Source organism: Paucihalobacter ruber, assembly GCF_006494535.1.
Lineage (GTDB): Bacteria > Bacteroidota > Bacteroidia > Flavobacteriales > Flavobacteriaceae > Paucihalobacter > Paucihalobacter ruber.
The window spans coordinates 57,672-173,014 of the sequence record NZ_VHIQ01000005.1; the positions used below are offsets into that span (position 1 = coordinate 57,672).

Here is a 115,343-nt window from a genome sequence, read left to right on the forward strand (position 1 = left end):
CCACAGTGCCATTAAAATCGGTATTTTCAACAATATCATGAAAAACCGGTAATGGGGTAGAACCGGCATTGGCCAATTGTATGGGTGTAATGCCCGTAAGTTCATTCCATTTATCTAATTGAATGTTGAATAGCACCCGGGAAGAGCCCACTAATACCACATCATTTTCTGTGGCTATGTCAACTTTTGCGCGGGTGGCAGCCCAAAGGTATTTATCGTCGTCCATGTCGGGAAAATAGCCTTGCGAGCGCCAATAGAGTTCCCAGGCCGCGATACTCACAATGCCGAGTATGGCAGCGATAATGATGGATTGTTTTAGATTCATGTTGGTTGGTTTTGGTTGGTAATGTAAATGTTATAGTTGTAAAGAAATATCGGAGCCATAGTTAACATCTCCACAAAAACCAATAGCCCCGATTTTCTTCAACTAATATTTTTAAACAACATGCTATGATGTTTTTTTAGTCAATGATCAAATTATTACGACAAAGGGCTTTTCAAAGCGAGCAATTTAGGGTTTAGTTGAAGATGAGTCAATCACATATTCATGTGGTTTGTTTCTTAACCACGGAGCTCACTAAGAAGGCACAAAGCACACGGAGTTTTTTCTTTGTATGCCTGTGACGCCGTGGTAAATCGAACCTCACTAACTCAAAAACTCACCAACTCATGAACTATTAATTGCTCGCAAAGTCGCAAAGCCGCAGAGGTATTTATTTGTGAACTCTGTGACTCTGTTGTAAATGGGTTTTGATATTAGATATTAAAAGTTAGAAGCATTGCTAGACATTTTAATTTTTAGGCCGGTAATCTTTGTGCAATAAACTTCATTTGGCCTCGATGATTAGACTCATGCTCGCAGACATGAAACCATTTACAGTAATTATTGGTAGGACCCCATGGCCAATCTTGATCAATTTCCATAAGCCATTTATCTCCTCTTTTAGCAAACTCTTTTTTCGTAACTTCTCTTACTTCTTCTAACTTATTCAAGTAAAATTCAACTTCATTTCCAACTATTTGCTCACGACCCAGCTTTCCCATACCTGAAGGCACATCCCATTCTGCCTTGATATCCTCACTCCATGTACCCCATTCAAGACCATCAAAAGTATGCAGTTGATAATATTTCTCTGTTGCAGCTAAATGCAATAACATTGCTCCAATAGAATTTGATTTTTCATCGATTTGAAAGTCAAGTTGTTCAACTGTTAAATCTTTTACACTGTCTATTACCCAAGCTCTCATCATGTTCATAGTAGAAAGTAGGGTTCCGACCTGTGGATCATAGCCGTCCCTTGGCCCGATAATATAGAGACCATCTTCAGTTTGACCAGGTAAATTATTGGCGATTCCAATTAATGGAATAGAAACTAACCCGCATGTTAATAGCGTAGAGGTTTTTAAGAAATTTCTTCGATTATTATTCTCGGAGTGATCCTTCATATTAGTATTTAATTTAGGTTATAGTGCTTGTATATAACAATTAACTACTTGCAATTTAGTTTTAAATCGAAGCTTGGTCAATCACATATTCATGTGGTTTGTTTCTTAACCACGAAGCTCACTAAGAAGGCACAAAGCACACAGAGTTTTTCTTTGTGTGCTCTGTAAACTTGTGGTAAATGGTTTTGATATTAAATATTCAAAAACTTATCTCCCGTAGAATACGCAGAACGCCGCAGAAAACTGGTAAATTGATTGGTTACTTTGACCAGTAAAACTCAAAAACTCAAAAACTCACTCCACCAACTTGTTGGGGACAAGCAACTCGCCAACCCAACTATTAATTGCTCGCAAAGACGCAAAGACGCAGAGGTTTTCTTTTTGGGTATAGGTGAATCAAATTTACATTTAAAAAGTTCCCTCATCTACATCTTTGATGAATTTTATGAGTCCGTTAAAAAAGGTTTTTGGATCATCATATTGCACCAAATGGCTACCATTTGGACACAACAGAAAACGACCATTTTGCACTTCATTAGCCATCCATTCCATGTGTTTTGGGTCCATAGTATCGTAGGTTGCTCCAACAACAAGGGTCGGCGTTTTGATGGTTTTTAATCTATCAGACACATCCCAGGTTTTAAGGGTAGCATCACCTGCCATTCCAAATTCACTCGGACCTTGCATATACAGATAGATGTCATAATTTAAATGTTGAAACAGTAATTGCACCGACTTTGGCCATTCTTCCAAAGGCATGCGCAAGGTGTGTTCGGTATAATAATGATTCATTAACAGTTCTTCGTAACGTGGGTTTTTATAGTCTTCATTGGCTTCCAGTTCTTTTAATTCTTTAAGAACATCTTCCGGCATTTGCGGACCTAACACTTCTTCGGCATATTTACTGTATTCGGGTGCGCTGGACATCATATTCATAATGATGAGACCTTTTAAGTTGTCTTGATATTTTAAGGCATATTCCATAGCCAAAATGCCACCCCAAGATTGGCCTAACAAGTAAAAATTATCTTTATTGAGGTTTAAAGCCTTTCGAACTTGTTCTACTTCTTCCACAAAATGTTCTGTGGTCCATAGGCTTGGATCGTTTGGTTTGTCGCTGTAATAAGAATCGAGTTGGTCGTAATAGATATATTCAATTTCTTCGTTAGGAAGATAGCCATCAAAACTATCGAACTCTTCGTGCGTGCCGCCCGGTCCGCCATGCAGCAGTAATACGCGCATTTTTGGGTTGTTACCCACGCGCTTGGTGTACACATTAAAAGTACCATTTGCCGTTTCAATAGGAATCATCTTTATGCCACCTGTCAATTGGTCGTCGCTGTTAGAATAATCAAAGTAGCCCGATTTTGAAGGAACTTCAGAGGTTGTTGCAGTTTCCGGTTTTTCATTGCAGCCAAAAAGTAGGCTGATAAAAATGCTGAGTAAAATGATGTTTGTTTTCATAATGTTTATGATTTAAAAATTTGATACTTATTGAATGAAATACACTTTTTTAATCTTGCCATCTTCAATATGATAAACGGCAATGGCCTCTACAACTTGACTTCCAACTTGCACGCTTTCCTGATCTATAACCGTGTTGCCCTGAACAATTCGGTTAACCAATTCGCAGTGTAAATTAGGTGTGTTTGCAAACATGGGTGTGTACATGGCTCTCATGGCTTCTTTGCCTTTGGCACGCAGTTGATCGGGGAATATGTAAATTTCTACATCCTCTGCATAGGGTTCTAAAAAGGCATCGATATCTCTTAAATTGTAGGCGTTTAATTGGCGTTGGGCTAGGTCGGCAGGTGAGTCTTTCAGCAGTTCTTCAGGCTCAATCACCACACCGTTATTAATTACTCGGTCGATGTTAATGATGTTATCAATATTTTCTACCGGATTGGCATTTAACAAGACCAAATTTGCTTTTTTACCGGTGCTTACGGTTCCAAATTCGTGTTGTTTATCTAAAATCTTAGCACCATTTAGGGTAGAAGCAGTGAGTATTTGCCAGGTGCTCATGCCGCTTTGTTGCATGGCTTGTAATTCGGCCAAATAAGACGACGCGTGTAGTGTTCCGATATTTCCGGCATCGGTTCCGGTGGCCAATAAAACGCCGGCATCGGCTAGTATTTTGGTGTTGGCCATGGCTATGGAATCTGAAGTTTTATTTCTCGCGGATTGGGCTATTGACCTGTTTTTATAATTGTTAACCAATGTGGTATCGGACAAATGTTTGAGGTCTAATAAAGAACCCAGCTGATATGGGTCGGCATGTTGAAGTTCGTGGGCACTAAAACTTAAGGTTTGTGCAAATGTGTTGTTATAACCAGAAGAGACAATCAAGGTTGGAATCATAATTGTTTTGTTTTTCTTCATGAGCTTAACAAAATCATCATTTAAAATTTCGTCATCTATATGATGAACCAAGAAATCGGCACCGTTTTCTACGGCTAGTTGTGCTGTGATACGTTGTGTGGCATGCACGGCGACTTTGAGATTGTTTTTATGAGCTTCGTCAATAATGGCTTTTACAATGGGTAGATTTTTTCTGGCACTCGCTTCAACGCTCAAACCATCGGCACCTGCGATGTACCAGATTTTAATGAAATCGGTTTTGTAAGGCAGTTGTTGTCGCACCCCATTAATACCGTCTTCGATGGTTGTTGTGAGGATAAAAGGCTTATCATTACCCAGGTTTTCATAAACTTTAGGTTGATAGGTGGTTAATAATGGGCCGGTCATAAATACAGATGGTAATCCATCTTCTTTGACAATATAGTTGCGTTGTTCTAAGAAATTAAAATTGGCGCCAACATCTATAACGTTGGTAATACCTTGTTTTAAATATCTTAAAAGTTTTTGTTCCATATCTTTTTTGGCAAGCTCGATTTCAGTCTCATAACTACTGTAATCGCGTAAATCAATAACATCAGGACGTGTGTATAAGCCGCCATTTTGGAAAAAGTGAATGTGAGCGTCGGTTAGTCCGGGAATGAGGTATTTCCCGGTGCCATCAACAATAATGGCGTTTTCAGGAAGTTTTACTTTTTTATTCGATTGAATGTTGCTAATTAAATCATCAGTAATGGTTACGGTTTGATTTGGAATTAGTTTCTGGTTTTCTACATCTACAATGGTGGTATTGGTGATGTAAGTTTGCGCCATTAACGATGTAAACGACATTAAAGCGACTAAGGAAATATGGATGGATTTCATGTGTATATATTTAGTTATAATGATTCATTAATTTGTAATAAATAATATTTAAAACTTTGGTTTTGAATGCTTATTATTACTGTGGATTCCATGCCCAGCATTCCATCTCAACCCGGGCACCGAGTGCAAGACCGTTTACACCCATAGCAGATCTGGTAGGGTATTTGCCGGGTTCAAAATAAGTGGCATAGATAGCATTGAAAGTTTGCCATTCAGACATATCTGCGAGCATTACGGTACATTTAAAAACATCTTTTAGGGTTAAGCCGTGATGTGAAAGTGTTGCTGTTATTCGTTTGAACATTTGCCGGGTTTCAGGCTCTATTCCACCTGGAACCACTGTGTTTCCTGTTTCAGCAGCGCCGAGATCACCAGAAAGATACAATATGTCGCCTACCTGCACGGCAGTTGAAAAGGGATAAGGTAATTCTGATTGAGTAAACACCGGAGCGAGTTTTTCAGCAATAACTGCTTCGCCTGGTTTTTGGCAATAGGCAATGGCACAGTTTAAAGAAAAAACTAAGAGTATTAATTTTTTTTGCATGACTTATTTAGAGTTTAGGTTGGTATCTGAATGTCTCGGAATATTGATAAAGGGCGTTTTCATTAAGTACCAAAAGGATTGTTTTTGGTCGTCAAATTCTTTTAAGCCGAGTTTAATGTCTTCGGGTTGTTTGTATTTAAAAGTACCGAAAATGCGGTCCCAAAGAATAAAAATATCGGCGTAGTTAGAATTGGTATAAAACTCATCTTGATCGTGGTGCACGCGATGAAAATTGGGCGTTGTAAATACCAATCCGAAGGTTTTATCTATCCAGGCAGGGTATTTTATATTGCAATGTTCAATAAAAACATAGGGAATGATGATGATCACATACAAACCAAGTCCAAGGGTGCTTAATCCAAAAATTGCAGCCATAATAAAACTAGAAGAGCCAAAATAAAATACGAGTTCAATGGGATGTACACGTATGTTTGAGGAGGCATCCATGCGGCTATCGCTGTGATGAACCCTGTGGAAACTCCAAAGAAAAGAGACGTTGTGTGCTAGGCGGTGAAACCAATAATTGGCCATGTCATATAGCATAACGCTTAAAATAAGCGACAACCAAAGTGGTAGGTCGATATAATGAAACAGTCCTACTTGATTGTTGTGAAGCCAATCAACGCCGTTAACAATAACGGTAGCCCAAAACAAATTTAAAAGGGTAATGATGATTAAAAAACCGATGTTTTCTAATAAATGTTTACCCATTTTATCAAATTTGAATTGGGTGTTGAATACATTTTCGGCGGTAAAAAAGATCACGAGCAAAGCCACGGTAAGGTAATCCAGGTTGATGCTTATTAAGGTATTGAGTGTTTCCATTGGTAATTGGTTGGTTTTTGGTCGTTCTAAAGTTATAAAATAAAGCGGTATTATTTGACTGTGTTATTAGTTTCCTTTTTCAATTCATTTTCAATAGAAAGTATAAGATTTTTGGAAATTATTATATGTCTTTTTATAAGATTTATTCTCCCCGTATTACTCGCTAATTGAGTTAGTCGGGCCTTGTTATAAAGCGCCAAAAAAGTTGGTGAATTTTTATTTTGTATCCAGAGTGTATCAAGTGTGCGTATGTTTGGTCTTTCCGACTTTAATTGGTCTACGAGGTAATGGTAATTAAATAAATCAGGATTTAGCATTAGTTGTTGGGTGTTACTGTTAATTTCGAGAAAGGCAGATGTTCTTCTTTCTCCTTCTAAGTATAGTTTATTGATTTCTGATTTAAGTTTTTCGTTTTTGATGTTGTAAAAGTTACCTGTGTTTATTAATTCTTGATAAGTGCTTTTGGTTAATGGGAAGGTAGTGTAGTTGCTTCTTATCAGCGTATCTAAGGCAATTAAATCTCGTACTGATAGATTATTGTTAAGCATTTCGATGCCTTTTTTAGTTGAGGATTGGAAAGTTGCATAAAGGGAATCTAATGTTTCAAGGTCCACTATATTTTTTTGTAGTTCGGCTTTTAGATTGTAAAGCGCATTGTTAGCTTGTAGGTTATCGATGCGGTTTTGGTTCCAGTTGTTTAACTGAAGCGCGATGAATATACCTATCACCACGAGAATGATTTCGCCGATGGCGTATTTAAGGTACTGCGAAGTCTTTCCTTCGACGAGAAGGTTTTGGCGGATTTTTCGGAAGAATTTTATCATATCAGTTCAGCTCCTTTTTTAGTTCAGTGATTAGTTTAAGTGTACGGTTTGCCATTTCATTAGAAAACTGCAGGTTTATTTCGATGGTGTACCAACGGTTTGATACCATATTTTTCACCTTTTGTTGATTGTCCAAATCTGTTAACCTGTTAGCTAGTTGAGTATTGAGCAAGGATTCAACCCTAGGGTCAAACTTTACTAGGCTTAAAGAATCTGATAAGGAAGCCGCAGTTGAGAGTCTATTTTTCATACCCTTAAGGTCAAAATTTACTAATAAGCTGCCCATAAACTCTTGGGTAATTGTATAATGATAGCCTTCTGCATTTTTTCTAATCACATATACATCTCGATTGCTTAACTGAAAATAATTGAGGATATCTTGCTTCAGTGTTTCGTTACTAATCAAGTTCAAATTGCCGGTACTTTTCAGGTCCTGAAATGTGGCATCATACAAGTTTAAAGTCCTTGTGATGACAATTGACTGCATGTCTTGATTATATTGCGTTAGGTCTGCTTCGCTAAATCCATTATTGATATTTGCAGTCACCCTTTTCAGTGCTTCCTTTACAAATTGTGCGTTATTTCTCTGTCTTTCCAGTTCAAGTAGTTGGCTTTCCAAATCACCAATAAGATTATGTAGATATACGCGCTCAAGGTTGTGGCCTATTTTTTCCTGGTTCCAGTTATTGATTTGTAGGGCAATTAGGATACCGATGACGACTAGGATGATTTCGCCAATGGCATAAAAGAAGTACCTGCCTGCCGGCGAGGCAGGACTAAGAACTTTGGATTGTTCAATAAGTTTTTTGCGGAGGTTGCGAAAGAGTTTAATCATATTTTTTGCTGTAATTTTTATTTAAATAGTCAAGAATTTCTTCTCCATTTTCTAGTAAGTTAGATATGCTGGACTCGAAATAAGTTGAATTACTGGTTATATACCTACAAAGGGGCAAAACCCTTTTATCATTAAAAATAGCCTCATAACTATTCTTGTTTGGAGGTTTAGGGGTATTTGTCGGAAAAAATTTTCTATGTTCGGTATCTGTAAAAAGTTCGTATTTTAATTTGCGAAGTTCAAGACGACTTGGTGAAGATGAATTATTTAAGCCTTCTGAAACAATACTATAAGAGTAATAATAATCTTGAAGCATTTTTTGAAGCTTTAAGTCTGGAAATTCTGATATTATTCCCGTTGAATTAAGAAAGTTCCACGTATTAGTGCGTTCAATAATATTTGTAGTAGTTGTCAATTTCTGAAACGATCTAATAAATTGAAGTGAATCTTTTATAAATCGAGTTTCAGATTCCATAATAGGAATGATGTATCTTCCTGATTCAATTTGATCTTGTAAAATGCTTTTTATTCTATGAAAATCTAAAATATCGGTTTGAATATCTTCTTTTATTGAACTAATATTTATCAGCATTTGTAATTTGCCTTTTCTGTCCTCATTCCAATTGTTAATTTGAAGCGCTATCAAAATCCCAATAACCACCAATAGGATTTCACCTATAGCATACTTGAAATACTTTGTTGTTTTACCTTCATGGAGAAGTTTTTGACGGATTTTACGGAAGAGTTTTATCATAAATCATCATTGTTTTTTAATTGATTTAAAATTTTCTCCGATTTTTTCAAAACCAAATCTGTTAGTTCAATATACCTGTTTATAGTATGTGCTTGTTGTAGTTTCATGTTCAAATATTGAGAAATAAGGTCATTTGTATTTTTATCTTGCCATAAAATTGTATTTAAGAATTCATTATTTGGTAAGTCATTGTTAGCGCTATTAGGATTGTAATATTTGGATTGATACATATTTAATGTCTCAAAAAAGTAATTTTTGTTTCCGTCAGAGACTGAATTTTCTGATTTTTGAAGTCGGTTTAATTCCATCAATTCATTTGTGAATTTGTTAGAGAACAAATCGATATTTCCACTTGAAATTAGAATGCTAAACGTATTGTCGTTGTAATTATTAGTAACTCTTAAACCGGTATTAAAACTTTTTTTAATATGTTTCACTATGGTATCTAGATTTGGTGTGGAATTATGGATAAAGGATAAACTAGAATCAATATTTTGTTTGTAGCCATAATTCACAAGCAGATTTTTATTCATAAATATGGTATCTTTTGTAAGATCGGTAATTAAATTATCGATATAAGTTTGCTTGATTTTGATTTTCTTTTGGTTTTCGTTCCAGTTGTTGATTTGTAGAGCAATTAAAATACCAAGAACCACAAGAACAATTTCGCCAATGGCGTATTTGAAGTATTTTGTGGTTTTTCCTGCCTGTCCGGCAGGCGAGCCTTCATTGAGAAGGTTTTTACGGATGTTTCTAAAAAACTTAATCATATTGCTCTATTTTAACTTTAAGTTGTTCGAGTAAATCTTGTCTTACTGTAATTATACCCAGGGCACCAAAGGATCTTCCCATATCGCCAATTAAATAATTTTCCATAATTGGAGTTCTCAATAATCCCTCATAATCTGCTTTGATGTTGCGGTAATCTTTGATGGAAGCAATTTTTTTATAAAAATCTTGCACATCACCTTCATTTACTACGAGTATGCCTGTTTGAGCTGTCATGTAGTTTTCAGGCAGGGTATACATTAAGGGTTCAAATTGATTTTCGATAAACCTAACCACTGAACTAAATGCTTTGTCGATTAATGTAAAATCTGCATAGTATTGTGAAAGTTCTTTTAGTAGTTCTTTCTCCTTAAAATTGTTGAAGGTTCCAGAGGTTTTGGCAGATTCAAATGTAGTGTTGTTATTTGTTGGGTCTGAAGCGTAAAACAACGGCTCTACATACATTCCAAATTTTTCAATACCCATTGTTATATTTGGGTTTCTCACATAAGTTAAGAGGGTATCCAGATATTCTATTCTTTTAGTATAGAATTTATGGTAATACTTCAATTTTTCTTCATCCTTTTCAAGATCTATGCGTACATTTTCAAAGAAATTTTTTTCTACTATTTTTTCTTTTCGCTCTTCATTCCAGTTGTTGATTTGAAGGGCGATTAAAATCCCGATAACCACGAGGATGATTTCTCCAATAGCGTATTTGAAATATCTGGTGGTTTTGCCCTGGGCGAGCAGGTTTTGGCGGATGTTGCGGAAGAGTTTTATCATATTTATTTCCCGTGCAAACGGGTAACTTTATTTCCCTAGAATCCCGATAGCTATCGGGAGGGAATATTATTGGTTTAGTTCTTTTTCGATATTTTTTATCGTAAGGTTGATGTTTTCTAAAAAGGTTATTTCATCCTCCATTAAATCTTTTCTCCAGACCATAATGTTACTGACGATGTCTTCGATTTCACGATTTTCAAAAAACCAAATATAACTGGATGTGTAAGAGCCTTTAGGAATGATTGAATAAGTGGCCAGATACCGTATCCTGTTAGAGCTAGATATTTTACCATCAATTAATGGCCATAACCGGTCTTCAAATAATTTTCTCATCGGTATAATTTCTTCTGTAGCGTCAATTACCTGACTGTCAAAAGAGCCAACAAATGCCTTTAAGTCGGAATTTTGAATGTAGTCAACTTTACCCGATGCCAATAATGATTTAATATAACCATCGCTTACCTCGAAAGTTCGACTCATTTCAAACTCTGCGAGGATGGAGTCTAATTTAGTTGCAGGAATAGTTGAAACATCGGTATTGAATAGTTGTAATAGGGTAATGCCAGAATTGAAAGCATTGAGGTGTGAGTTGTATATTTTTTCTAATTCTATTTTGTTAGTGATTAACTCACTTTTTAAATTTTGTAGAATTTCTTGTTCCGACGTTCTAATTTTTCGGGTTTCATTCCAGTTGTTGATACTTAGGGCAATCAAAATACCAATGACCACCAATACAATTTCGCCTATGGCGTATTTGAAGTAACGGCTTGTTTTGTTCCGGGTCATGAGATCGTATCTAATTTTTCTGAAGAATTTAATCATTGCTCATCAGTCTTATTAACATTTTTTTGTTCCTTGAAATAGCGTGCTATCACTTTAATAATGACTCTTAAAATTAATGCGGCAGCTACCAAATAAATGATTGTTTTGGTTTCCATAATGTATTATTGTAAATTAATAAAGGTTATGATTTTATCCCATTTTGCCATCGCCATCAATATCCTGATTAAGATGTGTTTCAAGCGCTACCAAAGTTTTTTTAAGTAGTGTTCTTGTTTCAGTCAATTCTTGTTCCAGTTGCTCAATTCTCTCTTCTAAGCTGTTGGCTTTTTTTTCTTGTTTTTGTAATTCGTCTTGCTGTAATAAGTCCCAAAAAATTCCCATAATTTCTATTTGTTTTTGTTAGTGTTATGTTGGTTTAAATTTAACGCTATTTCAATAACTTCAACTAAAATTTAAATTGCTGTTTTCATTGCAATGATTGGTTTGTTAGGCGATTAAAATACCAAGGACAACTAAAAGGGTTTTTCCATTGGTATAGTAAAGGCTGACCCGGTTTTATACCTGGGCACCAAGCTTGTCCGACAGGCAGGCGAGGCATGTTTCTGAAGAATTGTATCATTGGTCGAGGTATTTTTGTATACGGTTTGATAACCTAAGGTTGGTTTCTTTATAGTTTTCGAGATTTTTAAAAACCAATTCACTCTGATGCAATAAATCTGCGAGGAAGTTCAATACCTCAGGTTCATTGATAAATTCATTAAAATCGGTTGTATAATCAGCACCAACTTCTAATCGATAATTAGGAATGGATTGGTAACCGGTATTTCTTTTGAGTTTATCGAGAGGATTAAATAGGGTAGTATCGTTAAAATTAAATCCGCTAGCCTTTTGCTGATAAATTTCTAAAGACCACTCTAAAAATTGCGCGGAGTAGTAGGTAATGATGTCTTCTGCAAGTTGCTTGTCTGCAATTTCTTGTAAAAGACTGCCTCCATATAAGGATTGATAGTTGGTATTGAATTTGGAAAATTTCCGAAATTCAAAAGTGTTCAAGAAATATTGACCTAGCTCTTGGTTGGTATTGCTTTCCTTTCCTTGGTAATTTAATAGAATTGTTTGTATGCCATCTGTAATATCGCCATAATACGACTGCAGAAAATCAATACGCTCAACTTCCAATTTCAAATCAGCCTGAACACCTATTAAAAGCTGCTCGGTTACTTTCCTTTCTTTAGCCGCTTCTTTTTGAATGTTTAATTGAAGGGCGATTAAAATACCAATCACTACCAAGATGATTTCCCCGATGGCATATACAAGGTATTGACTGATTCGGTTTTGCTGAATGAGTTTTTGGCGGAGGTTTCGGAAGAATTTTATCATTTTTTATTCTAAGTCTTTTTTAATGATATTAATAAGGTTATGTGTTGCTTCCATTTGTTGTTCAACGTAAGCCATTTGTATATTAGCAAGAAACATTCGTAGATTGACAATGTTGATTAATTTGAGAATGTTGTCATCAATAGATAGTTTGTATTTTAATTGATTTATTAATCTATCATTATTTTGAATTGGGTAATTTTTTTTGTTCATAAAATTGATGGCTCCCAAATTTTTTCCATTATACAAACCTTCTTCAAAATAGGATAATTCTATAAGATTATGATTTAATAAACCGTCAACCAAATCAGAATTATTGTTTTGTGTGTTATTGCTAAATGCGGTTAATGACCTGTAGTATATCACTATTTGATTTCTTGTAAATTCATTTTGAATTAAATCAATTTTGCCTGTGCTTTCCATAGTAGAGAAAGTGGCTTTATTCATTGTATAACCATAGCGTATCCAAAGTTGATTCATTTTTTTATTGAGTTCTTCGTCAATAAGGAAACCGTCATTCTTATTATAATTTTCCAAAATAGACATGCAGTTATCTAGCATGGATTGTTGCATCGATTGATGATTTTCCATAGCAGCCAATTCTAAATTTAGGTCAATCGTTAAGTTTTGCAGTAATTTTTTTTCTTCGATACTGTTTAATCGGTTATTGTTCCAAGTATTAATTTGTAAGGCAATCAAAATGCCAATCACAACGAGCAGGATTTCACCAATGGCGTATTTAAAGTACTTAGTTGTTTTACCTGCCTGTCCTGCAGACAGGCCCTCATTGAAAAGGTTTTGGCGGAAATGTCTAAATAATTTTATCATTACTAATTTAAATATAAGTTGATGTTTTTTAATAATTCTCTTGACTGTATTAAAGAATATTCCAATTCTTCTTTGGTTTCTAAAAAATGAATTCTCCTGAAATTTGTAATTCCTTGAAATCTGGCTGCCAGATGACCGGGATTAATATTTTGCCAAATTAAACTATCTATCAATGCACCCTGATCGTGAAGTTTTGTTGAGCCAAAACTGTAGGTGTCTACAAACGATGACACTTTATTTCTATAATCGTTTGTAGTTCTTTCTACCTTTCTATTTAAATAAAATTTGTTATTGTAAAAATTTTTAATTTTTGATTTTAAGGTGTCCGATAGATTTTCTATCAATCCGGTTTCATTAAGGCTGTTATAGGCATTGGTGTTATACAAAATTTGGTCGCTCCAAGTTGGGTTCAACTCAAATCGCGTAATTTTTATTAAAGTATCTAAGGTGGCATTTGGCGCAGCCACACGAGCTCTGATGCTTTCATTAAATTCATATTGCTCTGCAATACCCGGCAATTTCTTAGTTATTAAAATGGTGTCTTGTACCAAATCGCTGTGTAAAGCTCTTAGAATATTTTTAACCTGAGCTGATGTTTTTCTGTTTTCGTTCCAGTTGTTGATACTCAGAGCAATCAAAATTCCTATTACCACAAGGATGATTTCGCCAATGGCGTATTTAAAATACTGTGAAGTCTTTCCTTCAACTAGAAGTTTTTGGCGGATTTTGCGGAGGAGTTTTATCATTCTTGACTTTCATTTATAAGGTTTTCGAGCATGTTCAAAAGCTCATTTGATGCGCTAATGAGGTCATTATTACTACTTTCTTGGAATGAATACAAGGTTAAAAACCTAACTAACATATTGTTATCCAATAAGTAATTGTCTGAATCCAAATTGTATCGCCAATTCCTGACGCTTTCATGCTGTTTGGTTGAATATTTCCGTCGAAAGAGCAAATCGTCTTTTTTGTCAAGTTCTTGCATTAAAGATGTAATTAACTCAAAGGACTCTTTTATATAAATGTCCTTCTCTTCTTGAGTGCTCTGAAATTTTAAAATTTCGGTTTTAGTTTGGCTTGGAAAAAGTCTAAGGTTGCCGGTAGAAATCAAATCCTGAATTGTGTAGGTGGAGGAAGCGAAAATCCGCAAATTGGCTTTTAGAGTATCCCGTTTTGAAATTAAGGTGTCCAGGTTTGGTTGATCAGAATTATAGTAAGCAAAATAACTTTGGATGTTTTTAGTCACTCTTTTGTTTCTAGCGTCTAACTCATCATACATCAATAGGTCACTCTTTAATTCTGAGATCAAGTTTTCGGTATATTTTTTCATCAACAAATTGTCTTTTCTGTTTTCGTTCCAGTTGTTGATACTCAAGGCAATTAAAATCCCGATAACAACGAGGATGATTTCGCCAATGGCATAGACCAAGTATCGAGTGACTTGGTTTTGGGCTAGAAGTTTTTGACGGATTCCTGCCTTGCCGGCAGGCAGGTTGCGGAAGATTGAGATCATGGAAAATTTCCTTTAAGGTGATGGATAAGTTTTTGGTTGGCTTCTAATAGCTCGTTGTCCATTCTCAGGAAAGTGATAAATATATGGTTTTGAAGGGTGGTGATTCCACCGAACTGCAATCTTGCCGCTTGCATATCGACTCCTGCCCAGATTTGGTCTTTAAGTTTACCGGGTTCCAGTAGCGGGTATGCTTCCATATTATCCGCTGATGGGACTTTTTCCAGAAACTTTGAAAAAGTATCGCGGTAAAAGTTCAGCTGACCTTCCTGAAAGTTCTCCATTTTGAGGACCAATTGGTAATAGGTTTGAATGTGGTCTGCATCGGTATTTTTAAAAAGGGCAATCTGACTGGATGTAGACAAAGTTGAAAAGGTATTTTTATTCAAATGGACTGCTTTGACAAAGCCGGGATTATACTCATATTTTAAAATATGATCTATTGTATCCAAGGTAGCCAAAGGATTATTTATCCGATTCTTGAGATCCTGACGCATAGCAACACTTTTCTCCAATTCGTTTATAATATCAACCAAGAAAGTGCTATCTTTTTTCAACTCCAAAAGCATAGATTCAGTAAACAATTGTCGGGCTTTCGTTTGCTTTCGTTGTTCATTCCAGTTGTTGATGGATAACGCAATCAAAATCCCGATTACAACAAGGAAAATTTCCCCGATGGCGTACTTAAGATACTGTGAAGTCTTTCCGGCAGACAGGCCTTGGGAAAGGAGTTTTTGGCGGATTTTTCTAAAAATTTTGATCATTCTTTTGTCTGTATAATACTATTTATTAAAATGTGTCTCTAATATAAAAACTGTTTCCTCTAATCTGGCTTCAAAGCGTGGAATATGCGATTGATAATAAAATGACTTTCTGGTCCCCCAACTATTTAAAACTAAGATTAATTGTTTAGGATTGATATCTTTCCAAACTATATCTTCCAATGCCTGATTACTGATAAATTTTGCATCGATATTCATGGGGAATTGATCCGTATAGGTTCTAACTACGGTCTGATAAAGTTCTATTTGGTTAACATGCCACTCTTTCGTATCCAACTGCTGATTATAATGTGCCTGTAAAACCTTTCTCAATTCAGGATGTAAAATGCTAAGTTTACCGGTATTGAGCATAGACCTATATGTATTGTCATTGAAACCTGAAAAAGATGAGAAATAAGGCGAAAATTCGTATCTGACCAAAAAAATCAATGAATCGATGTTTTTAGTGGTATTTACTTGTTGTTTAAAAGCATTCAAATCAGCAAGTTGAATATTCCATTTACCTAATGTCTCTTGCAAACTTAATGTATCTGCTATTAAATCTTCTTTGATAGACTGCATAAATTGATTCCGTTCTTTGGATATTTTCCGTTCTTCATTCCAGGTATTGATTTGCAGGGCGATGAGAATCCCAATAACCACAAGTAGGATTTCACCTAAAGCGTAGACTAAGTAGCGGGTCACCCGATTTCCTCCCTTACTGGCAGGCAGGTCGGCGAGGAGTTTATGGCGGATTTTTCGGAAGAATTTTAGCATGATCAAAGGTTTATTTTTTGGAGGTAACTAAGGATTTCCGTTGTATTGTCAAAAAGATTTTTTTTGGTTAACAAAAGGATTTTGTTCATGGCCATTTTCCCTGATATGGTGTTGAGCATGGATTGGAGAAGTTGCTTATCGTCAATAGTTGACCAGTATTGCTCAGATAGGGGACCATCTATTGTAACTGAGGTCAGCATGGAATTGGGATTCCCGCTTTGTGATGCTATTCCAAGACCAAATGAATATTGCGTATTCAAATAGATAGAAACGTTTTCATCCATAATTTTTATTGATTTAAGTTGGTCAGAATTAAACTTAAGGATTTTTGCCTTAAGTCCGTGATCAAAGTACTCGATAATTCCTGTGTTCAATATTGAAACTATCGTATTCCTGTTCATTTCATTGCTTGGATCAAAGAATGGGATATATTCATAGCGGGCAATATGCCTCAAGGTGTCTATTGTACTAGTCGGTTGGGATAGTCTATCCTTAAATCCCCCAAGCCTTTCAAGATCTTCTTCAATTGTTTTAATATCCAACTTTAATTGAATTGTATCCTGTTTGAAATCCTCAATTAAAGATTGGATAGTCAAACGAATCGAATGATTCTGTTTTCTCTCCTCATTCCAGTTATTGATTTGCAAAGCGATTAAAATTCCGATGACCACAAGGAAGATTTCTCCGACCGCATAAGCAAGGTAGCTTGTGACCTTGCCGGTAGGCAGGTGGGAGAGAAGTTGCTTACGGATATTGCGGAAAAACTTGAACATATTTATAATTTTAATTGGTTTTTATTTCTTGATCAATCTCCCGAATCACATCCTGAATGGCAACTTGGATGGTCATGAAAAATTTGAGCAAGTCGATGTTGTTTGAATACATAATCGTGACCATATTCATGAAATCCCGGTCTTTGATTGAATTTTCTAATCCAAGGGGCTGATATCGAACTTCCATTTCTGGCGGGTTTATTTTGAAATGCTTTCTGATTTCAGGTCGATATACGTCTCTTGTGTTGTATGCTTCATTTTCAAATAGGGTGTTCAGGTTAGCGTACTCCAAAGTATAAAGATTGATGATTTTATACTTGAGTGTCTTGTTCCTGATGATATCAAGTCCTTTGGTCTCCAATATTTTGTATGGACTAGTGACTGGCGTAAAAGTTCGGAATAAGCCCATGTAGATATGGTATTTAGCAATAGAATCAGGAGATGGAGTTGCTAGGATGGACCAGTCCACTATTAATTTGGTGACCGCTAGGCGAATATTACAATCCCGGATATTGTTGTTTATCACATTTTTTAAATCAGTCTCCAAGGCTCTTTTTAAGTCGTCAAGCATTTCGATCTCTGTAGCTCTGATAGTTTTGGCTGTATTCCAATTGTTGATCTGCAGAGCGATTAATATCCCAATCACGACCAGTAGAACTTCGCCTAATGCATAAGCGAGATATCTTGTAAACCGATTTTGAGAGAGGAGCTTTTGGCGGATTTTTCTAAAAAATAAGATCATGGGTTTTTGAGTTCTTTGTCCAGCGCTTCAATGATGGCAATCAGGTCTTTCTTGTATTGAGGATAAAATACAGTTTCCACTCTTCTCTGTTGACCCCATAAAGTGATGATTATATTCTCAAACTCCTGATTGTTAACGATCTTTTTGTTCGACTTTGGAGAAGATGGAAGGGATATTCCCCGGTCCGGATAAACAGTATTCAGATAAACCCTAAAACTAAAATCAGGTGATTGCCTTTCAAATTGGTTGAATCCTTTGTTAGTTTCCTTTATTATGTCTTCCTGCTTTTTTAGATTATTTAATCTGGTATGCCAAGAGGCAAGATAGGTTTTGATGCTGTCATTTTTGATGTCCTTTAATCCTCCGGATGATATCAGTTCGTTCAATGCCGAATTTTCTATTGGGGTCTCTACCCTTTCATTGAAAGCCTGAAGAAGCAGAATGCTGAATGCTTCCTCTGAGATAGAATCCATAGCAGAGGGGGAATTTATCAGGTCGATAAACTTTAATTGCTTTTCTATTTGAACGCTAAGTTTCTCCCACTCCTTTTCCAATAAAAACAAGTTATTGGACATTTCCTGTCTGATAATCCTAAGCTGTTTGGTTTGTGTATTTGCCAGAATCCGCTCTTCATTCCAATTATTCACCTGAAGTGCCAACAGGATCCCGATAATAAGTACGAGGATTTCCAGGAAGTATTCCGGCCATTTTTCTTTAAGGGTGGTGAGGATTCGTTTCATCATTTGAGTTCTTTTTGGATCAATTCTTTTAGTTTCTGATTTTGGGCGAGGACTGTTTCGTAATTAGCTCCTGTACTTTTGGATTTTATGGATGCTTCCAAAAGCAATTGTTGGAATTCTGGTGTTTTGGCGAGAAGAATTAAATCTGTTTTATCAACAAATTCAAAGGGTAATACTTCTTTAGCAATGGCTTTGCTTTCAAACCAATTGGATAAACGGTGGACTTTTTTATCGGCCAAAAAGACCCGCATTCTGTTTTCTATCAACTCTTCAAATTGTAAAGAGGTGGCATCAAGATCTATTAAATACCTGGAATAAGTGTTAATCTCTTTCCTGATATCTTCGTTGGATATTTTGCCGGCGATATTGGGATCGTTTTTTATTGCTACAGGACTATGATAAATCATTAACCTGATCAAGTTGGGGTTTTCTATATCGGAGTCCATGCCTTTAACACCGATTTCATAAAGCGTTTGATGTAGGTTATTAATTTTACTTAAAAGATAAAGATTATCATTGAAGGCCAGCGAATCTGCTTTTAAATCCTGAACTATATTTTTTAAAACTACCTGTTCAGATTGCTTTGCCTTTCGGGCCTCATTTGCATTGTTGATTTGAAGGGCTATTAGGATGCCAAGGACCACAAGAAGTATTTCACCAATGGCGTATTTAAGATAGTTTGCGGTTTTGCCTTGTTCAAGCAGTTTTCTTCGAATGTTTCTAAATAATTTTATCATATTTATTTTCCGTTTAAACGGTTAGTTATTAATTCTCTTGAAAGCTGGAATCTTTTTGTTTTGTGGTTTGCAACAATTATAAACTAGACTTTAAATCTTATCAATTTCATTTTGTATTTCCTTCAGCAACAGCTCCGCTCTATTTTTGCTTGTTTTTGCACCATATATTCTCCAACCAGCATTATCTTTCAAGTTTCTTAACCTCACAACAAGTCCTGCATCTTTTTTTATAGACTCTAAAGGATTAGTAATAAAGGGCACATCAAGCACGGTTAAACTATACTTATTGTTAATGTAGTTTTCATATTCATCAACGAAATCATTTTTATTCAATTCATCTCGTCCAAAAAACCATTTCAAATCGCTGTAGTATTTATTTAATGCGTTTTTTAACTTTTGATTATCTAATTTAGAATACAATCCTGAATTTTTTAATTCTTCCATGGCATAGGTTTGTACAATCATCATGCGAGGTTTTTGTACATAACGGAATGATTTTTTATAAAATTCAGCGTCAAATGTTTCAGGAACAGCTCCTTCCCATATTGATGTACTCATTAGTTTTATTGGGATGGTATCTATTTCTTGTAAAGGAATTTCGGCCCATCTTAGTACTTGATTTATTGAATTATACCTGAAGTCATTAATTTCTTCTATTTCTTTCAAAAGGTCATAATCTTGTTGAATGGCTTTGGAAAGATTTATAAGATTAGTTTTTATTTGAAGTTTCATTAGCCGGTCTTCATTCCAAGTATTGATCTGCAACGCAATCAAAATCCCAATAACGACAAGCACAATCTCTCCAATGGCATATTTGAAGTATTTTGATGTTTTTCCTTTGTTGAGAAGGTTCTGGCGGATGTTTCGGAAGAATTTTATCATAATAGGAGTTCTTTATCAATTGAATCTTCTAAGTCTTCTAATCGGGGAATAAGTAAGTCCTTTTTTACGTTAAGTTCAATTGTAGTAATATAGCTGATGTGCTTTAGTAAGGATAGAAAGGCTTTATCTTTTTGGATTTCAAATAAGTTAAAATTGATGAGACTGTACCTTTCTGTTAATATTTTATTCTCCGAAAATGGAATTTCTAAAAGAAAATTTATAGCCTTCTTTTCAAAGTCCTTTATGGTTATTTCATAGGGACTTTCAACCCTAAGGCTTTCTTCAACTCTTGATTTATAGTTGGCCAAGTGTTTTTTGATACTATCTGACCTGATTAAATTGAGTTTACCTGAATTTTGAATTTCGTTATATACCGCAAATGAAGGGACAAACTTATGGATATAACTACAGCGCATTAATGCCGCAACAATGGCAGTGCTGTCTTTCTCAACCCTTTCAGCGTCATTGGTTATAAGTTGGTAGAGATAATCAGCAGCTGCTTTTCTTCTTTCCAATCTTTCTAGGTTGTAGGCCATCATTGAAAAATCTTCTGTTAATTCGGATTTTAAATTTTTAAGCATAGCTATCCCCTCTATTTGATTTTTTCTGTTTTCGTTCCAGTTGTTTACCTGCAAGGCAATCAGAATTCCGATTACGACCAATAGGATTTCGCCAATGGCGTATAGAAAATACCTGCCTGCCGGTGAGGCAGGACTGCGAACTTTGGATTGCTCGATAAGTTTTTGACGTATTTTTCTAAAGATTTTAATCATGACTATTTTCTAAAAAGTGTATTAATTTTTTAGTGAATTGTGCGTTTATATTTATAAAGTCTTCAGTTTGGCTGCTGGCGGTTGTAGCAGTGGATTTTAGCAGTTGAATAACACCTAAGTTTGTGTCATTATCACATAAAAATCTTAAATCTTCATAATTCTTAACCTCGCCTATATTTGGCATTTCTTTGTAGTAGGTTATTCTTAAGGGTACATAATACTCCTCTATTTGACTATTATAATACTCGATAGACCTATAAACAAATTCATATTTTGAAGCATATTTTTGCAACTCAATTTTAAGTGTGGCACTTAACAATTGTTCATAGGCATTAGGATTGTTTTTTAAAACATTAGACTGATTGGCTAGTTTAGTAAATGGTTGATTTTTAAAGTCTGAAAGGATGATTGTGTCTTTTTCAATTGCTAATCCTTTGCAAAGATTTAAAAGGTTATTGTAGAAATATGCTTGTGTTTTTAGTTTATAGAGTCTCTCTTCAAAAAATAGCGCGTCGGCTTTAGTATCTTGTAATAGTTGCTTTACTAAAAGAACCTCATCATTTTTTAGAAGTCTATTTTGATTCCAATTATTGATCTGCAAGGCAATCAATATACCAATAACTACCAAAAAGATTTCACCAATGGCGTACTTAAGGTACCTGCTTCTCTTATTTTCATAGAGGAGGTTTTGGCGGATTTTTCTGAATAAACTAATCATAAATTGTTTTGAATCATTAAAAGGGTTTCTTCGCACTGTTGCAAGGCTTGATCCACAGCAGTTAATTGGGTACCTAGAAAGTTCATATGGGTTTGATTGACATAAAATTTATCTTTTAGTAAGTTTCGAATTTCTGCCTCAGTTGGGATATTAATGTTTTCAAAATTGTGACTGACATAGTTAACAACCAATTGACCTTTCTCCCATCCAATTTTGAGTTTTAGAATTAGCTCGTCGTAGGTATTGTAAATCGCGACGATTTGTCTTCGAAGCGAAGGGTTTGAAATTAAGTTGAGCCCATTGTTTGAGAGTTCGTCTACCGTTGTGGAGTTGGGCACAAAATCGATTAATATGTTATATTGCTTCATAAAATGTGCAGTCAGCGAATCCGGGTCTGTTACAGTTCCTTTCATCTCGCGCTCAAATACTTTTTTATAGCTCACGGCTATCTTTAATTTTTCTTTTATTTCGCTCAACCGAAGTGAGTCTGATCTTAAATCCTCTTGAAGGTTGATAAGAAAGGCATGTTCGCGTTTTGCATTTTTATTGGCTTCATTCCAGTTATTAATACTCAGGGCAATCAAAATCCCTATGACTACTAGAATGATCTCACCAATGGCGTATTTGAAGTACTTTGTGGTTTTGCCTTCATTAAGAAGGTTCTGGCGGATGTTTCGGAAGATTTTTATCATAGCTTATATTCTTTTTCTAAAAAGTTTTTTAAGTTCTTCGTAGTTTGAAGATGACCCCTAAGAAAATTTGAAACATAGTTGTTTGAGACGCCACGGGCCATTCCAGCAAGATTAAAAAATTCATCTTGAAGATTTACATCAGTATGGATTGGTGGGAAAAGCTTGCCCGTAAATTTTACATTCACGACATAGTCTTCATTTGAAAAATGATAGTTTTTAAACAATTTATTTGAAAATATATAAGTTTCTCTTAATATTTGCACATAACTTGTTTCCTGTTCTTCCAACCTAATTAGGGCTTGCTGAAATATGGCAAGGCTGTCTGCAACATGGGTCCTTATCACTTCAGTATCTAAAGCAGAAAGCTTTAAAAGTGTCCTATTTTGGTTTTGAAAAGACCTTCTATTAAAAAGGCTCCTTCTTAAAAGACTGTAAAGCTGGTTTTGATTTTTCATGGCATTAATGTCAGTGCCGGCATATTTCAGCAAACTATCTAATCTAGAGACCTTTATATCGTTATATTCAATGGTGCTTTCTAAAGCTATCAAATCTTCATTTAAATCTTTTACCAGACTTTTGACAAAACCCAGTTCTGTAATTTTGTGTTTCCTAGCTTCATTCCAGTTATTAATTGATAAAGCAATCAAAATCCCTATAACCACAAGAATGATTTCGCCAATGGCATAGGTTAGATATTGGGTGACCCGGTTTTGTTGGAGAAGTTTTTTGCGGATTTTTCGGAGATATGACAGCATTTTAATTTGTAATTTCAATTTCTAAAACATTAATAATATCGTTGATTTGGACTTGGTTTTTTTTCAAAACGTCCATACCGTAAGCATGGTTGATTTCTGACAGAAAAATATTATTGGCAAACACTTTATTTTGGAAAAGATTGGTAATTTCCCCACGCAAAATATCAGCATGCCTTTCGATGTAGGTCGAATCATGTATAAATATCAATTGGGTCGGATTGGATCGATTAAGATCAAAATACTTGCTCCAGTCTACAAATTTCTCAAAATTCTCGATGAATATATTGAAGTCATATCTCATATGCTCTTGCAAAGACGCAACATCGATATAGGTTTTTTGTAGTTTCAACATTTTGAGCTTGAGTGAATCATTCTGTAATTTACTGAAATTGCCTGAACTTTTCATTTCGTTGTAAGTAGATTGGTCCGGCCTAAACTCATCCACAAAAAGTAAGGTTCTCATGTCGTCTGAAAATTCATAGAGTGAACCGATAGAGTCATGCTTTATTTTAGACATCATCCTTTTCGCCGCCTTTACTTTTTCCTCACTATAAGTTATCATAAGGTTTAGTCGCTCCGTATCTCCAATTAAATTATTTTTTAGGTTTTGAAAATATTTTTGATCAACTATTTTTTGCTTACGGGCATCATTCCAGTTGTTGATACTGAGGGCAATCAATATGCCAATGACCACGAGCAGAATTTCGCCAATGGCGTATTTAAAATACCTGCTATTATTATTTTCCATGAGCAGTTTTTGACGTAGTTGGCGAAAGAATTTTATCATAAAATATTTTAAGTTATATGGATAGGCTCCTTGGGTTATATTGAAGAAGTTTGTTTAGTGCGTTCAATAATTAAATCCATTGCCATTATTACTTTCTCAATTTCACTGGCGGATTCATCATTTTCTTTATCTGAAAAACCGAAAAGAATTTCTCCTAGTATTCTCTTTTTTCTGGCAATAAGATTGAGATATTTGTTTAATTGCTCTTGGTTAAAATTTAGTACCTTGACAAATTGCTCTTCTTCATTATACAATGTAAAATGATCTAAACTGAAAGGAATAACATGATTTACAGTAAATTCCCGCATTTCTTTTTCCTCTTCAAGGTAATCATCAATCAAATCTTGCCAACCAATGAGTGCTTCTCTAAGTTCTAAATCTTGTATAAGATCGATCGCTCCTGTGTTTATTAATGATTTTACGCTGCTTTCAGAAGGATCAAAAGTGTACGAAACCCTAGACCAAAGTGAATGATACCGAAGAGAGTCTAGTTGAACAGTTTTAAATGGTTGATGGGTAATCATCCAATTACAACTCTTGAGCGATTTTTCATGAAAATCTTTTATTCGCTCAAATTGTGCTATGTTTTCTTTAAATTCGGCGTGAATTTGTGCCAAAAAAACAACTTCTTTTTTTCTGTCCTTTCTGGTTTCATTCCAGTTATTGATACTTAGGGCAATTAAAATCCCAACCACCACCAGTAATATTTCACCAACAGCGTATTTAAGGTACCTGCCTGCCTGCCTGCCGGACAGGCTGGACGCCGAGGCAGGTTTACTAGGTTTATTTTGTACCAGGAGGTTGTATCGTATTTTTCTAAAGAATTTTAGCATAGGTTATCTTTAATTTTTGTTGCTACACTTAATTGCCAAGAGCTTGTATGGGTGTTCCATTAAATTGGTAATTGCGGTTAAATGCTGTTTTTCTCTATCTGCCATAGCGATATTGAACAAAAGTGCCAATTGAAATTTTTTATAATAGTCGCTGTTTTTATCTTTTGTCCAATCGTTTTGAGGTAAAATTTGAAGAATTTCCGGGCCGAGTAGTCGATGCACATATTCAAATTCTTGAATAGCACCAATGTCAATGTTAGTTTTAACTAATTCAAAAACTGTTTTGGTTATTTCATCTCTATTTTGTTTCAATTGAAACTGTTTATTTTCCAATTCACTATAATATTGAATGAGGGAATTTTTCAGGTTAATATCGTTGATTAATTTTAAGTTTCCGGAAGAAATTAAATCTTTAAAGGTTACATTGCGCGGTTCATAAACTTCACTCCTGTTGGCCAATAGAAACTGATTTATAAGATAATGCTTATCTTTAGTACCTGCATCTAAATCCAATAAAATCTCTTTACTTGTATTGATTCTATAATTTGACTTCTCATTTAATTCTGCTATTAATTGTTTTTCGAGTTCAAAATCTTCTAAAATTCTACAGTAATATTGACGTTCAGAAGCCGAGTTCTTTTTTTCTTCATTCCAATTGTTAATTTGAAGAGCAATCAAAATCCCAATGACCACAAGAATGATTTCGCCGATGGCGTATTTGAGGTATTTACTAGATTTATTATGTACCATGAGGTTGTATCGTATTTTTCTAAAGAATTTTATCATTTATTCAATTTATTTTGTCCCGTTAGGGACTTTATCTTGGTAGCAAATGTTTATTTTGTTGGTTTAATGTGCCTTTAGGTACATTATATATTTCGTACCTAAAGGCACGAGGTTTAAATTCATCTTTATTTATTTCTACCCATGTTTCGTCCCTGCCTGCCGGCAGGCAGGCCTAACGTTACATATAATGGTTTTACCTTTCTGGCTCTCCTTAATAAGGTTTTGACGTATTTGGCGAAGGAATTTTATCATATCAGTTACAGTTTGAAACTAACAGACTATTTAGTTCTTTAGCATCATCTTTTATTTCAGTAAGAAGCTGTTTTTCGCGTTGCAGTTCTATCATATTTAAAATCATTAAGTCTTTAGTACGTATGAATATCTCATTATTTGGATGTAGTTGCCATTGCTCACTAGAAAGTAGTCCTTGCAATTCTGTGTCAAATATCTTTCGATACTGAGGTACTTCTTGAAACCCAAAGTCGGCCAACTTTTCTATGCTAAAAAGTTTTGCGATTAGTGCATTGTAATTAACATCAATGATATTTAGGGCGTTGTCTTGTTCTGTATAATGACCTAAAATTCTATTTTTCAACATTTGATTCCTTAGTTTGTCTAGTTTTCCCGAAGAAGTAATATCTACTATTGCTGCTTTGGTAGGAATAAATTTATAATACCTGAACGTTGATATAAAATCTTTTAAAATGATCTCCTTGTCGTTTTGGATTTTTAAAAGGTTTTTCAACAATCTTTCGGTGCTTTCTAAACGCCTATCTAGAGAGACCATTGAGCTATCTATATTCATAATATCTACCTGTAAATCTTCAGCAATTTTGCAATAATAGGTTTTCTCAATTTTTACTGATTTTGTATGTTCATTCCAATTATTGATCTGTAGGGCAATCAAAATGCCAATAACTACGAGCATAATTTCGCCAACGGCGTATTTGAAATACTTACTTGTATTATTTTCCATAAGCAGTTTTTTACGGATATTTCGGAAGAATTTAATCATTGTAGATGGCTTTTAATTAAACGCCTTATATTTTGAATTTCACCAAGTGAGCTATCCATTTTTCTGAGTTGGCCACTTCTATTGTCTTTAAACAATTTAAACATTACGATTGATGCTGGTTTTTCAAAGAATGTTTTGGAATCTATAGGCTCACAATATTCTGACCATTTAAAATCTGAAAATTCTGTTTTAACCACAGGAATCCAGTCATTGTTGAACGAGCTTAAAACATCGTTTAAGCTTTCGTAAAGTTTAAAAAGGCTCTCGTCGTAATACGAAATCAATGCCAACTGGAGTTCATTGTCTGATACAACATCTAGGCCTTTTGATTTTAATACTTCAAAAGCACTTGATTGCGACTTAAAACGCTCAAAACAAATAATTTTTCCCATCCAAATGTTTAAACTATCGTTGTAGTTTTTTAAGGCTACCTGCTCCAATAATTTCTCGGTGTACGTGATGGCTTCTTCAGTCTTAAAACGTTCTATAGATAGTAAAGCGTAATCCCGTTCCAAGTTTTGGTCAATAAGGGTTAAAATCTCTTTTTCAAAGGCTTTTATTTTTCTTGATTCGTTCCAATTATTTACCTGTAATGCTAAAAGAATTCCAATCATTACCAATGCAATTTCACCGATTGCGTATTTAAAATACTTAGATGTCTTGTTTTCCATGAGTAAGTTTTGACGGATGTTGCGAAAGAGTTTAATCATATTTACAGTTTTTATGCCCACGCTCGCCCAGTCCGCCCTTGGCGGATGCCAGCGCGCAAACAGGAATTAATTTTATTGATTACAGTTTCATATTGATTTAGGATTTGTTCGTTAGTAAATCTAGATTCAATAATTCCAACACTATTCAGATACTCAGTTCGTTCAATGTCCTTTTCCTTTTGTTCTTTATTAAGGTGATAACCTCCATCCACTTCAATTGACAATTTTAGCTTATGACAATAAAAATCCAAAACATAACCTGCTATGGGATGTTGTCTTCTAAATTTGAAGCCTTGTGGTTTTGTTTTTAAATACTCCCATAATCTTATTTCAGCTTCGGTCATATTTTCGCGAAGCTTTGCAGCATTCCTGAACACTTTTGGTGTTGCGCCATCATGCATTCCTGATATTTTTAACAAATCTTTTTTCATAGTTCGAATATAGAAAACCCACCCTTTAGGGTCGGGGCAAGGTTTTCGGCAATTAAAATCCCAATCATTACCAATGCAATTTCGCCGATGGCGTACTTAAGGTAGTTTGCTGCCTTATTTTCCTTGAGGCGCATTTTGCGGAAGAGGTTGGTTATCATTATTCTTTCCGGTTCCTAAATTTTTGTATTTTCTTCATTTTAGCATAAAGTTCTTAGAAGTACCCTCATTCTACATCCTTTAATAATTCTGCTACTGCTTTCTCTAACTGCTCATCGATCCCTTTATCAATCTTTCCCGGCATATTCCTCACTTGAAATTGGGGCTTGGTTTCATTGTTTTCCATCCATTCCCCTGCCATGTTCTTAGCAGAGACCGGTACCATTCCCCACCTGATGCCATTGGGTAAATTCTCCCATCCGGCAAATGAACAAGTACCCGGTGTAGGCATTCCAACCGTTTTTCCTATTTTGAGCTCTGTATAGCCACAAGCAAAGCAGTGTCCATCAGAATAATTCGCTTCATTGAACATTGCCAAAGTGGGTTTGGTCCACCTGAAGGTAGGCTCGTAACCGACAACCCTTTCTTCCGTGGCGAATGTGATAAACTTCTCTCCGGTAAAAAACATGGTTAAATCAGCGACAAGGTTTCCACCTGAATTGAAACGGGTATCCACTATCACACCTTTTCGATCATGGTATTTTCCCATCATCTCCTCGTAAGTGCTGCGGTATGGATCGTCTCTCATGTTGGGAATATGGATGTATCCCAATGTCCCCTTGCTTAACCTGTCCACTTCATCCTGATTCTTTTTCACCCATCTTTTGTACAATAATTGGCTTTCGTGTTCCAAGGTAATTGGCTTTACAGTTACCTGCTGCCTTGTGTTTGTTTTAGGATCAAGCAGCTCCAGCAAGGTGAATTTGTCTGCTTTTCTATTCAGGTATTGCGCTACATCCTTATCCGCAGTTATCATTTCACCATCAATTTTTTCTATGATCGTGCCACTACGTATCATCAGTTCTGCCTTGTCCAAAGGCCCTCCTTTGATGACTTCAGCTATTTTGATGCCATTGGTTTTATGCGCATAATCGATGAAAATCCCTAAAGAAGCAGTGGCATCAGCTTGAGGCATATTTCTGGTATATCTAGCCCAAGTATGCGATACATTCAGTTCACCAAGTAATTCGGAAGCCATCTCGGCAAGTTCATAGCTATTGCCAATGGACGATACATATTTTTGATAGTGTGCAGTCAAAGCGTCCCAATCTACGCCATGAAAATCAGGTGTATAAAACGTGCCTTTTGTCCTGATTTTAATATGTTCAAACATCGCCAACCTTTCGGCTTCTGAATCAAATTTCATGTCGCCGGAAATTTTGATAGCCTCGCGCTTACTCCCTTTGTCCGTGATTTTGGAAATATTACCATCGGCCAACAAAAACAGATTTTTCATTTCCTTGTCCCATGCCAAACTTCCTGAACCAGCGTCTAATTTAAGCTCCATTTTGGTCTCCCTGGTGCGGAGGTCTGTACTCCAAAGATTCATTCCTTTTTCAAATCGAGACAGGTAGAAGAGCTTTTCGCCATCTTTGTCAAACACGGCATCTCCTAAAAAAGAGGAGTGAATGGTCAGTTTGGCTTTTCTTTCTGTCAAATCTTCCCTATCAATTTTTAGATCAGTCGGCTTTATGCCTGCTGTTTTATCTGCTGCTTTTTCAATCTCTTTCAACAGGTTAAAATCTTCCTTGCTTAACCTGTACCTATCGTAACTTTCTTTGGTAAAAAACAAGGTATATACATCATTTTGGGAAGAGCTGGTAGAGCCCCCTGTGGCGAAACTTCTCAATCCATCCCGGTTACTAAACCACAGCATTTGACTACCGCCATTTACCCATTTGGGGCGGCTATCATTGTAGCCGCTTTGGGTCAGATTTGTCATGGGTAACTTTCCTGCTGCGTCCAGTAACACCACCTCATTATTGGAAAGGGTTGGTCTGAATTGCGCCAAAAGCCACTTGCTATCAGGGCTCCATTCAATATACTGATCACCATCTCTCATATGGATGACTTCTGCAGAGGTCATCAAAGTCACAGTGGATGTACTCGCCAAATCCAACACCTTCAGTGATTTTCTTCCCTCAACATAAGCTAGCTTTTTTCCATCCGGAGAAAGCTGTGGTTGGTATGCTTCTGCTGCCAAATTAATTAGTGCCTCTTCCTTTAATAAGGTGCTGGCGTAAAAGAAAGGTTCTTCATTTTCCCTGATCTTTTTGGATTGGAAAATCTGCCACTTCCCATCACGTTCACTGGCATAGACAATGGATTTACCATCAGGAGCAAATTGGACAAAACGTTCTTGCTGCGGCGTGGTGGTAATCCTTTTGGTAATAGAACCATCTACTGCAGTAACAAATACCTCTCCCCTTGCAATGAAGGCAATTTCTTTCCCATTAGGGGACACCGACATTTCACTTATCCCGCCATTTATTGTGATGTAACTATCGATATTGCCGACCGCTTGCGTAGTGATGCTGACTGTCACTTTTTGCGGTTGCTCCCCTTCTTTGAGCGTGTAAAGTTCGCCATCATAGGAAAAGCTCATCAAACCATTGTTGGCAATTGTTAAAAAACGAACCGGAAAGTCCTTAAAATGGGTCAAAGGGGTAGTTTGAGCAGGTTTACTTAGGTTGGTTTTGAATACATTGAAACTTCCTTTTTCCTCACTGAGGTAATAAATGTCATTTTCTCCCGGAGCGAAAACAGGATTTCTATCCTCACCACCAAATTCGGTAATTATTTGATGCGAATTATTTTCTTTGTCATACAGCCATATATCCCTGGTAACTGCAGATTGATGCTTTTTTCTCCATTCATCCTCCCCACCTTTTCTATCATGGTAAATCATTTTTTTACCATCCTTGCTCACCTGTACGTACTCGGCAGGAATGGTCCAAATTTGATCCACCCTTCCTCCTTTCGCAGGGACATGGTACAATTCCGTCAAATATCTGGTTGGATATTGCCTGTGTTCGGCTAAATCGAGACGAACTCCACCAAAAATTACCGTCTGATCGTCTGCCGAAAAAGAATACGGCGTTTCATCATTGGAATGATAAGTTAGCCGGGAGGCAGGCCCTCCTTCAGCAGCCATAATGAAAACATCAAAATTGCCATAGCGGTCAGACGCAAAAGCAATCTTGCTTCCATCCTTGCTCCAAACAGGCATGTAATCATGGGCCTCATGAAAAGTCAATTGCGTTGCTTTTCCTCCTGAAGTTGCAACAGTGTACAGGTCTCCTTTATAGGTAAAAGCTATCTTTTCTCCATCAGGCGAAATAGCCGGGTATCTGAGCCACTTTGGTTGGTTTTCAGCCCAAACCATGCCGATCAAATAGCTTAGTAATATGCTTAATAAATACTTCTTCATAATTGAAAATTGCTCGTTTTAAATGTTTTAATCCTCTAATACATCCTGATTCTTGCTGGCGGCCATCCCTCCAAGAATAACCCATTGTCCATCAATTTTTTTCCAAGTATGCGTAAATTTAAATGTTTCCTTTTTTGCAATTTCTTCCTCCTTATCGGTCCAGATTTCATCGGCATCATAAAACACAATAACCACATCGGCAATGGCATTTATAGCCTTTTTATGTAGGATATAGCTGAATTTCAGATCCGGATCTTTTTGTAAATCAGGAATCCAACTGGCAATCTTAGTTTTGTTGGAAACGCCATTTCCAAAACTCGGATAGCCTATAAAATCGTCATGCCACAGGGTTTTATAAGCGACTGTGTCGATGTTTTGAACATATTTCCAATATAGTTCCTCCATTTGCCAGGCTTCATTTTCCAAATCAGATTTGGTTATAGTCTGCTCAGGTAAATCTTCCTTTGGGGGAATTTTGCTGTTTTCACTACAACCTGCTAATGCACCTAATAAACATAGTGCTGTCAGAAAAAAGAGTAATAATTTTAAGTTATTCATAGAAAGTCATTTTTAAGTTTAATTTTAAAAGTGAAAATAGAGTCGTTCATTGACCCTCATACCCTTTCAAGAGCCATAATGGTTTGCAAAAGAACATTTGCTCCATTGGCCATATCTGCTGTTTTGGTAAACTCTTTAGGTGAATGACTTATACCGCCTACGCTTGGAACGAAAATCATAGCCACTGGGGCAATACTCGCTATCTGTTGGGTGTCATGGCCTGCACCGCTTGGCATAACTTTCGTTTTTAATCCCAAATAATTTGCAGATTGAATAATCTTTTGCTGCAATGAGCTATCTGTTAGTGCAGGTTTTACAAAATTTGCCTCACGTGTAAAAGAAATTTTTGTTTCTGTATCGGTGGCAATACTTGCCGCTCGCTCTTCAATTTTACTCAACAACATTTCAATTTTATCCCAGGATAAATCACGTATCTCGAGACCTAAGGTAACTTTACCCGGAACGACATTATATGCCCCTGGCTGTACCGCAATTTTCCCTACAGTACCTACTTGGTTACCAGGCATACTGTTAATCACTTCGTTCGCCGCAATTACTAATTTAGATGCGGCCAATAAAGCATCTTTTCTCAGATTCATAGGAGTGGTACCTGCATGGTTTGCAAAACCTTCAATTGTAACCTCACAATCTAAAATACCTACAATACCCTCAACTACACCGATATGTAGGTTTTCATTTTCGAGCGTACCACCTTGTTCAATATGCAATTCAAGAAATGCATGGAAATCTCCTTTTTTCCGTATCGAACTTTGAATGTCGTCTGGATTACCACCAATTGCTCTTATCCCCTCGGACATCATCATACCACTTTGGCTAACCTGTTTCAGTCCTTCAGCAGTCAAATTGCCTGCCATTGCCTTGCTACCGATTAGTCCGCCCTCTTCATTGGCGAAGACAATGACTTCCAGAGGATGTTCTGTTGAGAATCTATTTTCATTAAGTACTTCAATGACCTCTAGGGCACTGATACAGCCCAAGGTACCATCGTAGTCTCCTCCATCTGGCACCATGTCAAGATGAGAACCAAAGGCGATAGGTTTTAGCGCAGGGTTTTTTCCATTTCTTCTACCAATGATATTGCCACCACTGTCAATGAAAGGATTAAGACCTGCTTTTTCCATTAGTTGCATAAACCAGGCTCTTCCTTCGATGTCACCTTTACTGTATGCAACACGGTAACCACGGCCTTTTTCGTCCCTTCCATATTTGGCGAGTTCAAAGATGCGATTTTCAATACGCTTTTCGTTTACCCTAAGTTCTTGTTTCAAAGTGAACCCTTCACTCATTGAATTGACTGTACCAAAGGTAGAGAGACCGAGAGCGGTCAGGGAAGAGTTTTTGATAAAGGTTCTTCGTTTCATATGTTTATTATTATTTTTTAACTGTTATATGGAATCTCGCATGAATCATAATAATTCCTCTTTGTGTCACTTTGGGTCATGCCTGTCTGCCTCAGGCAGGCTCGATTTCATATTCTGTTTTTTAGTGCCGATGTAAAGCGGCTTTATTTTATTCATTAATGCTATTCACCTCGATCCAATAACCATCCGGGTCTTGAAAGAATACTTGTCTAATTCCATCAGGCCTCACGTTAATTTTATTGAGGTTTCCGGGGAAATCGGAGTATTCAATGTTCATTTCCCTTAGTTTCTGAACGAATTCATCAAAATCGGCAGTTGATAAGGCCAGGTGAATGGCTTTATTGGTTTTAACATCCTCTTTTAAAACAGATAATAGGTGTAATTCCTTACCATCGCCCAAAGACATCCATTTGACGTCTTTAGCTTCGGGTGGCAGTGGAATTATTTTCAAATTCAAAACGTCTGTATAAAATTTAGCTGAAATATTGACGTCTTTGACTGACAATGCTATGTGATTAAAAGTAAGAGAGACCTCTTTGTTTTCTTGTCCGTTAACAATACCAGACAACTGGATTAAAAGGAGAAGGATGATGGTTTTTTTCATGTTTTTTATAGTTTGATAGTTCATGTTTTAGTTTGTGTAGTGTTGGTTTCCTTAACTATTAAGATTCACTAAATATATAGCTCTAAATTAAATTGTAATATGCTTTTCTGGAGTATAACATTATTTATCAAGCAAATGAGTTGTTTTACTTGTTCTGTGATATTTTTGGTAGTTATAGTGTTTTTTCAAAAAGTTTATTTTAAAATTCATATTTTTTTCTAAAAGATTTTATCATTTTGTATGAAGTTAATTTTAGGGTCGGAGTGCTTCTGAAGGGGCTCAGACACAAAAAACATCTTTAATTTGCCTCTATTTTTCACTTCTAATTCTCCGCGATAGCTACAGCTAAATTCAGATTTTATGATGTGATAGGTATTCTCTGAAATATTTATTTTACCGGGTTCGGAATTCGTTTCCATTCTGGCGGCTATGTTAACCGTATCGCCCCAAATATCATAGGCAAACTTTTTGCTACCTACAACGCCTGCTACTACCGGTCCGGTATTGATACCAATTCTTATATCGAAGGACGCAGAGGTTAAATTACTCTCTTTAGATGAATTCACAAACGCAACCATTTCAAAGGCGGCTTTTGTCATTTTAATAGCATGGTCTTCAGTAACAAATGGCAATCCGCCAGCCACCATATAGGCATCACCAACAGTTTTTATTTTTTCTAGACCGTATTTCTCAACAATTTCATCAAATTTTGAAAAATAATAATCAACCGTATTAACCAGTTCTTCTGGTTCTAAATTTTCAGCATAATGTGTAAATCCTTTAAAATCAGAAAATAGAACTGTTACAGAATCAAACCTTTTGGCCTTTACTCTACCATGATCTTTTAATTCCTGAGCTGTTTTTTCCGGTAAAATGTTTAGTAATAATTTGTCTGATCGTTCTTTTTCGTTTGAAATAATTTTGTTGGTTTTTTTGATATAATTGTTGCGTCTATATAATCCTAAAGCTATTACTATTATAAAAAACGAAGCACCTGCAATCGCAAACATGACAATGCGGTTGGTTTTTCGTTTTTGAGTGAGTAAATCTACCTCTGACTGCTTTTTACCAACTTCCATATCCGTTCTTAAATCTGCAACTTGTTGAACCGTTTCAATATTGATAATGCTATCTCTGTAGATTTTATAATTTTTATAAGCGTTTAAGGCGCGATCAAACTGGCCTGACTTTTCGTACAGTTTTGACAATTGAAGGTTGGCCTCACTAATTTGGTCTTTGGCTTTTAACTTTTTAGCTAATTGTAAACTTCTTGATGAATATTCTAATGCTAAATCATAATTGGATTGGGTTTCGTAAATGCTAGACATTTCGTTTAAATAAACTGATACCGGATCATAATGTTCCAGCTCTTCTAACATTGCAATGGCCTTGTTTATATTGGCTTTAGCCATTTCATGCTGTCCTAAGGCAGCATAAACCATACCTTGATTACCCAAATTATAGGCGATGCCAATTTTAAAATCTAAGGATTTAAACAGTGTCTCAGACTCTTTAAAGTATTCCAAAGCCTTATCATACCGGCCGTCGTAATAAAATTCGTCACCGGCATTTAACAGTGCAGATGCCAATTTGGTACTATCATTTTTATTTTTGGTATCTCTCAATAATGCAATGCCTTGCTGGTAATAATGCTGGGCATTTTTAGAATTTTCCATTAGAGAATAGGTATCTGCAATGGAGATGGTTAGTGCAGCTTCGTCAAGGGTTTCTTCATCTGCCAACTTCGTATAGTCCATACAAACTAAATAAGATTCTAAAGCTTTGAGATAATCACCCATTTGTTGCAGAGCATTCGCTTTTTGAAGGTAACCTTGCGATAAAAAACTATAATTTTCCTGCTTTTTCGCTAATTCAATAATCATATTGGCCAGTTCTAACTTGTCACTCGGATTCAGTGTTTTTAAATTTAGAACCGAATCTAATACAACCATTTTTTTAAAAACTTCGGTTGTGTTCCTTATTTCAAATTTTAGACTATCAATGTTGAAATTTTCCTGTCCTTTTAAAATAAACGAAAACACAAAAAAAATGATAAACAACAGCGCGCCATTACATCGAATTTTTATGTGTTCTCGTACAAACATATTAAGTCTTTACTTTTTTATGATGCTTTACTAATTTGTAATTTAGGGTCTATAGTAAAAACATTTGAAGTATCGCCGTTGATATAGAATTTTATAGTGTATTCGCACTCTAAAACATTGTTCGGGTTACTTCCTCTTACACGAGCGCTCCAATTACCCATAGCGTCAGGACCATTTGGTCCCATAACAAAGAAATCTGTAGATGCATCATTAGGCGCTACGCTTGATAAATGAATAGTATCTACGCCGTCGCTTGATTGGGCAGACCATGTAACCATGGCACCGCCGTTTAATGGTGTGTTAAAAGCAGTAGCATTGGCGTTAGGAGGTAAAGTGTCTCCATCTCCGTCTGTAAAAGCTACCTGAGATAAAAAGTTAGACTGTGTAATACCTGAGGTGTTTACAGTTAAGGTGATTGTTTCGTTTGATCTTGACATAATATTAAATTTATTAATTGTTTAATTTTTAATTATTTGTAATTTTGAATCTAAGAAAATTGATTTTTTTAGTTGCTACATCGTTAAGGTTAGTCCGCCATCAACCGTAAGCGTTGACCCACTGATGTAACTGGCTCCATCTGAACACAGAAAAAGAATAGCGTTTGCCATCTCTTCGGGACTACCGGCACGTTGCAGATGTATGGTTGGAATTAATCCTTTATCGTACAAATCATCTCCAACAATACCTCTTAAACGATCGTGCATTGGTGTTTTGGTAACACCCGGGCACAACAAATTAACTCTAATGCCCTGAGGTGCTAATTCGGCCGAAGCACTAGACGTTAGTCCTATAAGACCATGTTTTGATGTTACATAAGCCGATCCGGTTGGAAAACCAAGAAAAGAATTGACCGAACCAATATTAACAATCGCACCACCATTGCCCGACTTTAGCATGGCTTTGGCTTGGTATTTCATGCAGAGAAAGGTACCTTTAAGATTGATATTAATAACTTGATCCCATTCCTCTTCGGGTAAATCAATAACACTTCCAAAGTTGCCCTCTATACCTGCACTGTTAACAGCATAATCTAACCTGCCAAAAGTATTAATGGTATGGGCGACCATTTGCTCGACGCTTTTAGCACTAGAGACATCGGTTTTTATGGCCGATGCCTTACAGCCCATTGCTTCTATTGACTTGACTAAGGCTTGAAGTTCTTCAATTCGGCGTGCGGCGACTACAACATTGGCACCTTTTTTTGCAAAAGCTTCGGCAGTCGCTTTACCTATGCCACTGCTTGCGCCGGTAATGAGTACTACTTTGTTTTTCATAATTCTATCATTAAATATGTTTTTAATTTTTCGTAACTTTAAAAGGCTGTTTCTTCCCATAAGTCAACGAACGCCATAACCATTCAAAGGGTCCAAATTGAAAATACTTTAGCCAAATCGGACTAGTAATCAGTTGAAAAATCCAGATGCTAAACACTACATAATACAATTCGTAGCGCTCTAACTGACCGAACATTCCAAAACCAACAAACACAATAGAGGTAATAATGCTATGCATTAAATAATTAGACAATGCCATGCGGCCAACCGCTGCCAGACCTCTTTGCAGAAAGCCAATAGCTCCCGATTTTATAAATAGCATAAAAAAGCCAATATGTCCCAAGGTAATAAATAGTCTGCCAACATGATAGGTTTGCTTGGCTTGTTGGACATGAAGAGTATCATAATTGCTGCCTGTAATTAAGGTAACTTCATAATAGTTCACGCTTAATCCAACCACATAACCAATTAAAGCCAGTATTACATAAAATTTGACACTTCTTTCACCGTGAAGTACTCTCAATTTATAAAAGGCCATTCCTAAAAACATAAAACTTAAAATGTCCCATACAAAATAGCGATATTGAACCCAGGTTTGCATCATCTGTATTTTACTGGCTTTTTGCTTTATGATGCTAAGGTAATTTCCCTTCATCCCATCAATGTATTCCTGTATTTCTTCTGGTGTTTTTTTAGTGGATAGTTTTTCCCATTGGCCTATGTCTTCTTCAGCTTTTTTGTCGAGTGTAGCACCACTTTCTTTTAAAACCATGGCTTTCTCATAGTCGGTTTTTAAATCTTTGTTTTTGTGATAGTCACTAATATCCCAAGCAATTCCTATGCAAATTAAAACTGCCGTAATTATTAGTAAATTTTTTACCCGTAAGTTTCTAAACGGAAACAAAAAGAATCCAAATAAGCCGTAAGCATACAAGATATCGCCATCCCAGAGAAACAGCCATGAGTTTACCAATCCAAATAGCAAAAGCCAAACGATTCTTCGGTAATACACATCGGCGGTTGAAATACCTGCACCTTTGTCAATGAGGCGCGACGTAAGCAATATAACACCGGCACCAAACAATATGGTAAACAAACCGCGCATGGTGCCTTCAAAAAATAGTTCATTGGCAAACCAAACTGTATAGTTTAGGCCCTCGGTGTGTCCAAGTACGCTAGGATCGGAATAGGAGTAGGGCAAGCCCATACCGTTGATATTCATGAGTAAAATCCCCAATAAGGCGATGCCTCTTATTACATCTAAGGCATTGATGCGAGATTGGTTGAACCTAGGTTTTAATTCGTTGGTGGTTAGTGGTTCCATGTAGTTGGTTAAAGTTTATTTTTATTTGTTTTCATTTTCATAAGTTTTATGTAATACTTAGTTTTTTAACTTTAAAAGGCTGCTTCTTCCCGTAAGTCAAGGAACGCCACAACCACTCAAAAGGGCCAAATAAGAAATATTTCAACCAAATGGGGCTTACAATAAGTTGGAAAATCCAGATGCTAAAAACCACATAATACAATTCGTATCGCTCTAATTGGCCATACAATCCAAACCCAAACCCAAGAAACACAATAGACGTGATGATGCTGTGCATTAAATAATTAGACAATGCCATGCGTCCAACCGCAGCCAAACCTCTTTGCAGAAAACCAATAGCACCCGATTTTATAAAGAGCATAAAAAAGCCAACATGTCCCAGGGTGATGAACAGTCTTCCAACATTATAGGTTTGTTTAGCCTGATAGATATGAATGGTATCAAAATCGTTACTAGTGATCAGGTTGACTTCGTAATAATTGACGCTCAAGCCTACTGCATATCCAATAATGGCTAAGAAAATATAGAAATTCGTGCTTTTTTCACCATGAAGTATTCTCCGTTTATAAAATGCCATTCCTAAAAACATAAAACTTAAAATGTCCCAAGCGCCATAACGGTATTGAAACCATGTTTGCATCCATTGTATTTCGTTGGCTTTTTCTTGTCGGACTTCAAAATAATTGCCTTGCATGCCGGTGATGTGTTCTTGAATTTCGTCCGGTGTTTTTTTAGTGGATATTTTTTCCCATTGGGCGATGGCTCCTTCGGCTTTCTTGTCAAGTTCGGCGCCACTTTCTTTTAAAGCCAGAGCTTCTTCAGCTTCAGTTTTTAGGGTTTTGTTTTTGTGATAGTCACTAATATCCCATGCGGTCCCTATGCAAATTAAAACTGCAGCAATAATGAGTAGATTCTTAACCGCTAAGTTTCTAAACGGAAACAAAAAGAACCCAAATAAGCCATAAGCATACAAAATATCGCCATCCCATAAAAATACCCATGTGTTGACCAAGCCAAATAGCAAAAGCCACACGATTCTTCTGTAATAGACATCGGCGGTTGAAATACCTGCACCTTTATCAATAAGCCTTGTAGTTAGTAAAATAACGCCTGCTCCGAACAGTATGGTAAACAGGCCGCGCATGGTACCTTCAAAAAAGAGTTCGTTGACCAACCACACGGCATAGTTTAGGCCTTCGGTATGGCCAAGAACACTTGGGTCTTCGTAGGAGTAGGGCAAGCCCATGCCATTGATATTCATTAGTAAAATACCTAGTAGGGCGATACCTCTAATTACATCTAAGGCGTTGATACGGGCGTGTTTTAAGGTGGGTTTTAATTCGTTGGTGGTTAGTGGTTCCATGTAGTTGGTTATAGTTGATTTGTTTATGGTTTAGATTTTGCACCGTCAAAGTCGGCTATATTGAAAGCTTTTAACATTTCCTGTCGAACAGGTTCTGTAACATCGTTCATACTTTGCGCCCCCATATCTAAACCTACAATATTTCTTAAGGGTCTTTTTCCTGCGGGAAGATTGATGAGTTCTTCAAATTTTTTCACCACTAAATCCGGATCGGTTGGTGCATCGGGATTTTCAAAAGCCGCCATGGATTGACTGCCGAAGGTATCCAAAAAGCTGGCTACATGGTCGTATGCCGCTGCAGTGGTAGTGTCTTCGGGATAAATGACGCCCGGAAAAAAATTAGTTGAGAACGGACCAGGTTGTACAATGGCGACATCGATTCCCAACGGACCAAGCTCATAGCGTAAGGCTTCGCTCATGCCTTCAACAGCCCATTTACTGGCGTGATAAATCCCAAATCCGGGTACTGCCAATCGGCCTGCAATGGAGCTTAGTTGAATAACCAGCCCCGATTTTTTTGCGCGCATCATTGGCAACACGGCTTTTAGCATGCGCACGTTACCAATCACGTTTAAATCGAGTTGCGCCATGCATTCTTCAGACGAAAAGGCTTCAACAGGTCCGCCAAAACCTCTACCGGCATTGTTAATCAACACATCACAATTGTTAATGTGTTTCATGGCATCAGCAACGCTTTGGTCTGAAGTGACATCTAAATCCACAACCTCTAGGTGCAGGTTTTTAGATTTTGCAAAATCTGATAATTCTTTTGCAGGTCCGGCATTTTTGGCTTTGGTGTTACGCATGGTGGCATATACATGATGCCCTTTTTCTGCAAGATACTTGGCAGCTTCAAATCCGAATCCTGTGCTGCATCCTGTGATTAGTATACTTTTCATATGTTTATTTTGATTAAATTGTTTTACAAATTAGCTTTATGTTGTCCGCCATCTACAGCTAGACAGGTGCCAACAACCCAACTGGCGCATGGCGAAACGATGAATGTGGCTACTTTGCCTATTTCGTCCGGTGTGCCTAGTCTTCCCGAAGGGATAGAACTGAGTGCCCAATCGTACAATGGTGGGTTTTGTGTTTTGGTCAATTCCCAAAGTCCATCGGGAAACTCTACTGAGCCTGGTGCAATGGTATTGACTCTGATATTTTTTGGTGCCAGTTGAATGGCCATAGTTTTAGAATAGCTAATGATGGCTGCTTTTACTGCGGCGTAAGCAGGCGGTGATCCGGCTTCAAGACCGGAACCCGATGAAATAAACAAAATGTTGCCACTACCTGCCTCAAGCATCCATGGAATGACTTTTCTGGTAGCGTTAACGCTGCCTAATAAATCGACATTGATGGAAGTTTCCCAGTCGCTAAAATCGTCACCGAGGCTCAAAGCTGAAACATTATTAACTAAAATATCAACGGTTCCAAATTGTGCTTTTACACGGTTTAGAAACGAATGTAATTCTTCGGAATTTCCAACATCGCAAGTTGATGCAATTACTTTTACGCCTTTGTCAAGCAGTTCTTTTTCGGTCTTTTTTAAGGCTGCTTCACCTCGGGCACAAATAGCTACGTTGACGCCTTCTTCTGCCAAGTTTAATGCAATACTTCTCCCTATACCTTTACTGCCACCGGTGACGATGGCGTTTTTTCCTTTGAGTTGTAAATTCATGATGATGATATTTCTTAATTATTATTTTCAATTAAAGTGATTATTTCTTCAACTGTTTATTGTTATGGTGTATCTGTATTAATCATGTCTTTATACATTTTCCACATCCCATCTTCCTTTTTCCAAATCACTAACGATTTTCCTATGAGGGTATCTTTCCCATTACTTAAAGTCCACTGTTCAGTATCTAATAAATAGTCGCCACAACCCTCTGCCCAGGTAGATTCTACGTCTAAATCTGTAAATCCACCTGCAATAAATCCTTCAAAAGCTTTTTCAATCTCCTCTCTTCCGGTAAAAATTTGGCTATTATGTGGCATAAATACACCGTCTTCGGTATAAAATTTGGCTACAGCTTTGGCGTTTCCACTTGCCAGAGCTTCCTTAACGCCTTCAAATGATTTTTGCAGTTCTTCTTTTTCTTTTTCTAAATCAAAAACTGTATTCGTTTCTACTATTTCACTTTCTACAGACTTGGGAGCATTATTGCAGCTTGTTGAAATAAATAGTAAAACAATGATGATTGAGATGGCCTTGGTTTTGTTTTTAATAAGATTTTTCATTTTGTTTTGGTTTTAATTTTTCAATACAATTCTAAAACGCGCCTTACCTGATTCTAAATGGGCTAAAGCTTCATTTGCTTTTGCCATAGGAAACTCTTCTGTAATAGGGTAGATGTCGTGACGCACGCAGAATTCAAGCATAGTGCGGGTTAGTGCCGGGCTACCAAGCGGACTGCCTGCAACCGACTTTTCTCCCATTATTAAGGTAAATGCCGGAATTGCCAAAGGCTCCAATACTGCACCGACATTGTGAAATTTTCCTTTGGGTGCGAGTGCCACCAAATAGGAATTCCAATCTAAGGTGACATTGGTGGTATTCAGAATAAAGTTTAAAGTCCCGGCGATTTTTTCCAATTCTTCCGGCTTTGTTGAATCTACTACTTTGGTCGCGCCCATTTTTAAAATGGATTCTTTTTTACTTGGGTTGGAACTAAAGGCAACCACTTCGCAACCCCATTTATTCAGAAACTTGAGTGCCATATGTCCCAAACCACCTATGCCAATAACCCCAACTTTGTCGGTTGCTTTAACACCTGCCAGCAGAATGGGATTAAACACCGTGATTCCGCCACAAAGCAAAGGCCCTGCTTTATCTAGGTTAATGCCATCAGGTAAAGGAATGGCCCAAGACCAATGGCTTCGTACATAGTCGGCAAAACCGCCATGACGGCCGCCAATGGTGAACTGTACGCTAGAACAAAGGTGATGCGATCCGTCCATACATTCATGGCACGACATACAAGAACTGGAATACCAGCCCACGCCCACTTTATCTCCAACTTTTACGTTTTTAACCGCATTACCTGCGGCGACAACTTCACCTATAATTTCATGTCCGGGAACAATGGGGTAGGTGGTCATGCCCCAATCGTTGTTCATCATACTAAGGTCTGAATGGCAGATCCCGCAATTGATGACTTTGACATCGACTTGCTCTGCTCCAAGTTCTCCCATTTCGTAAGAGAATGCTTCTAATTTTTGGTTGGGGCCTTTTGCCGCAAATGCTGATACTTTCATAATTTATTAAGAGATTTTATGTTTTTTAAAGCTTTTTAATATATTTTTAAATCATATACTTTGTGGTAAAAAATATACCACAGACGTGTCCGCCTTTGGAGGAGGCACAGAGAACACAAAGAAAAACTCTGTGTGCTTTGTGCCTTTGTGGTGGAAATATCGCACTTCAAACCAGCCTGACCCGCTTTGCGCTTTAAAGTTGCAGGCAGAGACGCAAATAACGAAAGAGGTTAATTTTTTTAATGCCGAAAATTCTATTTTTAAATTTTTTAAGGTCAACATATTTAGTTAGTCTTGTAAACTTCCATTTCAATTTCAATCATCAATTCCGGTAAAGCCAATTCTTTTACGCCCAACCAAGTTCCTGTGGGAAAGTGATTTTTATAAATTTCAGCACGGTATCCCGCATGTTCTAGAAACAAAGCCATATTGGTGGTAAATACATCTTCTTTAACGACATCATCAAAGGTGCAGCCGTAATGTTTTAGAATTTTATCTAAGTCGGCATAGCAATTTTTCATTTGTTGCTCCAAATCTCCCACAGCTGTCGGATTGCCTTCATCGTCCATACTTACGGCACCTGAAATTTTGATATGGTTTCCAATTTTTACGGCGTGTGAATAGCCATAGGCTTTTTCGACTTCCGGACGGAGTAAGAAGTACTCCGGTTTTTCTGAATTGTGTGTTGATTTTCCCATTCTTTATTTTTAATAAGTATTGTTTTAATTACTTTGATTTCACCTGGCATCTAATCCAAAATCTTGTTCTACGGATTTATACCAGTCTTCATTGCTGCAAGCGCTCCAGTCTATCCATTGTTCGTCGGTCATTGATTTGCGCCATTGAATAAATGGTTCGGCATCGGGACCAACAGGATGTCTCAATTTCCAGGTGCCACTTTCTGCCACTTCCAAAATTTTGTCGGCGACCAATGTTGGTGGTGTTGGTGTTTTTAGTGACGCCGAGAACATTCCGGCGAGACGCTTTGAATGTGGATAGAGAGATTCCGCATCTATACTAATATCGCTCGCCATTTGCGTATTGATTATGCCTGGCTCCACGACGACAACCCGAATGTTAAATGGTTTTACTTCACCCGCCAAGGCTTCACTCATGGCTTCAAGCGCAAATTTGCTGGCAGCATAAGCTCCCAACGGACCACTTGAGATATGACCAGAAACCGAGGCAATGTTGATAATGCAGCCCGCTCGATTCTTTCGCATCAAAGGCAACAAAGCTTTCGTGCAGCGAAGCACCCCAAAATAGTTGGTTTCCATGACATCCTTGAAGTCTTTCATATTCAATTCCTCAATGGAACCATGGCGTTCAATCCCAGCGTTATTGACCAGAACATCAATGAATTTATGTTTTTTAATAATGTCATCGATGCATTGTTTTACAGAATCATCAGAATCTACGTCCATTTCAGCTATAGTAATGTCTAAAGATTCGGTTGCTATTATTTGTTTGAAATCGTCAGCCTTTGAAGTATTGCGCATAGTAGCAAATACCTTATAGCCAGATATTCCAAAAGCGAGAGCCGTTTCAAGGCCAATACCTTTGCTTGTTCCGGTAATTAATACGTGTTTCATTTTTGTTCGTTTAAAGGAAAATTCTATTTTCCTGTGACGTCATACAATTTCTTAGTATCCACATATTGCTGAAAGGCAGTGATTTTTCCGTTGTTTAAAGTCCATAAATGCGCAACTTGCGCATTAAAAGTTTTGCCATTGTTGTGTTTGGCATCGTAACGTAAAGTGGCCAAGACTTTGTTGTTAGTCATATCGTGCAACTCAATATCTTGCAAATTGAAGTACTCGTGTTCAGCGAGAACTCTGCCAAACACGCCGTTTAAAACAGCTTCGGGACCAATGTAGGGATTGCCATCGGCATAAAAATTACTTTCGGCTTCGTTCCAAACAATTCCTGGATCCATAGCGGCCAGAACTGCGGGCACATCACCGGCTGCAAAGGCTTTGTATAATTGGTCTATTACTACGCTGTTTTCAGGATTGTAGAAAAATCTAGAAATATCCCAATAGCCATATTCTTTTACAATTTTACCACCAACAAATTGTATGGTCATGTGTGCCGGGATATCATAAGTTTTTCCATCGGCTTTGAGTTTTCCTTGCCATAAACCCCAAAAGTTAACCCAGGTTTCACCCTTATCGGTGACCACCATTTCGTAGTCGCTTTCAGAGTCTACGTAATTCCAGGTCGAAAAAAGTGAAGCATCTTGTTGGTTCGATGCTATCAATTCTGTTAAGGTTAGGCCCTTATCCTTAGTGGCATTGTTGAAAATTTTGGCGGTGTCTGCATAGTGAGTCGCAAACGCATCCCAGTCAAGATTCTGGTAAGCTTTGATCACCTTTTTGTAGGTGTCAATTTCAGGTGATTGTTGGGTGTAACGAACGTTTTGGTTACAAGCTGTAAAAAGCACTACAGTTAGCGCTAAAAGAATTAATTTTTGCATAATGATAAAATTTAAAAACAGGCCAGACCTTTTTGATGTTGTCTGACCTGTTTGTTGGTTATTGGTTATTATTAGTTGGATAGTTTTTCGTTGAGGCTCCACATGTAAGCCCAGGAGTTATCAACAGCACTTCGATACTTAGCTCTTAAATCGTCTGTTTTTTTCTTGCCGTGTACGTTTTCGTATACTTTCCAAGGGCCATCGCGGTCTTCATCTAATGCGGCATATCCGCTAAATGAGCTCACCACCATATAATCCGGTGATTGTTCACTGCCTCCTTCAAATGCATACCATTGTCCGCGTGGTTCGCCTTCTTGAGTTTTTATAGTACCCGTAATTTCTTTAATAACTTCACTAAAAGCCGAGCCGTTTTTCACTCTGAAATAGGTTACCCAAACAACTTTGGTGTCGGTAGCCATTGTTTTTTTACTCCAATCGGGTAAGGTGCTGGCGATGTTATATTCTGATTTTTCAATATGAGGAATGATGAAATTAACAGCATTCATGGCGCATTTTTCGCTTGCGGGGTCTTCTTTATCCATTTCGGCCCAGTTGCTCATCCATCCGGTTAAGCCATAAACAGATCCTTCACCTTGAACTCTCGACCAAAAATTCCATTGGTTGGCACCTTCGTTTTCAACATAGCAATCTTTCCACTTGCTAACGCCTTCAAGAAATTGTGCGTTGTGACCTTGTTTAACGGTTATAACGCTCATTGATAAAAGCGCTTCTTCAAAATTTTGCGATGTTACCATTAACGGCAACATGAGTAATACAATACATAATTGTTTCATTGTGTTTAATTTTAATTGGTTAATAATATTTTATATAAAGAATGCGGGGCAACAGGTAACATCTCCACAAAAACTGTTAGCCCCGATTCTTTTTCTAATCATTTAAGAGTTTTATGTTTAAAGCTGCTGAAATGACGATTAACTCTTTACAAAACACTTCTAACATTTAGTCTTATTTTTTTAATGATTAGTTTAATTTTTAATTGAAAATATAATTAGACTTTGTTTAGGTTTTGTGCCAATTATTGATTTGAATAACTTCAAAAAATTGAAAACAAATAGCTTAAATAAATAGGTCTTATAATTAATATTTGTGAAGAACGACAGCCATGGCATACCCAAACTTTTAGGCCTGTTAACTTCGGCCGTCTTTAATAAATAGTTACTGTCTATATACATCTTCAATAATTTATCAGGCTATTAATCAATTATGAGATGTAGGGCTTTTTTGTACATCTGCAAGATAAGCAGGTATTTTTGCAAGTTCAATCACATATTCATGTGGTTGTTGTGACTAAAAAATGTTATCTTTGATAATCTAACTCAACCCTTGTGACTGCTTTTAAAATTTTTCGTAATTGTTTACGAATAGTTTTTTTGTTATCGTTTATGGCATTTTCTCAAAATGCCGTGCAAGTTGAAGTCCTTTCTACCGATGATGGCTTGAATTTTAGACATGTAAATACCATTGCTCAAGATGCCGACGGTTTTATGTGGTTTGGTACCAGACAAGGTATTGCTAAATACGATGGTAATATTTTTAAAGTATTTGATAACAGCAAGAATAATCACAATTTTATTCCTTTTGAAGTTTTAATTAAAGTTGAATATCAGAAGTCTAACAACACCTTATGGTTTATTGCAAATCACAAGCTATTCCGCTTAAATCTTGAGACCGAAACATTAGATGAGATTGAAGATGAGAACGGATTTCTTAAAAATGAAGTCTTAGAAATCGCCTTCGATAAAACCGATAATTTATGGATTGTGACAGATGAATTTAATTCTGATCAAACCAAGATTCAAACCCTTTTAAAATACAATGGTAAATCGTTTCAATTTATCAAGTCTCTCGAGCGACAAAGTGCGGGATTCACTGCTTTAGATATTACCAATTCAAATGAGATTTGTTGGACCACCATCAATCATGGCTTAACGCTTTTTGATCAAAATGGGAAGGTTCTCAAAAATAAAAAATTAGACACCTTCGATTGGTATGGGTATACCATACATTATGGGGAGTCGTTTATGGGTTCTAATAATCAGCATTACTACTTTCCTGAAAGTAAAGGTGGTATTGATGTTTATAACAATTTGGAATTTAGTCACCGACTTTTAGATGATAAGGCCATTTTTTTCAACGCTACAGAAGATCGTTACGGTGGTATTTGGTTTTCGGGGAAAAAAGAATTGTTTTACCTTAATGCCTCCGGTGACCTCTATGATTACACAAAAAATATTGCACAAAGTATAGACTTCTCTAATATTAACTGTCTTTTTATAGATGATTCGAACTTGCTTTGGCTGGGCACAGATAACGGACTTATCAAAGTAAAACTGAAGCCGCAAAATTTTAAACAAATACTTAAAGTAGATGAAAGTAGCTGGGGTCGCACCTTCAGAAGTATTTTTCCGCTTCAAGGCGGCGATATTGCAGCTATGTGCGAGTCCGAAAATCAGCTGTACCGCATTAATTCCAAAGGTGACGCTACACCAATCTTACTTCCAGACGGAAGCCGTAAATTAAAAGATGCCCGTTTTTTTGTGGCCGATACACAAAACAACAAGGCCTATACCGTTACTAATTTTTTAATAGAAATAGATTTTAACACCAATAGTTTAACCACCTATGGTAATTATAAACTTTTTTTAAACGAAACAAAACCCAATCCAATTATCAGGTTAGCAGATGGCAGACTTTTGACGGGTTATAAGTTTTCAAAACTCATATTCATCGACCCAGAGACCAAAGCTTTTAAACCGGTTCTTTTAGAACCCCCAACTGAGGATTATGAGATTAAAACACTAATTCAAAGCAACATCAATCCTGAAATTATTTGGGTAGGGACATCCAACCAAGGATTGTTAAAAGTTAACCTGAATGGCATTTTAGAGGCTGAATACAACATCAGTTCAGTTCCTTCTTTGAATAAAAACTCTATTTTAAGCTTATATGAAATTGATAACCAACTTTTAATAGGCACCTTTGGTGGTGGTATCAATATTTTAGATTTAGGTAAAAATACAATTAAGGTTATTGATAAAGAAGATGGACTTTCAGACAACAATGTGGTATCAATTCTATCAACCGGTACTAAAGACATAGTTGCTGCTACCTATAATGGCATATCAACCTTTAATATAAAAACCAATAACCATCATAACTATTTTGTAGAAGATGGTCTTACTAATAATGAATTCAACTACACGTCAGCTTACAAAGATGCGTATGGCAATTTTTACTTTGGAGGTTTAAATGGTATTAATAAGTTTGAATTTGAAGAACTTTCACAAGAATACACACTTCCAAAGGTGAATTTCACAAGATTTGAAGTTTACAATCAAAGAGACAAAACCACTACCCAGATTACAAAAATGAATGAAGGCGCTATTTTATTAACGCCGTATGATCAGCATTTTAAAATAGACTGGTCTATTCCTGATTATTTTAACAAAAACAATTATACCTATTACACCAAATTGGAAGGTTTTGAAAATGAATGGTTTTACCAAGGCAACCAAAACAGCATCAGGTATAATAAATTACCTGCCGGAGATTATGTGCTAAAAGTGAAAGGTATGGATTCTAATGGTAATGAAAGCAGGGCGGCTTTGAGTATTCCCATTCAGGTGAAACAGATCTTCTATAAAAAATGGTGGTTTATTACCTTAATAATTTTGTCTGTGTTTGGTGTGATGTATGTGGTATTTCAATATCGATTAAATCAGGCCTTGGCCATGGAGCGCCTACGCACCAAAATATCGAGCGACCTGCACGACGACGTAGGCTCCATGTTAACCGGTCTCGCCATGCAAACCGAAATGCTTGAAATGCAAGCGACCAACAGTATCGACAAAAACAGACTACACCAAATTACCACTTTAAGTCGCAATACCATTTCGCATATGCGCGATTTGGTATGGAGTATTGACAGTAGAAGAGACACCATGGGCGATTTGATTGAGCGTATGCGCGAACTGGCTGAAGAACTGTTGCTGCCTTCAAATATTTCATATGACTTTCAAACAGACGATTTGAATCTGCAAAAAAAGTTAGACCTCAACTGCCGTAGAAATTTGTTTTTAATCTACAAAGAAGCCATCACCAATATTGTTAAACATTCTAATGCCAATAACGTTACCATTAATATCATCAATAAAAATGGGGCTTGTAATCTTTCAATTAAAGACGACGGTCTTGTTAAAAATTTTGAAAATTGTAGTGGTTTAGGATTGGCTAATATGAAGCTCAGGTGCGACAGCATCAAAGCCAAGCTGGAATTTGATTTAAACAACGGATTTGGTATTAACGTCTCATTACCACACAGTATTTAATAAACCACATCGATATGTGGTTGAAAATCCTTAAATTATAAGCTATCTTTTCCCTTTTAAACAATAAATAGTGTCTAATAAAGTTAATTTAGTGATTGTTGAAGATGACCCGATAGTATTGGAAGGTCTTATGAGCTTTTTTCAAATGCAGCCTGCAGTCGCCATATTAAAAACCTTTACCAGTGCCGAAGCCTTCGTTAGCTGGCTAGAAACCGATGAACAGACCGGATTCATTTTGTTGCTAGATATTCAACTTCCGGGTAAAACAGGTGTAGAATCCTTACCGAAAATTAAAATGCTCTTACCTGATTTAGACGTTATTATTCTCACCACTTTTGAAGAAACCGACATGATTTTTAAGGCCTTAAGTGCCGGTGCTTGTTCTTATGTTTCAAAACGCTCTTCTCTACAAAAAATAAAAGAAGCCGTTGAAGTGGTTGCCCAAGGTGGCTCTTATATGTCGCCGGCCATTGCCCGTAAAATTGCCGATTTCTACGCGCCAAAAAAGCACCATCAATTAAGTGATAGGCAACTAGAAATTGTAAAAGGTATCGTTAATGGCAAAAGCTATAAAATGATAGCCAACGATTTATTCATTTCCTTAGATACCGTGCGTAGTCATATTAAAAATATTTATAACACTTTAGAGATTAATTCTAAGGCAGAATTGATCAGGAAGTCTTATGATAATGAGTTGTGATTACAATTAATATACTTACTAAAGTTTTAGTTTAACCCTAATCAACAAATCAGTTGTTGTCATGTACAAATAGTTTTGGTCGGAATCAAATGCACAATTGGCCGTTGATTTGGTGGTTTTAATGGCCGCCAGGTGTTTTCCGTCCGGGCTAATTATATGCACTCCACCAGGTCCTGTTGTAAATATGTTTCCGCTTTTGTGAACTTTTAAGCCGTCGGGTAATCCTTTGGCATTTTTTGAAAGTGCTAGAAAGTCGAATAATATCTTGCCGTTTTCGAGTGATCCGTCTTCTTTAATATCATAACTGTATAAAACCGGATTACCCGAATCGGATTGATTGATATATAAGGATTGTTCATCGAGCGATAGGGCTATGCCGTTCGGCCGGTTTAAGCTGTCAACAAGCACAGAAACCTCTTTTTCAGGATTCACCTTAAATACGCCGTTTATTCCTATTTCCCCTGTTTTGTTTTCCGGTCTGCCATAAGGCGGATCTGTAAAATAAATATTGCCTTTACGGTCCATGACCAGGTCATTTGGACTGTTAAATTTATTTCCATTATAAGTGTTGGCAATACTGGTAAATTGCGCTTGTGGGTTTTTTAAATCTGCATCCATACGTGCAATTTGTCTGTCGCCGTGCTGACAAATCAGAAGTTTATTGTTTTGGTCCAGAATTAATCCGTTGGGTCCTTCACCGGAACCTGAATTATCAGGTCCGGTATGACCTGCAGATTCAAGATATATACTCAAGCTGTCTTTTTCAGTCCATTTGTATATTTTATTTGCCGGAACGTCAGAAAATATAACAGCCTGTAATTCGTCGATCCAAAGCGGACCTTCGCTCCAGTAAAATCCTTTTGCAAGTATTTCAAAAGTGGCATTGGTATCGATGAGGTTGGTGGCTGTTGAATCGTATATCTCAATAGATAACTCTTCTAAGAAAGGATCACTCGCAGTGCTTTCAACGATATCAATTTTAGAATCATTTTTACATGAGACTAACAGCATGATTAAAAACACCATCAAAATGTTAACTACTTTAGTCATTATTTTAAAATTTAAATTATTAGTTATTGTAAAATTAGTTTCTCGTTTACCAAGAGTAAGCAGTTGGCGCTTCTCCGCCCGGTCCCGGAAATATGGCATCCAATTGTTTGAGGGTGTCTTCTTCTAGTTGAATACTTGTAGCTCTCACCGCACTCTCCAGCTGCTCTACAGTTCTTGGTCCAACAATTGGTGCTGTAACAACGGGATTATGAAGTAACCATGCCAATGCCACTTCTGAAGGTGGGTGGCCAATTTCTTTACAAAGCGTTTCATATTTTTCAAGTTGAACACGTTTGCTCTCCAGTTGCTTCAGAACGTCCTTTTCGGCGCGTCTTCCGTCTATTTGTTTTTGTAGCGCACCCGCTAAAATTCCGCCTGCCAACGGACTCCAAGGTATTAATCCTAAACCGTAATGCCGGCATGCCGGAATGACTTCAAGTTCGAGCATTCGGTTATCGAGATTGTAAACACTTTGTTCACTTACCAAGCCTAACAACCCACGTTTAGATGCTTCTTGGCATGCTGTTGCAATGTTCCAGCCGGCAAAATTGCTAGAACCCACATATACCACTTTTCCTTGTTTTATTAGAGTATCGAAACTTTGCCAGGCTTCATCCCAAGGACAATCATTATCAATATGGTGCATTTGATATAAGTCAATTCTGTCTGTTTGCAAACGTTTTAAACTGCCTTCACAATGTTTCATGATTTTATAGGCGCTCAGGCTGCGTCCATCACTGTTTACCTCAGGTAAATTTGCTTTGCGTTCAACAGGATTGTAAACCTTTGTTGCCAATACTACAGCATCCCGTCTTCCGCCGCCTTGTGCAAGCCATCTACCTATTATTTCTTCTGTATAGCCATGTTGTTTTGTCCAGCCATAAACATCGGCTGTATCGAAGAAATTGATGCCTAATTCCAAAGCGCGATCCATAATTTTAAAACTGTCTTCTTCACTTGTATGCCAACCAAAATTCATGGTGCCCAGGCAAATATTACTCACTAAAACACCATGTCTGCCCAGTCTTTTATGTTTAATATTCATTTCATTTTTATTTTGAACATTCATCTACAAGGTAACGATATTTTTCCATTTATTGTAAATTTTGTCTTAGTTTATGTCCAAATTATTTGCGAGTATAATGGTAAAACTAGTTGTATTTTTCCCGGTGTTTTAATTGTTTTAATCCCAAGAATAATGGTTTTTATCATGATTTACGAGATTGATAAGCAATAAAATACTTGGTTAAAAAATGTATGAAACTATTTTATTTCGCAAAAGCGCATTATCTTTAGGTTTTAACATGATATGGGTAAAAACACAAAAGATATACCTCAATTTTTTAAAACTTATTTCAGAGATGATACATGGATAAATGTCACTACCCAAGTAGATTTACTTTCTGAGTTGGTTGATATCATCAGGCCTAAGAATATAAACGACAATAATCGGGTATCCATTCAGCCATTAATTGAATTACTCAAACAAGACAAGTCTTACAAACAAAACTTCAGTAATTATTGTAATGAACTTTTAGAAAAAAAGACTTTTCACGCTATCATTAGTGATGCAGGAATTCCGCAGGAATCGGACCTCATTTTTGAGATAAGCAGAAAACTATTTTCAAAACTACTACCTAGTCAACCTGCAGAAAACAACCTAGAATACATCTTGAATCAAATTTTTTATAAAACGAGCGACCCTGAATGGATAGCTCAAATTGATTTGAATGAACTTAAATCCTTATTTAAACTTTTAGAGTTTGATTTTATTAACGCCTCTGTAGAGGTTGAATCCCCATTATCTGAATTGTTATTTGCACTTGAGGTGATGACTTTAAGAATTTGCGGAAATGCCTTAGAAGCTCAGGTAATGAAAATGGTTCCGGAATACAACAATCTTGAAAGTCCGTTTATTGCCTTCCAAAATAATTTAAGCCTTGTTGAAAAGCGTATTCTAAATGACGCACATCATTATATACATGCTGAAAATGAAGATTACAAGCATCTTTTTGTGTTGCTCCAGCAATGTAAAGATTACGTAAATCAAGCATTTAAAAACAGTAAAAAATTTGGAATATCGCTTCGCGTCAATCAAATGTTAATGAGAATTAACAGGCAGCTAATTAGGATGGAGGAGACCTTGCCTTTTTTAGCCGTAAACAATGAAAAGGATTTAATAGCGCATAACATTAACCTAAGTATGCGACTTATTAAATACAATTGTTATAAAAACAATATCAAAAAATTTTTTAATGAGGGCACGCGGCTGTTATCTTATGAAATTACAGAGCAGGCTGCAAAAAAAGGAGAACACTACATTACAAATGACAAGAAGGGCTATTTCGAAATGTTAAAGACATCACTGGGTGGTGGTCTTATTGTAGGCTTAATGTGCGTTTCAAAAGTGATATTTTCAAAATTAGACTTGAGTAGTTTTGGTGAAGCCTTTGTTTTTAGTATGAACTATGCTATTGGATTTGTAATTTTATACCTACTCGGGTTTACTTTAGCCACCAAACAGCCGGCAATGACAGCTTCTACGCTTATTTCAGCTTTAGAAAATGGCCTGAAAAAAGGTGGTTCTGTTCGCACTAAACATCAAGTATTTGCTAAATTGTTTTCTGAGGTGTTTCGTTCACAAGTAGTTGCCTTTTTCGGGAATGTTATCATGGCGTTTCCAGTGGCAATGCTAGTAGTGTATCTGGTAGATATAAGTGTGGACTACAATATTCCCACAGCTAAATGGGAAAAACTTATTAATGATTTAAATCCCGCAACATCATTGGCCATATTTCATGCAGCAATTGCAGGGATATTTTTGTTTTTATCCGGCATTATTGCAGGTGGTATAGCAAATAGAAATAAATTTAATAATATATATACCAGAATAAAAAAACACCCTTTTCTTAAAAGGCGATTTGGAAAAAAGTTCGCTACAAAACTCGCTGATTTTATTGAACATAAGTGGGCGGGTATCATGTCTAATTTTTGGTTTGGCGTGTTTATGGGCAGTACCGCATCTGTTGGTGTTTTTTTGGGTCTTAATTTAGATATACGCCACATTGCTTTTTCTAGTGGAAATTTTGCCCTGGGCATGTATGGTTCAGATTTTACACTCTCAACAAGTGCTATAATTTGGTCGCTTATTGGTATTTTTTTTATAGGCTTTATGAATTTTTGGGTAAGTTTTGGGTTTTCGTTGTTATTGGCTTTTAAATCCAGACGAATTCCACTTTCAGAACTGAAGGCTGTAAATCTTTCAATTCTAAACTATCTTTTGAGTAATCCAAGTGAGTTTATTTGGCCACCTAAATCAGACACTAATGAACATAATATGGGAACTAAACATGAAGAGTAGCGTCTTACTGGTTTGGCAATTCTTGCAATTATAAAACCAAAAAAAAATGTTAAAACTCAAATTTGAAAAGCAGGAGATATTTTGATTTTAAAAATAAAAGAAAGCTAGCGCGTTCTCTCTTTCAGTTCTTCATCAATATGCGCGATTAAATTTTTTAAATCGGTGAGAAGTCCTTCATACCGTAGTTTCATATATTTTCTGGCATTTACATTCATTCGTAAAGTGCCTTTAAATACATCGTCATTTTGCAAACTTAATAATTTAATCGGGTAGCCTGTACGCGATAGATTGTCATAAATAAGTTTGGCATTAAGCTGCGGTAACAATTCATTTAACTGAATTTGGTTGTCGTATTCCAGTTCTTGCTTTTCAATAAAATAATAGCGTTCAGAGTAAACAGCGGTGATGTGTCTTCGTAAACTGTCGTTTTGGATGAGGTCAATACCTTTGGCTTTTAAATGATCGTAAGCCGCCATATTACGACGTTGTGTTGTTGAATAGATGAGATTACCATAGTGATAGCGCAGTGAATCATTAAAAGGGGTTGCTTGTTCCAAATGATTAAGTACAATGGCATTTGAGCTGGCCAATTCTTGCTGCTTGTTGATATTCCACTCGCAATCCTTTAAATCATTAGTCAGATTAAATTGCATTTCTTTTAAAATCTTGAGTTCTTCCTTAGTAGCTTTATTGGCTTCATTCCAATTGTTGATTTGCAGGGCAATCAAAATCCCAATTACCACAAGGAAGATTTCGCCAATGGCGTATTTAAGGTACCTGCCTGTTTTTCCTGTTTCCATTAGGTTGTATCTTATTTTTCGGAAGAATTTAATCACTTTTTAACTTGTTTATTTGTGTTTCCAATAAGCTAATGACCTCTTTATTTAAATTGTAGAAATTTTGATATCGACGTAATAAGTTATTGAGTAAAAACATTTTATTATCTATCATGTTTTCAAACTTTCTATCAGTTAAAATAATTCTGTTATCAGTAACATCTAATTGGCTTTTTCCAATTCTGTCTTTAATTGGAGCAAAAGTTGCATCCATCTGCCTCATAGAAATTTGATCATACAAATAAGGGAAAAAATTAATTTCGCTATCTTGATCAATGTTTTCCTCAGCCCAATTTATTTCTGAATAAAGTGAAGGGATTTGATATAATAAATCCCTTAGATCATCAGAAGAAATTAAGGAAACCGTACCGGAATTTAGCGCTTCGTTTATGGTAGAAGATTTATAGTTGAATTTTGGGAGAGACAACACCGAATAAATTAGGGTATCAACGGTTCTAACATTTTTGTCTTTATAATTTGTGCCGAATAGTTGTAGCATTTGCTCACAATCATCCATGCCTTTATTATTTGTATCAATGCTCTTTGATACTTCTTCAAGGTTTTGCTTGCTTTCACTTAAGAGCCGTATCATTAAGTTTAGTGAAGTTTTGTTTTCGTTTCTTACCACATTCCAATTGTTTACTTGAAGCGCAATCAAAATCCCAATCACAACTAAGATGATTTCGCCAATGGCGTATTTGAGGTATCTGCCTTTTTTACCGGTTTCCATGAGGTTGTATCTTATTTTACTAAAGAGTTTTATCATACGTTAATTGTTAATATAACTATCAATATCCTTTACCAATGTTCTTATGGCGCTAATACTGTAGCCATAATTTTTAACTTGATTATCCAGTGTGATGAGCCGATAATCAATAATGTTGTGATAATAACTATCAGTCCAGATAAATTCAAAATTATTTGGTGTTGCGTTTTTTGTAAATATAAGATTATGAAAATTCTCTAAATAATAGGGTCTGTTTACGTCATTTATAGACATCTCTAATTCATTAATCCAATTAAGCCAACCGTAATTCGTTTCGAAAAGATGCACTATTTGAGATCGAATAGAATCATCCTTTATTAAGTTGAGTCCAGAGGCCTTTAAGTCTTGGTAGAAAGCACTATTGGGTTTAAGAATTCTCATACCCCAAACTGTGCCGAATAGTGTATCCAAGCCTTTGTTGTAGGCATAATCTTTTTTGGTTATTAGGGATTGTAAAAGTTCAATATCTGCTATAGATTTATTTACTGAATTAAGTCCGGATGAGAGTAAATCTAAATCTAGTAGCATACTTTTCTTTAATTCATAAAGTGTGGTTTTTTCGGTTTGCTTTTCAATTCTTCTAGCGTTCCAGTCTGAGATGTATAAAGCCAATAAAATCCCGATCAGTACTAGGATGATTTCGCCGATGGCGTATTTAAAATACCTTCCAGTTTTGTTTTCAGCTAGCAGTTTTTGGCGGATGTTTCTAAAGAATTTTATCATACCTAATCTTTTCGTTGTTCAAGTTCCGTGGTTACAGCATTTAAAATCTGCTCTGTTTTTGATTTAAATGTACTTAGGTTTCCCTGATAGGTAGTTATGATCAATTCAAAATGATAAAACGGACCAAATATCTTAGGGTTTTCTAACAGTGCATCATAATCATAAGCGCGTATATAACCAGATTTTCCATCACCATAAATTTTGAAGTTTTTAAATATATTTTCGGCTTGCAAAAGGTTAAGACTTTCAACTCTGTTTAAAATGTTATTGATATCTGCCAGGTCTGTGGTGTAGTGATTGGTAATAGCTTTTCTGAGTTCAGGGTTTTTTACAATTCCAAAACCGCGCTCTTTAAGAAGTTCAAAGGCGGCAGTGTTAAAGGTTTTATAGCCTCTGTGATAATAAACGGTCATCATCAATCGATCTAAATCTTGTGAGTAAGGTTGTTTTAGTTCTATGTGATGGATTAATGCTTTGGCTTTTTGTTCTTTTTCTTTTAAAACTAAAATATTGGCGTTAAGAACAATGGTGTCTTGTATTAAGGCTTGTTGAATTTCGGTGAGTGTTTCGAGTTCTATACTACGAAGTTTTTGCGTTTCTTTCCAGGTGTTAATTTGCAAGGCTATCAAAATCCCAATCACGACCAAGACGATTTCGCCAATGGCGTAAAGCAGATACTTGCCTGCTGGTGAGGCAGGTTTTCGAACTTTAGATTCTTCAATCATTTTTTGCCGGATTTTTCGGAAGAATTTTATCATAAATCAATTAGAATTTAATGTAGTGTCAATCTCCTCAATAAGTTGATTTGCTCTATCCTTAATATTCATGAGAAATTGCTTTTCACGCTGGCATATAATGATGGTCATGTTCATGTGGTCTTTTAAATGCCTAAAAAGTTTATGGTTAGGGTCTTTTTGCCATTCAGAACTTTGCATTAAAGCCTGAAGATCTGTTCCGTAACTTTCACGATACATGGGAATTTCTTGAATTCCGAAATCGGTAAAATCATTATAATTAAAAATCTTGTCATCTAATTTATCCCTATTATCTTCAATGGTATTTACTCCATAATCCTGATAAGCGTAATACTGTAATACAGCATTTTTTATTTTTTTATTTTTAAGAATTTCTAACTTCCCGGAAGAAGTGATATCGAGAATAGCAGATTTTGAGGGTATAAAAGAAATAGACCTCACAGCACTGAGATAATCTGCCAAAATCACGGATTTATCGTCTTGGATGGATAGTAGATTTACCAATAATCGTCTGGTAGCTTCAGACCTTTCTTCAAGCGAGTAGATGGATTGCTCGATATTATATATATCAAGTTCAATATCTTCTTTTATTTTACCGTAATAGTTGGTTTCTTGTTGATTTTGCTTGCGTTGTTCATTCCAATTATTAATTTGTAAAGCGATTAAAATCCCAATCACCACCAAGATAATTTCGCCAATGGCGTATTTCAAATACCGGCCTGCCTTCGCCGAGGCTTGTGCCTCCGCTAAAGCTTTAGGCGACACGCGGTCGGCAGATGAACCTGTTTTTTCAGTCGCCATGAGGTTGTATCTAATTTTACGAAAGAGTTTTATCATTTTTCTAAATCATCATCAATTAGTGTAACAATAGTCTTAACTATATCAAGCGCATTTTTTTGAATAATTAACACTAAGTCATTTGAATAAACTGCATTCTCAATAGCATTTTCAAAAGCTAATTCATCTAAAAGTTTTCTATTATCTACATCGAACCCTGATTTTGGGAATCTATTCCTTTTAACTGTTTCTGAACTCGAGGCTTCATCAAGGTTTAACCAACTTCCCTTTTCCTTTATAATATCAGTAATGGAAACTAAATCTTTATCCCTAATCATTTCTCTATACTTAATCCGTTCTAAAGCTGGTTGCCAAGAAATTAAAACATTTCTCAATGTTTCATTTTTAATAATCCCTATTCGTCCTGAGCTTAATAATTCTGTTAAATAGCCGATTCTTGGATGAAAAGTAGGGTTGTTGTAGACTTCATTTAACTTGATATTAAATTCTTTTTCTGTTTTTGGCTTTGGTTTTTTACCGGTATGATTTAGAATCCAAAAATGGCTTTTATTATTTTCCACTTGTAGATTTATGAAACTGTCGAGTAATCGATAATTATATTCAAAATCTTGCTTTAGATTCAATAGTGCTTTTTGTTCTTCTTTTCGTTCCTTTTGACTCTCATTCCAATTATTAATCTGCAAGGCAATGAGAATTCCTATTACCACAAGAACAATTTCTCCAATGGCGTATTTAATGTACTTCCCAGTTTTTCCCGTTTCCATTAGGTTGTATCTTATTTTTCTAAAGACTTTAATCATATTTTCAATCTTTTGTCATTTCGAACGAAAGTGAGAAATCTTTAAATGAGATTCCTCCTCGCTGCGCTCTGTCGGAATGACAGAAGGACATTTTTTCAATAAAGATAGACTCTGTTTTATCGTAACGCAATTCATCGTTTTGACCTGCAGGAATAATCCAAGTTAATAAAGCGACAAAGGCCGCAATAATCAATAAAATGGTTTGTGCGGCAGGAAATGTTTTCATGCTCTTTATTTATCCATTACCAACTCAACCTTTGGTTGTGCCGCCAGTTTGATATCGCTTAACTTCTTAGTATATCTTCTGCCATTTAAGAATTCCCCGATGAAAGTTGAACGCACCAAATAATGATAGGTCACAAAACAAATCACGGTGGTAACACTCACAACAAATAGGAATTTAAAGGTTGCAGGAATGTTCCAATCGGCAATTAAGCCAGGAATGATAACGGTTAAAGGCAAATGCAGTAAATAAACCCAGTACGAAGAATCAGACACATAACGCATCGTGGCTGAATGGTGACTACCATATCTTATGAATAATCCAGTAATACCAAAAATAAACAGCCAACAACAAATAGCTCTTATGGAAATAATGAGCCAAGGAGCCATTTCACTTTTCTCTGTTAAGAAATACCAAGTAAAAAGTAGCAGACCAACAGTGGTAAAAAGCCAATCGTGTTTTTTAAAACTACCTAGAAGCTCTTTAGATTTAAACAGTACCCAACCAAACATGTAGAAAAAGAAATAAAAAAGAAAGGTGTTAAAATCGGGAACAAAACTTAAAGAAGTGTCCACCCAGGTTTTGTCCATAAATAACAAAATGGCTATTGTAATCAATGTAAAAACAACAAGTCTTAACACTATATTTTTAAAAATGGCATGAAAATATTGGTTAATAAAGCTAGATAGCTTAGGTAGCTTTTTAAATAGTAAACCCAATCCGAAAGACACCAAAGAAAACAAGATTAAATAATACAAAAACCATAAATGCATGGTTCTGTTTGGAATAAAGCTTAAAATTGAAGTAAAAGGTGCCAGGGCATCTGTTAAAGCATTGGGATTAGCAGCAAATACTTGGGCGGTGTATGACATTCCGGCCTGAACAAACACAAACAGAAGTAACACAAATACTAAAAACGGATAGGTTATTCTTTGCATTCTATTTTTAAACATCCAACGAGGTCCGCGCTCATAAAATAACAGCGAAGCAAAAAAACCGGCCACCACCATAAAAATTGGCATTCTAAACACGTGAATGAATGAGCCAATCCACGCTAGATTTTCATTAAAATTAATAGGGTCTCTTATGCGCCATATAGAATTTACAGCGGCACCATTATAGGTGTTAACTGAATGTAAAACGATGCCTAACATCATCATAATGGCTCTTAAAGAATCTAGCGCGTGTAAGCGTTCGGTTTTATGTGGAATGGTTTTCATGGTTGTAATTACTTTTTTTGTTTTGTTAAGGTTAGTTGTATTTATTTATCCATTGCCAATTGAGCTTTTGGTGCTGTAGCAGGTTGTAGATCTTTAATCTTTTTAGAATACTTTCGGCCGTTTAAGAATTGACCAATAAAGGTGGAACGTACCAAGTAATGGTAGCTTACAAAACAGACGAAGAAAGTGCCCGACATCACGATTAAAAATTTTACGGTAGCCGGTAAAGCCCAATTCATAATCAATACAGGTAAAAGAGCTGTAAATGATAAATGAACGAGGTACACCCAATAAGAGGCATCAGAGATGTATCTCATAACAGGCGAGTGGTTACTGGCATAGCGGAGAAAAAGGCCTGTTACGCCAAAAATGAGGCACCAAACGGTAACAGATTTGATAATAATGGCGTCGTAAAATCCAAAGTCGTCTTTCCAGAAAAAATAAACCGAAAATAAAGCGATTCCAAGCGCTGTAGACCACCAGTCCATTCGTTTCATTTCATCTAATAAGTGCTTCGATTTGAATAAAATCCAGCCAATTATATAAAAGAAGGCGTAATAGGTAAAGGTGTTGAGATCTGGTATAAAGGAATTAGACGTAGCCACTTGTGAGGTATTCATAAATATATAAACCACTGCTGTAAACGACGCAAATACGAGAATTCTTAAAATAGGATGTTTAATTATTCTGTCAAACAAGCCAGAGATTTTGTTAGTGAAGGCTTTAAATGGTCTTGCGATAAAAGCAATAATTACTGAGAAACCTGTAATTAATGCCAAATAGTAAAGAAACCACAAATGAAAAGTGCTACCTGGAATATAACCATCAATTTGGGCTAAAATGGAGGTTGCTGTTGCCCATGCTTCAGGATCACCAGCAAAGCTAAGTCTTGTATAAGTAAAACAAACCACTATTGATGGCCAAAGTAAAAAAACAAATATCAAAAATGGGAATACAATGCGCTGAATTCTGTTTTTTATCATGGGTCTTGGCTGTCGCTCATAAAACAATAGAGCACCAAAAAAACCTGCGACAAAAAAGAAAATTTGCATTCTAAATACGTGAATAAAATCTACGATATAATCGTTCGTCCAATGGATGGCGTTGGGGTCTTTCAAGGGCCAAGTAGCACCCCAATCGGTTACTGCATAGGTTAGGGCAGAATGTATAACCAAACCTAAGAGCATCATGATGGCTCGTAAGGCATCCATGGAGTGTAAGCGTTCGGTTTTGTGTGGAAAGGTTTTCATAGCTGTAATGTTTTTTGCCACAACCGTATTGGATTTGGTCTTTTATATCCAAAATGGAATAATTTGCCAAGGTAAATCGTTAAATATTGGAATACAATCACATGATGATGTGGTTAAGACCTAATGTGGGTTGTGAGCTGTCATAACAGTTAGACCAGTAATGTATTTATCATTAACAAAAGGTATAATTCTCAAAAACACTAAAACTTTTTTGAATTATAGTTGTCATTACTGGTCTTGTCTTTAAAAAGACCTGTTATGGGTTAGTTGGTTAGATTTCTGGCATATAGCCTAATTGCTGAAATAGTGTTAGATTATCGTAATAGGCATCTTCGCGCGATGCTTTTCCGTTTTCATCAAAGGTCCAAAGGCTCATCCCATGGGTGGTAATTGGTTTGTTAGTGGTTTTTCCTTGAAAATCTCCGGTATTGGTACCGGTACAAGTCCAGTTAATTAAGACTTTGTTGCCCATAATTTGGTAGTTGTCTAAACTCACTTTAAAATCAGGGAAACCGGTAAAAAAGACATCCATAAGATTGCTTGCGTATTCTGATGAACTCTTAGCAATCACATTACCATTTTCTGTTCTAACGAGATTGTCAGTCATAGCGGCCTTCATAGCAACTTGATCGTTGGCATTCCATGCTTTAACAATGTCGTCAATTCCTTTTTTGAGGAGTTTTTCATCGGCCGACATGGCTTTTTCAGCTTCAACAGCTTGCAATTCCAAAACGATTTCTGTTGGGTCCCAGTAACCGTGCTCTTGTACAATTTTACCGTCAATTATTTTAAAGGTCATGTGCACAGGCATATTGATAACTTTTCCATTAGCAGCCAAAGTTGCTTGCCATTGCAGCCAGGTATTTACCCAAGTATCCCCTTTATCAGTGACTACCTTTTCGAATTCTTGATCAGTATCTAAGAATTTACGGCTATTGTAATTGGCATCATTAGCTTGATGATAAGCTATGATGTCTTTATTTGATATTGGATTGTCTTTTGTGTTAAAGAATGATCTTGAACTATCAGCGAGTAAACTAACAGCCATATCATAATTTGTCTTATTATAATTGTCAATGTGCTTTTTCACCAAATCAATCTCAGGTGATTGTTGGGTGTAACGGGTGTCTTTTTGCTCGCAGGCTGTAAACATTGCCAATGCGAGTACTAGTATACATATTTTTTTCATGATTGTTAATTTTAATTAGTTAGAAGTTACTGCCAAATCCGGACGCATTTCGCCGGTAAATTCCTCAAATTTTGACATTTTAAGGAAAAGATTTTGCATGATGCTTTGTCCCTCAGCACCCAAAAGTTGTTCATCAGCTTTGCCTCTTTCTGCCATATGTATTTCATCTTTAGCCGAAACGGTCACCAATAAGAATTCAGCAGGGGCACCCAATCCACTTCTATAAATGTTATAATAGCCTTTAGATCCTTTATTCTCATTCAGTGCTTTGAAGGCTTTTAATTGATCTCTAACTGCTGTTCTGTTTTCAGGTGAATAATAAATTCTATAGTGCTTACGATAGTTCTCACCTTCGGCAACTTGCGAATTTTCGCCGGGTTTATAAGATAATTCATCGTCTGAAATAAGAATGAAATCTCTCTCCACGTCATAGCATTTATCCATACGTCTAAAAATGTCATAGACTTTTTCTTTACCTGCTTTTTCAGCAAGTTGGGCAATTGGCGTCTGTCCATCTAAAACGGCCATAGAGCTAATGGGTCTGACGAAAAAATAATGATTACTGGAGTTTCTAAAAACACTCATGGTCACATTTTCAAGCGGATTGGCTTTAATGAGCTCATTGACTTCTTTTAAAATGGCTTCATATTCCACAGTCATGGATGGTTTTACCACATCTTCATGTACGTGCATCATTTGTTGTGCAGTGGTTGTCATGGGTGCTAATAGCACCATCATTGCTAAGAGCAATACATTTTTAATGGTTTTTTGTACGATGCTTAAATCCTTCAAGCACTCGTAAATTGTTACGGATTGTTTCATAATTAATAGCTTTAAATGGTTAATGATAAATAAATCTCAATGATTGAAATCCATCTCTAAGGAACTAATAAACACATTAACATAAAAGCGATGTAGGATGAAACGGGCTTGAGCTTATCCGAAAAGGCCGTTTTATTTATCGGGGTGAGTTTAATAAGTAACAAATATTAGCAATCGATTTTCCTCGATTTTCTTACCCCTGTCCCTAAAGCCTGCCTGCCGGCAGGCAGGAGTGAAATCGAGAAAATCTAAAAATTTTAAATCACCTAAATAGTCTGAAGTCGTTTTAGCAATTCTTCCCTTAAAGATTTGCTAATAGGAATGGCCTTTTTGCCAATAACAATGTGACTGTTACCAATTTCATCAATCTGCGAAATGTTGATTATAAAGGAACGGTGAATTCTTAAAAAGTGTTTGGAAGGTAACTTTTCATCCATATCTTTTAAGGTCATTACCAGTAAATATTCTTTGTTTTTTGAGAAGATGCGGCAGTAATTCCGTTCGGCTTCAATGTAGAGGATATCTTTAATATCCACTTTAACCATTGTATTTAAATGCCGCACAAAAATGCAATCGCTTAAAATTAAGGAGTCGTTATTAAGAGCTTCTAAATTGCTAGAGTCGCTGCCTTTAGAAGCCACTTGACTTATTGTTAACTCAATAGCGCGTTGTAAGTCGAGTTTTTTGAACGGCTTAGCAATAAACCCATAAGGGTGCGTGACTTTAGCGCGGTTAAAATGAGCATCGTCCACATTGGCGGTTAAATAAATTACCGGAATGTTGTGCGTTTTTTGCATGGCTTGAGCGGTTTCAATACCGTCCAAATTACCTTTAAGGTTGATATCTAAAAGTATGATATCGGGTGCGTTTTCTTGGATATGTAATAGTGCTTCTTCGCCTCTTGGTACAATGCCAGTAACTTCATATCCCAATTCGTTTAACTGCAGCGAAATATTAGCGGCAATCACCATCTCATCTTCAACTATTAATATTTTCGTTTTGTCGTTCATTAGGCAGCCGTGTTGATTAAAAAGTCAAATTCAATATGCGTGCCTTTGTCCGTGCGTTCCACCATAGTTCCATTGAGTTGTTGGGTGAGTAGCTTTACCAATTGGGAACCAAAACCGGTGCCTTTGGGTGCGAGACCAGCTGTTTTGCCCACACCGTTATCCACTACTTTTAGTTTTAAATTATTGTTTTTGGTTTTTTCTAAACTGATGTTGATGGTTCCACCTTGCTTTTCTGGAAATGCATATTTGAGTGCGTTGGTCAATAACTCGTTTACAATGAGCCCTATTGGTACAGCGGTGTCCACATCTAAATCTAAATTATCCATGGCACATTCAATTTTTACTTGATCTTCGGCATTAAAAGTGTCCAGAATACCTTCGCTGAGGTTGATGAAATAATCTTTCATTTCAATACTGCCGAGATTATCACCTTGATATAATTTTTGGTGAATGATGCCCATAGACTGCACCCGATTCTGACTTGCTATCATGGCATCTTTGGTAGCGCCATCCTCAATTTGTGCCGACTGCAAAGCGATTAAACTTTTTACCATTTCTAAATTGTTTTTAACCCGATGGTGAATTTCTTTTAGTAACAATTCATTTTCAGCATTTTTAGCCCGAATAATTTTGGTGGCTTTTTTGTTCTTGCTGAAAAAATATAGCAAGGACAACAAAAAGGCAAACAACAATGAAGCAATTACAATAATGAGGGTTTGCGTTTTATTTTTTTGCTGAATTAAAGCAGCCTGTGAAACCAAGGCTTCATCTTTTTTAACCGTTTCGTATTTAATAGCCATTTCCGATTCGATATTGACAATTTTATCTTCCAGAATCTTTTTAGAATTGGCGTTGGCTTTGTCTTTATAAATAAGCGCTTGTTCAAAATTACCCAAACCAACGAATGCATCGGCAAGATCTAAATACGGTTGAATGATGCTACCTTGACCTTTGTCTTCGTAGGCTTTCACACCAACTAGCAGATGTTCCAAAGCTTCTTCATAATTTTCTTGTAAAAGGTACACTTGCCCAATTTCGGTGCGATAAGTGGCACAGCGCTCTTCGCCAATATGGTATTTGCATAGTTCCCAAGCCGCTATATAATCTTTTAAAGCATTGTCGTAATCCTTGGCTTTGACGTATACTTCACCGCGATAAGAATGCGCACGTACTGGAACAAAAATTTCTTGTGGTGCTTTGGTTTTTACCACTTCCAAACAATAATCGGCTGCTTTGTAAGCCTTTTCAAATTCGCCTAGTTCCCCATAACCTGTAATCAAATTAAACTGGGCAATGGCAACCGCACTGTAATTTTCGGCCTTTTCTAATAATGGTACTGCTTTGTTGGTGTATTCCACAGACTTCTGGTAATCTTCCATCACCATATACAACACTCCGAGCGATCTGAAAGCGCTTCCTAATCCACCAGCATCATCAAGTGATTCGTACAATTCAATCGATTTAAACAGTACTTCTTGTGCCTTATCTAATTGGCGCGTGTTTATATAATCTATGGAAAGTGTTCTGTAAGTATCAGCAATCTTCTTTTGGTCTGTACCTTTGAGGTAGTAACCTAATGCTTTTTCAGAATGATACACCACGGAATCTGGCGGGAATACCCCATTATAGCCATGCCAATTGGATAATTCTTCGTGAATTTGACCAATAATGCTGTCCTGTTCGGTTTCTAAACTCCGCTTCAAGGTTTGTAATCCCACAGAATGGTAGGCTTCAAAATCCTCTCCTGTGTAGGCGTTGGCGCGCAACCACGACAGGCAGGAGTCTATGGCTTGCTTATTTAAATCTTTAGTTTTGAGGTCTTCACTTTGAGAAAGTGCAGCAATTGTCCAAAAGAAACAAATAAATAATACGATTGGTTGATTTTTCATCAGTCTTTATAACAATATAGTTTAAAGACTTGAGGCTTGGGTTAAAGATAGAAAAAAAGCGCTACCATCTGGCAACGCTTTAAAATTATAAGGCAATTTCTATCTGATTGTGAATGATATCGTCAAATGTTTCACGCTTTCTTATCAAATGCGCTTTGCCCTGATACCATAAAACTTCTGCCGGTCTGTAGCGCGAGTTGTAATTGCTGGCCATAGTAAAGCAATAAGCGCCTGCGTTTTTAAAGGCCAAAATGTCGCCTTCGGTTATTTCATTGATGCGACGGTTGTTCGCAAAGGTGTCTGTCTCACAAATGTATCCTACTACCGTGTAAAAACGCTCTTTGCCATTCGGATTGGAAATGTTGTAAATTTCGTGCTGTGAACCGTATAACATCGGTCTAATCAAATGGTTAAAACCAGAATCTACTTGAGCAAAAACCGTCGAGGTGGTTTGTTTTACCACATTCACTTTGGTTAAAAAATAACCAGCTTCACTTACCAAAAACTTGCCGGGTTCAAAAGCTAACGTCAATTCTTTGCCGTATTCTTTACAAAACTGGTTAAAACGTTTGGTGAGTTTGGTGCCTAACTCTTCAATATTGGTTTCAATATCTCCTGCTTTGTAAGGTACTTTAAATCCGGAACCAAAGTCGATAAATTCTAAGTTTTCGAAATTCTTGGCAGTTTCAAATAAAATTTCGCTTGCGTATAAAAACACATCAATATCTAAGATATCACTACCGGTATGCATGTGAATTCCGTTGATATTCATTTTTGTGTTTTCAACAATGCGTAATATATGCGGAATCTGATGAATTGAAATTCCAAATTTACTGTCGATGTGTCCTACCGAAATATTGCTGTTTCCACCGGCCATCACATGCGGATTGATTCTAATACAAACAGGAACCTTTGGATGTTTGGTGCCAAATTGCTCCAAAATCGACAGGTTATCAATATTGATTTGAACGCCCAATTTGGCGGCAGTTTCAATCTCTTCCAAAGAAACGCCGTTTGGTGTGTAAATTATTTTACCCGGCTCAAAACCGGCCGTTAAACCTAATTTTACTTCTTGTATAGAAACAGTATCCAAACCAGCCCCCAGACTGTTAAATAATTTCAACACTGAAATGTTTGAAAGAGCTTTTGCGGCATAATTTAGCCGCAGCTGTTTCACCTTACTAAATGCATCGGTTAACCGTTTATACTGAGAAGTCATTTTTTCAGCGTTGTAAACATAAACCGGACTGCCAAAGTCCTGTGCAATTTTAAGTAAAGTATTTGTTTCCATTTTTTAAAAATTAATAAGTTGCGAAGCTATAAACTTATTTTGTTATAAAAGTTAGATTTTCCTTAAAAAATAGGCTTTCATCTTTTATTTTTTGCTTTCTATAAATCAACGTTAAAAAGTATTGCTTAAACGTGTAAGTATGGTTACTTTTGTGCAGCAAAATTTCAAAGCATGAATTTACACGAATATCAAGGAAAAGAAATACTCAGTCATTTTGGTGTGCGCATTCAGCGCGGTATTGTAGCCAAAAGCGCTCAAGACGCAGTAACGGCTGCCAAACAATTACATGCCGAAACCGGCACCTCATGGTATGTGGTTAAAGCACAAGTACATGCAGGTGGTCGCGGTAAGGGCGGCGGCGTTAAATTGGCCAAAAGTTTACAGGAGGTAGAAACCATTGCCGGGCAAATCATTGGTATGAATTTGATCACCCCACAAACTTCTGCCGAAGGTAAAAAAGTACATCAGGTGTTAATTGCAGAAGATGTATATTACCCGGGTGAAAGTGAAACTGCTGAGTTTTATATGTCGGTTTTATTAAACCGCGCAAGAGGCAGAAACATGATCATGTATTCTACCGAAGGAGGTATGGACATTGAGCATGTTGCCGAAACTACACCTCATTTAATTTTTACTGAAGAAGTAGATCCTTCAGTCGGCTTAATGCCGTTTCAGGCCAGACGCATCGCGTTTAATTTGGGCTTGAGCGGTAATGCCTTTAAAGAAATGACCAAATTTGTAACGTCGCTATACAAAGCCTACGTTAAATCTGACGCTTCCTTATTCGAAATCAATCCGGTTTTAAAAACTAGCGACAATAAAATTATGGCTGTTGATGCCAAAGTAACTATCGACGACAATGCCATGTTTAGGCATCAGGATTATGTTAACCTTAGAGATTTACGCGAGGAAAATCCGATCGAAGTAGAAGCCGGTGCTTTAGGTCTCAACTATGTTGATCTTGACGGTAACGTGGGTTGTATGGTCAACGGTGCCGGATTGGCAATGGCTACAATGGACTTGATTAAACAAGCCGGTGGCGAGCCCGCCAACTTCCTCGATGTTGGTGGTACAGCAGATGCGGCCAGAGTAGAAGCGGCTTTTAAAATAATTTTAAAAGATCCGAACGTAAAGGCCATTTTAATCAACATATTTGGTGGTATTGTGCGTTGCGACCGCGTTGCCCAAGGTGTTATTGATGCCTACAAAAATATAGGCGACATTAAAGTGCCCATCATTGTGCGCTTACAAGGTACTAATGCCGACGTGGCCAAAGAATTATTAGATAACTCCGGTTTGGCAGTGTTAAGTGCCACCGAGTTTAAAGAAGCAGCCGATAAGGTACATTCAGTGTTGGCATAAAAGTAATAATACTCATATAAATGAAAAGCTCCTTAATCGGGAGCTTTTTTTATGGGTATAAACCACACGCCGTTTTAGTATAAAGAAATATGTAACACCTAATTTTTTCGACACCTAAAATAAAATAGAACAACATAGAATTTAAGATTTTTTTATGGAACTTCTGTATTTTTTTTGCTAACTTTATGATTGTTAATGTAGTTCGTAAATTTAAAAAGAAGAGCCATGAAAAATTTTAGTTATGCCTTAATTGCTTTGATGTGTTTTAATCTCTCTCATGCGCAAAGCGATATCAGTAGCACTTCAAATCATTTTGTCAATACTCAATGGATAAATATGTCAATGGGGGCAGAAGCAATTGGTACAGGAGCTCTTAGTGCTAATCCTGATTTAATGAATGCTATTAAACAATCTCAATTGTTCGATTTAAATTGGGGAAAAGCAACAATGAAGCTTAATGACAATTTCGAGATTGTTGAGGCTCGTTATAATCCGTTTAACGATGCTATAGAAATTAAACAGAATGATAAAATTGTAGAGCTACCGAAAAGTAACAATCGCGAAATAAAATTCATTGATAGACGTATTACCTATCAAGCCAAGTCATATTATGGCAGTGATGGTAAAATTTATACGAGTTATTTTATTGTAAATAATATGGCTGATGATGTAACTGTACTAAAAAAGGAATGGATTGAAGAAAATCCTAATTATGGAAAAAGGCTTAATGCATATATGAACGTTGTAGTGGTTACAGAACAATTTAAGCGAAAAGACTATTATTATTTTATTGATGAAAATAATATGTTATTTCTTTTAACAACAGATAGGAACTTGATAAATAACATGTATCCAAATCATGCTAAATCCATTATTAAATATATCAGAACAAATAAGTTGAGATCTGATGATGAGAACGATTTAATTACTCTGGCTAAATATATAAAAACGCTTCAAGATGAAAATTCAGGAATGTAAATGGAGTTATTAAAATAAGGTTGAGAATCTAAAAGAGTAATGTTAGACGTTACTCTTTTTTGTTACACAATGATGGTTTCAAAATTGGTACTTGTAAATGTAAAATTGACCATTTCAAAAATTTGAAAGAATTTCATCGCTACAGTTATGTGCTACCCTCAATGTTATAAATGCAAACCACACTCGGTTTTTGGGTTGTTGTTCCATCTGCCATTCCTGTCTTCGCCGGGAACCGTGCAATGCTTACATCCAATGGAATGATAACCTTTGGCAACCAGAGGATGAAACGGTAAATTGTGCTCAGCAATATAAGCATCACGCGTTTCTTTGCTAATATCCAACAACGGATAAAATTTTAAGATGCCGTTGCGTTCTTCAAAAATATCTAATGAGGCCCGGTGGTCGCTTTGCCATTTCATCAACCCTGACATCCATACCGTGTAGCGCTGTTTAATGGCATCCAAAGGTTTTACCTTATTAATGCTGCAGCAAAAATCCGGATTCTTAGTCCAGGTTTGGTCTTTGGTGGTAAACTCGTGTTCTTCTTTTAAAGCTTGAATAGATTTTACGGTGAGTCCATATTTTTCTGTTAGATATGCTTTGTATTGAAGCGTATCATCAAAGTGATATCCCGTGTCAATAAAAAAAACGGTTTGCTTGTTGTTAGCTTCAGAAACCAGCTTTAAAAGAAATGCTGAGGTAGCTGCAAAAGAACTAGTCAGCATCACATCATCTTCCTTAAAATCTTCGTAAAGTTGTGCAATACGTTCTCTGGCAGATAATGGTTTATATCTTTTATTGAGAGCAGCAATTTCTTCTTGGTTAATAGAATTGCTGGTTATAATATCTTTTGAAGTCTCAAACATAAATGTTATTAAATAGGCCGGCAAGTTAAGCGTAAATGGCTAATTTGTAAAATGTCACCACATTTTTATGAATCTTTTAAAATATCAACTCTATTATTCCTTTTTCGGCAACGGACCGCGTAAATGAATGATTAATCCGTTAAGGAAATTTCGAAGAATCTGGTCGCCACACTCCACGTATTTAGGATGGTCTTCACGTCTAAATAAAGCGCCTAACTCGCTTTTAGTCACTTTAAAATCTACGAGCTCTAAAATTTCAACAATATCATCGTTGGTTAGTTTAAGTGCAACTCTTAATTTTTTCAGGATATCATTATTGGTCATAGCTTTTAAATAATTTGAGTTATTGATTGGTTAGCCAAATATAGGCATCTGGGAATTGCGCACTCCAAAATGCCTCGTTGTGCCGGCCTCCTTGAATAATGTTATTTACAATGTTTTCCTTGTCAACACCTTTTTCTAATAGCAAATTTACCATCTTTTGTTGATTGGGCACTGCGTTTTCACTTTCTTCTGTTCCAGTAACAAAGTAAAATCTTGAAACTTTAGCCAATGAGGTGTTTGATGCAAAAGTATAAATGTCCTCACTAAACCAAAACGAAGGTGAAAAAACTCCGGCGTTACCAAATACTTCGGGATATTTTAAAATGGCATAAAACGACAGTAATCCCCCAAGTGATGAACCCACGATGCTGGTGTTCTCATTTTCAGATAAGGTTCTAAAATTGGTGTCAATATATGGCTTTAAGGTTTCAACTATAAAATTTAAATAAGCATTGCCTTGACCGCCACCGTATTTGTTATTTGAGAAAGGGGTGAGTTCATCCAGTCGTTTGTCATTGCCATGTTCAATACCTACAATAATACTTTCTGAGCCTTCAAAATTATCTAAAAATTCGTCAATTTGCCATTCACCCGCAAAAGAGGTTTGGGCATCAAATAAGTTTTGAGCGTCGTGCATATATATGACCGGATACGCGTTTTCAGAATTTTGATAATTCTTAGGTAAATACACCCAAATTTGTTTATCGGTTTTGAGTTGTGGAGCATGAATTGTGAACTTATTAACTTGTTGTTTTTCAGTTGATTGAGAAAACAAAAATGATGAAAATACCGATAAAATCAGTAGGAAAATACAACAAAAACCGCTCAATTTGCCCATGACTGCTGAGATGAAAGTTTAAATTAATCGATTAAATACTAAAAACTTTTCGACAAGTTACAAATAATCAACGACAACAATATTTTCATTCTGTCTATTTTAGTAATCTAAATTCTTGACTCCCTCAGGTATGATAAACAGAGTAGAAAAATTGAGTTTGCTGTCTGAAATGATCGCATTCGCAAGGTTAGATGAATCTCTAAAATCTATTGAATATAAATTTCTATTAGGTGTTGCAGAACAGCTTGAAATTTCAAAGGAAGATTTTGATTATTTAATTGAGCATCCCGTAAATTATGTGCATTTAAAATCATATAGTGAACGAATTGTTCAATTTCATCGTTTGGTGTTATTGATGAATCTAGGCAGCGAAATTAAGCCCAAGGATTTAGTAAGACTTCACAACTTTGGTTTAAGAATGGGTTTAAGTCACGAATCTATTAATCGCGTATTAGACTTGATGGAGAGTTTCCCGAACAAAATCGTTCCGGCCGATTTTTTAATAGATATTTTTAAATTGCAGTATAATTAAAACAGCCTTCAGAAAATAATCTTTTTTACACACCTAAGGCCCCCTCAAGGGGACAATCCTGATAATTGAAATGCTATTAATTTAGGTTTAAAGGCAGTTTTTTTTAAACCTTAAATCTTTAATTTTTCAAGTTTAGCCTGATAGGCGGTAATTTCATCTCTAAACTTGGCGGCCTCCATAAAATCCAGTGCCTTCGCAGCTGCTTCCATTTGCTTGCGTTTATCTCTAATAGCTTTTTCCAACTCGCTTTTTGTAAGATATTTAGATTCGGTTTCAGCAGCTTTTCTGGCTTCCTGTTCGTAATAATAGGTACTCACCGAATTTTTAGATAAGGCATTGTCCAGCGACTTGTTTAAAGCTGTTGGCGTGATATTGTTCGCCGTGTTGTAGGCTATTTGCTTTTCTCTTCTGTAGTTAGTTTCATCAATTGTTTTTTGCATGCTATTAGTAATTTTATCGGCATACATAATGGCCTTGCCGTTCAGGTTCCTCGCGGCGCGTCCTACAGTTTGGGTCAACGAACGATTAGAACGTAAAAAGCCTTCCTTGTCTGCATCGAGGATGGCAACCAGCGATACTTCGGGTAAATCCAACCCTTCACGCAACAGGTTAACACCCACCAAAACATCGAATAAGCCTTTTCTCAAATCTTGCATGATTTCAACGCGTTCCAGTGTATCTACATCGCTGTGAATGTATCGGCATCTAATGGCAACTCTGGTTAAGTATTTTACCAGTTCTTCAGCCATACGTTTGGTAAGGGTTGTCACAAGAGTGCGTTCATCTTTTTCTACACGCTGCTGTATTTCTTCAATTAAATCATCAATCTGGTTAAGGCTGGGACGCACTTCTATCACAGGATCCAGTAGGCCGGTGGGTCTAATCACCTGTTCAACATATACACCACCTGTTTTTTGCATTTCGTAATCGGCCGGTGTAGCACTCACGTAAATCACCTGATTTTGCAAGGCTTCAAATTCTTCAAACTTTAAGGGTCGGTTATCCATGGCTGCAGGTAATCTGAAACCGTATTCCACCAAATTTTCCTTTCTGCTTCTATCACCACCATACATGGCATGTACCTGAGAAATGGTGACATGGCTTTCATCAACCACCATTAAATAATCGTTTGGAAAATAGTCTAACAAACAAAACGGTCTGGTTCCCGGTGCACGACCATCGAGATAGCGCGAGTAATTTTCAATTCCTGAACAATAACCGAGCTCTCGTATCATTTCTAAATCGAATTCAGTGCGTTCTTTTAAGCGTTTGGCTTCTAAATGCTTACCGATTTCGTTAAAATAATCGTGTTGCTTTACCAAATCGTCCTGAATATCGATGATAGCTTTTTGAAGGATGTCTGGTGAAGTCACAAACATATTGGCCGGATAAATTGTCAATCGGTCATAACTCTCCAAAACTTCGTTGGTTTGTACATCAAAGGCTTCAATTTCTTCAATTTCATCGCCAAAGAAGTGAATTCTGAAAGCATTATCAGCATAACCGGGAAAAATATCAACAGTGTCACCTTTAATTCTGAAGTTACCGTTGTTAAACTGCGCTTCGGTTCTTGAATATAAACTTTGAACCAGTTGATGCAGCAGTTTGGTTCTTGAAATCACCTGGTCGCGTTCTAAGGTAATCACATTCTTTTGAAATTCAATTGGATTACCAATGCCGTATAAACAAGACACCGAAGCTACCACAAGCACGTCGCGTCTGCCCGAAAGCAGGGAAGAAGTGGTGCTAAGTCTTAGCTTTTCGATTTCCTCATTAATCGATAAATCTTTTTCTATGTAAGTGCCAGAAGTGGGAATGTAGGCTTCCGGCTGGTAATAGTCGTAATAAGACACAAAATATTCAACTGCGTTGTCCGGAAAAAACTGTTTAAATTCAGAATATAATTGTGCGGCTAGTGTCTTGTTATGTGCCAAGACTAAGGTTGGCCGTTGTACTTTTTCAATCACATTGGCGACGGTAAAAGTTTTACCCGAACCGGTAACACCTAACAGCGTTTGGTATTTGTCGCCCGCAGTAATCCCTTGGGCCAAACTGTTAATAGCTTGGGGCTGATCTCCGGTAGGTTCAAATTGTGATGAGATTTTAAAACGCATGGTACAAAAATAACACTTTTGACGCCTAAATTTTTTAGAATGGGCGTCTTATCTTTTTAGGGTGAAATGACCGCTAAAGCTGGTGCCATCGCCTAAAGTAGCCGTATACCAATAGTCGTTGGTGGGCAAGAGATTTCCGTTAAAGGTGCCATCCCAACCTGAGCCCAACGGACTAATTGTAGCCAATAATTTTCCATATCGGTCAAATATTTTGATGTTGATATCGCTGTTGAATTCTTGATCTACGCCATACACCTGCCAAAAGTCATTAAAACCGTCGTTGTTAGGTGTGAAATATTTCGGGAAGCCCAAAACTGCAAATCGTCTTGAACTTATACCACAACCATTTACATCTCTTACATAAACGGTGTGGAAACCTGGTGCTACATTTTCAAACCGGTTACCGTCCTGATACAATCCATTTTCGTTATCCAGAGCAAATTCGTAGCTACCTGAGCCCGAAACAAAAATTTCAACCGTATTATTGTTGTTTTGTGTGACATTAATAGTTTCTATCTCTGCAATTTCCGAAGCTAAAACAGTGATATTTCTGGAGCTGCTACAACCATTGGTACTTGTAACAATTACAGTATAGATTCCCGGTTGATTGATGTTGATAAACGAGGTACTTATCTCGGTGGTTACACCCTTGAACAGCCATTCATAAGAAAAATTAGATGGAATGTTGTTGATAATACCGCTATTCAAAGTAATGGTATTTGGAAACGTATTGAGACAATAATAAACGCTTTCGTCCGGTAAAAGTTGTGGTGTTTCCAATACCCGTAGGTTTAAATTAGCTATGCCAAAACATTGGTTATTAGATCGAACATTAACAAACAAGGTTTGGTTAAATGCATTGATGTTTTCGTAATTCAATGGCAAGGGGTTGATTCTGTTTTCAGCATTATTGGCCGTTTCATAAAATAACAGTTGTGCGTCGTCCGGGATTTGATTGGCGATGGAATTTCTTACCTGAGATAAATTGAAAGTGGCAAAACCTTCTCCATTAGTGGTATCGCAAGCGGTTAATTCGGGAATGTTAATTTGGGTTATGCTAATTTCGAGTTGTAACGGAGCCACATTAAAACATCCTGACTGACTAAAAACTCGTGCGTAAACGTTTTGAAAAGGATTAGAACTTTCAAAATTGGTAGGGTTTGGAATTGGATTGTTGAACTGAAAAGCATCTTCTTCGGTAAGGAAAAAATCAGCAATTACCAGATTGGGATTGTCATTGGTAAGTTCAGCCTGAGCGTTAAATAGGTTATAAATAGCCGTTCCGTTTTGCTCAAAATCACATTCGGTTAAAACGGCGTTGAAAACTTCGGGTAATTCGTCGTATTCAATGACGATTTCGCCAAAAGATTCACAATTGTTATCTAATAGAATTTCAACATTATAAGTGCCGGCTTCATCGATAGTCAAAGTAGCGTCAGTTTCACCTTCTAATGCTAAACCGTCTCTAAACCACTGGTATTGGTTGTTGCCGGGTTCGGTGGCGTCTATGGTAAAGGTTTCGTCGCCGCACAAGGCATTACCGGTTGATAATAATCGGTTAAGTCCTAATGGTGTGGAGAGCTGAAAACTTCCGCCTTCCAAAAATACAGCCGAGTCAAAACGGTAATTAATGTGGTCTGCAATCACCAGTTTAACACGGTAGGTTTCATTGGGTATAATATCGGCTGTGGCTGTGAGCACTTTGGTTTGGCCGTTAAAATTGATAGGTGCGTCGACCCCGTTAAAGGTATCGAAATAAAACTCGTTTTGAGCCGGACAACCACCGGGAATTTCGGGTAGTACGTTGGTGACCTTAATGGGAATATCAGTGCCCGGAACTACAGCAATATTGGTGTATAACTGGTCGTTGATGGGGCGAATTAAAAAAGCAAACAAATCTGAAAATCTGCAGGTATTGGTGTTGTTTTCCTGATATTCTTCCGAAGCAAATAAATACCTAAAGCTAATTTGTGAAGCAACAGCTTCAAATTCAAATTCAATGATGGTAGCGTTGATTGTTCTGTCTTCATCTAAATAAAATTCGAGTTCATCGTCGCCAATCCATCCCGGCGCATCGTCATCGCTTAGGTTGTTGTTCGGCCCGGGCACATTAGACAGTCTTCCGGTGGATAGAACAATACCGCGTTCAAACGGAAAGCCTGAGTTGTTGCCTTCAAAATATCCAAAACTGCTGTCACCATCTGAAAAATTACCCCCAACAAAATTCACCACATTCACGTTGGTAATGCAGTCGCTGTCGATTAAAATATTTTCAATCAGTTCTTGTGGAGAATAGGTTTGTGCATCTACCGAAATATTTTGACCAAATATCAGGTTTGAAATGCAACAGCCAATAAACAACATTAAATAGCGCATATATTTTGCCTAAAACCGCGTGCAAAGATACAATCCTTGAATATTTATCTGTTGAAATATTTGTTAAAGCTAAAATTAGCGTTTTAAAGTAAAATGTCCTTTAGCTTGAAATTTTATATCGCCTCTAACTACATCTGCTAAGAACCAATAATCGTTAGTCGGCATGAGTTGGTTGTTATAGGTGCCGTCCCAACCTTGTGAGCTTGATGTGAGTGTTTTTAGAAGCTTCCCATAGCGGTCAAATATATAAACTATTGTTCCCGGCATCGTTTCAACGCCCGAAATATGCCAGGTGTCAAAATACCCGTCGTTGTTGGGTGTCATAAATTTTGGGGCATCAATCACCACGACCTCACGCGTTACTTCAGAACATCCATTTAAATCTATAATGGTAATGGTGTGATAACCTAAAGTCACATTTTCAAAAAGGTTAGATGTTTGAGGAGCTTCTCCGTCGAGCGAGTAGGCATAATTTCCTATACCGTTCACCGTAATAGTAATATTGTTGGGGTCTGAAAAGTCAATCACTTCAACTACTTCAATGTTGGCAGACTCAGATTCAATGACATCAAAACTGACTGAAGTTTCACAGCCAAAAATACTGGTCACCATTACCGAATAGTTGCCAATTTGAGAAATTTCTATTTCAGGAGTGGTAGCTCCGGTAGACCATAAATAATTATCATATTGATTATTGGTATTTGCGCTTACCACTACCGAACCAAGGTCTAAACAAATCACTTGTGTTGGAATTTCTACCTCAGGTCTTGGATTCACTATGATGCCAAATTGGGTAGTACTAAAACATCCTGTTGAATTGTTTTGGACTCTCACAAAAATTTCGTCCATGTCTTGTGCTTCATAGTAAGTATCCAGCGCATTTTGGGCCAGTTGGGTATCTGTGAGTGTGTTGTAATAACTTACCGTATAGTCATTAGGGTTTTGTGTTCCTAAAATAGTTGCTGTTTGAACGTTTAAGTCAAAAAACAAGAAACCGTCAAAATCATCATCGCAGGCTACGAGGTCGTCGGGCTGGTTGGCTATTGGCAATGGGTTCACCTGCAAGATAAAATCATAAATGATAAAGCATCCCATTGTATTGTTTGAAACTCTCGCAAATAACAAGTCGTTATTAGTTTGATAGTTGTAAATCTCCGGTAAGGCATTTACATTATTGACTGCATCTATTTCAGAAGTAAAATAAGCAATGTTAAGATTTGAAGTATTGTCAACCATCACATTACTGATCTCGTTTAAATTAATTGTTTCATTGAGATGGTAGCAAATGTCATAGATAACAAAATCGTTGATAGCCGGCGGTAAGTTAACTTCCAAAGCAATTGGCACCGCTACATGACAATTTGAAATGGTGTTGGTAACCTTAAAATAAACTGTTTGCGGATTACTTGTATTGGTGTAATTTGAAGGATTTGTAATGGGGTTTTGGTTGGCTTCTAAATCTTCTAGATTTTCAAAATAAGCAGTTACCAGATTGTCTTGTCTTACATCTAAAATTGAATTAGACGCACTTGTTAAATCAAAATTAGTTATTCCATCATAGTTATCATCGCATGCAATTAATGGTGGAGCAAAATTCACCTGCGGCACCTGAATAACATTTATGGTAAAACTTGTGATACCCACGCAAATGGTGCCATTGTCGATTCTCGCAAAAATGGTTTGGGGGTTAAGACTATTAGTGAAAGTTAGCGGTAAAGCATTTTCATTGTTTTCAGCTTCTACTTGATTGAGATGAAAAGTAATGTTGAGATTGTCGTTGATGCCCTGTGAAATTTCATCAATTTTTTGATTGAGGTCGATGGTTTCTCGACCATCATTTGAAATATCATCGCACAAAAACACATCTAATGGTTCATTGAATTCGGGTATACTACCCACTTCTATAATAAACGACGAAGTTCCAAAGCAACTCTCATCGCTTATGTTTTCAACTCTTATATATATGGTCTGCGGATTTGTAGTATTTTGATAAGCCGAGGCTTTATCAATCATATTGGTGCGGTTTTCAGCATCAGTTTGATTCTCAAAATATAAAACCTGCTTGCCGTTTTGTCCGTTCAGTATTTCAGAATCTTTTATGTTGAAATAGAAATCGGCAAAATCATTGTTGCTTGAGTCACAAATTTTATAGTTTGAAATACTTTGAAATTGTGGTAATGTATTGATAATAATATTAATAACCTCAATTGAAAAACAACTTGTTAAGGTGCTTTCAACTCTTGCGAATACTTGTGTGGAAGCCGTAGTAAAAGCTTCAGGTGTGGTGATAGGGTCAATATTGGAGTTAGCATCCTGTTCAGATGTATGAAAACTAATCACTAAATCATTAGTACTGCTTACCAATTCGTCAATGGTGTTGTTTAAATTAATGATGCTAACACCATCAAAATCATTATCACAAACCAAAATATCGTTTGGTGTTGAGGTTTCAGGAGCCGGAATTAGATTAATGACAAATGAATTTACGTCAGCACAGCCGGTACTATTTTCTTGTATTCTGGTGAAGATAGTTTGAGGATTGCTGATGTTTTGATAAAAAGTAGGTAAAGCATTTGTGTTGTTTTCAGCATCAGTTTCTGTAGCAAAATAAGTAACAGTAAATTCAGATTGACCTTGATTAACCTGATTATCAAAAGTACTTAAATCTATAATTGTAAAACCATCTTGATCGGTATCGCAATAATCAACACTGCCAATCGATTCAAATTCTGTTATGGCATTTAAAACAAATTCAATGCTCTCGTACTCGGTACAAGTTGGACTCATTACCTCAATGTAAATAACCTGCGGGTTAGATGTAGGCACAAATGGTTCGAGTAGGTTGAGTGCGTTAGTTTGATTGTTTCGATCTTCTTCGCTTGTGTAAAAGTTCATGGAAACATCAGGCAAATCATTAATCATTACCGTTGCAATATTGAATAAATTAAAGGTTTCAACACCGTCATTACCAATATCGCAAAGCGAAAAATCTCTAATTTCTGTTCCTGTAAGTAATAAGTTGGTGTGTATTTCAAACGGTCTTACCGAGGCACAACCAGTTGTAATGTCTTCAACTCTTATAAAAACAACCTGTTCAGCTATGTTGGTATTTTGATAATTTGAAGGATTGGCAATGGCATTGATTCCAGATTGACCATCTTCTAAAGTTTCATGAAAAGTTACCGTTACATTGGTGAGTCCTTGAAGTACATCTGCAACAACATCATTTAGGTTAAAATTTGCAAAACCATTATAATCACTGTCACAGGCATCCAGAAAAATTGATTCAAAGCTAATGGCCGGATTTGATTGAACGACAACCTCTAATGCAGTGGTAGTGTAACAACCACTGTTAATGTCTGTAACGCGGGCATAAACGGTTTCGTTTGGATTAACATTCACATAAGGCATCGCTATGGGATTAGCCGCATTGTCAGCATCTGTTGGGCTAAAATGATAGGTGACCGTTAAATTGGAATTGTTATTGGTAATTTCTTCATCTTTAAGTTGAAGGTTAATTTGTGTGAAGCCATCCGGATCACTGTCATCGCAAACTAACAGCGGTGTTGGCTCTGTAATCGCAGGTAGTTCATTAACAATTAAATTAAAAGAATTAAAGGCTAAACAACCTGAATTTCTATCTTCAATACGCACATGAATGGTTTGCGGATTGTTAGTATTTTGTATAGGACTTGTTATTGGGTTAACGTTGTCTTGCGCTGCCGTAGCAGTATAGTGGTAACTAAAACTATAATTTGAAGAAGGTACCGATGCTAAAACTTCTGCATTTTTCAGCGACAAGTCAAAGGTTTGTGCGCCGTTGTTATTGAAGTCACAGAGCTCAAAATCTGCAATTGGATTAGCACTTTGAGTACTGCTCAAAGTAACGTTAATATCATCTTCAATAATACAAAAGGTGCCGGCCAGAGGAATTTCAATTTCAACTCGATAGTTTCCTGATTGCTCAATGGTAAGCAACGGATTGTTCTCTCCATTTATTAACGTATTATTAAAAAACCATTGGTAGGTAGCTAAGTTGTTGCCGGTATCTGCATTGAGTTGAACTTCATCGGCGCATGTTGAAAAATCTTCGCCCAAATCAACAAAAGAGTTGAAGCTATTTCCTTGAATAAAGACTGCCGAGTCGTAATTGGTGTCGTTTTGGTCGGCAATTACCAATTTAATTTGGTATTCCTGATTGGGAACAATACTTGCTGAAGCAGTTAAAACGGTGGTTCGACCGTTGTAATTGGTATCACCCATGTTGTAACCGTCAAAAAATTGTTCATTTGCAGCCGGACAAAAACCCACTATTTCCGGACGAATATTACTGGTGTTGACAGGGGTATTGGTATTTGGAATAAGTGCAATATTAGTGTAAGGTTGGTTGCTTCCGATAGGTCTTATTAAAAAAGCAAAACCGTCTGCGTAGTCACATGGGTTGTTGGCAAAGTATTCTTCGGAGGCCAGAATATAATTAAACGAAATTTGATTGGTAGTAGAAATAAAGTTGAATTGAATAGAAGTGGCATTAAATGTGTTTGAAATCCCTAAAGTGTTTTCTAAATCACTATCGGTGCCCCAAGAGGTATTGCCTTCATTTAATACCTGAGTATTCAGTGTATTACCGGCAGATCGTGCATTACCCGTTGAAAGAACGATGCCGGTTTCAAAAGGGAAATTTGATCCTCCACGTTCGAAATAACCAAAACTGTTAATGTTATTTACGGAACCATTTATTGTAGATGAAATATTGGAAACTTCAACGCAGCCTGATATTAATTGGTTTTCTATGAGTTCCCGGGCCGAAAGATTGTCGTTTACAGAAATAAGTTGTCCAAATGAAAGCACACTGAAGCAACATAATAAAACTGTGAGGGATAGTAGTTTAAAAGACATCTTATTTTTTGGTTATCTATATGAGCTCGGTCTATTTTTATTATTAAACAGACTTAACTATTTTTCACCGACGAAAGTATATTATAAATAGATGAAATGCAATTAATAACGATGAAGTGCATAATACTTTAACATTTGATAGGTAAATATGCTTTCAATTATTCAAAAAACACCAAATTCCAAATTCCAAATTCCAAATGTCAATTACCAAATATCGGCATTCGTAGGCATAAAGTACCAAATTAAAGAAGCTAGAAACTAAAATCTGCGTATAGTAGGATTAATAGTTAATTGTAATCCAGCCTTTGAAATCCTTATAATTTGGGTCGCGCAATTTAAGAATGTAATAATAACTGCCTTGCGGAACTACATTTGAGGTGCCATTTAGACCCCGATTTGGCACGCCATTCCACGGTTGGTTATTATCTCCCACAAAAATGAGTGTTCCGTAACGGTTGAAAATGAGTAGTTCATGGTTAACAAAAATGTCGTACAAGCCCTGAATGTTGAACCAATCGTTTAAGCCGTCGTTGTTGGGAGAAAAGCCTTCAGGAATTCTTGGTGGACAGTTTTCTACTGTTAAATCTGTTTCAAATACTTCAAAACAAGATGCAGTGAGGTGTTTGATATAAATTTTTTGAGGATTCGCTTGGTTGTTAAAGCTGAAGGCCGAATAGATTGGGTTAATGTTCTGGTATAACTCCTCTAAATTTTCAAAAAAACTATAGTTGTCTTCATTTTGATCGGGTAATCCCAAGATAAGCGACCACAAATCAAAAGTACCAACCTCAAAACCTTCATTACAGGCCGTAGCGCCGGCTATCGTAACGATGTCTGGAGGTAGATTCAAAGCTACCAATTGCGAGATACTGTTGTTACTCTCATCCAGTTCTGTTACCATACCGTTACCTGTACCGTCATCGTCAACTGCTATGCGAAGCGTAAATTCAGGGCTGATATCTTCGGGGATGGTGAGGGTGATCAATCCGCTTTCTGAGGCACTGATGGCAATGTCATTGTTGGTGGCACTTTGACCAATCAGCCTATCATCTGCATAAAAAGCTATGGGTGTACCCGAAGGTAGTATATCGGTACTGTTAAGGTTGAATACCTCAAATTCAACTTCTATATCGAAAATGTTACAACGTGTGAAAACGTCGTTAATGGTTATGGTAGCATCGGGCAACTGACTGTTTAAAACCGTAATGATGTTATTGATCATCACAAAATCCTGACCGGATGTGAGTTCAATAATCGCTGAATCGTCTCCTATATTGATAAAGTTTTGGATATTGTAAACATCAATATCCATATTCCAAAGCTCGTTGCTACCCGTAAAACTATTGGTGCTGTTAAAGGCATTGTTAATCGGATTTAACGGTGGATTGCTAAGGGCAATGCCATTAATACTCAGCGTTTCGTTCACAGCTAAAGCTGCATCACCTTCCCAGGCTAGAAAACCAATTTTAGCACCTTCGGTGTCTAAAACATTCAAATTGTCTAAGGTAATGGTTAGGCTGTTTGGTACGCTTTGTAGTCCGTCGTAAACATTTACTTGGTTAAGTGGAAGGTTTTCATCTTCAAAAATTATAATGATAGACCAACCCGCGAAATTGGTTCCTGATGGACAATAGGGTGCAATCACTTCGGTAAGGTCCAAATTTGACAAGGTATAATCGCCATCACCGGTGTCTAGTACCAAGTTGGTAACCTCGGCAAATGCTGCGAAAAAAATGCGACTGGCATCAAGGCTATTGGTAAAGGTTCTTTCTGCTGAGATGGGAACCTCATTTAATTGAACCTCAAAATCGCCCGGTCCGGAACCTGCCCAATACAAATAGGCAGCTACAATAGTTTGGCTGTTGGTTAAATTAAGCGTCGCTGAAGAAGTCGTTAGAATTTCGCAAACCGAAAATGGCCCATTTTCAGAGGTGTTCATGGTATTGCCAATGGCGGTGTAGTCGTATCGTCCGTTAAACTGTTGGTATAGACTTACATCTTGAGCCGATACAACAGAAAAAACAGTTAGACTCAAAAATACAGAAAGTGTTTGGTACCACTTCATACTAAATTTATTGTTGCCACGAATTTATCAAAAAAAGATCTATTACCTCTTTAAAGTAAAATGCCCGTTTAGGTGTCTGCCATCTTCTAATGTAACAGAAAACCAATAATCGTTGGTAGGCATGAGTTGACCGTTAAATGTGCCATCCCATCCGGTGCCAAGCGGATCGATTTGTGCCAGTAATTTTCCGTAGCGATCGTAAATGTAAATAATGGTGTTAGGTTGAAAATCGCGGTTGATACCTTTTACTTGCCAGAAATCGTTAAAACCATCGCCATTAGGGGTGAAGTATTTTGGGAAACCAATTACTGAGACGGTTTCTTCAACAATACCACAATTATTTCGGTCTCTGATATAAACGGTGTAGATACCGGGTTGCAGATTGTTGAAGGTATTGCTCTCCTGATAGGGACCAAAACTGTCCAAAGCGTAGTCGTAATCTCCTTCACCGCTAACGATAACGGTAATGCTGTTATCTTGAGCAGCATCGGTGACTTGCACATTTTCAACGGTGGCGATATTAGACGGCAATACTGTGATGGTACGGTCTTTAAAACAGCCGTTGGTATTGGTTACGCGTACTGTATAAGTACCGGGCGCATTGACCTGTATTTGCATACTGGTTTCGCCGGTAGACCAGTTATAAAAAAAGTTGTTGGGCAGGTTGTTTAACACGCCGCTATCGAGGGTGATGGTTTCGGGAAAAAAGTTGAGGCAGTAGAGGGTTTCAAATGTTGTTTCAATTTGGGGTAATTCAAAAACGGTTAATAACACTTCATTAATACCAAAACAGGCGTTGTCGTTTTCAACCCTTACAAAGATGGTGTGATTAAAAGCCACCGTATTGGTGTAGTTATTGGGTAGTTCATTTTGCTCCAATAGTGCATCTTCAAGTGTTTCGTAATAGGCAATGTCTAAACCGGCTGGTAAACCCTGTAATACTTGCGCATTGGCTTGAGACAGGTTAAAGGTATAAAAACCGTCTTCAAGACCATCATCATCACATGCGCTGAGTTGTGCATCATTGGCTGCGGTGGCGCTAACTTCTAAAGTAACGGTTGCAGTGCTCGTACAACCGGTGCTGGTATTGGTGACTTGAGCATAAATGGTTTGCGGATTTTCAAAATTGGCAAAATTGTTACCGTCAATAGGATTGGTATTGTTGTTTAAATCGGTTTCGTTTAGAAAATAATCAACACTTCTATTGGGTTGGCCATTGGTGATGTCTTCAAATATCTCATTGATATTAAACAGGGTAAAACCGTCTGGGATACCATCTTCATCGCATTGAAAAATTGTACTGTTCGTGAATTCCGGCACGGGATTTACAATAAAATTCAAAGCCGAAATTGTAAAACAATCAGTATTGTTGTTATTGGTGATTCGCACAAAAACCGTATCGTTAAACGGTGTGGTATTTTGATAGTTGCCAATGATTGGATTGGTATTGCTATCGGCATCTGCCTGCGAGTTGTAATAACTTACATTAAAGTCTGAAGTGCTTTGAGTTCCCAGTACATCTGCGTTAAAATCGGTTAAATTAAATTCAGAAATACCATCGGTAAGGTCATTAAAATCATCGCAAATTTCAAGGGTATTAATCCCAAAAACTACAGGAGTTAAAAATACTTGGTACTCAAAGTCGGTAATGTCAAAACAATTGGGATTATTCTGATTTTGCACCCTAGCATAAATGGTTTGCGGATTAGAACTATTAGTGAAGTTACCTTCAATAGGGTTGAGGTTATCCATAGCCGCTTCCATAGAGGTGAAATATAACACTTCGTAAGTATTTGAGTCCAGACTGTCTAATATTTCAGTGCTCTTGGTGGTTAAATCGAATTCGGATATAAAGCTGTCGCTGCAAATTTCAACATTAGTGGGTTGATTGGCAATCACCGGTACCTCAAAATAAGACACGATGGCTTCACCTTCAATAGGGCATTCGCCATTATTGGGTTCTATGAACAATTGATAGAACCCCGGTGTGCTTACGGTTAAGTTAAAAAGTGTTTCGTCGGTTAGTTCATTACCATCTCTAAACCATGTGTAATCGGCTCCGGGGATCTCGTCGCCCTGAAGTGTAAATGTACCACCATCGCAGAGTAATAATTCTGATGTACTAATACCATTTCTGATAATGTCTATTTCAGAATTAAACAGCGACTGAATAAACGGTGGTAAGCCAATGGTACTTCGGTTTTGACCGGTGCCATTCACATCCAGTAGCACACCCTGTTCATTATAATTTGCTGCCATACCTGAAGCTTCCGGATTATTGATGACACCTAAGAAGCGTGAAACTGTGTTATTGAAGGTAAAGCTTAACTGTGCCCGGTATATTTTTTTGTTGATGCCCAGTTGTAAGGCACCGGCACTCATAGCATTGGAGGTGTGAATGATTTGAGCAGAAGCCGCTATATTGGCAGCTTCTAAATCCCACTGAATAACCTGACTGGCACCGTCACCACTAATGCCAAGACCAACAGTGGCGTATAATTTTTTATTTTCGGCGGAGAATTCTATGCCGTACGGACTGTTATTATTTTGTTGTGAATAGATTTCTATAGGGTTTGAGACTGTTCCGGTGTCATTATCAAAATCGTATAAATACACGGCTCCGGGTCCATCGGTTGCTGTTTGGGTTGAAAAGCCGTGATGTGCCACCGCTAGTTTACTGCCATCGGGTGAGGCTTTAAGATAACCCAGTGCATTTCTTCGGTAGCCGGCAAAAGGCACAAAAGGTTCTACGGTTGAAATCACCGGTGTGGTTTCTACGCCGGTTTCGGTAACTTTAAATGCGTAAAAATTTGAACCAAAATGAGATAGCACCCAAAACGATGAACAGTCGTCCGCCCGAACTGCCGTAATTTTTTCTGAACATTTATAACTAGCCTGAATGGAATTGTTGGGATCGTAAGTAATGAGTTCTACATTTTTTTCGGTTGGGACCACATCTCCCAAACCAGCTCGCAGCGACATGTCTATTAATGAATATCTCAGCCCATCGTTTGAGCCATTACCGGCAGATTGATTTGGAAATGAAGGCGTATTAAAATGATGTGGTTCATCAACTGTAAAAATGTAAAAGAAATTGTCGTCTTGAGGTCTTGGCACAATAAGTCCTGATGAGGTACTGGAGTTATCACCGAGCAAGCCTGTACCGGATGCCTCATTAGCGTTAGGCATGGGCAGGTGGTTGCGATTCCAGATGGTTCTTCCATCTGAATAAAACAATAAATTACCGTTGGTATCTGAAATAGAAGTGCAGCCTTCAAGCGTACTGAGCCGGCCATTCGTTAGTGCTGTTACCTGATCGGTATTTTGATTAAATCTAACACCTGCAAACTGACCAAAGTACCAGTTGGCCGCCTCGTTTTGAGCCAATCCTTTGAAGCCCAATAATAAAATTAAGGTAAAATATAAGTAATACTTCATTCTCGATAGCAACAGCTACCAAAGATATTATAAATCTCGTTTTTTTAATAATTTGTAGGATAAAAACACAAATATGAAGGTCCAGAGTAATACAATCAGTACTTCGTGCCAGTGTACTGCAAAATCATAGGCCATTTCGGTTTTATCAGGGAATTTGGTCATGGCTAAGCGCTGAAAGGGTTGGTCAATGAGTTTGTACATAGATTTTAAAGGGAAGAAGTTTTGAATTTTTTCGGCAAAGGCCATATCGCTTTTCCATGCAATAAGTCCAAAGCTAATCCATTCAACGATGTATAAAACAAACAAAAAGGCCAACGCAAATGCCGAACGTTTTAACAGCATGGCGAAAAACAAGCACAAACTAAAAAAGCCAACAAGTTTTACAAAATACGCCAGGATAAATTCCGACTCTCTAAAAATGATACCAATTTCGTTGTAACTTGAGTAATATAAGCCTATGGCTAATGTGAGTAAAAAGATGATTAAGGTAGAAATCAACGAAAAGAATACAATGGCATAAAACTTAGACAATATAAATTCCCGTTTGCTCAAACCATCAATCAAGTTCTGTTTTAAAGTGCGGTTGCTGTATTCGTTACCTATCATACTTACCACTACAATGGCGAAAAAGAACTTGAACTGCGATGCAAAAAAGGTGGTGAGATGCCATATAATAGGGAAGTTAAAAACACCCATTTCCCCTAATTCAAAAGTGAACAAGCCAAAAAAATTGATTTTAAATGAGGACAACAGCAGTATAAAAAATGGTAAAACAAACGATATGAAAATGAGCACTTTATTGACTCTGCTCAATAATAATTTTTGTAATTCAAGTTGTAGTAAGCGAATCATTGTATGGTTGATTAGTTGGATTGTTGGTCGGTTAATTGCAGGAACTGTTCTTCTAAGCTCTCTTTTCGTTTCACCAAATGAGAAAGGGCTATATTTTCTTTAAAAAGCATTTGGTTAAAGGTGGTTGCATCGATGGGTTCGTTCAGGAAGGCTGTTATTAAATCACCTTCAATTTTCACTTTACTTATTACATCATTGTTATTTAAATAGTTAACAAGAGTTTCCTGATCGTTACATTTAAGCTCAAAGAAGCCATGGCTGCTAATCATTTCGTCAACACGACCTGAATAAAGTTTAACACCATGGCGTAATACTACCACATGGCTGCACACTTTTTCAACTTCATCTAATAAGTGCGAAGCCAATAAAATAGTGGTACCGCCTGCGGCAATGTCTTTTATGATTTGTCTGATTTGATGAATTCCCTGCGGATCTAAACCGTTGGTGGGTTCATCTAATATTAATATTTCCGGATCGTTTAAAAGTGCTGATGCAATGGCCAGACGCTGTTTCATACCCAATGAAAAGGTTTGAAATTTGCTATGGCGACGATCCCAAAGGTTGACTATTTTGAGTTTTTCTTCAATTTTTGAAATATCAACCCCTTTAATTTTACAAACCAGTTTTAGATTTTGAATGGCCGTCATGTAAGGATAAAAATTTGGTCGCTCTATAATGGCGCCGACCTTTTTTAAAGCATTGTGTGTAGACACCGTGCCATTAAACCAGCTAAAATCACCGCTGGTTTTATTAACAACGTTTAAAACAATGCCTAAAGTGGTAGATTTACCGCTGCCATTGGGTCCTAAAATACCGTAAACATTGCCTTTGTTAATGCTAAAGCTTAAATCCTGAACAGCGGTGATACTGCCAAATTTTTTGGTAAGATTATTAATGCTGAGAATTGTTTCCAAAATTGATGAAGTTTGATTGGTTAAAAATAGGACGAAACAAGCACTAAAATGTTACAAATAATGATTAAGTTACTACATTTGAAAAAGATTGACCGGTATGCAAGACTTAAAAATATCTAAGAAGAAACCATCCTATCCTGTTTCTGACAGATTGAATAAATATCTGAAAGAGTATAACCGCCATTTGAGAATTTCAGTTTCTTACGAAGATTTATTGCGCTTTCAGGGTTCTGTAGCAGTTTACGACAAAAACGATAACGATACCCTTTGGACACGCGTTTACTACAGCGAATTTGACCGGGCTGAAATAGATTTGAACCTTAAAAAAGTATATACCATTTTACATTCTGATGGGAACCAGAGAACCATACCGTTTTTAAATGTAGATGCCATTGATTACTGTACCTTTGGAAACAGTAAGCCTTTTAGGGTGAAGGTGAGAAATATTCTCAATGACAATTTCACCTATTTCTATGTGAAAAAGGCCGACGCTTCCAGAATTTACGGATTGGAACTGGAACACATGCTATCTCCTTATAACCTTAATTTTTTAGTTTATAAAAACACCTTAATAGAAGAGCACATCGCCGGAATTCCAGGAGACGAATTTATTCAGAATAGTTTAGAAGATTGTACGCCATCTGAAAAATCTCAAATTGCCAAGGAGTTCGTTAAATTTAATGAACGCTGCATGATCAGACTATTGGGAGATATGCGTTCTTACAACTACGTTATTGTACCTATTCACGATTTTGATCATGTTGTTTTTAAAATTAGAGCCATAGATTTTGACCAACAATGTTATGAAGGAAAATTTAATGTGTATCGCCCACAGTTTTTCAAAGAGAATAACCGAATGGTGACTTTGGTATCTGAGCGATTAACGAAAGATTCAATCGACCAGTATAAAATTGAGGAGCGCTCTATAGTTGCCAAGCGAATTATAAGTTATCACGACAGGCTCAATCAACTCGTAGATTGCATGATTCACGACGAAATTTCTTCCGAAGCACACATAGAAATGCTAAAAACAACCATCTATGACTATACCTTAGACGTTAAATTCAAGCGTTCTAAAAATATGGGTGAAATTTTGAAAAATGCCCTTGACTTCGTTAAACGAAATTATGAAGATGTTAATGCCAAAGATTTTTAATTCCAGTTTTCGTCAAAGTCTAAACCGTCGTAGTCTTCAATATCTAAACCATCGTCGAACTCATCGTTGAAGTCGTCAAAATCTTCAGCTTCAAAAGATTTTTCGGGTGCGCTTTCAGGTATTTGACCGTGAATAAACATCAGGTTGGGGTAGTTGGTGCCTTCGGCTTCTTCAACTATTTCGGCCAGTTCCACGAAGAATGTCCACATATATAAAAAATCGTAAACATAAATAAGCTTGGTTTGGGCCTCGTGTACAGCTTCATTGATTAAAGTATTACCCATATATCGAACGCCGGGTTCTTCAGTGTCAAACATGGTAATTTCTTCGCCTTCGTTCCAGTCATCATCACTTAAATAAAACGAGGAGATTTCCAATCCGTCAAAACCAAAACTTTGCGAAATACAGTTGTGTAAATCTTCTAAAGTATCGGTTTCTCTTATTTCGATATCTCTAAACACATCATCATCAGTATCGTTGTCGAGTACTACTCTAAATCTGTAAATCATATTTTCGGTTTTAAGATTACAAATATAAAAATTAAGTCAATGCTTGCGCAGTTTGGGTGGTGAGAGCTCTGCGACTTTCGAGAACGAGGTAAAACTGAACACCAATTAGTATAGCGGCAATTACCAGGTGTAAAGGCTGTGTTGAAAATGGAAAATCAAAGTAATACATCAAGATTCCTGTAGCAATTTCAAGGGCAATGCAAAGGATGACCAAATTCATTTTACCATAACCTAGTTGTAGCTTTCTATTTCTCATAAACAACCAGCCGTTAACCAGCAGCACTAAAACAGACAGCGATCTGTGTACATAAAAATTAATGGTAGGTTGGGCCAGCCATTCACTCTTAATATAGCCAATTTCTTTAACCTGTTCGTCAATATATTGTCTTACTTGGGTACCTAGAACAATCTGGATAAGTGTTAAAACAGTGGCAAAAATCAATAAATTGTGAAAACCCACATCTGCCAACTGATTTTTAAAACTGGTCTTTGAGGCGTAAATAAGGTATAAAATCACAAAGACAATGAGTAGTGCCATGACCATATGAATGGTGATTTTATAAGGTGCCAAATTAGAATCCACAACGGTTTTTCCTAACCAGGCTTGAAATCCCATGGCAAAAACAGTTAAAATGCTTAATGGCAATAGCCACTTGTTGTCTTTCCAAAGCCAAATGGACATGATGGTAAAAATTAAAATAGGAATACCGGATAGCGCACCAAGGAGACGGTTGATATATTCAACCCAGGTATGCAACGGATTGAAGATATTGTAATCGTGTGTGGTGAAATTATTCCAGTTGTCGGGGTTAAAACTGTCGCCCGAGGTAAAATTACTTTTGGCCACTTTTAAGCTTTCGTCTACTATAATCACGATACCCTTTTTGTATTCGTAATTTGCTTTAAACTCCAGCTGTTCAGCTTCGGTTGGCGGTATATAGTAACCGAAACACTTTGGCCAGTCGGGACAACCCATTCCCGAACCTGTCATTCTCACAACAGCACCGGCAATAATGACCAAATAAATAAGCACAAGTGCTATTTTGGCGGTTTTTCTAAATTTCTTAATCATAATTTTTCGGTAGCAATTTTTAATCCTAATTTTTTTCCTTCGTTGAGCATCATCTTATAAGCAGCTTCGTATTCGTTTGGAATATCGCCTTCTAAAACAGCTTCTTTGATTCGCTCTTTAATAATACCAATCTCGCGCGATGGCTGAATATTAAAAGTTTTCATAATATCTTCGCCTGAAATGGGTGGCTGAAAGTTTCTAACGTGATCGCGCTCTTCAACTTCTTCCATTTTCTTTCGAACCAGCTTAAAGTTGTTGTGATATTTTTTAAACTTTTTAGGGTTTTTGGTTGTGATATCGGCTTCGCAAAGCGTCATTAAATCTTCTATACAATCGCCGGCATCAAAAATGAGTCTTCGCACGGCAGAATCGGTTACATCACCTGATACTGCAATAGGTCTGGAGCTCATAAAAACGAGCTTTTGAACGTATTTCATTTTGTCATTCAATGGCATTTTCAATCTTTTAAACAAATGAAATACCATTTTAGAACCTTTTAATTCGTGACCGTGAAAGGTCCAGCCAATTTTTTCGTGAAACTTCTTGGTTGGTGCCTTACCAATATCGTGAAGCAAAGCGGCCCAACGCAACCAAACATTATCGGTGTATTTGCTAATGTTATCAACCACTTCTAGTGTGTGATAAAAGTTGTCTTTATGACGCTGACCTTCAATTTCTTCAATGCCTTTTAAGGCTGTTAGTTCGGGAAGTATAAGTTCCAGCAATCCGGTTTTCTCGAGAAGAATAAACCCTTTTGAAGGTTGTTCACTTTCAAGAATTTTGTGCAGCTCGGTGACGATGCGTTCTTGTGTAATAATTTTAATACGTCGGCAGTTTTTGGCAATTGAGTTTAAAGAACGTTTGTTAATGATAAAATCCAGTTGCGTTGCAAACCTAATGGCGCGTAACATTCTTAGTGGATCATCGCTGTAAGTAACATCAGGATCGAGAGGTGTTTTGATTAGACCATTTTTTAAATCTTCTAACCCATCGAAAGGGTCGAGTAGTTGACCGTAATCATCTTCATTTAAGCTTATAGCCAAGGCGTTGATAGTAAAATCACGCCTGTTTTGATCGTCTTCTAAGGTGCCGCTTTCTACAGCCGGATTTCTGCTGTTTTCGTTGTAAGATTCTTTTCTGGCACCAACAAATTCAATTTCCAAATCATCAAAACGCAACATGGCCGTACCATAGGTTTTAAAGATTTTAACCTGTGGTTTATTAGGTAGAAGTGAAGCCGTTTTTTTGGCAAGGTCTATGCCGCTGCCTATGGCAACAATATCAATATCTTTTGCATCACCACGATTTAAAATAAAGTCTCTTACATAACCACCAATTACATAACTATTAAGACCTAGTTGTTTTGAGGCTTTTGAAATTATTGAAAAAACAGGGTTAGTTAAGGCTGTAGTAAAGGTGTTATTTAAGTTGATTTTATTCACTAATATCGTCTATGTATTGTGACTGCAAAGGTACAACTTACACCATAGCTTTTAAAATGCCAAATGAAAATAAGTAGTTCTTTTTAAAGTGAATCTTTTAGGCTTTGGATTTATAGAAACCCGATTATCTTTGAGTAGTTTGAAGTAGTTGTTAAAATGTGAAGACTATTAAATATTGAGTTTTTGAAATAACAAGCTTTAACTTAATTTTAGTTCATTTTGAATGGACTGTTTTTGTTCTTCTTATATTGATAAATCAGCTATTTTGAATTCGGCATTTGGAAAGCCATTATGGCTGGAAAGAACCTGTTTTACTTAACGCTGGAGAAATTTATTTGTTCTGATTTTGGACGATATTGAAAGAGCTGCGATTATGCATGAGAGCATATCTCTTAAGATTTTTTTTGAGTATATAAAGAAGTGTTTAAATAAGACTAATGTCAAAAACAATATTGTTGCTTATTTGTAATCTTAAAATAGACAAGTTTTGTTAAACTTTAAAATTAAAGCTGTAGCCAAAAGTCTCAAAATCTCTTTTCCAAAGTTTTTGAACGAGTTCGATATTTTTTTGAGGATAGTAATCGGAATAATCTAAAGTTTCTGCTTTTTTGGTATGAGGCATAGCGATATTGGTTAAACCAATTTTTTTGCAAACGTTACCCCAATCCTCTTCTAAATTCTCAAATTTCCCAATAAAATCCATCAAAATAGCACCATTTTTATCACACAACATATTTACCTGATGAGCATCGAACCTTGTGGATTGATATAAAATGAAGTCGTTAAACGAGTTCAGGGCTAAAACTTTCTTATGTCTCCCGTGACTATGTGTTCTTCTAATGTATTCGTATTCAGAGACTAATCTAGTGAAAGGATTTCGCACAAAAGCAAATTTAAAATATCCATCAAATATGTCTAAAGGCATAATTTTTTTCACATCTAAAATAGTGGCATGTTGCCTAAACCGAAAATTATGATAATCTTTTTCTAAATTAATTTTACTTAAAACTTTAGAAAATAGATCACTTGGTCGAGGTAAACTATAAATTTGGAGTGGTATTTTAACGCTTCCTCCTGCGGATTTTCTAATATGAATGAAAATAAATTTGTGACTGTCTGATATCAACATAAACAGGGATTTAGGATTTTGGTATTTTTTTGATAAAAAACAGTATCGGTTTCAAACTCTTTTATGTAATTATAAATTAGGGAATCTTAATTATGCTGATAAGTTGTATCGCTCTCCGAACCAAAACATATCAAAATAGACAAGCTTTTTAATTTTCTCTTAAATGATAAATCATTGTTTATTTGCCCAACCATAATTTTGAATGTCCAACACCTTTTTATTTTAATTCACCACAAATATAGAAAATAGTCATCCTCTGACAAATCCAAAGATGTTATCCTCATAAAGTCTTTTTTGAAAGAATAGTAATGAAAAGAATGAATTCATTTTAGTCGATATAGAAACTTTCAAATAAATGATGCCTTTTGCAATATGAGCATCAGTAAATGCTTCACAAGATTTAATTTCCAAAATCATGTTATTGCAGACCACAAAATTAGGATAACATTTTCGTTTTAAAGTAATTTCATTATATTGTCATTCTTTTTATTTTCAAATTTAATTTGCGCGTTTGAATTCATATGCTAATGCTTCTTATAAACGATTTCAGAAAAGCTACTACCTAAATTATTATGAACTTGAAACAAAATCATTATTCGTACATATATGGCCAAAATTTTTAAAATGAAAAGGTACAACGTGCACCACTGTTTTAAAGTGCCAATTCAAAATTCATAGTTAAATCTAGAATGATTTTATAGTTTGTAATAACCCAAATTTCTTTTATAGTCGGAAAAAAGGCATCCATACCATCAACGAATATTGGCGAAAATCCTGAAAATTGAGATTGTAAATTTGTAATGGTATTTCTGTATTTGGGTTTGGTACTTTCGTCAAAAAATACCAATCACTCAAAATTTTTATTGGTTTGTGCAGCAACAAACGGAAAACAAAAGTTGGCAAACAATTCAAAGCGATTGTCGTGCCATTGGTCTGTTAAAACGGAAATGTTCTTTTTACCGGTGTTCCAATCTGATTTTCTTAAGTTAAATCGGGTGATGATGTAATGTTTGTAGGTCACAAATACTATTTAAGTTTTATCTGTTTTGAATGTGAATTCAAAACTAATCAAATAAATTAAAGTATTACTTTTACGGCGCAATTTAAATGTCATGTCTTTTATTATCAAACTTCATCCCGAAAGTGACTTAACTACCGGTCAAGTGCAGACTATTATTGATCAATTTAATAATAAAGGTGAACTGATTGGTGATGGTAAAAGAAACGTGATAAAAATTATTGAGGTAGAAGGTATAAAATACAACGTCAAGTCCTTTAAAATCCCCAATATTTTTAATAAGATTGCTTATAAATTTTTAAGAAAAGGAAAGGCCGAACGTTCTTTTGAATACGCATCAAAGCTTAAAACGATGGATATTTTAACGCCTGATCCACAAGCTTATGTAATTGAAGAATCGTTCTTGTTTAGAAGGAGTTTTTATATTAGCAAACAATTGGATTACGACTTTACCATTAGAAAAATGGTAGATGATCCAAATTGTGATGAGTTTGAAAATGTAGTTCGAGCCTTTACTCGATTTACCTTTAACTTACATGAAAAGGGAATTCATTTTATTGACCATTCGCCCGGAAATACTTTGATTAAAAAGAATGGAGAGCATTATTTATTTTATCTGGTAGATTTAAACAGAATGAATTTTGGAACGCTCGACTTTAGTACAAGAATCAAAAATTTTGCAAGACTATCTGCACCCGATAAAATGTTAGAGGTGATGAGTGATGAATATTCAAAACTCATTAATCAGCCAAAAGCAGAAGTTTTTAAGCTTATGAAACACTATGCTGATACTTTTAGGAATAAACTGCTTCGAAAAAAACGTTTAAAAAAACGCTTAAAAATATAAGGCTTACTTGTTTTTAATGAGCTCTTTTAATATTTTAAATCTGTGTGAAACTCCATAAGCATTGTAGTAGCAGATGTTAAATCCAGCTTTGCCGTCTAAGAAACCCAGCCTGAACACATAGTTGTAAATAAATTTGTAAAACGGTTTAAAAATAACTTTAAACACCGTTGGTTTTTTACTTTGTTCTAACAATTGTTTTGCCTGTAATGTAGCATAGTGTTCCATCTTTTGCTTAAAATGAGTCCAGTTGCTAAAAGAATAATGTAACATCTTGTTTATCATCTTACCACTTGTACCGTTAACTCTTAATTGTTCGTGCACTAAAATGGCCTCGTCGTACTTGGCTTTATTTTTCTTAAAAAGCCTATAAGTAGCGTCACTTTGTAATCCTGAAAATCTTATTTTTTGATTGTTGAAATAAAATTGTCGTCTGATCTTGTAAGCGTCGTATTTTGGATTTCTAACGGTCGCTATGATTTCAGATTGAAGTTTTTGTGGAATGCGTTCATCAGCATCTAAAAACAATACCCAGTCATACTTTGCTTGAGAGATTGCGAAGTTTCGTTGATCGGGGAAACTTTCAAATGTTTTTTGAATGGCGGTGACATTCGAAAAATTATGTAACATCTTAAAGGTACCATCGGTACTAAACGAATCCACAACAATAATTTCGTCTGCAAATGCAACTTGCTTAATAGTAGCTTCAATGTGCAGTGCTTCGTTATAACATATAATCAGTGCTGAAAGTCCTGTTGGGTGTTCTTTTGTCATGCCAAATAATAGTAGCCTCGCAAAAGTAGTATTTTAAAATCGAAAATACACTTTGGCTCAAAAGATCAATTTATATGTCCTCAATAGTTAAAGAACCCTTATGCTATAACCCTAACTGTTGATTCACCTTTTTCAAGAATCAATGTTATTCTAATTATTATCTTTGCGCAGTATATAAAATACGATAATAACATCATGAGCAATCTTAATATTTCTGTAATAATTAGTACCTACAATTCTGAAGAGTGGCTTGAAAAAGTTCTGGAAAGTTATAAATATCAGGATTACCAAAATTTTGAGGTGATCATTGCCGACGATGGGTCTAGAGCTTCTACCAAAGAACTCATTGACAGTTATAAGGCCGATTACCCGGTGGATTTAAGACATATTTGGCATGAAGATCTTGGTTACAGGCGTCAGGAATTGTTAAATAAATGTATCGTTGAAACGGCCTATGATTACATACTCATGACTGATGGCGATTGTATTGCACGAAAAGATTTTGTGTCAACACATGCCAAGTTTGCCGAGCGCGGCTATTTTTTGTCAGGAGGATACCTAAAGTTAAATATGGTCACTAGTAAAGCCATCAAACTTGAAGACATTAAAAATGGCAACTGTTTTTCGACGAAATGGTTAACAGAAAACGGAAAAATTACATTTAAACAGTCAATTAAATTAAAGGCTAAAGGTAACTATGCAGACTTTTTGGATTATTTAACACCAACCGGTGCAACATTTAACAATTGTAATTCCAGTGCATGGAAAGAAGATCTAATTGCCATCAATGGGTATGACGAGCGCATGCAGTATGGTGGTCCTGACAGAGAGCTTGGAGAGCGCTTGCACAACAATGGTATTAAATCAAAACAAATAAGACACAAAGCCATTGTTTTGCATTTAGACCACCCAAGAGGTTACAAAACCAAAGAGTCTATCCAAAAAAACGAAGCCATTAGAGGTTTAACCAAAGTAGAAAAGCGTATCTGGACAGACTACGGAATTAAAAAATAATCGTGCTATTAAACAGCTACGTTATATTCTCTCAACGCATCGTTTAACGACGTTTTTAAATCGGTTGAAGCTTTTCGCTTTCCTATAATTAAAGCACACGGTACTTGAAATTCTCCTGCAGGAAATTTCTTGGTATAACTCCCCGGAATTACTACAGATCTTGCCGGAACAACACCTTTGGTCTCAACAGGGGTTTCGCCGGTTACATCAATAATTTTTGTGGAGGCAGTAAGAACCACATTGGCACCTAAAACAGCTTCTTTTTCTACTCTTACGCCTTCAACAACAATACATCTGGAGCCGATAAAGGCATTGTCTTCAATAATTACGGGAGCTGCCTGCAGGGGTTCTAATACACCGCCAATACCTACACCACCGGACAAGTGTACATGTTTGCCAATCTGCGCACAACTACCAACAGTTGCCCAGGTATCTACCATTGTGCCTTCGTCTACATATGCGCCAATATTGACATAACTCGGCATCATGATCACACCTTTTGAAATGTAAGCACCATGTCTGGCAACCGCATGAGGCACCACTCTAATGCCTTTTTCGGCATAGCCGGTTTTTAACGGGATTTTATCGTGATATTCAAATATGCCAACTTCAAAAGTTTCCATTTTTTGAATAGGGAAGTACAAAACAACTGCTTTTTTTACCCATTCGTTCACTTGCCAGCCATTGGTAGTTGGCTCTGCTACGCGCAATTTGCCGTTGTCTAATAAAGAAATAACTTCTCTAATAGCATTAATAGTTTCTGAATTTTGAAGTAATGCCCTATCATTCCAAGCGTTTTCTATAGTGTTTTGTAGTGAATTCATATCATCGATTTTAAAAACACAAAGATAATTTTATAGCCAAAAGCTATCTATCAAATTTTACTAATAATTTCACAAAATTGGTTGTGATCCTTTCAAAATACTGGTTTATTAAATCATACAGATAACTGATTTTATTATTGAGGGATAAAAATCATCACTTTTGTTGATGCCTATTTATGTTTAAAACACCTGTATGTAATTATTGCAAAGGTGTTTTTTTATCTTTGTTTTACAATTGTTAAGTTTTAATCTTTGTAAAAAAAAGTAGCATGTGCAGCCATAAAACTTTGATGCAAATAGCCATTGATTTGTCTTTAGAAGGCATGAACAACAATAAAGGCGGACCCTTTGGAGCCATTGTTGTTAAAGATGGAAATATTATAGGTAGAGGTAATAACAAAGTTACATCAAGCTCAGATCCGACGGCTCATGCTGAAATTGTAGCTATTAGAGAAGCCTGTAAACGTTTGCAAAGCTTTCAGTTAGACGATTGTGTTATTTATACTTCTTGTGAACCTTGTCCCATGTGTATGGGTGCCATTTATTGGGCGAGACCAAAAAAAGTGTATTATGCCAACAATAAACAGGATGCAGCAGCCATTGGTTTTGATGATGATTTTATTTACAAAGAAATTGAACTTCCATTAAGCAAAAGGCAAATCCCCTTTGAGCAGATATCTAGGAAAGAAGCACTGGCAGTTTTTAAAGCCTGGCAGGAAAAATTGGATAAAATTGAATATTAGTTTAAACGGTTGTCACTAATAAATGTGAATTCACTTTACTACCTTTGAATGATGAAACGCATCATAGCATTTGATTTTGGACAAAAACGAACGGGTATTGCTGTTACCGATCCGCTTCAAATTATTGCTTCGGGATTAACTACCATCAATTCTGAAAATTTAATAATCTTTTTAAAAGATTATTTAAAAACTGAACCGGTAGAACGTTTTGTAATTGGCGAACCTAAATCATTAATCAATCAGGAAACGCACAGCAGCAATTTGGTGAAACATTACACCGGTCTGCTCAAGCAACATTTTCCTGATATTCCCATTACCATGGTTGATGAACGTTTTACCTCTAAAATGGCCTTTCAATCGATGATTGATAGTGGTTTGAGCAAAAAACAGCGCCAGAATAAAGCCTTGGTAGACGAGATAAGTGCAACCATTATTCTTCAAAGTTACTTATCTTCATTAAATTAGGATTTATATAACATTTTTCAATTTTTGAACCTTTCATTTTAAATCATCATATACTTCAGAACCTATTATTGAAATGCTTTTTTAATTTAAAGTTACAGCAATCATTTTAGAATTGTATTTTTGCAAAAAAAATAAATGTCATGATTTTACCTATCGTTGCCTACGGCGATTCGGTTTTAAAGAAAAAAGCAGAACCAATCACTCAGGATTATCCAGAACTTGAGGCCTTGATAACTAATATGTTTGAAACCATGTATGGTGCCTATGGTGTTGGATTGGCGGCACCGCAAATAGGTTTGCCAATTAGATTATTTGTGGTAGATACCGAGCCGTTTGCCGACGATGAAGACCTTTCAAAAGAAGAACAGGAAGCCATGAAAGACTTTAAGCAGGTTTTTATAAATCCCGAAATATTAGAAGAAACAGGAGATGAATGGGCTTTTAACGAAGGCTGTTTAAGTATTCCCGACGTGAGAGAAGATGTGTTTAGAAAACCAACCATCACCATTAAATTTCAGGACGAAAAGTTCAACGCACACACCATGACTTATAACGGACTTATAGCGCGGGTTATTCAGCACGAATACGACCATATTGAAGGTGTACTGTTTACAGACAGGCTGTCGGCTTTCAAAAAAAGAATAATAAAAGGCAGACTTAATAACATTTCAAAAGGTAATATTAATGTAGATTACCGCATGAAATTTCCGTTATTAAAGAAAAAAAGATAATTACAAATTAAGATATTCCACATTTTATGAGTTTAGACAAAATTATGTCCATTTCGGGCAAGCCGGGTTTGTATAAAGTGTTAACCCAAACCAGAAATGGTGCCATTGTAGAATCGTTATTAGACAATAAGCGACTCAACGTTAACATTCACAGCAATGTTAGTATTTTAAGTGAAATAGCTATCTATACCATCCATGAAGAAAAGCCACTCGCCGAAATTTTTGAATCTATCAAACAAAAGGAAAACGGACAACAAACGTCAATAAGTCATAAAGACAGCAAAGATGCATTAGAGGAATATTTTTTCAATATTTTACCCGATTACGATGAAGATCGCGTCTATGCATCCGATATTAAAAAAGTGATTCAGTGGTATAATTTGTTGCAAAAAAACGACTTACTTCCATCAGCTTCAACTGAAGACAAGGGAAGCGACGAAGAGGAATAATCTTAAAGTAGTCAATGGTAGATAAAACAAAACAATTAGAAGCTTTTAATCGCCTGCTTATCATCATGGACGAGTTGCGTGAGCAATGTCCATGGGATAAAAAGCAAACCATGGAGTCGCTTCGTCATTTAACCATTGAAGAAGTTTACGAACTGGGCGACGCTATTTTAGACAAAGATTTGGACGAAGTTAAAAAGGAGCTGGGCGATGTGTTGCTACATATTGTTTTTTATGCCAAAATTGGCAGCGAAACCAACAGTTTTGATATGGCTGATGTTTGCAATAGTATTTGCGATAAACTCATTGAAAGGCATCCGCATATTTATGCCGACGTTAAGGTTGAAGATGAAGAAGAGGTAAAGCGTAACTGGGAAAAACTAAAACTCAAAGAAGGAAAAACGAGTGTGCTTCAAGGGGTACCGAAAAGTTTGCCTGCCGTTGTAAAAGCCAATCGTATTCAAGATAAAGTTGCCGGTGTTGGTTTTGACTGGGAAGAACCCAATCAGGTTTGGGAAAAGGTTCAGGAAGAATTGCAAGAGTTACAAACCGAAGTGGCAAGCGGAAATTACGAAGGCATTGAAAACGAAATGGGCGACGTTATGTTTTCACTCATCAACTACGCGAGGTTTTTAAAAATAAATCCTGAAAATGCGCTCGAACGAACCAATAAAAAATTCATCAAGCGTTTTATGTACCTCGAACAAAAAGCCAAGTCTTTAAACAAAGATTTAAAAGATATGACACTTGCCGAAATGGACGTATTTTGGGAAGAAGCCAAAAAGCTTTAATTGAAAAAGCCCTTGGAAATTAAAAAGCCCAAGGGCTTTTTTGTTAATACATATCCTTAATTTTAACAAGTTTTTGTTTCCAGGTTTCCAAAACTTCTTTTTGTTTCGCTATGTTTTTATGAACCTCCTGAACCAACGGGTTATCTGAATTGGTGTCTGAGAAGAACATTAAATTGTTTTCCAACTGGTTAATTTCGGACTTAATCTCATCTATTTTCTTTCTTATAAAAGAACGTTCGTTATCAAGAGCTCTGGTATCATCTGGATTAGAAAGTGATTCTAATTTGTTTTCATACTTAATCATTTCAGCTTTTGAGGAATCTATCTTGAGTTTTTTAAAGATACCGTCCAATACCTTATTAAATTTACCTTCTATAAAGCGTTTGTTGTTTGGTACATGACCGATTGACTTCCACGCATCAATTATTTCCTGAACTTTTTTCTTGTCTTTTTGAATGTCTTCGGTTAATTCAAAGCTTTTGAGTTTTTTAAGGAGCTCGTTCTTTTTATCGAAAGCGTCGTACAACTCTTTATCTGCTTCTCTTTGTTTGTCATGTAGCCTGTCAAAATAGTAATTACAAGCACTTTTAAACTGTTTCCAAACCTTATTGCTATCTTTTCTAGGAACATGACCTATGTCTTTCCATTGATTTTGAATGTTTTTCATCAACGGTGTGACCGTTTCAAAATCTGTACTGTCTTTATTGTCTTCAGCAATTTTAATAAGGTCCAGCTTTTTTTGAAGGTTGTCGAATTGATCTTTTTTAAGTCCTTTATAATAGGCATTTTTAGCTCTGTTAAAAGATCTAACAGCCGCCTTGAATTCGTTCCAGCATTCTTGGTTGTTAGCTCGTGGTACTCTACCGGCAGTAAAGAAGGCTTCTCTTAAAGCTTCTATTTCTTTAATACCTTGCTGCCAACCATTATGGTTTTTGATATCTTTTTTTGCAATGGCTTCAATCTTTGCAATAATATCTTTTTTAACAACCAAGTTATCTTCAAAAGCCTGCTCCAGATTATTTAAATAGTCTTGTCTCTTGTCGTGTATTACTTTGGTTGCGGCACTAAATTGCTCCCAAATCTCGTCCCTGTATTCTCTGTCTACCGGACCTAGTTCTTCTTTCCAGATCTTATGAAGTAATTGTAATTCTCTAAATGCTAAATTGATATCGCCAATTTCACCTAATTCTTCGGCACGTTTAATAACCTTACGCTTTTCTTCGAGGTTGTGCTTAAAGTCCATATCCCTCAAATCTCGGTTGAGGTGTAAAAAATCGTAAAATATCTCTACATGGTGGTGGTAGGTATTCCAAACATCATTGTAATGATTGCGCGGAATGGGTCCGGCATGACGCCATTGCTCTTGTAAATCTTTAAAATGTTTGTAAGTGGTGTTGATATTTTCTTCAACATTTATTAAGCCCTTTATTTCTTCAATAATATGAAGTCTGTTTTCAAGATTGGCATTTAAATTTCGTTCTAATTCTTTGTGGTATGTATTGAGTTTACCTTTATAATCGCGATAGACGACATTAAATGAATTTTTAATGTCGCTTTGGAAATAAAAATCTATTTCATTGCCACCTTCGTTCACAAATTCCTCTTTCTTTTCTTCATAAAGGGCTTTGTATTTTTGATTGAACTCAGATTTTATTTCATTAACGGGCTTTCTGATGGTTTGGATTTTTCTCGAAGCCACCAAATTTTCGAATTCCTTGACCAGTTGTTCTAGTGAAAGAGCATGGTAATCTATTTCTTCAATTTCGTGGCGTTCAGCATTGGTTTCATCTTCACTATCTTCTGCATTGGCGGCAGCTATAGAACCTACATGGTCTAAATCTGTTTCTTCATGCTCCTCATCATCATCTTCGCTTTCATCACTATCATCATCATTATCATCATTGGCTGAGGCTGTATCGACCTGCGATGTATTATCGTCAACTTGCATTTCTTCTACTTCACCACCTAAGTCATTGTCGTCATTGGCTAAAGTATTTTCTGCCAGCTCTGAGTCCGCAACATTTTCAATTGATTCTCCTTCTGTTGTAGAAGTTGAACTAATCTCAACCTCACTTTCAGAATTTTCAACCGGGTTTTCAGAAACCTCGTTTTTAATTGTATCTTCTTGTCCGTCTGCATTTTGCAGGTTATCTTTCTCAAGCATTTTTGAATCTTGTATTTATATTAAAAAGTTAAAGATAATAACCAATTGGCTATTTTCAAAACATTGTGTTTTAATAACTTTAAATTAAGGCTTATTCCAAAGTTTCCAGGCTTTTTCTGCCTGAAGCTCCAACATTTGTAATCCGTTTAAAATCTGTGCACCATGTTGCTTTCCTTTTTTAAGAAATAAGGTTTCAGACGGATTGTAAATTAAATCGAACAAAAGATGTTTGCTGGTTATATGCTCATAAGGAATATTAGGACATGCATCTACCGCAGGATAAGTACCTAAAGGTGTACAATTAATGATAATTTGATGCGATGCAATGATTGGACTATTAAGATTTTCGTAAATAAAGTTAACGTGATCTGAGTAGTTTCTCGATACAAAGCTATAAGGTATTTCAAGTTTTTTTAACGCAAAGGCCACAGCTTTTGAAGCGCCACCGGTACCTAAGATAAGCGCCTTTTTATGGTGTGGTTTTAAATGAGGCTCTAAGGATTTTATGAATCCGTAGAAATCTGTATTATAACCCTTTAATTTACCATTTTTTTCAATTTTAATTGTGTTGACTGCGCCAATTTTTTTAGCATTTTTAGACAAATTGTCTAAAAAAGGAATGATTTCTTCCTTGTAGGGAATGGTTACATTAAGTCCTTTTAATTTTGGATGCGTGCTTAAAATATTCGGGAACTCAATTATTTCTTTTAAATCGAAATTATTGTAGCTACAGTGTAAATGTTCGTTTTCAAACTTTTTTGTGAAATATTGTTTTGAAAAAGAGTAGGAAATATTTCTTCCTATAAGGCCAAATTCAGTCATTTAATTTTTCTTGTTTTTTGTCCGTACCATTCTAGGGCAAGAACCACAAAAATACCAAGTATTGCGTACATTACGGCAAAAAGTGTTTCGGAATTGAGTTCGGGTAGATATCTTTGGTAATTTTGAATGATAGGTGAGTCGTTGATGTCTAATAACAATTCGCCTTGGGCATTGGTTTTAAAAATTGTTTTTTTCCAGGGCCAAACCACACCTAGAGATCCAACAATAAAACCAATAATGGTAGCCAGTGTTATGCTTTTATAATGTTTTAAAATGTAACTGAGAATATGAGAAAACGTTACCAAACCAGCTACAGAACCCAAGGTGAAAACTACTAATACTTTTAATAATCTGAGTCGCTCACTGTTATAAACAAACTCAAAATTTAATCTTACTATTTCGGTTAGGGTATCAAATAAGGCATTGACCGAATCAACCAGCAGTAAGACATAATTCCCCATTAAAATTAAAATAAAAGAGCCTGAAAATCCCGGAAGTGTCATACCGCTAACGCTAATCATTCCACAGATAAATACAAAAAACAGATTGTCGTTTTCTTTGGCCGGATTTAAAAAACTAATTCCCAAACCGAGCACAATTCCTATACCAAGTGCAATTCCGGTTTTTAAATGCCATTGATTAAAATCTTTATTGATGTAATAAATAGAACCTATAATCATTCCAAAAAACAAACTCCAAACATACAGTTCGTAGTGGTCTAAAAAGTAGTCGAGAATTTTAGATACGCTAAAGTAGCTCACTATCATCCCAAAAAATAACAGACCTAAAAACTTGCCGTTGATATATCTGTAAAAGCTATTAAATCTACCATTGATAAGTAATTTAAAGGCTTTACCATTAACTTTTTGAAGCGAGTAAATAAACTCTTCATAAAAGCCTGCCACAAAAGCCACAACACCTCCCGAAACGCCGGGAACCTTGTTGGCTGCACCCATCCCAATACCTTTTATGACAAGAAATAATTTATCTGAAAATGTTCGGGTACTTTCCATATTAAGCGCGCTTTGAGCCTAGTTTCTCTAAAATGAAAATAGTTAAAAAACCTATTAACATAAGGGTCATAGCCAAAATAATTTGGGGTTCACCATTATAGGCTGAAGGTGCTATACTTTCTTCGAGAAGTGGCACTTTTAGACCTTCAGAATTTAATCGCCAGGTTAATACTTTTTTCCATGGCCATATTTTATTAAGCGAACCTATCATAAAGCCGGTTAGAATGGCGAGTGTTAAGTTTTTATGATGTTTAAACATCCAGTTTAAAATTTTCGAAAACACTTTGATACCAACAATAGCTCCAATACCCAACATGGCAAATTTTGTAATGGCTTCCAGAAATAATGCAGAATTTAGTGTTGTAACACTTTCTATCAGGTTATTAATTGTTTCAATAGCAATTTCATAAGCGCCAAGCAGCAATAATATAAATGCTCCCGAAATACCGGGCAAAATCATGGCAATAATGGCAACAAAGCCACAAAACAGCAGATAAAGATTGCTGTCGGGCGAAGCAAATGGCTCGGCTCTTGTAACATAATAAGATAAAAGTGTGCTAATTATTATGGCCGAAATGATTAAGAAATTGGTTGTTTTTATTTGTTTGCCAATGAAAACAATGCTGGCAACTACCAAACCAAAGAAAAAAGACCATAGTAATACAGGTTCATTTTGAAGTAGCCACTTAATAATTTTGGCCAGCGAAAGAATACTAATGGCTATTCCTGTAACAAGTGCTAACAAAAAGCTGCCATTAATATTTTTCCAGAAAAGCTTAAATCCGTGAGATTTTATAAGTTTTAGACTAGAAAGATTGAGTTTATCAATACTTTCAATTAGTTCTTCATAAATACCAGAAATAAACGCTATGGTACCACCGGAAACACCCGGAACAACATCGGCTGCACCCATGGCCATGCCTTTGAGACCTACAAGAAAAAGGTGAAATTTATTTCTACCCATAATTTTAAAACAAACAGCCGTAAAGGTATAAAATTAATCAGCCCTTTTTGTTTTTTGACTGTAGCTGTTTCAGAATTTTTTTGCTGGATAGCTTTGGAAATAACTCATCTATGATGAAATGGTAATCGGCATTAAATTTCAGACCGTTCACCATATGATATTCGGCTTCGGTATTATTACCTAAAGTAAAATGTAAACCGGCTAAACGATACTGTATTTCGGCATTTTCAGGATAGAATTCTGACGCCTGATCTAAATTAAATACGGCGGCTTCGTATTCTCCCAATAAAATTAATATATCTGCGCGCGCCATCCAGGTTTCAATTTCGTAATTGCCCAATTCTAATGTGCGCTTGTAGCCGTGTTCTGCCTCTTCGTATGATTTTAATCGGTGATTGATTTGAGCGTAGAGTTTCCAGTACAACACATTTTCACTGTCAATGTTAACAGCTTTATTAATATAATACAAAGCCTTTTGATAGTTGTTTTGTTTAATATAGAATTTTGTAATGGCAATCCAACCCTTATCTAACAACGGATCTTCATGAACTGTTTTATTGAAGTGATAAAGGGCCAATTCGTCATTACCCATTTTTTGATAACAATAGCCAATTCTCAATAATGCAAACGACGAAGGCTCATCGAGCAATAATGTATATTTATAATTTTCGATGGCTTCTTTGTAATTATGCTGTTTTTCAAGAACTTTTCCTTTTTCAAGATAGGCACCAATAAAAGTATCATCAGAAAAAATAGCAAAATCAAACGCTGCCAACGCCTTTTTGTAAGCTTTTTGGTTGAAATACTGCTTGCCTAACTGATGCCATGCTACTTCACTATATGGGTTTTTATCTAAATAAGTATTTAAAAATAGAATGGCTTCATCGCTTTTATCGGCAAAGTCATAGCAATAAATTACATTGTATAGTGCTGAATAGTCTTCTGGGTCTAATTCAACACACTTAGTGAAATATTTTCGGGCATTGTTGTAGTCGTCAATAAACAAATACTCCATTCCAATGAGGCTGTAAATATCAATGCTGTCGTAAGGATCGTCATTAAGAGTCAAGGCTATTTTAAGTGCCTCAATAGCTTTGAGATGCTCGTCTTGTTTTGAAAGTACATTTGCCTTTTGAATATAGATTTCTTCGTTGTTGGGTTCTAATTCGTAGAGCTTGTCTAATAGCTTGTTAGCTTTGTCAAAATCGTCTGACATCACGTACATCTCTACCTGAAATAATTGTAAATTAGTTGACGATGGATGTTGCTCAAGGCCTAATTTAAGGGCTTTTTTCGCCAAACTAATTTTACCTAGATCGAGATAATGATGTATGATATTTTCGAATTCCTCTGAATCAAAGAATAAAACGTTGTTGGTTTTAAGCATTGATTCAAACTTGTTTAAAGATAAATTGTAGTGTTCGTCTTCGTGACTAAACTGCATAAGCACGTAGTATTTGTGGTTGTAATAAAATTAAGATTCTATTGTAAGCATTGGTTTTTTATGGGTTATTGTTTTCAACAAAGTAATTAACAGGTTTAAAAAACTGTAAATTAGCTAGGTATAGTATGTGTCAACAGTTATTAAAAGCCGTGAACACTTAATTTGTGGGTTGTATTTTATTTAAAACGGACATTAAAATATCACATCCTTCAAGAATTTCTTCGTTTGAGATGGTTAAAGGTGGTGTAATTCTTACGGCTTTAGGTTCGTATAGTAACCAGAATAAAATGAGTCCGGCTTCCTGACCTTGCAATACAATTTGATTGGTAATATCTGCTGAAGGCGTCATCGCGGCCAGCATTAAACCTTTGCCTCGAATTTCGGTAATTAAAGGATGTTTTAAATGTTTTCTAATGAGCTGCTCTTTTTCTAAAGTTTCCTGAATAAGGTTACTTTCTGTAATTTCCTTCAAGGTTGCCAATGCAGCTGCAGCAATCACCGGATGACCTCCAAAGGTTGTAATATGGCCTAATTTTGGTTCATCGCTCAATGTTATCATATGTTCATAAGAAGCCGTGAAAGCACCAATTGGCATGCCACCACCTAGGCCTTTACCGGTAACGACTACGTGTGGTACACAATTGTAGTTTTCGAAGCCAAATAATTTTCCGGTACGACCTATACCGGGCTGAATTTCGTCTAAAATAAGCAGTGCTCCAACATTATCGCAACGCTCTTTTACTTTTTTAAGATAATTGTCTTGAGGCTCGATAAAACCGGCACCACCTTGAATGGTTTCAAGCACAACACCCGCAGTTTTTGTCGTAATTTGATTGATGTCAAGTTCATGGTTAAATTCAATAAACCGCACATCGGGCATTAACGGTCTGAATGCTTGTTTGCGTTCTTCAAACCCCATGATACTCAAAGCTCCAATAGTATTGCCGTGGTAGGCTTTGTTGGCGGCGATAATCTCGCTTCGTCCGGTAACGCGCTTGGCCAGTTTAATGGCACCATCAATAGCTTCTGTGCCTGAATTAGTTAAATAGGTCGTATCCAACGGCGCGGGTAGGTGAGAGGCCAGTAATTTTGATAATTCTACAGCCGGCTTTTGGGCGTATTCGCCATAAACCATCACGTGTAAATACTTGTCCAATTGATTTTTAATGGCATTTACCACTTTCGGGTGCTGATGCCCTAAACTGCAGGCTGATACCCCGGCTACAAAATCTAAGTATTTTTTACAATTGATATCGTAAATATAAGATCCTTTGGCGTATGAAACTTCCATCGCCAAGGGATGCGGCGTTGTTTGCGCTTGGTATTTTAGAAAGTCGGCCTTCATCAACGGCAATTAGTTGTCTTTTTTATTACTGATTTTCGAGATTACTTTTTCTTGGGTGACTTCTTTTTTTGAATCTTCTTCAGATGGTTTCGGGATGTTTCTGGCAGCCTTACTGGTGGTGTCGTCTTTATCTTTTTTAGTGGCTTCAACGCGTTCCAGCAGTGCTTCATCAAAAAACTCCTCTTGCGGAATGTAGGGATCTAAGCCCTTTATAACAGGTAATACTAAAGGTGGTTCGTCTTTAAATAAATCTTCAACGCTGTTGGGTTTTTCTTCTTCGCGCCAGTCAAACCCTCTAAAAAGTCTGGCGTTTTTTGGGAAATCTTCTTCGGGATACAACAAACCGTCTACCTGTTTAATCATTCTAATTTCATCAATGTCGTTGTCAGTTATTTGAATATTGATTAAAGCCGACATAGATTTATTAATTCCCACCAGTTCGTTTTCGCTATTGTAGGAATAGTAAATCACTTCGGCATTTTTAATGATGTCTACGTTATACAGCTCGTTATCTCTAAACAAGCCAATTAATGTTTGGCCTTTTATTTGGTTAAAACCGCCACTCAAGGTGTCTTTGCTAATTAAAAAAGCATTGTTAAATACTCTAAGACTGTCTAGTTTTTCTGTTTCTACGTTTGAAATTAAATGAATGGTGTCTCCGGTCATCTGGTTACCTATATTCCACAAAATGGGTTTTCGGGCAGTTGCAAATACATCAGATGTTGAAAACCGCCTTAAATTTATCATCTGTGTGAGTCCGCTTTTATGATCAACATGAACTGAATCTGCCTTGCCCGATAAATCGCTTTTGTAAATTCTCACATCGTAGTAAGCCCGTGTAATGCGATGTTCTTCAGGGCCGGTAACCATAAGCGTATCGCTACGCATATATATGGAGTCCTTATCCTGAACCGAAATGGCCAGCACCCGTTTGGTAATAAATACCGAATCTTTGTCTTTAAAAACTTCGGCATAATGACCCTTTATGATGCTTTTGTTAATGGTATCGGTAACAGTAATATTATTTGATGCCGATGCAAAACTAGTATTACGGTTGAAGTATAAACTGTCGCCTTCAATAGTTCGATTGTCATAATCTATTTTAGAATTTTTAATAAAATATCCGGTATCATTATTGGTATTGTAAAAACCGCGTTCGCAATATATGTTGTTGTTTTCACCTTTAATGGTTGATGGACCGTACATATAGGAGTGTCCGGTTTCAGAATAAAAGTCTAAATGATTGGTTTTTAAAACGTATTCGGGATTGACCAAAACTACATTATCGACAAATTGATATTTTTGTGTTTCGAGATAATATCTTCCTATGGTGCTGGTGATGGTACCCGAGGTGTCTCTAACAACCTTTCCCATTGATTTGTAATAGGCTTGTTGTTTGGTGCGATCAAACCAAAGTGTATCGGTGGTTAAAACAGATTTAGGCTCGGTTAGTACAACATCACCACTGGCAAAAGCCAATTGGGTTTTACCGCTGTATTCTGCATACTTGGCGGTCATATTAATAGTGTCGCCTTGTTGCATATTTACATTGCTAAAGGCCTCAATGAAGTCTTCTTTTTCGTAATAAAGTGCTTTATCGCAATAAAGGTTTACACCTTCGTGTATAAAGTGAACCTGTTGTTGGTTATCGCGTCTAAATTCTCTTACGCCTTCACCAAGTTCAGGACTGGATAACGCAAAACCTGAGTATTTAATGGTGATACGTTTTTTCTCTTGACCAAATGTCGATGCAGAGACGCATAGCAATACGAGAAGTAAAAAAACTTGTTTTATTTTCAAAATTAATGCTTTAACCAAAATAACTCATTTTGGAGCCGTAAATTATTGTTTAACAAAACTTTTAACAATTTACATGACCTTTCTAACGATTGTTTGCTTTCTATCAGGCCCAACTGAAACGATGGTAATTGGAATTTGAAGCTCTTTTTCAAGAAATGCCACATAATCGTTAAACTCTTTTGGAAGTTCATCGTCGCTGTTCATGGCGGTTAAATCGGCTTGCCAGCCCTTTAGTTCTGTGTAAATTGGCGTAACATTTTCCGCTTCAATATTATAAGGTAAATGCGAAATAGTGTCGCCTTTATAAATGTAGGCTGTGCAAACTTTTAGATGATCAAATCCTGAAAGCACATCGCCTTTCATCATAATAAGTTGAGTCACCCCGTTAATTCTGCAAGAATATTTAAGAGCAACCAAATCCAACCAACCGCAGCGTCTTGGTCTGCCGGTTGTAGCGCCAAATTCTTGACCAACACGTCCCATGGTTTCGCCGTATTCGTCGAATAATTCGGTTGGAAAAGGTCCAGACCCAACTCTTGTGGTGTAAGCTTTAAATATTCCAAACACTTCACCAATAGCACTCGGTGGTATTCCTAAACCCGTGCATGCACCGGCTGCTGTTGTATTTGACGAAGTAACATAAGGATAGGTTCCAAAGTCAATATCTAACAATGAGCCTTGGGCACCTTCGGCTAAGATGGTTTTATTGTTTTGTTGTGCCTGATATATATATTCTTCAGAATCAATAAATTGTAGAGATTTTAGAGTTTCTACCGCGCTAAAAAATTCGTTCTCCAATTCTTGTAAATCGTATTGAACGTCAACATTGTAAAAAGCAATCATGGCTTCATGCTTGTCTGCTAATGCGCGGTATTTGTCTTTCCAATCTGCTAATTCTACATCTCCAACACGAATACCATTTCTACCGGTTTTGTCCATGTAAGTTGGGCCAATACCTTTAAGTGTTGAACCAATTTTAGCCTTACCCTTGGCAGCCTCACTGGCCGCATCGAGCAATCTGTGTGTCGGTAAAATAATATGCGCTTTTCTGGAAATAAGCAAAGACTTTTGGTAATTAACATTTTGAAGGTCGAGCTTGTCCAATTCTTTTTTAAAGATTACCGGATCAATCACCACACCATTACCTACAATATTGATGGTGTTATCGTGAAAAATACCTGATGGTATGGTATGTAAAACGTGTTTTTTCCCGTTAAAAACCAGGGTATGACCTGCATTTGGGCCACCTTGAAAACGTGCAACAATATCGTATTTTGAGGTGAATACATCAACAATTTTTCCTTTGCCTTCGTCACCCCATTGTAAGCCTAGTAGTAAATCTACTGCCATGTTTAAATTAAGTTATTTAGTTGTGTTTTTTGTTCCGTAAAAGTAAAGAGAGTGGTTGCTTATTTTAATATCAAACACTTCTTCGATGGTTTTTTTTATTGATTGGATTCTTGGGTCGCAAAACTCTATTACTTCTCCCGTATCTGTAAGAATAACATGGTCGTGCTGTCTGTCAAAATATGATTTTTCATAGTGCGCCTGACTTTGTCCGAACTGATGTTTTCTAACAAGCCCGCAATCCAAAAGTAGTTCTATGGTGTTATAAAGGGTAGCTCTGCTTACCCGATAATTTTTATTTTTCATCATGATATAGAGCGATTCTATATCGAAATGTTCGTTACTTTCGTAGATTTCCTGAAGAATAGCGTAACGTTCGGGGGTTTTACGGTGACCTTTTTCTTCCAGGAATTTGGTAAAAACATTTTTTACAATTTCTTGATTAGATTCTTTGGTTTTTGCATTCATAAGCCATTGCTTTTGCTGCGCAAATTTAAGTTTTTTTTAAACGCGTCTTACTTTATCTATGCCGTTTATCTTTTTTAGGTTATCAATGAGTGTTTTGAGCATGTTTATGTTTTTCACCACAACAGTAATTTTGCCATTAAAAACGCCGCTATCGCTTTCAAAACTTAAATTCTTCATATTAACATGCATGTTTTGAGAAATAAGTTTGGTGATTTCGTTTACCAAACCTAAATTGTCAATACCCGATAGTTCTATTTGTGAGGTGTATTCCTGTTGCGAAGAGTCTATCCATTTGGCCGTCATTATTCTGTAGGCGTAATTTGATTGCAGGCTAAGTGCATTTGGACAAGTTTTTTTATGAACTTTAATACCTTCGTTAATGGTTAAAAACCCAAAAACTTCGTCGCCAGGAATGGGATTGCAACAATTGGCAAGTTTATAATCCAGTTTTTGTTCGTCTTTGCCGAATACCAACATGTCGTACTTGTTGGTAATCTCATCCTTGTCAATATCTTTTAATGTTTCGGTTCTTCTGATTTTATTTTTGAGATAGCTTACCAAAGCGTTACTACGTGAGGATGCAAAAGCTTTTAGCATGGTATTATCGATACTTCCGTTGCCAATGCGATAAAATAAATCTAATGAAGTACTTAATTTAAAATAATTAACCAGCTCATTAATAGAACGTTCGTTAAGGGTTATTTTAAGAGACTTTAATTTTCGGCGTAGAATTTCCTTACCGTCTTCTGCAATGTCTTTTTTCTCTTCTCTTAAAGAGGTTTTAATTTTACTTCTTGCTCGGGCCGTTGTAGCATAATCCAACCAGTTTACATTAGGTTTGGCATTGTCTGAGGTTAAAATTTCAACTCTGTCACCACTTTTTAACACATGACTTAGTGGTACTAGTTTACCGTTTACTTTGGCACCACGTGTACGCATACCTACTTCGGTGTGAATGCTAAAGGCAAAATCTAACGGTGTAGCGCCTTTTGGCAGAGAAATTAAGTCGCCTTTGGGTGAAAAGACAAATATTTCTTTTGAATATAAGTTGAGTTTAAACTGTTCAACAAAATCAACGGCATTGGTTTCGCTGTTTTCGAGAGCCTCCTGTAATTTTTGAATCCAGCTTTCTAAAAGATCTTCTTCCTGTTCTTTTTCGTTGGTGCCTTGTTTGTACTTATAATGCGCTGCGTAGCCTTTTTCGGCTACTTCATTCATTCGTTCGCTTCTGATTTGTACTTCG

General features: G+C 36.5%; 110 protein-coding genes (2 of these 110 cut by a window edge). 14 read left to right on the forward strand and 96 right to left on the reverse strand.

Annotation, left to right across the window (positions count from 1 at the left end):
- The 51 genes from FJ651_RS10720 to FJ651_RS10970 form a co-directional block, all read right to left on the reverse strand.
- Positions 1-325, reverse strand: the start of a protein-coding gene (locus tag FJ651_RS10720; RefSeq protein WP_140990527.1) for a hypothetical protein. The gene continues 722 nt to the left of window position 1, outside the view; only the first 325 of its 1,047 coding nucleotides appear in the window; it begins with the start codon at positions 323-325; its stop codon lies off the left edge, out of view.
- Between the two features lie 473 nt (positions 326-798).
- The gene (locus tag FJ651_RS10725; protein WP_246085353.1) at positions 799-1,257 is read right to left on the reverse strand and encodes a DinB family protein; all 459 of its coding nucleotides are present in this window, start codon (positions 1,255-1,257) and stop codon (positions 799-801) included.
- A 597-nt stretch (positions 1,258-1,854) separates the two neighbouring features.
- Positions 1,855-2,910 (reverse strand): proline iminopeptidase-family hydrolase, encoded by a 1,056-nt coding sequence (locus FJ651_RS10730; protein WP_140990529.1) that lies wholly within the window; start codon positions 2,908-2,910, stop codon positions 1,855-1,857.
- Positions 2,911-2,937: 27 nt separating this feature from the next.
- Positions 2,938-4,668 carry an amidohydrolase family protein gene (locus FJ651_RS10735; protein WP_140990530.1) on the reverse strand — a complete coding sequence of 577 codons (1,731 nt, stop codon included), beginning with the start codon at positions 4,666-4,668 and terminating at the stop codon, positions 2,938-2,940.
- Positions 4,669-4,744: 76 nt separating this feature from the next.
- On the reverse strand, positions 4,745-5,113 hold the full coding sequence (locus FJ651_RS10740) for a RidA family protein (RefSeq protein WP_216746132.1): 369 nt from the start codon (positions 5,111-5,113) through the stop codon (positions 4,745-4,747).
- A gap of 102 nt (positions 5,114-5,215) precedes the next feature.
- Positions 5,216-6,037: a sterol desaturase family protein gene (locus tag FJ651_RS10745; RefSeq protein ID WP_140990532.1), complete on the reverse strand. Its 822-nt coding sequence runs from the start codon at positions 6,035-6,037 to the stop codon at positions 5,216-5,218.
- A gap of 50 nt (positions 6,038-6,087) precedes the next feature.
- A complete protein-coding gene (locus tag FJ651_RS10750) occupies positions 6,088-6,861 on the reverse strand; it encodes a DUF6090 family protein (protein ID WP_140990533.1) in 774 nt (257 codons plus the stop codon).
- A gap of 1 nt (position 6,862) precedes the next feature.
- Complete coding sequence (locus FJ651_RS10755; RefSeq protein WP_140990534.1) at positions 6,863-7,696, reverse strand: DUF6090 family protein; 834 nt, start codon at positions 7,694-7,696, stop codon at positions 6,863-6,865.
- On the reverse strand, positions 7,689-8,450 hold the full coding sequence (locus tag FJ651_RS10760) for a DUF6090 family protein (protein WP_140990535.1): 762 nt from the start codon (positions 8,448-8,450) through the stop codon (positions 7,689-7,691). The genes FJ651_RS10755 and FJ651_RS10760 overlap by 8 nt, the downstream gene beginning before the upstream one ends.
- Positions 8,447-9,220 (reverse strand): DUF6090 family protein, encoded by a 774-nt coding sequence (locus tag FJ651_RS10765; RefSeq protein ID WP_140990536.1) that lies wholly within the window; start codon positions 9,218-9,220, stop codon positions 8,447-8,449. The genes FJ651_RS10760 and FJ651_RS10765 overlap by 4 nt, the downstream gene beginning before the upstream one ends.
- Positions 9,213-10,004, reverse strand: coding sequence for a DUF6090 family protein (locus FJ651_RS10770; RefSeq protein ID WP_140990537.1), 792 nt, complete (start codon positions 10,002-10,004; stop codon positions 9,213-9,215). The genes FJ651_RS10765 and FJ651_RS10770 overlap by 8 nt, the downstream gene beginning before the upstream one ends.
- Before the next feature lie 66 nt (positions 10,005-10,070).
- Entirely contained in the window at positions 10,071-10,826 is a 756-nt protein-coding gene (locus FJ651_RS10775; RefSeq protein WP_140990538.1) for a DUF6090 family protein, read from the reverse strand.
- A 150-nt stretch (positions 10,827-10,976) separates the two neighbouring features.
- The gene (locus tag FJ651_RS10780; RefSeq protein WP_140990539.1) at positions 10,977-11,168 is read right to left on the reverse strand and encodes a hypothetical protein; all 192 of its coding nucleotides are present in this window, start codon (positions 11,166-11,168) and stop codon (positions 10,977-10,979) included.
- A 234-nt stretch (positions 11,169-11,402) separates the two neighbouring features.
- Positions 11,403-12,167 carry a hypothetical protein gene (locus FJ651_RS10785; protein ID WP_140990540.1) on the reverse strand — a complete coding sequence of 255 codons (765 nt, stop codon included), beginning with the start codon at positions 12,165-12,167 and terminating at the stop codon, positions 11,403-11,405.
- A 3-nt stretch (positions 12,168-12,170) separates the two neighbouring features.
- Entirely contained in the window at positions 12,171-12,992 is an 822-nt protein-coding gene (locus tag FJ651_RS10790; RefSeq protein ID WP_140990541.1) for a DUF6090 family protein, read from the reverse strand.
- A gap of 2 nt (positions 12,993-12,994) precedes the next feature.
- Entirely contained in the window at positions 12,995-13,738 is a 744-nt protein-coding gene (locus FJ651_RS10795) for a DUF6090 family protein (RefSeq protein WP_140990542.1), read from the reverse strand.
- Entirely contained in the window at positions 13,735-14,505 is a 771-nt protein-coding gene (locus FJ651_RS10800) for a DUF6090 family protein (protein WP_140990543.1), read from the reverse strand. Before FJ651_RS10800 ends, FJ651_RS10795 begins: the two co-directional genes overlap by 4 nt.
- Positions 14,502-15,266, reverse strand: coding sequence for a DUF6090 family protein (locus tag FJ651_RS10805; protein ID WP_140990544.1), 765 nt, complete (start codon positions 15,264-15,266; stop codon positions 14,502-14,504). Before FJ651_RS10805 ends, FJ651_RS10800 begins: the two co-directional genes overlap by 4 nt.
- A gap of 18 nt (positions 15,267-15,284) precedes the next feature.
- Positions 15,285-16,040: a DUF6090 family protein gene (locus tag FJ651_RS10810; RefSeq protein ID WP_140990545.1), complete on the reverse strand. Its 756-nt coding sequence runs from the start codon at positions 16,038-16,040 to the stop codon at positions 15,285-15,287.
- 2 nt (positions 16,041-16,042) lie between these two features.
- On the reverse strand, positions 16,043-16,813 hold the full coding sequence (locus FJ651_RS10815) for a DUF6090 family protein (protein ID WP_140990546.1): 771 nt from the start codon (positions 16,811-16,813) through the stop codon (positions 16,043-16,045).
- A gap of 10 nt (positions 16,814-16,823) precedes the next feature.
- The gene (locus FJ651_RS10820) at positions 16,824-17,555 is read right to left on the reverse strand and encodes a DUF6090 family protein (RefSeq protein ID WP_140990547.1); all 732 of its coding nucleotides are present in this window, start codon (positions 17,553-17,555) and stop codon (positions 16,824-16,826) included.
- On the reverse strand, positions 17,552-18,298 hold the full coding sequence (locus tag FJ651_RS10825) for a hypothetical protein (RefSeq protein ID WP_140990548.1): 747 nt from the start codon (positions 18,296-18,298) through the stop codon (positions 17,552-17,554). Before FJ651_RS10825 ends, FJ651_RS10820 begins: the two co-directional genes overlap by 4 nt.
- Positions 18,295-19,032 (reverse strand): DUF6090 family protein, encoded by a 738-nt coding sequence (locus FJ651_RS10830; protein ID WP_140990549.1) that lies wholly within the window; start codon positions 19,030-19,032, stop codon positions 18,295-18,297. Before FJ651_RS10830 ends, FJ651_RS10825 begins: the two co-directional genes overlap by 4 nt.
- Positions 19,033-19,122: 90 nt before the next feature.
- Positions 19,123-19,914, reverse strand: a complete 792-nt coding sequence (locus tag FJ651_RS10835; RefSeq protein ID WP_140990550.1) for a hypothetical protein — start codon at positions 19,912-19,914, stop codon at positions 19,123-19,125.
- The gene (locus FJ651_RS10840) at positions 19,911-20,687 is read right to left on the reverse strand and encodes a DUF6090 family protein (RefSeq protein ID WP_140990551.1); all 777 of its coding nucleotides are present in this window, start codon (positions 20,685-20,687) and stop codon (positions 19,911-19,913) included. The genes FJ651_RS10835 and FJ651_RS10840 overlap by 4 nt, the downstream gene beginning before the upstream one ends.
- The gene (locus FJ651_RS10845; protein WP_140990552.1) at positions 20,680-21,405 is read right to left on the reverse strand and encodes a hypothetical protein; all 726 of its coding nucleotides are present in this window, start codon (positions 21,403-21,405) and stop codon (positions 20,680-20,682) included. Before FJ651_RS10845 ends, FJ651_RS10840 begins: the two co-directional genes overlap by 8 nt.
- Complete coding sequence (locus FJ651_RS10850; RefSeq protein ID WP_140990553.1) at positions 21,402-22,097, reverse strand: DUF6090 family protein; 696 nt, start codon at positions 22,095-22,097, stop codon at positions 21,402-21,404. Before FJ651_RS10850 ends, FJ651_RS10845 begins: the two co-directional genes overlap by 4 nt.
- On the reverse strand, positions 22,094-22,852 hold the full coding sequence (locus FJ651_RS10855) for a DUF6090 family protein (RefSeq protein ID WP_140990554.1): 759 nt from the start codon (positions 22,850-22,852) through the stop codon (positions 22,094-22,096). The genes FJ651_RS10850 and FJ651_RS10855 overlap by 4 nt, the downstream gene beginning before the upstream one ends.
- Position 22,853: 1 nt before the next feature.
- Positions 22,854-23,600 (reverse strand): DUF6090 family protein, encoded by a 747-nt coding sequence (locus FJ651_RS10860; RefSeq protein WP_140990555.1) that lies wholly within the window; start codon positions 23,598-23,600, stop codon positions 22,854-22,856.
- 74 nt (positions 23,601-23,674) lie between these two features.
- Entirely contained in the window at positions 23,675-24,472 is a 798-nt protein-coding gene (locus FJ651_RS15750; protein WP_216746133.1) for a DUF6090 family protein, read from the reverse strand.
- 9 nt (positions 24,473-24,481) lie between these two features.
- Positions 24,482-25,258: a DUF6090 family protein gene (locus FJ651_RS10870; protein WP_140990556.1), complete on the reverse strand. Its 777-nt coding sequence runs from the start codon at positions 25,256-25,258 to the stop codon at positions 24,482-24,484.
- A gap of 253 nt (positions 25,259-25,511) precedes the next feature.
- On the reverse strand, positions 25,512-26,234 hold the full coding sequence (locus FJ651_RS10875; protein WP_140990557.1) for a DUF6090 family protein: 723 nt from the start codon (positions 26,232-26,234) through the stop codon (positions 25,512-25,514).
- A 35-nt stretch (positions 26,235-26,269) separates the two neighbouring features.
- Positions 26,270-26,983 (reverse strand): hypothetical protein, encoded by a 714-nt coding sequence (locus tag FJ651_RS10880; RefSeq protein ID WP_140990558.1) that lies wholly within the window; start codon positions 26,981-26,983, stop codon positions 26,270-26,272.
- Between the two features lie 11 nt (positions 26,984-26,994).
- Positions 26,995-27,414 (reverse strand): endonuclease domain-containing protein, encoded by a 420-nt coding sequence (locus FJ651_RS10885; protein ID WP_246085354.1) that lies wholly within the window; start codon positions 27,412-27,414, stop codon positions 26,995-26,997.
- Positions 27,415-27,637: 223 nt separating this feature from the next.
- Positions 27,638-30,841: a S41 family peptidase gene (locus FJ651_RS10890; protein WP_140990559.1), complete on the reverse strand. Its 3,204-nt coding sequence runs from the start codon at positions 30,839-30,841 to the stop codon at positions 27,638-27,640.
- Positions 30,842-30,868: 27 nt separating this feature from the next.
- Positions 30,869-31,399, reverse strand: a complete 531-nt coding sequence (locus FJ651_RS10895; RefSeq protein WP_140990560.1) for a nuclear transport factor 2 family protein — start codon at positions 31,397-31,399, stop codon at positions 30,869-30,871.
- A gap of 56 nt (positions 31,400-31,455) precedes the next feature.
- Positions 31,456-32,781: a Zn-dependent hydrolase gene (locus FJ651_RS10900; RefSeq protein WP_246085355.1), complete on the reverse strand. Its 1,326-nt coding sequence runs from the start codon at positions 32,779-32,781 to the stop codon at positions 31,456-31,458.
- A 148-nt stretch (positions 32,782-32,929) separates the two neighbouring features.
- Entirely contained in the window at positions 32,930-33,385 is a 456-nt protein-coding gene (locus FJ651_RS10905; protein ID WP_216746134.1) for a VOC family protein, read from the reverse strand.
- 218 nt (positions 33,386-33,603) lie between these two features.
- The gene (locus FJ651_RS10910) at positions 33,604-35,337 is read right to left on the reverse strand and encodes an adenylate/guanylate cyclase domain-containing protein (RefSeq protein WP_216746135.1); all 1,734 of its coding nucleotides are present in this window, start codon (positions 35,335-35,337) and stop codon (positions 33,604-33,606) included.
- Between the two features lie 170 nt (positions 35,338-35,507).
- Entirely contained in the window at positions 35,508-35,927 is a 420-nt protein-coding gene (locus FJ651_RS10915) for a hypothetical protein (protein ID WP_140990563.1), read from the reverse strand.
- Between the two features lie 75 nt (positions 35,928-36,002).
- The gene (locus FJ651_RS10920) at positions 36,003-36,764 is read right to left on the reverse strand and encodes an SDR family NAD(P)-dependent oxidoreductase (RefSeq protein ID WP_140990564.1); all 762 of its coding nucleotides are present in this window, start codon (positions 36,762-36,764) and stop codon (positions 36,003-36,005) included.
- Between the two features lie 22 nt (positions 36,765-36,786).
- Positions 36,787-38,088, reverse strand: a complete 1,302-nt coding sequence (locus tag FJ651_RS10925) for a DUF418 domain-containing protein (protein ID WP_140990565.1) — start codon at positions 38,086-38,088, stop codon at positions 36,787-36,789.
- Between the two features lie 46 nt (positions 38,089-38,134).
- The gene (locus tag FJ651_RS10930; protein WP_140990566.1) at positions 38,135-39,451 is read right to left on the reverse strand and encodes a DUF418 domain-containing protein; all 1,317 of its coding nucleotides are present in this window, start codon (positions 39,449-39,451) and stop codon (positions 38,135-38,137) included.
- Between the two features lie 23 nt (positions 39,452-39,474).
- Entirely contained in the window at positions 39,475-40,350 is an 876-nt protein-coding gene (locus FJ651_RS10935; protein WP_140990567.1) for an SDR family oxidoreductase, read from the reverse strand.
- 23 nt (positions 40,351-40,373) lie between these two features.
- Positions 40,374-41,129 carry an SDR family NAD(P)-dependent oxidoreductase gene (locus FJ651_RS10940; RefSeq protein ID WP_140990568.1) on the reverse strand — a complete coding sequence of 252 codons (756 nt, stop codon included), beginning with the start codon at positions 41,127-41,129 and terminating at the stop codon, positions 40,374-40,376.
- 62 nt (positions 41,130-41,191) lie between these two features.
- Positions 41,192-41,692: a YybH family protein gene (locus FJ651_RS10945; RefSeq protein WP_140990569.1), complete on the reverse strand. Its 501-nt coding sequence runs from the start codon at positions 41,690-41,692 to the stop codon at positions 41,192-41,194.
- 12 nt (positions 41,693-41,704) lie between these two features.
- Positions 41,705-42,709: an NADPH-dependent aldehyde reductase Ahr gene (gene ahr / locus FJ651_RS10950; protein WP_140990570.1), complete on the reverse strand. Its 1,005-nt coding sequence runs from the start codon at positions 42,707-42,709 to the stop codon at positions 41,705-41,707.
- 284 nt (positions 42,710-42,993) lie between these two features.
- On the reverse strand, positions 42,994-43,407 hold the full coding sequence (locus FJ651_RS10955; protein WP_140990571.1) for a RidA family protein: 414 nt from the start codon (positions 43,405-43,407) through the stop codon (positions 42,994-42,996).
- Between the two features lie 39 nt (positions 43,408-43,446).
- Positions 43,447-44,301 carry an SDR family oxidoreductase gene (locus FJ651_RS10960; RefSeq protein ID WP_140990572.1) on the reverse strand — a complete coding sequence of 285 codons (855 nt, stop codon included), beginning with the start codon at positions 44,299-44,301 and terminating at the stop codon, positions 43,447-43,449.
- A gap of 23 nt (positions 44,302-44,324) precedes the next feature.
- Positions 44,325-45,185 carry a nuclear transport factor 2 family protein gene (locus FJ651_RS15820; protein WP_246085356.1) on the reverse strand — a complete coding sequence of 287 codons (861 nt, stop codon included), beginning with the start codon at positions 45,183-45,185 and terminating at the stop codon, positions 44,325-44,327.
- Between the two features lie 71 nt (positions 45,186-45,256).
- A complete protein-coding gene (locus FJ651_RS10970) occupies positions 45,257-45,979 on the reverse strand; it encodes a hypothetical protein (protein WP_140990573.1) in 723 nt (240 codons plus the stop codon).
- 609 nt (positions 45,980-46,588) lie between these two features.
- Here FJ651_RS10970 and FJ651_RS10975 point away from each other — a divergent pair.
- Entirely contained in the window at positions 46,589-49,534 is a 2,946-nt protein-coding gene (locus FJ651_RS10975; protein ID WP_140990574.1) for a sensor histidine kinase, read from the forward strand.
- Positions 49,535-49,604: 70 nt separating this feature from the next.
- Positions 49,605-50,234, forward strand: a complete 630-nt coding sequence (locus FJ651_RS10980; RefSeq protein ID WP_246085357.1) for a response regulator transcription factor — start codon at positions 49,605-49,607, stop codon at positions 50,232-50,234.
- An 18-nt stretch (positions 50,235-50,252) separates the two neighbouring features.
- Here the strand turns inward: FJ651_RS10980 and FJ651_RS10985 are convergent, their stop codons facing one another.
- Positions 50,253-51,284, reverse strand: coding sequence for an SMP-30/gluconolactonase/LRE family protein (locus FJ651_RS10985; protein WP_216746136.1), 1,032 nt, complete (start codon positions 51,282-51,284; stop codon positions 50,253-50,255).
- Between the two features lie 46 nt (positions 51,285-51,330).
- Positions 51,331-52,329 carry an aldo/keto reductase gene (locus FJ651_RS10990; protein WP_216746137.1) on the reverse strand — a complete coding sequence of 333 codons (999 nt, stop codon included), beginning with the start codon at positions 52,327-52,329 and terminating at the stop codon, positions 51,331-51,333.
- A gap of 264 nt (positions 52,330-52,593) precedes the next feature.
- Here FJ651_RS10990 and FJ651_RS10995 point away from each other — a divergent pair, with 264 nt between their 5' ends.
- The gene (locus FJ651_RS10995) at positions 52,594-54,645 is read left to right on the forward strand and encodes a recombinase (RefSeq protein WP_140990576.1); all 2,052 of its coding nucleotides are present in this window, start codon (positions 52,594-52,596) and stop codon (positions 54,643-54,645) included.
- Positions 54,646-54,749: 104 nt separating this feature from the next.
- On the opposite strand, the gene FJ651_RS11000 is transcribed toward FJ651_RS10995, so the two are convergent.
- The 14 genes from FJ651_RS11000 to lysA form a co-directional block, all read right to left on the reverse strand.
- Positions 54,750-55,445: a DUF6090 family protein gene (locus FJ651_RS11000; protein WP_140990577.1), complete on the reverse strand. Its 696-nt coding sequence runs from the start codon at positions 55,443-55,445 to the stop codon at positions 54,750-54,752.
- A 28-nt stretch (positions 55,446-55,473) separates the two neighbouring features.
- The gene (locus FJ651_RS11005; RefSeq protein ID WP_140990578.1) at positions 55,474-56,247 is read right to left on the reverse strand and encodes a hypothetical protein; all 774 of its coding nucleotides are present in this window, start codon (positions 56,245-56,247) and stop codon (positions 55,474-55,476) included.
- 3 nt (positions 56,248-56,250) lie between these two features.
- Positions 56,251-56,970 (reverse strand): hypothetical protein, encoded by a 720-nt coding sequence (locus FJ651_RS11010; RefSeq protein ID WP_140990579.1) that lies wholly within the window; start codon positions 56,968-56,970, stop codon positions 56,251-56,253.
- Positions 56,971-56,972: 2 nt separating this feature from the next.
- A complete protein-coding gene (locus tag FJ651_RS11015; protein ID WP_140990580.1) occupies positions 56,973-57,728 on the reverse strand; it encodes a DUF6090 family protein in 756 nt (251 codons plus the stop codon).
- Positions 57,729-57,731: 3 nt separating this feature from the next.
- Positions 57,732-58,562 (reverse strand): DUF6090 family protein, encoded by an 831-nt coding sequence (locus tag FJ651_RS15755; protein ID WP_216746147.1) that lies wholly within the window; start codon positions 58,560-58,562, stop codon positions 57,732-57,734.
- Positions 58,559-59,323: a DUF6090 family protein gene (locus FJ651_RS11025; RefSeq protein ID WP_140990581.1), complete on the reverse strand. Its 765-nt coding sequence runs from the start codon at positions 59,321-59,323 to the stop codon at positions 58,559-58,561. Before FJ651_RS11025 ends, FJ651_RS15755 begins: the two co-directional genes overlap by 4 nt.
- Positions 59,324-59,327: 4 nt before the next feature.
- Positions 59,328-59,549, reverse strand: coding sequence for a hypothetical protein (locus tag FJ651_RS11030; RefSeq protein WP_140990582.1), 222 nt, complete (start codon positions 59,547-59,549; stop codon positions 59,328-59,330).
- A 5-nt stretch (positions 59,550-59,554) separates the two neighbouring features.
- On the reverse strand, positions 59,555-60,766 hold the full coding sequence (locus FJ651_RS11035; RefSeq protein ID WP_140990583.1) for an acyltransferase family protein: 1,212 nt from the start codon (positions 60,764-60,766) through the stop codon (positions 59,555-59,557).
- Between the two features lie 41 nt (positions 60,767-60,807).
- On the reverse strand, positions 60,808-62,016 hold the full coding sequence (locus FJ651_RS11040) for an acyltransferase family protein (protein ID WP_140990584.1): 1,209 nt from the start codon (positions 62,014-62,016) through the stop codon (positions 60,808-60,810).
- 271 nt (positions 62,017-62,287) lie between these two features.
- Positions 62,288-63,205 carry an ester cyclase gene (locus FJ651_RS11045; protein ID WP_140990585.1) on the reverse strand — a complete coding sequence of 306 codons (918 nt, stop codon included), beginning with the start codon at positions 63,203-63,205 and terminating at the stop codon, positions 62,288-62,290.
- 15 nt (positions 63,206-63,220) lie between these two features.
- The gene (locus FJ651_RS11050) at positions 63,221-64,027 is read right to left on the reverse strand and encodes a hypothetical protein (RefSeq protein WP_140990586.1); all 807 of its coding nucleotides are present in this window, start codon (positions 64,025-64,027) and stop codon (positions 63,221-63,223) included.
- Positions 64,028-64,293: 266 nt separating this feature from the next.
- A complete protein-coding gene (locus FJ651_RS11055; RefSeq protein WP_140990587.1) occupies positions 64,294-65,037 on the reverse strand; it encodes a LytR/AlgR family response regulator transcription factor in 744 nt (247 codons plus the stop codon).
- Positions 65,037-66,926 carry a sensor histidine kinase gene (locus FJ651_RS15760; protein WP_216746138.1) on the reverse strand — a complete coding sequence of 630 codons (1,890 nt, stop codon included), beginning with the start codon at positions 66,924-66,926 and terminating at the stop codon, positions 65,037-65,039. Before FJ651_RS15760 ends, FJ651_RS11055 begins: the two co-directional genes overlap by 1 nt.
- A gap of 85 nt (positions 66,927-67,011) precedes the next feature.
- Positions 67,012-68,217: a diaminopimelate decarboxylase gene (gene lysA, locus FJ651_RS11065; protein ID WP_140990588.1), complete on the reverse strand. Its 1,206-nt coding sequence runs from the start codon at positions 68,215-68,217 to the stop codon at positions 67,012-67,014.
- Between the two features lie 171 nt (positions 68,218-68,388).
- Here lysA and sucC point away from each other — a divergent pair, with 171 nt between their 5' ends.
- Both sucC and FJ651_RS11075 read left to right on the forward strand, forming a co-directional pair.
- Positions 68,389-69,579 carry an ADP-forming succinate--CoA ligase subunit beta gene (gene sucC, locus FJ651_RS11070; protein WP_140990589.1) on the forward strand — a complete coding sequence of 397 codons (1,191 nt, stop codon included), beginning with the start codon at positions 68,389-68,391 and terminating at the stop codon, positions 69,577-69,579.
- 225 nt (positions 69,580-69,804) lie between these two features.
- Positions 69,805-70,557 (forward strand): hypothetical protein, encoded by a 753-nt coding sequence (locus FJ651_RS11075; RefSeq protein WP_140990590.1) that lies wholly within the window; start codon positions 69,805-69,807, stop codon positions 70,555-70,557.
- Between the two features lie 164 nt (positions 70,558-70,721).
- On the opposite strand, the gene FJ651_RS11080 is transcribed toward FJ651_RS11075, so the two are convergent.
- The 3 genes from FJ651_RS11080 to FJ651_RS11090 all read right to left on the reverse strand — a co-directional run bounded on the left by FJ651_RS11080 (position 70,722) and on the right by FJ651_RS11090 (position 72,585).
- On the reverse strand, positions 70,722-71,423 hold the full coding sequence (locus FJ651_RS11080) for a phosphoadenylyl-sulfate reductase (protein ID WP_140990591.1): 702 nt from the start codon (positions 71,421-71,423) through the stop codon (positions 70,722-70,724).
- Between the two features lie 93 nt (positions 71,424-71,516).
- Positions 71,517-71,747, reverse strand: a complete 231-nt coding sequence (locus tag FJ651_RS11085; RefSeq protein ID WP_140990592.1) for a DUF1456 family protein — start codon at positions 71,745-71,747, stop codon at positions 71,517-71,519.
- A 19-nt stretch (positions 71,748-71,766) separates the two neighbouring features.
- Positions 71,767-72,585 carry an alpha/beta hydrolase gene (locus FJ651_RS11090; RefSeq protein ID WP_140990593.1) on the reverse strand — a complete coding sequence of 273 codons (819 nt, stop codon included), beginning with the start codon at positions 72,583-72,585 and terminating at the stop codon, positions 71,767-71,769.
- 130 nt (positions 72,586-72,715) lie between these two features.
- Here FJ651_RS11090 and FJ651_RS11095 point away from each other — a divergent pair, with 130 nt between their 5' ends.
- A complete protein-coding gene (locus FJ651_RS11095; RefSeq protein ID WP_140990594.1) occupies positions 72,716-73,117 on the forward strand; it encodes a TerB family tellurite resistance protein in 402 nt (133 codons plus the stop codon).
- A 110-nt stretch (positions 73,118-73,227) separates the two neighbouring features.
- Here the strand turns inward: FJ651_RS11095 and uvrB are convergent, their stop codons facing one another.
- From uvrB to FJ651_RS11130, 7 genes are all read right to left on the reverse strand, one after another.
- A complete protein-coding gene (gene uvrB, locus FJ651_RS11100; protein WP_140990595.1) occupies positions 73,228-75,231 on the reverse strand; it encodes an excinuclease ABC subunit UvrB in 2,004 nt (667 codons plus the stop codon).
- Between the two features lie 48 nt (positions 75,232-75,279).
- The gene (locus FJ651_RS11105) at positions 75,280-77,607 is read right to left on the reverse strand and encodes a T9SS type B sorting domain-containing protein (protein ID WP_140990596.1); all 2,328 of its coding nucleotides are present in this window, start codon (positions 77,605-77,607) and stop codon (positions 75,280-75,282) included.
- Positions 77,608-77,682: 75 nt separating this feature from the next.
- Positions 77,683-82,506, reverse strand: coding sequence for a T9SS type B sorting domain-containing protein (locus FJ651_RS11110; protein WP_140990597.1), 4,824 nt, complete (start codon positions 82,504-82,506; stop codon positions 77,683-77,685).
- 280 nt (positions 82,507-82,786) lie between these two features.
- Positions 82,787-84,571 carry a gliding motility-associated C-terminal domain-containing protein gene (locus tag FJ651_RS11115; RefSeq protein WP_140990598.1) on the reverse strand — a complete coding sequence of 595 codons (1,785 nt, stop codon included), beginning with the start codon at positions 84,569-84,571 and terminating at the stop codon, positions 82,787-82,789.
- 42 nt (positions 84,572-84,613) lie between these two features.
- Positions 84,614-88,009, reverse strand: coding sequence for a T9SS type B sorting domain-containing protein (locus tag FJ651_RS11120; RefSeq protein WP_140990599.1), 3,396 nt, complete (start codon positions 88,007-88,009; stop codon positions 84,614-84,616).
- A gap of 27 nt (positions 88,010-88,036) precedes the next feature.
- Positions 88,037-88,861, reverse strand: a complete 825-nt coding sequence (locus tag FJ651_RS11125) for an ABC transporter permease (RefSeq protein WP_140990600.1) — start codon at positions 88,859-88,861, stop codon at positions 88,037-88,039.
- Between the two features lie 11 nt (positions 88,862-88,872).
- Positions 88,873-89,775, reverse strand: coding sequence for an ABC transporter ATP-binding protein (locus FJ651_RS11130; RefSeq protein ID WP_140990601.1), 903 nt, complete (start codon positions 89,773-89,775; stop codon positions 88,873-88,875).
- Between the two features lie 97 nt (positions 89,776-89,872).
- On the opposite strand from FJ651_RS11130, the gene FJ651_RS11135 reads away from it, so the two are divergent.
- Entirely contained in the window at positions 89,873-90,931 is a 1,059-nt protein-coding gene (locus FJ651_RS11135) for a hypothetical protein (protein WP_140990602.1), read from the forward strand.
- Here FJ651_RS11135 and FJ651_RS11140 read toward each other — a convergent pair.
- From FJ651_RS11140 to FJ651_RS11170, 7 genes are all read right to left on the reverse strand, one after another.
- Positions 90,928-91,440, reverse strand: a complete 513-nt coding sequence (locus FJ651_RS11140) for an IS1096 element passenger TnpR family protein (protein WP_140990603.1) — start codon at positions 91,438-91,440, stop codon at positions 90,928-90,930. The genes FJ651_RS11135 and FJ651_RS11140 overlap by 4 nt on opposite strands.
- 31 nt (positions 91,441-91,471) lie before the next feature.
- The gene (locus tag FJ651_RS11145) at positions 91,472-92,512 is read right to left on the reverse strand and encodes a COX15/CtaA family protein (RefSeq protein WP_140990604.1); all 1,041 of its coding nucleotides are present in this window, start codon (positions 92,510-92,512) and stop codon (positions 91,472-91,474) included.
- On the reverse strand, positions 92,509-93,954 hold the full coding sequence (locus FJ651_RS11150) for a CCA tRNA nucleotidyltransferase (RefSeq protein WP_394348091.1): 1,446 nt from the start codon (positions 93,952-93,954) through the stop codon (positions 92,509-92,511). Before FJ651_RS11150 ends, FJ651_RS11145 begins: the two co-directional genes overlap by 4 nt.
- 490 nt (positions 93,955-94,444) lie before the next feature.
- A complete protein-coding gene (locus FJ651_RS11155) occupies positions 94,445-95,083 on the reverse strand; it encodes a sulfotransferase family 2 domain-containing protein (protein WP_140990605.1) in 639 nt (212 codons plus the stop codon).
- A 249-nt stretch (positions 95,084-95,332) separates the two neighbouring features.
- Positions 95,333-95,548: a GxxExxY protein gene (locus FJ651_RS15870; RefSeq protein ID WP_140990742.1), complete on the reverse strand. Its 216-nt coding sequence runs from the start codon at positions 95,546-95,548 to the stop codon at positions 95,333-95,335.
- Between the two features lie 187 nt (positions 95,549-95,735).
- Positions 95,736-95,930: a hypothetical protein gene (locus FJ651_RS11165; RefSeq protein WP_140990606.1), complete on the reverse strand. Its 195-nt coding sequence runs from the start codon at positions 95,928-95,930 to the stop codon at positions 95,736-95,738.
- Complete coding sequence (locus FJ651_RS11170; protein WP_216746139.1) at positions 95,931-96,104, reverse strand: glycosyltransferase; 174 nt, start codon at positions 96,102-96,104, stop codon at positions 95,931-95,933.
- A 91-nt stretch (positions 96,105-96,195) separates the two neighbouring features.
- Here FJ651_RS11170 and FJ651_RS11175 point away from each other — a divergent pair, with 91 nt between their 5' ends.
- Positions 96,196-96,948, forward strand: coding sequence for a Kdo domain containing protein (locus tag FJ651_RS11175; protein ID WP_140990608.1), 753 nt, complete (start codon positions 96,196-96,198; stop codon positions 96,946-96,948).
- Positions 96,949-96,951: 3 nt separating this feature from the next.
- On the opposite strand, the gene FJ651_RS11180 is transcribed toward FJ651_RS11175, so the two are convergent.
- Positions 96,952-97,719: a glycosyltransferase family 2 protein gene (locus tag FJ651_RS11180; protein ID WP_140990609.1), complete on the reverse strand. Its 768-nt coding sequence runs from the start codon at positions 97,717-97,719 to the stop codon at positions 96,952-96,954.
- 195 nt (positions 97,720-97,914) lie between these two features.
- Between FJ651_RS11180 and FJ651_RS11185 the strand changes: the two genes are divergently transcribed.
- Complete coding sequence (locus FJ651_RS11185) at positions 97,915-98,733, forward strand: glycosyltransferase family 2 protein (RefSeq protein ID WP_140990610.1); 819 nt, start codon at positions 97,915-97,917, stop codon at positions 98,731-98,733.
- Between the two features lie 8 nt (positions 98,734-98,741).
- Here the strand turns inward: FJ651_RS11185 and FJ651_RS11190 are convergent, their stop codons facing one another.
- Positions 98,742-99,557, reverse strand: coding sequence for a 2,3,4,5-tetrahydropyridine-2,6-dicarboxylate N-succinyltransferase (locus tag FJ651_RS11190; protein ID WP_140990611.1), 816 nt, complete (start codon positions 99,555-99,557; stop codon positions 98,742-98,744).
- 269 nt (positions 99,558-99,826) lie between these two features.
- Between FJ651_RS11190 and FJ651_RS11195 the strand changes: the two genes are divergently transcribed.
- The 5 genes from FJ651_RS11195 to mazG all read left to right on the forward strand — a co-directional run bounded on the left by FJ651_RS11195 (position 99,827) and on the right by mazG (position 102,733).
- Positions 99,827-100,300 (forward strand): nucleoside deaminase, encoded by a 474-nt coding sequence (locus FJ651_RS11195; RefSeq protein WP_140990612.1) that lies wholly within the window; start codon positions 99,827-99,829, stop codon positions 100,298-100,300.
- Between the two features lie 51 nt (positions 100,301-100,351).
- Entirely contained in the window at positions 100,352-100,765 is a 414-nt protein-coding gene (gene ruvX, locus FJ651_RS11200) for a Holliday junction resolvase RuvX (protein ID WP_140990743.1), read from the forward strand.
- A 140-nt stretch (positions 100,766-100,905) separates the two neighbouring features.
- Entirely contained in the window at positions 100,906-101,496 is a 591-nt protein-coding gene (gene def / locus FJ651_RS11205) for a peptide deformylase (protein WP_140990613.1), read from the forward strand.
- Positions 101,497-101,522: 26 nt separating this feature from the next.
- On the forward strand, positions 101,523-101,945 hold the full coding sequence (locus FJ651_RS11210; RefSeq protein ID WP_140990614.1) for a DUF5606 family protein: 423 nt from the start codon (positions 101,523-101,525) through the stop codon (positions 101,943-101,945).
- Between the two features lie 14 nt (positions 101,946-101,959).
- Positions 101,960-102,733 carry a nucleoside triphosphate pyrophosphohydrolase gene (mazG, locus tag FJ651_RS11215; RefSeq protein WP_140990615.1) on the forward strand — a complete coding sequence of 258 codons (774 nt, stop codon included), beginning with the start codon at positions 101,960-101,962 and terminating at the stop codon, positions 102,731-102,733.
- A gap of 43 nt (positions 102,734-102,776) precedes the next feature.
- Here the strand turns inward: mazG and FJ651_RS11220 are convergent, their stop codons facing one another.
- The 10 genes from FJ651_RS11220 to FJ651_RS11265 form a co-directional block, all read right to left on the reverse strand.
- Entirely contained in the window at positions 102,777-104,897 is a 2,121-nt protein-coding gene (locus tag FJ651_RS11220; protein WP_140990616.1) for a DUF349 domain-containing protein, read from the reverse strand.
- An 84-nt stretch (positions 104,898-104,981) separates the two neighbouring features.
- Positions 104,982-105,719, reverse strand: coding sequence for a shikimate dehydrogenase family protein (locus FJ651_RS11225; RefSeq protein WP_140990617.1), 738 nt, complete (start codon positions 105,717-105,719; stop codon positions 104,982-104,984).
- Positions 105,716-106,732, reverse strand: coding sequence for a DUF368 domain-containing protein (locus FJ651_RS11230; protein ID WP_140990618.1), 1,017 nt, complete (start codon positions 106,730-106,732; stop codon positions 105,716-105,718). The genes FJ651_RS11225 and FJ651_RS11230 overlap by 4 nt, the downstream gene beginning before the upstream one ends.
- A gap of 1 nt (position 106,733) precedes the next feature.
- Positions 106,734-107,696, reverse strand: coding sequence for a DUF368 domain-containing protein (locus FJ651_RS11235; RefSeq protein ID WP_140990619.1), 963 nt, complete (start codon positions 107,694-107,696; stop codon positions 106,734-106,736).
- A 37-nt stretch (positions 107,697-107,733) separates the two neighbouring features.
- A complete protein-coding gene (locus FJ651_RS11240) occupies positions 107,734-109,140 on the reverse strand; it encodes a tetratricopeptide repeat protein (protein ID WP_140990620.1) in 1,407 nt (468 codons plus the stop codon).
- 157 nt (positions 109,141-109,297) lie between these two features.
- Positions 109,298-110,485, reverse strand: a complete 1,188-nt coding sequence (locus FJ651_RS11245; protein WP_140990621.1) for an aspartate aminotransferase family protein — start codon at positions 110,483-110,485, stop codon at positions 109,298-109,300.
- Between the two features lie 9 nt (positions 110,486-110,494).
- Entirely contained in the window at positions 110,495-112,285 is a 1,791-nt protein-coding gene (locus FJ651_RS11250) for an OstA-like protein (RefSeq protein ID WP_246085358.1), read from the reverse strand.
- A 69-nt stretch (positions 112,286-112,354) separates the two neighbouring features.
- Positions 112,355-113,635 carry an adenylosuccinate synthase gene (locus tag FJ651_RS11255; protein ID WP_140990622.1) on the reverse strand — a complete coding sequence of 427 codons (1,281 nt, stop codon included), beginning with the start codon at positions 113,633-113,635 and terminating at the stop codon, positions 112,355-112,357.
- A gap of 12 nt (positions 113,636-113,647) precedes the next feature.
- Positions 113,648-114,100 (reverse strand): Fur family transcriptional regulator, encoded by a 453-nt coding sequence (locus FJ651_RS11260; RefSeq protein ID WP_140990623.1) that lies wholly within the window; start codon positions 114,098-114,100, stop codon positions 113,648-113,650.
- 36 nt (positions 114,101-114,136) lie between these two features.
- On the reverse strand, positions 114,137-115,343 hold the 3' portion of the coding sequence (locus FJ651_RS11265; RefSeq protein WP_140990624.1) for a RelA/SpoT family protein. The gene runs 1,013 nt beyond the window's last position; 1,207 of the gene's 2,220 nt are visible here — the last part of the coding sequence; its start codon lies off the right edge, out of view — the gene reads right to left on this strand; the stop codon is at positions 114,137-114,139.

Excerpts from the sequence above, each read along its gene's own strand:
- FJ651_RS11005 (WP_140990578.1), bottom strand. The coding sequence starts at position 56,247 with ATGATAAAACTCTTTAGTAAAATAAGATACAACCTCATGGAAACCGGT.
- FJ651_RS11225 (WP_140990617.1), bottom strand. The coding sequence starts at position 105,719 with ATGACTGAATTTGGCCTTATAGGAAGAAATATTTCCTACTCTTTTTCA.
- FJ651_RS10985 (WP_216746136.1), bottom strand. The coding sequence starts at position 51,284 with ATGACTAAAGTAGTTAACATTTTGATGGTGTTTTTAATCATGCTGTTA.
- FJ651_RS11035 (WP_140990583.1), bottom strand. The coding sequence starts at position 60,766 with ATGAAAACCATTCCACATAAAACCGAACGCTTACACGCGCTAGATTCT.
- FJ651_RS10870 (WP_140990556.1), bottom strand. The coding sequence starts at position 25,258 with ATGATAAAATTCTTTAGAAAAATACGATACAACCTCATGGTACATAAT.
- FJ651_RS10910 (WP_216746135.1), bottom strand. The coding sequence starts at position 35,337 with ATGGTTGTATTAGATTCGGTTCTAAATTTAAAAACACTGAATCCGAGT.
- FJ651_RS11095 (WP_140990594.1), top strand. The coding sequence starts at position 72,716 with ATGATAAACAGAGTAGAAAAATTGAGTTTGCTGTCTGAAATGATCGCA.
- FJ651_RS11080 (WP_140990591.1), bottom strand. The coding sequence starts at position 71,423 with ATGTTTGAGACTTCAAAAGATATTATAACCAGCAATTCTATTAACCAA.
- FJ651_RS10835 (WP_140990550.1), bottom strand. The coding sequence starts at position 19,914 with ATGATAAAATTCTTCCGAAACATCCGCCAGAACCTTCTCAACAAAGGA.
- FJ651_RS10890 (WP_140990559.1), bottom strand. The coding sequence starts at position 30,841 with ATGAAGAAGTATTTATTAAGCATATTACTAAGCTATTTGATCGGCATG.
- FJ651_RS10900 (WP_246085355.1), bottom strand. The coding sequence starts at position 32,781 with ATGAAACGAAGAACCTTTATCAAAAACTCTTCCCTGACCGCTCTCGGT.
- ruvX (WP_140990743.1), top strand. The coding sequence starts at position 100,352 with ATGAAACGCATCATAGCATTTGATTTTGGACAAAAACGAACGGGTATT.
- FJ651_RS15820 (WP_246085356.1), bottom strand. The coding sequence starts at position 45,185 with ATGCAAAAATTAATTCTTTTAGCGCTAACTGTAGTGCTTTTTACAGCT.
- FJ651_RS10940 (WP_140990568.1), bottom strand. The coding sequence starts at position 41,129 with ATGAATTTACAACTCAAAGGAAAAAACGCCATCGTCACCGGTGGCAGT.
- FJ651_RS10830 (WP_140990549.1), bottom strand. The coding sequence starts at position 19,032 with ATGATAAAATTATTTAGAAACATTCGAAGAAAACTGCTTGAACAAGGC.
- ahr (WP_140990570.1), bottom strand. The coding sequence starts at position 42,709 with ATGAAAGTATCAGCATTTGCGGCAAAAGGCCCCAACCAAAAATTAGAA.
- FJ651_RS11055 (WP_140990587.1), bottom strand. The coding sequence starts at position 65,037 with ATGAACGACAAAACGAAAATATTAATAGTTGAAGATGAGATGGTGATT.
- FJ651_RS11245 (WP_140990621.1), bottom strand. The coding sequence starts at position 110,485 with ATGAAGGCCGACTTTCTAAAATACCAAGCGCAAACAACGCCGCATCCC.
- FJ651_RS10780 (WP_140990539.1), bottom strand. The coding sequence starts at position 11,168 with ATGGGAATTTTTTGGGACTTATTACAGCAAGACGAATTACAAAAACAA.
- FJ651_RS10895 (WP_140990560.1), bottom strand. The coding sequence starts at position 31,399 with ATGAATAACTTAAAATTATTACTCTTTTTTCTGACAGCACTATGTTTA.
- FJ651_RS10920 (WP_140990564.1), bottom strand. The coding sequence starts at position 36,764 with ATGAAAAACAAAGTAGTACTCATTACCGGCGCAAGCAGTGGCATAGGT.
- FJ651_RS10945 (WP_140990569.1), bottom strand. The coding sequence starts at position 41,692 with ATGAAAAATCTTATTAAAAACAAAACCAAGGCCATCTCAATCATCATT.
- FJ651_RS10915 (WP_140990563.1), bottom strand. The coding sequence starts at position 35,927 with ATGTCAAGATCAAACGAAACAATCACCTTAACTGTAAACACCTCAGGT.
- FJ651_RS11110 (WP_140990597.1), bottom strand. The coding sequence starts at position 82,506 with ATGTCTTTTAAACTACTATCCCTCACAGTTTTATTATGTTGCTTCAGT.
- FJ651_RS10845 (WP_140990552.1), bottom strand. The coding sequence starts at position 21,405 with ATGATTAGTTTATTCAGAAAAATCCGCCAAAACCTCCTCTATGAAAAT.
- FJ651_RS11015 (WP_140990580.1), bottom strand. The coding sequence starts at position 57,728 with ATGATAAAATTCTTCCGAAAAATCCGGCAAAAAATGATTGAAGAATCT.
- FJ651_RS10800 (WP_140990543.1), bottom strand. The coding sequence starts at position 14,505 with ATGATCTCAATCTTCCGCAACCTGCCTGCCGGCAAGGCAGGAATCCGT.
- FJ651_RS10885 (WP_246085354.1), bottom strand. The coding sequence starts at position 27,414 with ATGAAAAAAGATTTGTTAAAAATATCAGGAATGCATGATGGCGCAACA.
- FJ651_RS10840 (WP_140990551.1), bottom strand. The coding sequence starts at position 20,687 with ATGATTAAAATCTTTAGAAAAATACGTCAAAAACTTATCGAGCAATCC.
- FJ651_RS10760 (WP_140990535.1), bottom strand. The coding sequence starts at position 8,450 with ATGATAAAACTCTTCCGTAAAATCCGTCAAAAACTTCTCCATGAAGGT.
- FJ651_RS10815 (WP_140990546.1), bottom strand. The coding sequence starts at position 16,813 with ATGTTCAAGTTTTTCCGCAATATCCGTAAGCAACTTCTCTCCCACCTG.
- FJ651_RS10790 (WP_140990541.1), bottom strand. The coding sequence starts at position 12,992 with ATGATAAAATTATTTAGACATTTCCGCCAAAACCTTTTCAATGAGGGC.
- def (WP_140990613.1), top strand. The coding sequence starts at position 100,906 with ATGATTTTACCTATCGTTGCCTACGGCGATTCGGTTTTAAAGAAAAAA.
- FJ651_RS15760 (WP_216746138.1), bottom strand. The coding sequence starts at position 66,926 with ATGAAAAATCAACCAATCGTATTATTTATTTGTTTCTTTTGGACAATT.
- FJ651_RS11230 (WP_140990618.1), bottom strand. The coding sequence starts at position 106,732 with ATGGAAAGTACCCGAACATTTTCAGATAAATTATTTCTTGTCATAAAA.
- FJ651_RS11155 (WP_140990605.1), bottom strand. The coding sequence starts at position 95,083 with ATGTTGATATCAGACAGTCACAAATTTATTTTCATTCATATTAGAAAA.
- FJ651_RS10970 (WP_140990573.1), bottom strand. The coding sequence starts at position 45,979 with ATGAAACAATTATGTATTGTATTACTCATGTTGCCGTTAATGGTAACA.
- FJ651_RS11240 (WP_140990620.1), bottom strand. The coding sequence starts at position 109,140 with ATGCAGTTTAGTCACGAAGACGAACACTACAATTTATCTTTAAACAAG.
- FJ651_RS10855 (WP_140990554.1), bottom strand. The coding sequence starts at position 22,852 with ATGCTGTCATATCTCCGAAAAATCCGCAAAAAACTTCTCCAACAAAAC.
- FJ651_RS10850 (WP_140990553.1), bottom strand. The coding sequence starts at position 22,097 with ATGATAAAAATCTTCCGAAACATCCGCCAGAACCTTCTTAATGAAGGC.
- FJ651_RS10745 (WP_140990532.1), bottom strand. The coding sequence starts at position 6,037 with ATGGAAACACTCAATACCTTAATAAGCATCAACCTGGATTACCTTACC.
- FJ651_RS10930 (WP_140990566.1), bottom strand. The coding sequence starts at position 39,451 with ATGGAACCACTAACCACCAACGAATTAAAACCCACCTTAAAACACGCC.
- FJ651_RS11175 (WP_140990608.1), top strand. The coding sequence starts at position 96,196 with ATGTCTTTTATTATCAAACTTCATCCCGAAAGTGACTTAACTACCGGT.
- FJ651_RS10805 (WP_140990544.1), bottom strand. The coding sequence starts at position 15,266 with ATGATCAAAATTTTTAGAAAAATCCGCCAAAAACTCCTTTCCCAAGGC.
- FJ651_RS10875 (WP_140990557.1), bottom strand. The coding sequence starts at position 26,234 with ATGGAAAATAATACAAGTAAGTATTTCAAATACGCCGTTGGCGAAATT.
- FJ651_RS10860 (WP_140990555.1), bottom strand. The coding sequence starts at position 23,600 with ATGGAAAATAATAATAGCAGGTATTTTAAATACGCCATTGGCGAAATT.
- FJ651_RS11135 (WP_140990602.1), top strand. The coding sequence starts at position 89,873 with ATGCAAGACTTAAAAATATCTAAGAAGAAACCATCCTATCCTGTTTCT.
- FJ651_RS11075 (WP_140990590.1), top strand. The coding sequence starts at position 69,805 with ATGAAAAATTTTAGTTATGCCTTAATTGCTTTGATGTGTTTTAATCTC.
- FJ651_RS11045 (WP_140990585.1), bottom strand. The coding sequence starts at position 63,205 with ATGAAAAAAATATGTATACTAGTACTCGCATTGGCAATGTTTACAGCC.
- FJ651_RS10935 (WP_140990567.1), bottom strand. The coding sequence starts at position 40,350 with ATGAAAAGTATACTAATCACAGGATGCAGCACAGGATTCGGATTTGAA.
- FJ651_RS11025 (WP_140990581.1), bottom strand. The coding sequence starts at position 59,323 with ATGATTAAAGTCTTTAGAAAAATAAGATACAACCTAATGGAAACGGGA.
- FJ651_RS11010 (WP_140990579.1), bottom strand. The coding sequence starts at position 56,970 with ATGATAAAATTCTTTAGAAACATCCGCCAAAAACTGCTAGCTGAAAAC.
- FJ651_RS10750 (WP_140990533.1), bottom strand. The coding sequence starts at position 6,861 with ATGATAAAATTCTTCCGAAAAATCCGCCAAAACCTTCTCGTCGAAGGA.
- FJ651_RS11050 (WP_140990586.1), bottom strand. The coding sequence starts at position 64,027 with ATGAAACAATCCGTAACAATTTACGAGTGCTTGAAGGATTTAAGCATC.
- FJ651_RS10925 (WP_140990565.1), bottom strand. The coding sequence starts at position 38,088 with ATGGAACCACTAACCACCAACGAATTAAAACCTAGGTTCAACCAATCT.
- FJ651_RS10795 (WP_140990542.1), bottom strand. The coding sequence starts at position 13,738 with ATGATAAAACTCCTCCGCAAAATCCGCCAAAAACTTCTAGTTGAAGGA.
- FJ651_RS10775 (WP_140990538.1), bottom strand. The coding sequence starts at position 10,826 with ATGATTAAATTCTTCAGAAAAATTAGATACGATCTCATGACCCGGAAC.
- FJ651_RS10735 (WP_140990530.1), bottom strand. The coding sequence starts at position 4,668 with ATGAAATCCATCCATATTTCCTTAGTCGCTTTAATGTCGTTTACATCG.
- lysA (WP_140990588.1), bottom strand. The coding sequence starts at position 68,217 with ATGGAAACAAATACTTTACTTAAAATTGCACAGGACTTTGGCAGTCCG.
- FJ651_RS10810 (WP_140990545.1), bottom strand. The coding sequence starts at position 16,040 with ATGCTAAAATTCTTCCGAAAAATCCGCCATAAACTCCTCGCCGACCTG.
- FJ651_RS11105 (WP_140990596.1), bottom strand. The coding sequence starts at position 77,607 with ATGCGCTATTTAATGTTGTTTATTGGCTGTTGCATTTCAAACCTGATA.
- FJ651_RS10975 (WP_140990574.1), top strand. The coding sequence starts at position 46,589 with ATGGCATTTTCTCAAAATGCCGTGCAAGTTGAAGTCCTTTCTACCGAT.
- FJ651_RS11235 (WP_140990619.1), bottom strand. The coding sequence starts at position 107,696 with ATGGGTAGAAATAAATTTCACCTTTTTCTTGTAGGTCTCAAAGGCATG.
- FJ651_RS11190 (WP_140990611.1), bottom strand. The coding sequence starts at position 99,557 with ATGAATTCACTACAAAACACTATAGAAAACGCTTGGAATGATAGGGCA.
- FJ651_RS11090 (WP_140990593.1), bottom strand. The coding sequence starts at position 72,585 with ATGGGCAAATTGAGCGGTTTTTGTTGTATTTTCCTACTGATTTTATCG.
- FJ651_RS11255 (WP_140990622.1), bottom strand. The coding sequence starts at position 113,635 with ATGGCAGTAGATTTACTACTAGGCTTACAATGGGGTGACGAAGGCAAA.
- FJ651_RS10995 (WP_140990576.1), top strand. The coding sequence starts at position 52,594 with ATGGGTAAAAACACAAAAGATATACCTCAATTTTTTAAAACTTATTTC.
- FJ651_RS10755 (WP_140990534.1), bottom strand. The coding sequence starts at position 7,696 with ATGATTAAACTCTTTCGCAACCTCCGCAAAAAACTTATTGAACAATCC.
- FJ651_RS11125 (WP_140990600.1), bottom strand. The coding sequence starts at position 88,861 with ATGATTCGCTTACTACAACTTGAATTACAAAAATTATTATTGAGCAGA.
- FJ651_RS10770 (WP_140990537.1), bottom strand. The coding sequence starts at position 10,004 with ATGATAAAACTCTTCCGCAACATCCGCCAAAACCTGCTCGCCCAGGGC.
- FJ651_RS15755 (WP_216746147.1), bottom strand. The coding sequence starts at position 58,562 with ATGATAAAACTCTTTCGTAAAATTAGATACAACCTCATGGCGACTGAA.
- FJ651_RS15750 (WP_216746133.1), bottom strand. The coding sequence starts at position 24,472 with ATGCTAAAATTCTTTAGAAAAATACGATACAACCTCCTGGTACAAAAT.
- FJ651_RS10820 (WP_140990547.1), bottom strand. The coding sequence starts at position 17,555 with ATGATCTTATTTTTTAGAAAAATCCGCCAAAAGCTCCTCTCTCAAAAT.
- FJ651_RS10955 (WP_140990571.1), bottom strand. The coding sequence starts at position 43,407 with ATGGGAAAATCAACACACAATTCAGAAAAACCGGAGTACTTCTTACTC.
- FJ651_RS10880 (WP_140990558.1), bottom strand. The coding sequence starts at position 26,983 with ATGATTAAACTCTTTCGCAACATCCGTCAAAACTTACTCATGGAAAAC.
- FJ651_RS11210 (WP_140990614.1), top strand. The coding sequence starts at position 101,523 with ATGAGTTTAGACAAAATTATGTCCATTTCGGGCAAGCCGGGTTTGTAT.
- FJ651_RS10825 (WP_140990548.1), bottom strand. The coding sequence starts at position 18,298 with ATGATGAAACGAATCCTCACCACCCTTAAAGAAAAATGGCCGGAATAC.
- FJ651_RS11120 (WP_140990599.1), bottom strand. The coding sequence starts at position 88,009 with ATGAAGTATTACTTATATTTTACCTTAATTTTATTATTGGGCTTCAAA.
- sucC (WP_140990589.1), top strand. The coding sequence starts at position 68,389 with ATGAATTTACACGAATATCAAGGAAAAGAAATACTCAGTCATTTTGGT.
- FJ651_RS11185 (WP_140990610.1), top strand. The coding sequence starts at position 97,915 with ATGAGCAATCTTAATATTTCTGTAATAATTAGTACCTACAATTCTGAA.
- FJ651_RS11085 (WP_140990592.1), bottom strand. The coding sequence starts at position 71,747 with ATGACCAATAATGATATCCTGAAAAAATTAAGAGTTGCACTTAAACTA.
- FJ651_RS10725 (WP_246085353.1), bottom strand. The coding sequence starts at position 1,257 with ATGAACATGATGAGAGCTTGGGTAATAGACAGTGTAAAAGATTTAACA.
- FJ651_RS11145 (WP_140990604.1), bottom strand. The coding sequence starts at position 92,512 with ATGATTAAGAAATTTAGAAAAACCGCCAAAATAGCACTTGTGCTTATT.
- FJ651_RS11000 (WP_140990577.1), bottom strand. The coding sequence starts at position 55,445 with ATGGAAACAGGAAAAACAGGCAGGTACCTTAAATACGCCATTGGCGAA.
- FJ651_RS11040 (WP_140990584.1), bottom strand. The coding sequence starts at position 62,016 with ATGAAAACCTTTCCACACAAAACCGAACGCTTACACTCCATGGATGCC.
- FJ651_RS10960 (WP_140990572.1), bottom strand. The coding sequence starts at position 44,301 with ATGAAACACGTATTAATTACCGGAACAAGCAAAGGTATTGGCCTTGAA.
- FJ651_RS10990 (WP_216746137.1), bottom strand. The coding sequence starts at position 52,329 with ATGAATATTAAACATAAAAGACTGGGCAGACATGGTGTTTTAGTGAGT.
- FJ651_RS10905 (WP_216746134.1), bottom strand. The coding sequence starts at position 33,385 with ATGAAAAAAACCATCATCCTTCTCCTTTTAATCCAGTTGTCTGGTATT.
- FJ651_RS10785 (WP_140990540.1), bottom strand. The coding sequence starts at position 12,167 with ATGATAAAATTCTTCCGAAACCTCCGCCAAAAACTCATTCAGCAAAAC.
- FJ651_RS11260 (WP_140990623.1), bottom strand. The coding sequence starts at position 114,100 with ATGAATGCAAAAACCAAAGAATCTAATCAAGAAATTGTAAAAAATGTT.
- FJ651_RS11180 (WP_140990609.1), bottom strand. The coding sequence starts at position 97,719 with ATGACAAAAGAACACCCAACAGGACTTTCAGCACTGATTATATGTTAT.
- uvrB (WP_140990595.1), bottom strand. The coding sequence starts at position 75,231 with ATGCGTTTTAAAATCTCATCACAATTTGAACCTACCGGAGATCAGCCC.
- mazG (WP_140990615.1), top strand. The coding sequence starts at position 101,960 with ATGGTAGATAAAACAAAACAATTAGAAGCTTTTAATCGCCTGCTTATC.
- FJ651_RS11115 (WP_140990598.1), bottom strand. The coding sequence starts at position 84,571 with ATGAAGTGGTACCAAACACTTTCTGTATTTTTGAGTCTAACTGTTTTT.
- FJ651_RS11195 (WP_140990612.1), top strand. The coding sequence starts at position 99,827 with ATGTGCAGCCATAAAACTTTGATGCAAATAGCCATTGATTTGTCTTTA.
- FJ651_RS10765 (WP_140990536.1), bottom strand. The coding sequence starts at position 9,220 with ATGATTAAGTTTTTTAGAAACATCCGTAAAAACCTTCTCAATGAAGGC.
- FJ651_RS11220 (WP_140990616.1), bottom strand. The coding sequence starts at position 104,897 with ATGCTTGAGAAAGATAACCTGCAAAATGCAGACGGACAAGAAGATACA.
- FJ651_RS11030 (WP_140990582.1), bottom strand. The coding sequence starts at position 59,549 with ATGAAAACATTTCCTGCCGCACAAACCATTTTATTGATTATTGCGGCC.
- FJ651_RS11140 (WP_140990603.1), bottom strand. The coding sequence starts at position 91,440 with ATGATTTACAGATTTAGAGTAGTACTCGACAACGATACTGATGATGAT.
- FJ651_RS10730 (WP_140990529.1), bottom strand. The coding sequence starts at position 2,910 with ATGAAAACAAACATCATTTTACTCAGCATTTTTATCAGCCTACTTTTT.